Genomic DNA, 115343 nt, shown 5'->3' with positions numbered 1-115343 from the left:
TAATTGGGGTCTGTACTTTTAGTTTTAGAAGTATTTTGTTCAGGACTTTCCAGTAATTCATCACGCAGCTTACGACTACGAGCCGCAGTAATTAAATCATTAAATCTACTTGTTTGATTCTTCTCACTCATTGAAGTATTTCCTTCCCTAATTCCACATAACAACGCCACGCGATTTGCGCATAACTCTCCTTCAACATATTCACCGGAACCCCAGCTAATGCGGCATTTTGAAATACAGAAAGCCGCCTAATTCCCGTTTTAAAAACTGGCAAACCAGCACTTAAAAGTGTTTTTCTTGCATCGTCACCCACCCGATTTGGACGCGGTGGAATCATTGTTAACAAAATTCGGTAATTAACTTTAAATCGAAATTTATTCAAGACATTAATAAAATTAAATGTAGCCGCGATCGCCATCGCATCCGGTGTCATTGGTATCACCAATAAATCACACCCTCGCACCATTACCTTTAAATCATTTTCATCGGGATGGGTAGGTGTATCAATCACAATATGTTCATAGATTTTTGCTAACTCCACACCCTCAACTTCATCCGCAACTTTGAAGGGTAAGCTACCACGTTTTCCCCACTCCAATACACAGCGATTTACATCCCCATCAATCAACAAAGTATCCGCTTTTGTTTGCAAATAATTTGCCAAATGTAATGCCGTTGTTGATTTTCCTACCCCTCCTTTAGAGGCAGCAACAGTAATAATCATGAGTAACCATTAATACGCCATGCCATGTCAATATAGCATATTCACCTGAATACGTAAATATTTAAATTTTTGAATGTTTAAACGTTTAAAAAGTCAGATGTTTAAGTGCTTAAGTAAAAATACAAATAGATACTTACGCAAAGTATCATGATTATCAGCATGTTTATTTAAAAATTGCTAACCATTAATAAACAAAAGTGTTTTGCATGCACTATAAGCATACTTAGTAATTTGAATAATAAAAACAGCACGCTAGTAATAAATGCCAAGTGTATTCTGAAGATTCTTTGTAGAATGTCTTGATAATGCGATCGCGTATTTTGTTTGTACAAGTGTACTGATTTACCTGCTCAATATACCCGTGCTATTTTTGGAATTGAGCGAATATTGAGCGAAAAGGTTTATTTTTGATGGGTTTCAATGCAGTAAACCCTTGCATTGCAAGAAAGTCCATTGAAAGCCGATGGCGGGATTTGAACCCGCGACCGCTCGATTACGAATCGAGTGCTCTACCACTGAGCCACACCGGCATAAACGAGATAACATTATAGCATCTATACAATAGATATGGTACAGCCAAATCCCCAAAATACCTCTGGAAAACAAATAAAGCCGGAAGTTTATGCCCGTTTAAAAGCAGAAGCAGCAGCACCATACAAGGGATTACGGCAATTTCTCTATATCGGGTTTGCCGCATCAGGATTAATCGGTGGGTTCATTTTTTTCATGCAAATTCTAGCTGGACGAGACGTCGAGAATGCGATGACAAACTTAGGTGTTCAAATTGCCGTCGTCGCCTTAATGATTTTTCTGTGGAAACGAGAAAATCGACGATAGCCTTCCATATTCGCGATCGCGCTCACACCCGTCTTGCATTACCTAATCTAATGGTCGTAGTCCCAGAGATGCCTCGACAACGTATCATTTATAGTTTAGCTGATTGTGCCCTAAAACCATTATTTTTTGGTAAAGCTGACAGCAGATGAAAGTGATTTTTTCCCACTCACTACTCCCTACTCCCTTTAAGTTCTAGGGATTTGTGAGAAGGATATCCGTGTGAACCTACATTATAAATGTTTACATTAATCAATATAGAGATACAAAAAGAGAGGAAAGATAAAAAAATATTAGAAAAATGAGAAAAGAGATTTTTTCTGAGAGACTGAACTTAGATAAAGCGGAACCAGCTTATATAAAGGTTCTGAAGATAAATAGCCCTTTCAAAGGAGTCACACACTTTATAAAGACTCCCAACCGTGACAAAAGCTTTCCGCACCAGGTTTTGTGCTTGGTGCGTTTTAAATATCATGTCAAATTTCCCGTCCCTACTTGTGCAGTGGGGTATTTTATGGCATTTGTTTGAGAATAATTCGATTTCGTCCTTCTTCCTTAGCTTGGTATAGAGCTTGATCTGCTGTTCTGATTAAATCTTCGATCGAAGAATTAAAACTAGGAATTGTGGTGGCCACACCAAGGCTAAGGGTGACATATTGACTGACAGAAGACTCGTGGTGTTCAATTTCCAATTGACGGACACCAGCTTGCATGGTTGCTGCAACTTGAACAGCACCAGCTGCATTTGTAAGTGGCATAATTACAGCAAACTCTTCTCCCCCATAGCGAGCAACCAAATCTTGATTTTTTTGAGCTGAACGTCCCAGAACAGAACCGACTTTTTGTAAACACATATCTCCAGCTTGATGACCGTATCTATCGTTGTAGCGCTTAAAAAAATCAATATCGCAAAGAATCAGGGAGAGGTGAGTTGGTTTGGTTCCTTGGGACATTTCCTTTTCTTGAGCTAAATACATCCACTGGGAGCTAATATATTGATCAAAACGACGGCGATTAGCTACTCCTGTGAGACCGTCCATATTTGCCAATTGTTGTAGAGCTTGGTTAGCTGCTTCTAGTTGTTTGTATAGTTGTGCTTGTTGTAAAAGTCGTCGTACTCGTTGTCTAAGTACAGCCCAATTAATAGGTTTTGTCACATAATCACTTGCACCTGACTCAAAGGCTTTATCTACAGAGTCCTGGTCATCGAGTCCAGTAATCATCAAAATCGGGGTTTTTTCCCACAACTTAGAAATAATCGTTGTCCCAAAGGAGCTACTGTCATCAAAATTAGCTAAAGCCAAAGCCAGATTATTTCGAGCTATCTGTAATAATTGTTTACAACAAGCGAAACCATCAAGGGTTGGCATCACCGCGTCTAGTAAAATCAGGTCAGGTTTATTTTCATGGAAAGCTTCTAGACATTGTTGACCATCCTTGACATCAATGACTCGATAGCCTTCTTTTTCCATGAAATCACGTAGCATGACTCGGATGACCGTATCGTCATCCGCAATAAGGATGAGCGGTGGTTTATTTTTAAAAGTAGTAGCCCTATTCCCTGACATGAGTTATTTATTATACAAGAGTAGTTGTTTGAAAAAATTTTCAAAATGGAAATTAAATATCGCCTATTATCACCCTATGAGTCCAAGTGAAGTTGATTGGGTATGTGGATGGGATAGTTATCTGGATTGCATAGTACATGGTTAAATAGCATATGCGGAAAAATGGTTTAAATAAAAACTGGGGGTGTTAATGACAGCAGTCCATAAGCAACAAACTACTGCTAAATCTATATTTCCCAATTTCTTTGTGCCAATTTTCATTGCAGCAAAAATTTCTTGTTGGTAAGCAGCAGCAATAGTCACCCCAAAGTAATACTGTTTTACTTTAGAGTTGATAGATTTAGGCAAGCTGGGGAAGCAAGGGAAAAATGGTATCAGAGGATCAAAATTTTCGTGGAATGGTATGAGTCTAAGGGAACGATTGCTCGGAATGTATGTAAATCAATATACATTAGAAAGAGGATGAGAAAGTAATGCCTGATTCAATCATGTTTCAAGAGGATAACTATGTTGTGCTGGAGACCAATCAACCGGAACAATTTTTGACTGCGGAAGAATTATTTGTGAAGTTGCGTCAAGTACTGGAAACCCTACCCCAGGAGAATCTAGCTCCGGATTTGCGACGCTTGGATTCCCTAGATGCTCAGGCTAAATACTTAATTGATACAAGTTGTGAGTTAGATATAGAACCAGGGAAATACTTACAGTGGTATGCTGTCCGCTTGGAAAAGTGAGGGATTTTGGATTTTAGCTAAGATTATCAATATATTCGCGCCAACGTCGGATGAGGTGATTTTCAAAGTCGATAACGATGACATCCTCAGCTAGGGATGTATTTTGGGTGATGCGATCGCTTTCTTGCCAAGTCCACTCAACTACAGCTGTATGGTCTTGAATGAATACTCGATGTACTTCTATGGTGACAGCTAAATTTTGAGCAGTAAATTCTGTAAATGCTTTGTGGATTGCTTCTCGTCCTTGCCATTTTTTACCTGGAACTATCATTTCCCCATCTGCAGAAAATAAGGACGAAAATTTATCCGCATCCCCATTCATCCAAGCATATTTGGCTTGCTCTATAACTTGATAAATATGTTGTTGTTGGATTGATTTTGATTCGGAGTGCATGTGAACTGATGGTACAGATAAGTATAAGTACATATTCAAGAACCATTATTAATCAGGCTTAAGTTATTAAAAACTCAGCCTGATCAAAAAACATGATGAATCAAATTACTATGAATAAGTGAGTAAGTGAAAAAAAATCAAACTTATTTGGCTTGCAGAATCGCAAAACCACAAACAAGTGATAAACCATGTCCCTGAATTGAGAACCTTAGTTTTCATTCGCGATTATTGAGGTTGCTACGCAAGCAGACGAACACTCCAGTGTTGATGATGGACGAGGTTTAATTATTTACACCAACTTACTCACATACATAAATATAACCATAGAAGTCCCTGACCTCAGACCGTTCTGACGAAGGGTTTAGCCTTCCCTCGGTCAAAGTAAAGTGGAGGAAGCGATAGAAACTCCACACCTATCTACAATTATTTTTGATTCTGAATTAGCACTGTTTGCATTCCTGACATCGCTCTCCTTGGAAATACAACAATGAAACACAACGGCGTAACTTTCATCCAGTGCTGATAATTGACTACTTCCCAATCTAACGCGGTAATTTCGGATTTTTACCTATCTAAAGTCTGATAAACTACTTTTAGTTAGTCTGGAAAATCTTGTGTATTGTCACAAATATTAATCATTCAATGGTGAGAATTAATTGGCTGAAAACTTATCCAGGGTGAGGATATAAATAAATAACTATTTTATTTACCAAAAAAACTATACAATCAGCTTTACAATCAAGCAGTCATAATTATTAATTTCTGGAATTATTGTTTACATTTATTTGGATTTTGTTACTTTAAGCCAATTTGATTGCGGTAAAACAGAAGAGGATGTTTTAAAAAAGACACGACATGTCGTGTCTGTACAGGAATCGAGATTGACATACTCCCTGCCCTACAAAGGCAGAGATTCTAGGCTCAAACAACGATTGCGGACAAAGTCCGTCTTAAATCGTCTAACCCAACAGTTGATGCCCCAACTGCACAAATATTTTTAGCTGCGTTTTCGTCTCTCCCATTGACTGACTGACAGGACGGACAACGCCACTTTCTAACTGACAAATCTAATTTTTCTAGAACGTGTCCACAATTAGAACAAGTTTTGCTAGACGGATACCATTGATCAATAAATACGATTTGTTTGCCTTTCTTTTTGGCAATCCACTCTAGAATTTGTAGAAATTCTCCAAAAGCCAGGTCTGATATCTTGCGCCCCCAAAGACGTTGCATTCCTTTGAGGTTGAGTGTTTCAAAACACAACACATCAAACCTATTAGTTAGGTCGTGAGCTAATTTCCAAAACCAATCACGTCTAGCATTAGAAATATCCTCATACTTGCGTACTAAATTCTTTCTAGCCCGTTCTCGATTGGCTGACCCTTTCAACTTTTTGGAATGCTGCCTACTGGCTTTTTTAATAGCATTAAGTGACTGTTTGAAGAATTGGGGCGACTCAATTTTAGTGCCGTCTGAGCAGGTGAGAAATGTCTTTAATCCCAAATCGAAACCAGCGATTTTACCTGTCTTGATTTCAACGTCTGGATTGCTAGCATCATCAACAACAATAACCATAAACAGCTCACCTAATGATGTGCGTTTTCTAGTTAAAGTTTTGACTGTTCCTTCTATCTCTCTTGACTTCCAAAATTGATATATTCGATTACCAATCTTTACCTTGTTGCCACTTAAAAACTTATAACCTGCTTGCTTAAGGGTGAATGATTTGTACTTTTTAACTTTCTTGAATCCTGGTGGACGAACCCCCTTCTTGTTGTGTTAAAAAAATAATTGGTATGCTTTCTCAATGCGTTGGCAAATATCTTGTACTGCCTGAGAACCTACTGATTGCCAAAACAAGTTACGTTTCCGCAATTTGGCTATATGAGATTGGAGTTTCGCACAACTCAAGTGTTTACCCCACATCCGGTAGTATCGACGATGAAGGGCAATGCAATGGTTATAAATCACCCCAGAAGCGTTAATCATTCGCTTGAGGTGTTTATTGCGTTTGTGTTCGTACAACTTAAATCGTAGTGTTCTCATGCTACTATTGTACAGCGTTATTGTGTACAATAGTATGAAGAAACGATTAGATTTTAGAGTAGAAGAATACGAACTTCAAATCCTTGAAGACTACTGCTTATTTGTCGGCAGAACAAAAACTGATGTGCTTAGAGAACTCATTAGAAACCTGAAGATAAAGAAAAAGCCGTCCTAGAAGGACGGGGCTTTAGACCCATTCTTTCGGTAATTTATATGTGTTAGACACTCCGTTGACGCAGTTGTTGTTGCTGACGGTTAAAAGCTTTTTGCTCATCAGTAAGAACCGCATATTCAATCGGCGATCGCATATCCCACTGAATTTGTGCAAGCAGCAGTAAACTACCACCAATCACCAATCCGGTCATCAAAAATTGCCAACTCGGATACTGCTGAACTAGTAAAATACCCAAAAAGTGAACCACAGCCAAACCAATAAATGTTCGCGATTCGATACCAAGTCCAGTTACCAAGTATCCAACCCCGCTAATTCCTAACCACAACGGACAAAGATTCATCAACACAATCCCCCAATAGCCAAAGATTCCCAAATCCGTCAGGAATATACCAACTAACATCAGGGCAGCCCAGGTGTATACTAACCATAATAATCGCTCCACCCGTGCCCAAAAGTGGGTCAGAAAAATCATACACCCAGCACCAATCAACGTCAGTCCCGACCAAATGTAGGCTTGAGTAGTCCAACTCACCGGGAAAAACTGCGCTATCCCAAACATCAAACAGGCGATCGCACCCCAAATCAGAAATACTTGGTCAACGCGGGTATAAATTGTGGAAAGTATAGTCCGATTCTGGATTTGCCAGTTAATCCGCCACGAACCCTGTAAGTCTTGAATATCCAGAGATTCCTGCTTACTACGCAAAATCGGCTGATGGGATAAGGAAAATGCCATGTATATTTTTTATCAGTGTCTAGACAAGAAATTCAGTTAGATATTTACAAGGCAACCAAGGTGACTGTAAAGTCTGTATTTACTGTGTTTTTCGCCACTAAATACATCCACACTGGAATTGGTGCGCCAAATAAATACACTAAACTTATTATTACTTTACACTAATTTACAATTGCACATACACGAATTCAAAAATTTTTAGTAAGAGACGCGATATAGCCTCTTTTAGAGGAGTTGAACACTAACGCGTCTCTACAATTATTTTGGGTTTACGAATTTTCGGCGATGCTGAATACAAATATGAATTGAAAATTTGACGTTGTGTAGAGACGTAGCGATGCTACGTCTATACGGCGATTGTGGTTTCAATGCAAAATGTAAATAATTCAGGGATTTTCATGCATATGGAGTACTAGGTTGAGACTTGATCCAAATCATTAACAGCAGGACCATGTAGGACTTTACCCTCGCAATTAAAACGCGCTCCATGACAGGGACAATCCCAGCTTTTTTCGGCATTATTCCATGCAACAACACAACCTAAATGGGAACAGATAGCAGAAACAGCATGAACAGTACCATTTTCATCCCGATAAGCTGCGACCTTTTGACCATCAACTTGGACAACCTGACCCTGGTTATTAGGGACATCCTTGAGGGAGTCACCAAAACCTTTAATGCGATCGCCAATCCAATGGGTTCCCACATCTAAATTTTGTTTTAGTCCTTCTGGAGTGATAAAGGGTGTTGCTCTGGTTGCATCGTACAATTGAGACCAAGGATGATCAATTTCTAATACCAAGTCCTTAAGTAGCATTGCAGCCATTGTTCCCTTGGTCATTCCCCAGAGACTAAAACCAGTTGCAACGAAGACATGTTGGCTGAGGGGAGTTAATCGACCGATATAGGGTAATTTATCAAAAGAGACATAATCTTGGCTAGACCAACGATACTCAAAAGAGTCGATTCCGAATCGCGAACGACCGTAATTTTCCAAATCTTGGTAGATTTCCTCAGTATTCGTCACCGTACCCACCTTATGTCCACCACCACCGATTAGTAGCAGTAAACCGTTTAAGTAGGGTGTAGTCCGAATTGAATAATATTTTTCACCACTACCAATAAACATACCCTGGGGAGCGATTTCGGGATTGATAGCTGCACCAATAATATAGGAGCGCTTCGGATAGGTTTTGGCAAAATATAGACCTGCATCCAAAATCGGGATATTGGTAGTAATGAGGACTTTTTGAGCTTGAATGGTGAAATTATCCGTAATTACCCGACAAGGATTTTCCTCTTCCACATTGACAACACGAGTCCGCTCGAATACGTGACTTCCCTCACCGGGAATACTCTTGACTAAATGCTGCAAATACTTACGGGGATGGAATTGAGCTTGGTTGTCTAACTTAATTGCACCTGCGATCACAAAGGGTAGAGAGGTTTTTCTGACAAATGATACGGGTAAGCCTAATTTTAAAGCTGCTTCCACCTCTTTTTTGATTAATTCCAGATTTTCATCATTTTCTGCAAAGGTATATGCACTCTCACGGCTAAAATCACAATCAATATTTTCCGCGGAGACTGTTTGAGCAATGTACTCTAAAGCTGCTTGATTGGATTCTGCATAAATTCGCGCTTTTTCTTCACCAAATTGTTGAATCAGTTCTGCATAGATTAATTGATGAAGTGAAGTTACTTTTGCAGTCGTGTGACCGCTAACTCCCCCAGCAATTTGATTTGCATCAATTAAAGCCACCGTTTTCCCCGCTTTCTTCAACATAGTTGCAGCTGTAACCCCCACGATTCCAGCACCGACTATGGCTACATCAACTAAAACATGATGGGAAACAGAGGGATAAAAGGTATCCGGTGTAGAGTCAATCCAATAGGAAATTGGTTTAGCAATTTGAGTGTTGATAGGAATTATATTCATCGGTTTGATTTGTCCACTATCATTCAATTATTAAATAATGAGAATCAGAATGCACTTTTCAATAGATGTATAATGGTAAAATCTTGAGAAATAGTTGGAAATTGATACTTTCAAACCTAAGAATTATAAATGTTAAAAAAATGGTGTTTATAGTAACAGAATCACCCTAATATCATGACAACAATTTGTAAAGACGTAGCACCGCTACGTCTCTACAGATATATGGGAATTAAATCACACCTGTACCTTTACCGCGATTATCTGATTCCATTGTTAAATCGCCTTCATTATCTTGATTAATCTCAGCTAATTCCTGACTTCGCTGTGCTTGATCTGCGCTAATATTTTCCCTCGCATCCCCAGGGGTTTCATAGTACATTTCCGGTTCAATAGCATAGGCATTAGTTAAACCCTCATTATCTATTGTATAACCACCAGTTTCAGCCAATTCATCCACCCCATCGGCAACTTTTTCGCGTCGCAGATGTTTAAATTCCTCACCTTCTCTTTCTCGACGCGCTGCGGTTTCTGCGGGAACTATACCCCGGTCATAGGTGTCTCTTTCCACCCGTTCTGAGGAATCAATTCCTGCTGGGGAAGTAGTATTTTGATTTTGTTCAGCCATAACTTTTAATTATCCTCAAAAAAATTAATTATTGACAAGCAATATTTTGTCAAACTACCTTCAAACCACTAGAAGCATCAGGATACTATCTAAAATCCCCATTCTCTGGATTTCTCACAAATAAGTGGTAAGTGTTAAGTTACGGGTTGATTATCCTACTACTCATTACTTCCAACTCCCTGCAAGTTTTTGAAACTTGTGGAAAATCCGAAATAAGGGATTTTATCATCACAATTTTTATCTGGAATTGGTTTGATAGTTAGTTAATCTGATAGTTAGGTTAGGTCTTTTTGCTATCTACATCACACTATCTAACGAATTAATTATCTCTTTCCATCGGTATAGATTTACATCTTTCCAGAAGAAGACTGTCTACTGACTCAAGGTTAGAAAGCAAAATATCCGCATTTAGTTGTTGAATAAAAATATAGATTGAAAATTTTACGTTACGTAGAGACGTAGTATTGCTACGTCTCTACAACGATTTTGGTTTTAATACAAAATGTAAATAATTATAAATCATACCTAAATTCAGCAATAACCGCATTTAAAATCAACTTGATATATTAGCAAACACACAAAATCACCTTGCGTTCACCAGACGAGCATTTTCGCGATATTGAGTTAATCATCCAGAAACATGCTGCTGCATTGGAAGCAGAAATTCGAGCGCAACAACGGGATGATGGAACAGCACAATGGCCCCGTGCATGGAAACGGGTTTATAATTGGCGCTTTACTAATTTATTTATTCAACAGAAAATTTTCCGAAATTGGGCTGCGGATGCACAAGCATGGAAGTTATTACCAGAAAGAGAGTATCCTGATAACTTTAATCAAAGTATGATAGATGATGAGTAGTTATTTAATTCGTAATTCATAATAGCCTGCGGCAACGCTTCCCGTACGTAATTTGTAATACCCGCTACGCGGGAAGCTAGCTATGTAATTTGTAATTCGTAATTAGGAAATACTACAGGAATCGGATTTAAGTCGTGAAAAATAGTGTGCTGTTGACTGATGACTGGTGACTTTTAACCGTCAACTGTCAACCGTTAACAACCCTATATGTAAGATTTCACAAATCCCGCTCGGACTGCTGTATATATCCGGATTTCTCTCCAACTCCTAAAGCTTTCAGGGAGTAGCCTAGATTAACTGCTGACATCAAAACCGTATGTGAAGCTATCCTAAGTTGTGTAAAAATTATCAACTATATTTATCGACTAGCAAATCATTGACACTCCTGTTTTCTGATGACTGTACGATAGAGAATAAGATTTAAAATTGGTGAATTTATGGCCAGAAAATTTGCAGACTTCCGAGATGATAATGATAGCAATAAATTTGAATATTTTCTGGAGTATGGCAAAGTCAACAGTCACGCTCGACAACTGGCAATTTTATTAATTGGTGGTGCAGAAGGTGGAAAAACAGGAGAAGATGCCGCAACAAAGTGGTTTTTAAAAAAAGCTAATCACGGTGATTATTTAGTTTTACGCTGTGGTGGAGTTGGTAGACAAGCAGAATGGATTGCAGATAACTATAGTGATTTAATTAGTTCGGCGGCGGAACTTTCTATTGATAGTCGAGAAGCCGCAAATAACCCCAAAGTTGTTCAGTATATTCGAGATGCGGAAGCTTTGTATTTGGCTGGTGGAGACCAAAAAAAATATGAATATTACTGGGAAGGAACAGCAACAGAAGATGCAATTAATTATTTAATTAATTATAAAAAAGTTCCCGTGGCTGGAACCAGCGCGGGAATGGCAATTTTAGGAGATTATTATTATGTTCCTTCTTATCAAGGTTTGCTGAGTTCCGAAATCTTAGATGACCCTTTCCATGAAAATACCCATGACATTTATCGCAGTAATTTTATCAATGTCCCCTTTTTAAAACGTGTCATCACTGATACCCATTTAGATAGACGGAACGATAACCATCCAGAAACCAGATATGGAAGAATTTTTGGTTTGATGGCTCGAATATTAGTAGAAGAAAACCATCCAGTTTATGGTATCGGTTTAGAAGAAGGGGCTTTTGTGGCAATTGATGAAAATGGTATTGCTCGGGTTTTTGGCAATGGTTCGGAACGGGGACAAGATGCCTATTTTTTGCAAACAAATGGCGCACTACCCGAACAAATTAAACCGCGATCGCCATTAATTTGGGATAATCGTGGTCAAGCGGTCAAAGTGTACCGTATTGCGGGTACACCGGAGGGTAGTGGTTCCTTCGACCTGAATAATTGGTTAAATGCATCCGGGGGAACTTGGGAATATTGGTTTACAACGGGTGGATATGATGGATTTCGACAAGAACGGATGTGATGCTCCACCGAATTTCTGCCAAGATTCAAGAAAAGTTAATGTTTGAGGTATCCCACAAATCAGTAGGTGGGTGGTGAAAATTGTCGTTAATGACGAAATCAAAGCCTTAAAAAATCGATATTCGTCGGGAAATCGCTGCATTTTATATTATATTTTCCGAAATCGCCAAGCGATCGCGTAAACCAAAAGAAACCTTAATGAGTCAACAAATCGACTCCCTACGCAAAGTTATCCTCCAGATCCAAGAACAAATCGAACGACAACCAACCCTAGAAGGAATACAGACGGAAATAGTAGAGACGCGATATATCGCGTCTCCCCAAGAATATATCGCGTCTCCCCAGAAGAAAACCAATGTCGAGCGATCGCATTAGCACAACAAATGTGGGGTTGGTTTGAAACCCTGGGTTATAAATTTGAAAAACATGAAATTTGGGCAGAAAATTATTTTGAATTTATCATCAACATTCCCTGCTGGTTCATTTGAAGGTGAAATTAAGTTATTGGATACTGGAATTACATTCACCCATCAAAATAGGCGAGTTTCTCAAAACTTCGTTCGGCGATCGCCGAACAACTCCGGGGGAGTATCACAGGTGTCAAAGGCTTAACCGACGTGGAAATTTCCACCCTCAAAGTATTGGGTGCAGTGGATAATAGAGAATACAGATACTATACCCAAAAAAACGGGAGGTTTAAAGATGAATACCGCTCAACTGATCACAAACGGTGACAAGCAAACCGTAATTCTACCTAAAGGATTTCAGTTTCAAGGGTCTGAAGTTTACATTAAAAAAGTCGGTAATGCTGTTGTTCTAATTTCCAAAGATAATCCTTGGCAAACATTATTTGATAGCTTAAATCTTTTTTCTGATGATTTTATGCCAACTAGAGAACAACCCAATTTAGACAGAAGAGAAACATTATAATGCAATTCCTGCTCGATACTAATACATGCATCTACATCATCAAAAATAAGCCCCCTGAAGTATTAGCAAAATTTCAAACCCTTGATATTTCTGATGTGGGGATTTCATCAATTACTGTTGCAGAACTGGAATATGGCGTTTATAAAAGTCAGCGTCAAGAGCAAAACCGTGCAGCACTTTCTCAATTTTTAATTCCTCTAGAAATCCTACCTTTTGATACACAATCAACACAAACCTATGGAAGACTTCGAGCAGAATTAGAACGTCAAGGAATAGCAATTGGTTCAATGGATATGCTCATAGCATCTCAAGCAATTGCTCTTGGATTAATATTGGTGACAAATAATCTCAGAGAACTATCAAGAATTCCAGAATTAGTATTGGAAAATTGGGTCAATTAATTATAAATACATGAATATCACAGGTGTCAAAGGTTTAAGGGATGCTGTTGACGCAGTGCGACGCTAGCTGGTATTGTCGCAGAAAACGTCGCTACAGGTCTACAGATAAAATTGCGATCGCACAAGTCTTTGCGGTAAAAGTTGAGTGATAATTTCATCTTCACTCCCTTTAACCCAGTGACTAAATCTCTCTGCAAGGGGGGGGATATATACAAGCGGGTTACTAAAACCGGAAAATACGTAAATTCCCTCTTGACCAGGGATATTTCCCACTACGGGGAGATTATCCCGACTAAATGCAACTAGACAGCGCTGACAGGTTGCGGGTAATTTGGCTAATGCAGGGAGAATTTCGCCGATGTGTTGACGTAGACGCTGTTCACTCTCAGTAAGATTGATATCTGCGTTGACATCGGTGAGAGTCCGACTGATTTGACCTATGCGAATAGTGCGATCGCAAAATTGAACTGCACCGGGGTCGAGAATCGCTGGAAAGGGTTCGTTTCCAGGTTCTAGCCAAGGTGTATCCATCAGGGTTGATTGCCGTTCCAGGTTAAATCTTTGCAGGTTTGCGGGCATAATTAGGGTGTGGAGTTGGATGTCAACTGGTGGTGTTTGCAGGATTTCGGCATGGGTAAAGTAGATTTTCAGGGGTATGTGGGATTGTTGTAATATGTACCTAGTAAATCCCCCGGCAGCGATCGCAATATTGGTGGTACTGTAGTTTTGAGTGGGTGTGGTGACTTGGTGAGGAGCAATTTTGGTAACTTGGTCTGTTTGTAGTTTTCCCCCTGCGTGCATAAATGCTTTGATTAAGGCTATAGTGGTTTTTTGGGGGTGGATATGGCCATGTTTAACCGTGAGAGCGCCTGATATACTGTGGGGATTCAGTAATGGTTCTAATTCACAGGCTTGTGGGATACTTAGTAATTGGGGTGGGGTCAAAAAATGAGTGTAATTTTTAGCAATTAATTCGGGGTTAGTTTGGCAGGGAATTGTTAGGAGTAAATCTAATTCTCGATATTCTATTTCTAAGTGAAATTGCTCCTTGAACAAAGAAGAAATATTTTGGTAATAGATGCGACTTTCTTGACAAAGTTGATTAGTTACTTGATTCGTGCCCGCCCAAAAGGCTAACCCACCGTAACTTAACTCGGTTGCTGTGTAATTGATTTGATTAATGCTACTAGTACCAGGTTCTACGTAGTTATTTTTATCTATTAATAATACCGAAAAACCCGCTTTGATTAATTCATAACTTAGGGTAGCTCCAGCAATTCCAGCCCCAATCACAATCCAATCGTACATCATGTGCAAAATATTATCAGTGAATATATTTAATTATAGGGAATGGGGAGTGGGAAATAGGAAGTAGGGAGTAGAAACAACCCGACAATTTCGTAGAGACGACCCGACGGGTCGTCTACCAGATATTTGATTGATGGGTTGACAAAGATGGAGAAAATAATATGATTGATGGATTATCGCTATAATATAAATAGTGAGAATTCAATATATTGAGTCGAAATCATGCTGAATAGAAACGTGAAGAAAACTAAAAAATCTTCATTATTTCTGAATAATTTCCTATCCTCGACAACAATATATAAAATCCTAGTTTAATTACAAACAAATCTATTCCCAAAATTATGTTCTTGGGGCTAAGTTTGGACAAGATACGATATCCACCTCGTTATGCGAATCTGCCAAAATCCCAACTGTTCAAATCCCTTTAATGCCGATGATAATCGATTTTGTGTAACCTGCGGGCAAAGCAATTTTGGTGATTTGCTGCGCACTCGTTTTCGTGTTTTACGATTGTTAGGTGAAGGTGGCTTTAGTCGAACCTATGCAGCGCAAGACGCGGATCGACTGGATGCACCCTGTGTGATTAAGCAATTTTTACCCCAGGTACAGGGAACCGCAGCACGAACAAAAGCAGCGCAATTATTTAAAGAAGAAGCCCTTCGCTTGTACGAACTGGGGGAAAATCACTTACAAATACCCCGTTTGTTGGCATATTTTGAACAGGGGGGTAGTTTATATTTAGTCCAGGAATTTATTGAAGGTGAGACCCTATTTGAGGAACTGCAAAGGCAGATTTTTAGTGAAGCACAGGTACGGGATGTCCTCTTAGATATTTTACCAGCCATCAGTTTTATCCATTCCCGCAATGTGATCCACCGTGATATTAAACCGGAAAACATCATTCGTCGTCATAGCGATCGCAAACTCGTTTTAATCGATTTTGGTGGTGCGAAACAAATTACCCAAACTAGTATTGCTCGACAAGCTACAGTAATTTATACCATCGGTTATGCACCAGCAGAACAAATGGCTGGTTTTGCCTGTCATGCTAGTGATATCTACTCCTTGGGGGTAACTTGTGCGCGGTTATTAACCCAATGTTTACCCTACCACGATGCCTTTGGTAATATCCAAGACCCCCTATATGATGCCATGAATGCGCGATGGAGATGGCGTGATTTGCTGCAAGAAAAATCCATCACCATTAGTTCCGAGTTTGCAGCGATTCTAGAAAAAATGCTCAAACATGTGGCCAAGGAGCGGTATCAATCCGCAGACGAAATTCTCCGAGATTTACAAGCTTACCAACCTAGTCTAGTTGTCACCCCCGACTCAGAAATCCCACCAGAACCAGAACTAATTATTACCCCCGACCCAGAAATCCATATCTATCCCGGTTTAAAAACCTTTGAATTTGATGTTGTCACCGTTGACGCTCAGGGATTTGCCATTCGTCGCGATCGCCGTCAAGCAAAATCCTACACCGAAGATTTGGGACACAGTGCCTTTTTAGAAATGGTTCTCATCCCCAGTGGTAGTTTTTTCATGGGTTCCCCAGAAACGGAAGGAGATGCCGATGAGCGACCCCAGCACTTAGTCACAATTGATAGCTTTTTTATGGGTAAATATCCGGTGACACAAGCCCAGTGGAAAGCAGTAGCAGCCCTTCCCCCCGTCAACCAATCCCTCAATCCCAATCCCTCCAAATTCAAAGGTCCCAACCGTCCCGTCGAAAACGTCTCTTGGCACGAAGCCCAGGAATTTTGTGCCCGACTATGGCAAAAAACCGGTCATGAATACCGTCTCCCCAGCGAAGCCGAATGGGAATACGCTTGCCGAGCCGGAACAACCACACCATTCCACTTTGGTGATGCCCTCACCCCCGATTATGCCAACTGCGGTGGTAGCGAAACATACCTAGCCGACAACCGTCCCCGCAGCCGCAAAGAAACCACCCCCGTCGGTAGTTTTCAAGTAGCCAACGCCTTTGGATTGTATGACATGCATGGATTAGTGTGGGAATGGTGTGCAGACCCCTGGCACAATAATTATATCGGAGCGCCCAACGACGGTCGAGTTTGGGAATGGGACGGCGATCGCAATCGTCGGGTTTTACGAGGTGGTTCCTGGAGCTTTAGTCCTGTCCTGTGTCGCAGCGCTAGTCGCAGTTGGAACGAATCCGACGGTGGATTAAGGATTTGTGGCTTTCGAGTCGTCGCACCCTTTGATTAGGTTACTAACCCTACTCCTCTACAGACGACCTGACGGGTCGTCTGTACTCCCTATTCTCATTTAGCTCGTTCACAAAAGATATTTACCAATTACACTGTCATATTTAGGATTTGTTTGCTAAATTATTTAGATTGTTATTTTAGACAATTGCAAATGTGCGGTAAATCACACTGAATATCCCTAGTTTAGTTTATAAACGGAAGATGGGTCTGTTTGCTAATATACTTAGGGTTGCAGATGCTGATGTCCTGATTACATTCTTGCGAGTTTAATTTATGCGACTCTCAGGTTGAAAATGCAGCAATTTTCGAGCGTTCCGGAGAAAAAACCACAGTTTGAAAGGGAGCCTGTGCTGGCGATACAATATCAGCAAGTGCAGGCTCAATGCTGGTTGGAACGCAGTTTGAACCAGTTGCAAACCCGTTTATTTGCTGAAATGGCGGCTGTATCTGATTGCACTTGCGAACGGGATATTTGGCAAATATTAGTCGATGAGTTATCCCAAGCATTGCCAACAGCTTGGTTTGCAGTGGCTGAAAGTCGGGTTGATGGAGAGGGAGACAATAATTCTTGTCAAATTGTAGCGGTTTGTCAAGTCCCTGGTTCGGATGGTGGGATTCCCAAGTTATTAATGAAATCCACAGGGACAAAATTGTGTTTACAAGCGGAGATAGTCATCAAAATTCAGGATTTGCTGGATTTACCAACCTGTGAACCAGTTCAGGTTGTACCGATTCGGGTAGGTAATCAGGAAAACTCAACTTGGTTGTTGATCTTTAACCCCTCAAACTTGCAGGAAGCAGATGGGTTGCAAGTAGCCAAGTTAGCATTAATAGAGCAATTGTTAACACGGGGAATAGAAGCGTGTGTAGTCGCGATCGCTCAGTTGCAAAAAATGCGATCGCTACAAAAGTACAATCAGGACTTGATGCGCACAAATAAACTCAAGAATCAGTTTTTAGCCAATACTAGTCATGAAATTCGTACCCCCCTCAGTTCAATTATTGGTTTTACCCAATTAATGATTGCTCAAGGGTTTGAACCAGACCGGGAACGTCATCAGGAATATTTGAAGATAATTGAATCCAGTGGCAAACATTTACTCGCTTTGATTAACGATATTCTCGATCTTTCCAAAATTGAAGCTAATCAGATGGAGATGCAATGGGAACGGGTGGAATTAAGCCAATTGTGTCGGAATGTGTTTGCTCTCATTAAGGAAAAAGCCGCCAATAAGGGGTTAAAATTATCCCTGGCGATCGCCAACGATGTGACAACGATGATCGCCGATTCATTACGTCTGAAGCAGATGTTACTGAATTTGTTGTTTAATGCTCTGAAATTCACCACCACCGGAACTGTTGGTCTAGACGTATTTATTCAGGATAATCATATCCATTTTGCCGTCTGGGATACGGGGACAGGTATACACCAACAAAACCTAACAGAACTATTCCAACCCTACTCCCAAATAGCAAATCCAGTGGTTGGTCGGGAAGAGGGAACCGGATTAGGATTGGCTTTAACCCGTAAACTAGTAGAATTGCATCACGGTTCAATTCTGGTGGAATCCCAAATTCAACAAGGTTCCAGATTTACAATTGTTTTACCCTTGCAACCCCCCCACCTATCCGATGAGGATATCCCGGTCGTCAGTGAAGCCGAAACTAAATCTACACCCATTCCTACCACCCCATCGCCAAACATCAAATTATCCCCCAACCAAGGGGATATACTTCTTGTTGAAGATGATAGCAACAACGCCCAATTAATCAAAATTTACTTGGAAAAATTAGGCTACCACGTTACTTGGGTAAATAATGCTACTCAGATGTGGAAAGCACTCCAGCAGCAAACACCCGAGTTGATTTTGATGGATATCTACTTACCCGATGGTAACGGTTTAGATTTAATCACACAAATCCGCGATCGCGAATCCTGTCGCTACACCCCCATTATCGCTCAAACAGCCATGGCCATGAAAAGCGATCGCGACACATGTTTAAATGCAGGTTTTGATGAGTATATCTCCAAACCCCTAGATTTAGAACAGTTAGCTAATTTGGTTTCTAAATACAGTGAACCAGCAATGTAGGGACGTAGCGTTGCTCTACATCTGCACAACACCAATTTCTTTCTGATAATTCAGGGATATCAGGCGATGGGTCTCACCCCTCAGTGCATCCACGGATGGAAAATATTTATGTATTTGAAGGGATTTGAGCTTTCCGTACAATTTCTCATAGAGATGAATTGACGAATATGCTAAACCATGTTTAGTCAAGCAAACACAATTATTTTCAGGATTTTTGAACGTAATACCAATTTGTTTTTAGAGACGCGATACATCGTGTCTCAGGTATCGTTTATTGGTTAAAAATTAATTTTCGAGATTTGAGATTTTTATATTAATTATTTTTTATTGAATTATTTATTTTATGGTGTCAACCCCTGTTTTAAATCTACCAATGACAAATTCAAACATCGATCGTCATATCGGGAAAGTCATTAATAATCGATATCTAATTCGAGAAATAATTGGTCAAGGTGGAATGGGTAAAGTCTATCTCGCTGAGGATTTATCCCGTGGCGGAATGACGGTTGCACTCAAAGTGTTATCTTTAAATTTACCAAATCAACAAATATCTCAAAGATTTGCAAGGGAAATTTTTATTGGTGCCCAATTAGGAAGAAAAAATAAACATATAGCCCGTGTTTTAAGTTACGGCATCACTCAAGAGAAGGTTCCTTTTTATGTGATGGAGTACCTAGAAGGAACAAATCTGAAGCAAATTATCAAGCAGAATCCTTTAAGTCTCTCGGAATTTATCAATATCACCACACAAATTTGTTTAGGATTACAATCAGCCCACCAAGGAATTACCCTAAAAGGTGAAATTTATCCAGTTTTACATCGTGATATTAAACCAGAAAATATTTTTATTACAGCAGATAATAAAAATAGAAAAGTCGTGAAGATTCTTGATTTTGGAATTGCCAAATTTCTCACAGAACGTGCAGGAATGACACTAACAGAATCATTTATTGGTAGCCTACCCTATTGTTCTCCCGAACATATGGAAGGTCGCAAATTAGTTGATGTACGTTCCGATATTTACAGTTTGGGTATATTAATGTATGAAATGTTGACGGGAAAACATCCTTTCGCATTAAAAACAAATTCCTTTGGCAACTGGTATCAAGCCCATAAATTTCAAGCTCCACCTAATTTTGAAGAAATCAGTCCCCACCTCACCATCCCAGAAGAATTGCAAAGCTTGGTAATGCAATGTTTAGCCAAAGAAGTCAAACATCGACCAGAAAACGTCAACATAATTTTAGCCGAACTAGAACAAATTCAAAAGCAAATAAATTGCGAATTTGTAGCTACTATTCAATCATCAATACAAAACAAATCTACAACAGATAATTCAGTTCAATTAGTTCCAATTACATCATTATCCGAACGAATTTGTCTTCAAAAAACCTGGCCCAAAAATAAACCCGTCGCCTTAATTTGTTTCCCCCATTTAATCCAAACCCAACAAGGAGCCATACCCACCCTCTGGGCAATGTTACCAGAACAAGAAATTCACCAACTCAGTAAAAATATTAGCTGTACCCAATTCCTCTTCCAACAACATCTCTATCCCGTCATGCTGTGGAGTTCCGTTCTCTGCGACATGAATATGGAATTAACCAGATGGCTATCCTATTTTTTGGACTTGAAAGACCCAAAAGGACAAAAAATTATTCAAGCACTAGCAACAACCGGCTTTTATCATTTACTATTATTCCCCTTAGAAAAAGCCAGTGTTTGTACACAAGTAATCACCTTGAGTTTAACAGCACTACAGCGTCAACAGTTATTTGATTGGCTAGCAAATAACGAAGAATCAAATCCAAATATTTCCATGCAGGAGACAAAAAATTTATTACGTTCCCAGCATGAAAAGCAAAAACCAGAGATTATGAATAAGCTGGTGGAGATGAACCGTCAAAATCAAGGTGAGTGGCGTAAAGTTATGGGAAATGCACTGAATAAAGTAGTTAAAATATTATCACGTCCTATTTTTTAATTAGTTTCCCATGAAATATTTATACAGCCAAATATAAAATGGCTGTTAATGAAGATATTGAAGAGCAGCAAGCAACAGGTAAGTATTTGATTCATGCGCTGGATGAGGATCGCCTATCTGAGCGTAAGCTGTTTCCGGTTGAATTGAAGGGTGTAACTTGGTGAGTCAAACTATAGTATTAGATAAGCAAATTGCGGTGTGGATTTTCCGACCGCAATATTGCCATTAATATAACGCACTGTAATCAAGGATGTAGTGCGTTAATTCGATAATTGGAAAAGTAAACAGATTTATGAACAAGCAGTTAGTAAATCAGACTGCTTTGAATTAGTCTGATCTGGATCTTGTGCTTGTGCATAAGCAAGTAGTTCATATGTCCATTCAGAAAAAACTTGGAATATTTTGTCTACAGCTTCCAAAGCTTGCTCTCTTTGCGTCGGAGTTAATTCCACACTTTCGAGAAAATTTTCCGCTCCTGACGTACCCATTGTATGTCCTGTTTCAACTTTTAAATGGTCATCACCAAAATAGATGTACTGCTTATGATTAAGAGAGTTTAGTTCAGAAATGACTTTTGTTGAGTTGAAGAAAAATACATTTCCCATCGCTTCAAGAGCTTCGATAATTGCTAATTTTACTATTGGTTCACTTCGTAAACTATAACCAGCAATCTGGTAAACGATTTGACGTGTTAACTTTGTTTTGTCACTCCAGAAAAATAGGAGCGAATCATTAAAGCTCCAATTAATATCTAAGTTTAAATTTTCTATATCCCTGATGTACCAAGGCCAATGATTATCATCTTCATTCGTATGATCATTAATAATCTTTTGCACAGGACTGTTATTATTTAAATCTCTCAATACATACTTATTTAAGTCCCCAAAGCCCATAATGAAGAAGGCCATGCAAGGTGCAAAACTAATTCTGGCTTCAGGGCTTATGCTTTTATCTTGCATAAACTTAAATAGAGGTAGTTGAGAAAAAATATTTTTCTTATGTTCAATTATCTGAAATATCTCTTGCATATTCACTATCTTTCTATTATCAAGTTTAAAAATATAAATCCATCTAAATCACAGTAGAAAAAGTCAACTGATATTAGTAGATTTATTTTAAGTAGTTAATGCAACCTGATAATAATACTCATACATCAAGTCAAAAAAAATCCAAATTGTACCGATACAAAAATATTATGCAAATAATATACATTTGCTTTAACGTTTTTGTAGCACAATTTATAATTCTTTTGTAATGAACTATATCTAAATGAAAAGTTACAAGCAGATAGTTGATTAAAGCATCGATGAGAATAAAATCGTTACTTATTGAATCAACTGATTTTTTTCTTCTTGTAACTCATTCCAATTTAATCTGTTTATCAAAAAAAAACTGCTGTAATTTCTCTGAAATTTAAAAAAATATTTTTTAACATTTTTTTACGATGACACTGGATATTCATAGAGTTTATGAATATTTAAATTAATTATCTCGATATTTAAGATTTGACTATGTATTCTCAGGCTGAGAAATAGGAATTTTAATTATAAACTCCGTACCTTTACCTAATTCGCTGCTACAGGAGATTTGACCGTGATGTTTGTTAACTATGATTTCATAACTAATAGATAAACCCAAACCAGTACCTAGACCGACTGGTTTAGTTGTAAAGAAGGGGTCGAATAGACGTTGTTGAACTTCGGGGGTCATACCAGAACCATTATCCCTAAATTGAATAGTGACCGATTCATCCTCCAGGATTGCAGTGGAGATGGTAATTGTGGGAGGTTGATGTTTAAAGATTTGTTGCGATTTTTGGTGAGCTTCTTCCAAAGCATCGATTGCGTTTGCGATTAAATTCATGAAAACCTGGTTTAGTTGTCCGGGATAGCAGACAATTTTCGGGAGGTTGGTATAGTGTTTGATAATTTTGATCTCTGGTCTATCTTTTCCAGGTTTGAGGCGATGTTGCAAAATTAATAGGGTGCTTTCAATACCTTCGTGTATATTAACAGCTTTCATTTCGGCTTCGTCCAAGCGGGAAAAAGTTCGTAGCGATTGGACAATTTCTCGGATTCTTTCAGCACCAATTTGCATCGAATCTATGACCTGGGGTAAATCGGTGACAATAAAGTCCAGGTCAATATCTTCAATCTGTTGATGAATTTCTGGGGAAGCTTGGGGATATTCTTGACGGTATAGTTTGAGTAAATTGAGAATTTCTTCTGTATAAATACTGGCATGACTGAGGTTCCCGTAAATAAAGTTGACGGGGTTATTGATTTCGTGGGCAACTCCTGCTACAAGTTGTCCCAGGCTGGACATTTTTTCGCTTTGGACTAGTTGGGATTGGGTTTGTTGAAGTTGTTTGAGGGTTTTTTCGATTTGTTCAGCTTGATTTTGAGCGGTGATAGCTGCTTGTTGACTTTGGGTATATAGTTCTGCTTGGTTAATGGCGATCGCAATTTGATCAACAACTGCTTGCAATAATTCGACTTCACTATCTGTCCAGGGTCGAGGTTCTTTCCAGTGTCCACAAACAATTACACCAATACGGGAAAGGGTTTTAATGGGTAAGACTATTTCCGATTTGATTCCTAGAGATTCTAAGAATTGACGGTGGGTGGGTTCTTCAAACTGGGAAACATCATCAATTTTCAGTATTTCCTGTTTGAGGAATAGTTCAGTTACCGAACCAACTTTGTCGATAGGATGACAACCGATTAAACTGGGTAAATCTGGATGTTTTGCTTCTTTTAATGTCTCCCAAATCGGTGGGTTTGCATTCGGTTGAAACCAAGAAAAACTACATCTATCTATTTGTAATAAATCACGAATTTCATGGATAGCTGTTTCTAAAACTTTATCTAAATCCAAGGACTGACGAATTTGACTTGCAAGATGATTGACAAGTTGCTCCCGTCTAGCTAGTTCTCGGTATCGTTGCTCTGATTGTTTAATTGCCGCTTCTGCTCGCTTTCTTTCTGTAATATCTCTGGTGACAGTTGCAAAAGCCACAGGTTGTCCTGTTTTTTGGTCTGTTAAAATGAAAACATTATACTCAATAGGAATTTTTTCTCCTGTCTGAAAATGTCTAAACCAAAATTCTCCTTGCCAACGACCATCTTTGAGAACAATAGGAGTAATATTTTTTTCAAAAAATTCCCAATCTTCAGGTGTATGATAATCACTAATTGAAGTTTGCTTGTATTCTTCTTCACCTTGAATACCAACTAATTTCTGTCCAGCTTCGTTAATGTATAATGTCTTAGCTTCTAGAGATGCCAATGCAATAAAGTCTGAGCTGTTTTCAACTAAAGAAACAAACCTTTGCCTTTCTTCCTCAGCTTGTTTTCTGAGAGTAATATCGCGGGTAATAGTTGCCAATGCAATTGCCTTCCCACTACTATCTTTAATTGTAAAAATATTGTAGTCAATGGGAATAGCTTCTCCTGTTTGATGATGTCTAAACCTAAACTCTCCTTGCCATTTACCTGTTTCCATGACAATTGGTAGAATGTTTTTTTGGAGGCATTCCCAATCTTCTGGTGTATGATGGGATGATATTGGCAAGTGTTCTAGACTTTCATTAATTCCCAAACCAATCATTTGACGACCTGCTTGGTTGATGAAGATGGCATTACCTTCCAAAGTCGCGATCGCAATAAAATCAGAGCTATTTTGGATGAGGGAGACAAATTGGTCTTTCTCGATTTCTGTGTATTTGCGATCGCTGATATCTATGACTAATCCATCCCAGATCACATCCCCGTTTGCTTGCAGTTCTGGTTGAGATGTCGCTTGTATCCACTTACAATACCCGGATGGTAGGGTAATACGACCTTCCCAGACAAATTTTTCTTGGGTTTGGGCTGATTGCATGATAGCGATATCTAAGGAAGAGCGATCGCTAGGGTGAATTAATTCCCAAATACAGTTAATATCTCTGGTGATTTCTGCTGGTTCTAGCTGAAAAATTTCCCGACAACCGGGACTAATATAGGAAAAATATTTGCTACCATCTGCGCAGAGAACAAATTGATAAATCATCCCTGGTACGTTATTTATCAATCTTTCTAATAATTGATTTTGATTCAGATTGGTTGGGGAATTTACTATTTTTTTTTGTTGATGGAAAGCTAATTTATAAATAGATTCCTGGGAATAATTTTTAGATAAATGTTGCTGAGTTTCCGGGGATAATTGATAATGATATTTTTTATCTGTAACTGTAAATGATTCTTTCGCTACTTTATCATCAATAAAGTCCGATGGATTGGCTGGAAACATAGAGAAATCCGGTAGATGTCCGTATGAAAGGTAATATCACCACAGTATTTTCTGTGAATGGACAATACTTAGGTCAATTCAATATACTGACTTTTTCTGGGTTTCAACTTCCGGATTTACGCGGAATTTTCCGGAAGTGAAAGTAAGGAGTGAGTGAGAAGTAGGGAATAGGAAAAATCTCTTGTGGGAACGGAGATACACCTTGCAGAGCGCCTTTAGATTTACTGATATCAAAAGTATACATCGGCTTATTCTCTAGTCATCAATTTAGAACTGTCGATGACGTAATAACCAAGCGATCGCAATCCCACTTATACTGCTCCAAAAAAAGATGCTAATGGTAATTCCAATGGCAAAACTCATGGCAAAACTGGTATTTAGCAACCAAATTTTTGAGAAAATTAGATTAAAAATAATTGCAGCGATCGCTCCCACAATGACACTGCTGGGAATCGTGATAATTACGGTGATCAGCCAAAAAAATGTCCGTTTCAATTGTCTGCGGAAAATCAACCATTTAGCGATCGCTGTTCCGGTAAATATACCAACTAATGCTCCTACTAGTTGTCCCAGGTTAGCAAATAATAACTTTCCAGCGATTGTCCCTGTCACTAAACCGATGAATACGGCAAAAGCAATTTCGGCAATTGACCAAAAATCCCAATGGATGCGTCGTCGCAATGCCATCCACTGCATCCATTCTACAGGTAAGGCGGTGACAATGGCACTTAGCATCGCATAACGCAGTCCGACCAAATCGCCGAATAAACTATAAACTAAAGCACTAACTAGCGATCGCAAAAATAAACCAATTCCCAATCCCACCACACTTGCTAACATCCACTGATAGAAAAAACTCCGTTTCTGCTGAATAAATGTGGGTTGAATGGCTTTTAATTCAATTTCTGGCAAAATTTGTGTAGGAGAATGGATCAGGGTGGGAGCAATATTCAGGTTGACTGTTAGGGGTGGATGGGAAATTTCCCGTAATCGTTGTAAAATTTCCGTGGTGGAACTGGGACGCTGGGAAGGGAGTCTAGCCATCATCGCGTCGATTAAATCGGCAAATTGGGGCGATATCTGGGGATGGTGATAGCTGGGAAGGTTCAGGCTGTGAGCATCGCGCCATTTCAAGCCATCGCTATCGATATCGTACAATAATCCGGGGTCTGTCGCTGTTAATAAGTAGACAAATGTTCTCGCAAGAGCAAAAAAATCCGATTGTTGTACCGCTTGTCCGTTAATTTGTTCGGGTGGTGTGTAACCACTGGAAACAATCCCCGTCACCCCTCCAGCAGCTTGTTTGGCTAAGTATGTACCCGTAATTTGTCTGGCTGTACCAAAATCAATCAGTGCTAATCCCCCATTGGAGCGTAACATGATATTGGCGGGTTTGATATCACGATGGAAAAAATTTTGACCATGAACCTGGTGTAAAATCTCCGTCAGTTCAGTTAACCAGGCGATCGCAAGGTTTTGCTCGATTGGCTGATGACCCCTTTGGTGCATATACTCCCGTAAATTTAATCCCTCGATTTTCTCCATGACCAAACAATGAATCGGTGTTTGGCTATTGCGAGGAAAATAAATAAAATACCCATCAGTTTCCACTTTGGGAATACCAGGATGGGAAAGACATTTCAGAACATCAGCTTCCCGTGCAAACAATTCTACCGCTTTCGGATGGTTATTAGTCAAAATTTTTAAAACCTTAGTTTCCCCACCTTTTCCCAACACCGTAAAGGTTTTACCAAATCCACCCCCACCCAGTTTTTTGACAACCCGGTAACGTCCGTTTAACAATAGTTCCGAACCACAGGTTTGACAAAATAAAACCATATCTGGATTCAGGGGTTGTAAACATTGGGGATTGATACAGAGACTCATTCGCGAAACAAAGGGAGGTTGTTGGCTAGTTTAGCTGACAAACTACCAAAGTGAGAATAGTCTACATGCTGACACCACTCCCGATTCCTGTACAGACGGGATATGTCGCGTCTCTCCCTACTCCCTATTTGCAAGCGAGAGAATGAATCAACGGATCGTTTCCACCTAAATAGCCATCAAATCAAGGAAAATTTAATGATTAAACTTGTATCCGAACCAGCGATCGCCACTAAAATTATGAAGATGCAACAGCGAGTCCGTTGGCAAGCACGGGAAATTATCGAACGACAAATAGACCAAACTTGTTTTATTTTGGATGATGGACGTAATGGCGATCGGGAATTTTCTTTTCTAGTTATTGGTGATAGTGGTACGGGTTATCAAAAGAAACACCATCCCCAGCGACAAATTGCGGAGTTAATGCTACCCCACCATCCCCAAAGTCGTTTTATGTTGCATACAGGTGATGTTGTTTATTTAGTTGGTTCGAGCGAATATTATCCCCACAATTTTATCGCTCCCTATCGAGAATTTCTCGTTGGTGGTGAAAATCATCGCCAGATTCCATATAACCAAATGACGTTTAAATTACCGATTTTTCCTGTTCCCGGTAATCATGATTATTACGATATTCCCCTGATTTTTAATTTACTTTCCATCATCACATTACCCATTCGCCGTCTATTTCGTTCTACAATTGATTTTGATGCGGCTTGGCATGGTTCATACCAAGGAGATGCCTATGCTCAAGCTTTTCTTGACTATTTGAAAAAGTGGCGATTTTCCGGCGAACTAGCTGAACATTTAGATCAATACTACACCGCAAAAACAAATACGGGACGTTGTTTAAATTATCAACCTGGCTATTTCACCCGTTTACCGAATCGCTATTACACATTTAATTACGGTGGGATAGATTTTTTTGCTCTAGATTCTAATACGTTTAATCAACCTCAACCCCTCCCAAATAATCCAGATGGGGATAAACAACGCATCAATTTAAAACAACAACGGGATAGTTTGATTCAACGCAAGCGAGAAATAATTCAAACCCTAACAAAACTAAATTCTGAAAAGATGGAAGAAGCCGAGCAAATCGATGATTTAGAAGCTCATCTATCTCAAATAGAAGAAATTATCGTTGATATTGATAAACAACTTGGGACAGTAGAAATTAGTAACGATACAGAACAATTAAACTGGTTTAAAGAAAGACTAATTGCATCTTGGCGCAATCCCGAAGTCCGGGGAAGAATCGTGTTTTTCCACCATCCTCCCTACGTTACGGAAGCAACTAAATGGCAACAATCTCAAACTTTAACTGTACGTAAACATTTTGCCCAAACCCTAGATGCAGTTGCTCAAGAATTAGGTGATATCCCCCAAGGAAGGGCTTTAATTGACTTAGTTTTTAATGGTCATGCCCATTGTTTAGAATATATTCAAACCCTAGATACTGGCCATGCTGATTCCCATATTAATTGGTTAATTTGTGGTGGAAGTGGCTTTAGTTTACGTAGACAAAGGGAGGAAGGTGGAGATTTAATTGACAACGATGGTCGTCATCTTGCTCACTCCCATTTATTCCTGGGTCGTAGTGGTTCCGGAAGACAAAAACGTAGACCTTACTCCTGTTTACGGGTAGATGTTTGCGATGGTTCTCCACCGAAATTTCGCGTGAGACCATTAGTCGCGGAACGTTATCAAGGAGAATGGCATAATTATGAAATAGAGCCATTTTTGATTTAAGCTATACCCCATTTCTCACAAATCCCTAAAACATCTAGGGAATAGGGAGTGGTGAGTCGGGAATCGGAAGAAAATTGGCACTGTATCATTGCGGGATGATATGCTCTCTAAAACATGTAGGGAATAGGGAGTGGTGAGTCGGGAATCGGAAGAAAATTGGCACTGTATCATCGCGGGATGATATGCGTTTTTTTCCGAAATTTTCCAATAAAATGAATTCAGGCGATCGCGAAAAGACCGAATAATCGTATTTAACATTTAAACTATCGAGGAGATATCCTGATATTTCAGGTAGTAAATCAATAGCTTGAGTGATAGAGATAACATCTCTTGCTAAATAATGTCTTATAACCGACTATTTTCTCCTTCTACTCTTGTCATGCCTATTTTTCTAACAATCTGGAGACGACCCGATGGGTCGTCTCTACTCCCTACTCCCCATTTACAAGCTAGAATATTCACGGTAATCTAGCTGTTCCATTAAAACCCGGTCAGAGAATGCTGCTAAATAACCGTTATCGTGTGCTACAAACATTAGGGAGTGGGGGTTTTGGCGATACTTTCCTTGCAGAAGATACCCAAATGCCATCCCTACGACGTTGTGTGATTAAGCAACTCAAGCCAATTAATGATAACCCGGAAGTCGAACAATTGGTACAAACGCGATTTCAACGGGAAGCAGCTATCTTAGAAGAGTTAGGGGATAAGTGTGAACAAATACCTCGGTTGTATGCATATTTTCAGGATAACGGTAAATTCTATCTAGTGCAGGAATGGATTGAAGGTGACACTCTCACTGCAAGATTGCAAAAACAAGGTGTTTTTTCCGAAACTGAAGCTCGAAATTTACTGATAGATTTATTACCAATTTTGCATATGATCCATGCACGGGGGATTATTCACCGTGATATTAAGCCAGATAATATCATTCTGCGCTATCGAGATGGAAAACCGGTGTTAATCGACTTTGGAGCAGTGCGAGAATTAATGGGAACCGTAGTCAATTCCCAAGGTAGTCCCACGAGTTCGATTGTGATTGGTACTCCCGGATATATGCCAAGTGAACAGGCAATGGGTCGTCCTGTATTCGTAAGTGATATTTATAGCTTGGCGATTACGGTTATTTACTTAATCACTGGCAAACAACCCCAGGAATTCCCGACAGACCCGCGCACTGGTGAATTAGTTTGGCATAATTACGCACCATATCTCAGTCCGCAAATGCGGGGTATTTTAGAAAAAGCGATCGCCTACCATCCCCGCGATCGCTTTCTGAGCGCTCAAGAAATGTTATCCGTACTCCAGGATAATTCTCCACCAATTTCCACCTCTACCTATCCAACCACCGCAAACCAACCCGATCCTACCCAAAATACCATTCCTGTCACTCCCGTTAACCCTCCTGTATACCCCCCATCTTCTCCCCCATCCTCAGCCCAAATTACACCCAGCAACAACAAAAAGATTTTGGTCGGTGGTATCATTGCTGCGGGGCTAGTTGGTGCTGCTAGTATCATCAGCATTGCCCTTAACAACCAACCAAAGCCAGAACCTCTCGTCAATCAACCACCTGTTGATTCACCAACCCCAACAGAATCACCGACTCCATCACCCGTTAATCAAGCACCTGTTAACCAACCACGCGTAAATCGACCCACTGTAAGCCAATTACCCGTTAACCAACTACCAGTCAATCCACCAACCCAACCAGAACCACCCACCCCACCACCTGTTGAAGAACCACCCGTTAACGAAACACCTGTTAACGAACCAACTGTGAATCAAACACCCGTTAACGAAACACCCATTAACGAACCAACTCCAGAAACAACCCCATCACCACCATCCGTTAGTACACCGGACACTTCCCCCGTCGATTTTGTTCGTAATTACTATTCCACAATCAATAATGGCAATCTCGAATCCGCTTGGAATAAACTTTCTCCCACCTTTCGGGGTAATCGTCGTGTCCATCCCAAAGGCTATGATTCCTATACGGATTGGTGGGGTGGTCAAGTCGCAAGTGTGGAAATCAAGCAATTACGAGAGATTAACAGTAGTGAAAATGCAGCTACCGTTGAAGCTAATCTCAATTATCGCCTCAAAAATGGTCAGCAATCCCCTTCCGATGTGCGATTATACTTAATTTGGGATGCTAGCGATCGCCGTTGGATTATTCGTGATGCTCAACGTCTACGCGGTTAACCTCCCCTATCACAAAGCGGTGTATTATACAAATAACTTCATCTAAATTTACAATGGTAGAACGCCCAATCAAAAAGTCCGAGCGTCAGTCCCAAGCTAACACAAACAGCGATTCCCAAAATTCGGAATTTGAACCCCGTGGTTCTGGAAGACGCAGAGAAGGCAAAGACAATCGTGGTAAAGGTAAATCTGGTAAAGGGAAAAGGAAGTTTGAAGATAAAACTCCACCGGTTAATCCAGCTTTAGCACGGGGACCCAAACCCACTAAACCCCAACCCAAAGTAGAACCGGAACCAGAACCGGAAGCAGCAGTGGAAGCAGGTGCAGAAATACCCGTAGAAACTGAATCTGTAGCAGCAGAATAGGGTTTTTAAAAACCAGATGGGGACGTAGCTGTTTGCTGCGTCCCTTTGTTCATAGCAATTAAAAAATTCCATTTCTGGGGGTTGCTGCGTAGAAAAACACCTAGCAAATCCTAATCACGCAAACACTGCGTAACTCGCTTTACCTTGTAGTTTTTTTGCGTAGTTTTTTTGCTCGATACATGGCAATGTCTGCATCCCGTAACAGATTTGCTGGTTCCTGGTGGCTATCGGAATGAATGGCAATTCCAATACTAGCCGTAACCACCAATTGTTGTCCGTTCAACTGTAAAGGAACACTCAGACTATCCTGAATTCGATTGGCGATGTTGGTTGCGTCAGTTTCATCCTTAATATCCTCTAAGACTGCGGCAAACTCATCCCCCCCAAATCGAGCTACCGTATCCCCACTCCGCAAACATACCTCCAAACGCCGAGCGATCGCAATTAATAAATCATCCCCCATTCCATGTCCATAGAGGTCATTAATTTGCTTAAATCCATCTAAATCAATAAATAAAACTGCAAATCGATAATTATGACGACGTTTAGCTCGCTCAAAAGCTTGTCTGAGTCGATCCAAGAATAAAACTCGATTCGGTAATGCAGTTAGCGCATCGTAGAATGCATTACGCATCAATTGCGCTTCCATCTGCTTACGTTGACTAATATCTTGAAATATAAATACTAAACCACAAATCTCCCCACTGCGATCGCGAATCGGTGCAATACTATCTCCCACCGGAATTTCCCGACCATCTTTAGCAATCAAGATACAGTTTTCCGGTAACTTCATCGTCACCTTCCCATTGAGTACCTGCGTCGGTAAATCCAGCATCAACTCCCCATTACCACCATCAACCAGTCTCACGACCTCATTCACATGTCGCTGCAAAGCTTCCGATTCTCTCCAACCCGTCAAACCCTCAGCCACCGGATTCATCATTTCAATGTCACCTTGCAAATTCGTGACAACTATCCCACTCCCAACCCCATCGATTATGCTAGTCAACCTCTGGACTTTTTCCGTGAGCCGCTTTTCCACCTGACTTTTATACAACGCCATTTCCACCGCAATATGTAAATCCTTTTCCCCAAACGGCTGATATAAATAACGAAATGGTTGTAGCAACTTTTGACTTGTCAGTTTCATTACTTCCCCGTACTCCCCCATGTACAACACCGGAACATGAAACTTTCCCTCAATCAGATCCGCCATTTCTATTGCTCCTAAACCATCCGACAAGCAAATATCCAGCAACACTAAATTTGGGTTCATCTCTGCAATTTTATTAATTGCTTCCTCTCCTGAATCAATAATTTCTATATATTTATATCCTAATCGCTGTAAACTATTGCTAATATCCACAGCCAGGACTTTTTTCTCCTCTATAATTAGGATTTTTGGACAGTCCATGCTATCTTTAACCTACTTAGTAAGGCTTACTGTTGATCGACATAATTAATATAGTTTTAAGATTATTATTCTAACATAGTTTATTCTTCACCTGGAAAAATATTCCAACTCTTTACTTTTTGTCACTACCCTTGTCACCTCATCCAACTACTCATATTCATTCACATATTTATCCTTTATGTCTCCTTGTGTATGAACCAGTAATAATCGGTCTTTCCCCAGGGAATTAGTGCCTAGAATACTGCTTTACACCTTGATTATGCCGCCAAATATCCGTTTGTTCAATCCCCAGTATTAGTCAATATTTATACTAAAAACCAATGAAAGATGTTAATTAATATACAGGGGTAAAATTACTCAGTGGAGTGACTCATAATAAAACTGGTTTAATATAATAATTAGCAGAATACTATTTTTGAATGTTGATAATTGTGATACTTTTTTGCTGTATAAAAAGAACAAAACCATGTAACACCAATAATCATCATTTCCAAGATATTTGTGTCTCTAGACAGAGATAAATATCTCTCATACTTAATATTTCTACTTGAATTTTGCAGTAAATAGGTGAGTAGAAAATCATCTGTTATTCTGGATAAAATGCAGAAATATAGTATTACAATTAATTTACATTTTGTTACATAGTAGTAGTTTACAAGTAAGGAATAGGGAAGATCAATAATAACTATTTAGGACTTGCAGAAAAATAGTAAAACTTTTATTTTCTCAGCTTTAGAGGGTATTTTAGTCGCCAAAAGTGTTGTCGGAATAATTACTAATTCCACAGACCATCCCAACCAAGGGTTCCCACTAAAATCTTCATAACAGTGTTCGAGCAGTCTAAGAGGATGTTTGTCAAGTATTATCACTATTTTGGCTATCCTTCTGACTCTGGACATGGGGTCGTAAAGCAGACTTTTCCTCCGAGAGTACAGACACGATATGTCACATCTCTCCCTATTGCCGTACAGACGCGACATGTCGCATCTCTTCCCATTCCCAAAAACGATAATTCAAGTATTAATTATCACTATTCTGACTATCGCCCTGACTCTGGACATGGGGTCATAAAACGGATTTTTCCTCCTGCCGATTTTTTATATGTAGCGCAGTTGATTAGAGTAATCCACAATCCATAGACGCACGTAGTGCGGATCAACCGTAGGGTGACTCACATCTTGCACCCAGAAAAGCTGATGAAAATAAAATACTCAGTATAAATCTGAAAGTATTATTTTAGCGTTAAAAGCAAATAAGAGTACTGTAGCTATATCGTGTATATTTTAAAATTCAACGTATGTATAAGGTGCAAGATATAAAGTAATCCAAAATCCAAAATCCAAAATCCAAAATACTTATCCTGTCTCCAAGATTCTCCCATCTACAATTTCTGCAACAACTCCTGAGTCAAAGCCACAAAAGCACGGGAACCAGCAGAATTAGGACTATTTAAAACCGCAGGCATAAAACTATCCACAGCTTTAGCTACATTGACATCAATAGGAATTTGATTTTGACAAACTTTTTCCTTACCATAATCCTGATCAACCCGATGGATAACCTGCTTATAATATCTACCATTCAATAAATTATTACTCAACATCGTGAACACAATTCCTAACATTTTGGTTTCAATTTTTTGCTCATGTTCATGACTATCCTTGAGTTGGGCAATCCGCCTTTCTAATAATTGAATACCCACCACCGACAAAGGCTCTGGTTTCGCTGGTAATATGTAATAATCACTCGTTGCTAAGGCGCTTCTAGTCAATAAATTATAACCAGGAGCGCAATCTAAAATAATGAAATCATAATCATTCCGAATCGGTTCTAAAATCTTTCCTAGCAAGATACGCTCAAACCGATTCCAAATCGTTTCAAAATCCTTTTCGCCAACATTCAAAGCCTGTTGATGCAACAATTCTGAAACCACAAACTCATCATACAAATCAATATCTCCCGGTAATAAATTCAAACCAGGTAACTTGCAAACCTCCCTTTGAATGATATCTTGAATTGTGAAATCAGCCGCATCACCGGGAGTAATAATCTGGTCAATTAAATGTCGAAATGTTTTCCGCTTCTTCCGACGACTGGCAAAATCCACAGGTGACATTAAACTTAATGTGGCACTGATTTGCGTATCTAAATCCAATACTAATACCCGTTGTCCGTGATTTTTTGCTAAACAGGTAGCTAAATTAACCGAAAGAGTTGTTTTCCCAACCCCACCTTTCATATTCGCTGTTGCAATTACGTGTCCCATTGAATTAAATCCTGAAAATAATGCTCCGCTTATATTTAGCTTTACGCTTACCGAGAATAGGGAAAAAATAGCATAAATTTAAGATTTTTAACTAGCTTGACACAGCCGTGAAAATTATACCAATTTTATTAAATTACCATAAGTAATCATCTTCCTTCCTGAATTTCGCCTATAGGTATATGTGAATCCATATCATTTTTGTAATATAAAATACATGTATTTTATGGCACTTGATAGTAATGAATGGTATTGTAATAATACGTATCTGTTTCTAGAGGTTATAAATGTGACATTTAATCCCGCGCTATGTCGTAATGAAAGTGAGGTAGAAAGTAAACTTATCGTTCAATATCTTTTGCCAGCATTAGGTTACACTCCAGATACATGGCATCAGGAAGTTGCAGTAGGTAGTATCCGATTAGACTTTTTAGCTTTTGCAGCACAAGTCATTCCCTTTGTTTTGGATGCAAACTCACCATTGAGTGTGGTCATGGAAGCGAAGCATCCACAGCAGAATTTAGATAATCATGTACTGAGGCTTAGGTATTATTTAACTAAGCTGAATGTTAAGTATGGCTTGTTGACGAATGGTAGAGAAATTCGGATTTATACTCTTAATGGTAATGATATCTGTTTGGTATTCAGTTGTTTAGGAAAAGAAATAGAAGAACATATTTCGCAAATACAAGCTTTAATTGGACGGGACAGTTTAAACAAGAATTCATCAAAACGCTTTGAAAATCAAGATTTAAATGATAACCAAGGAGAACAAAAAATGAAGATAATTTCCGTTTATCATAATAAGGGTGGAGTCGGCAAAACAACAACAGTCGTAAATTTAGCAGCTGCTTTGAGCAAAAAAGGTAAAAAAGTCTTAGTGATAGATTTAGATAGTCAAGCAAATACAACGTTTGCAACTGGCTTAATCAAATTTGATGATGAAGAAAATGATGATATCAAAGACTTAAATATCTTACAAGTTTTACAGTCGGAAGAGTTTTATTCGATTTCAGAAGTAGCAAGAAAATCATCATTTTGTCAGCCGGCAATATATGTCGTACCAGCACACATTGATTTAATGAAAAATGAAAGTGATTTAAATTCCCTAGACTACAGTAGATTGATATTAATAGAAAAGCTGGCAGATGTGAAAAATGATTTTGATGTTGTACTGATAGATACTCCTCCATCGTTAAACTTATATGCCAGAATCGCTCTCATTGCCGCAGACTATTTAATTATTCCTTCAGATTTAAAACCATTTGCGAATCAAGGCTTGCTTAACGTCAAGGAATTCATTAAAACAGTAAACGGATTTAAAAAACAAATTAAACAGCCACCCTTAGAAATTTTAGGGGTTTTACCCTGTAAAATACCAACGAATCCAAAATTTATCCAGTATACCTTATATCCTCGAATTCAGAAAGTATCTCAAAAGTATGATTTACCAATTTTTGATACTGTTATTTATGAAAGAGATGATTTGGCAAAATGTTCTGAACAAACTATTCAAATGGGAGATATGGAAATAGCCGATCCCGTTTCGGTTTTAGATTTTAAACCCAATTCCACATCAGCTCAGGAATTTGAGTTACTAGCTAAAGAAGTACTGTCCAAAATAGGAATGCTGTAAATGAAACTATCGACTTCGCTTGTTGCAATTAAAAAGATTAGTTGTGCGACTCCTCGCTCAAACTTCACAGATGAAGCAATCGAAGCAGCTGCACATGCTATTTTAGAGATAGAAGGTACAATTAATCCTATAATTGTCAAAAGAATAAGTTTACAATCCTACGAGGTTGTAGATGGTGATTTCACCTATTATGCTGCTGCTAGAGCTAGGGAAATTGACCCCAAAAAAGGGGAAATGGTGAATGTATATATCGTGGAAGATGAAAGTGAACAAGTAATATCAAAGCAAATAGAGCTTTTTCGCCATAGTAGTATTTCCGAACGCAAATTAGATATAACTCCTGAAGCTTTAGAGTCATTCTTATATAACTTAGAAGCAAGAATAGATAAATTGGCTCATCAGTTACTGGAAGAAAGCAAAGCAAAATATAATTTAGAATCTGAAAATAAAGATCTTCGCAGTCAATTAGAACAAAAAATCAATCCACTAGAAATATTCAATACTTGGGACCAGCCTCAATTAGTACATAAACTTAGTCAAGGTGGAATAACTGATGGTAAGGCTCGTAATATTGCAGAAGCTATTGTTAAAGAGCGACAAAAAAGTAAATTTATCTCACTAACTGATGTCGTGGAAAGAGCCAAAATTCAAATGGGTGGTAAAAAAATGAAACAGCAGAAAGCTATTGGAGAAAAGTTAATGTTAAAAGTAGTTGATAATTGGTTGTCATCTAATTAATGGTTTACAAAAACTATCTATACATAGGACTTACGTACTTGTTACAATAAAACAATTCCGCTGCGCGTCTACCTTGTAACCCTACAGTCAATCCCCTACGCGAAGAAGTGCAATGACGTAACTGCGTAAGTCCTGATAAAGTAAAAATATAATTTTTAATTTGGGAGAAATCTCATTTATATGGCAATCCGGAAGCATTGGTGAGAAAACACTTAGATAAAAATCTTTAATTTGTAAGCATTATAGCCTTAATTAATTATCACGTATCATTTAGGACTGCTATATAGGACTGACGCAATTATCACAAAAATTCTGATTTTTTGTTCGTAGTCAACACTATCTTCGCTGACTTTGAAGACTAAAGTCCTCACTACGAACTTAATATCATAATAATTGCCAGGGTTTGAGATTATTTCGCAATGACGAAATAATTTTGCTTATCCGCTTAAATGAGTAAAAACAGGTAGATGACATCAAATTTGACAGTCGGTCTTAAGGGTATATTCAAAAATAAAATTCAATATTTTATGTGCGATAAACCACAATATTGATAGAAATTTAATTGATATAAATTTAGCCATGCTATCTTTATTAACGGGGTAAAATGTTGAATCTTGCTACACAATGCAAGCATTAAACTACCTATCAAAATGTAGTTGATTGCTCTATAAATTGTGGAAATTCAAACTTATTGTTCAGGTGAGTTCGGTTATTTTGATTAAATGATAATTTTTTGGGTTTACCTATGCATTTTTCCCTACCTGAAAGATACGATTTTCTCAATCGCTTTTATCGACTAGCTACTATCAATATTCTTTCGGGAATTATGGTTCCCTTAGCGGGTTTGGTTGATGTTGCGTTTTTGGGACATTTGACGGAGATTCGTCATTTAGCGGGGGTGATTCTGGCGACAATTTTGTTTGATTATCTCTATCGAGTGTTGAAATTTATACGCTCATCTACGAATGGAATGACAGCCCAGGCTATTGGTCGGGATGATTTGGATGGTGTATTGTTGATTGGTTTGCGCAGTGGTTTAATTGCGATCGCGATCGCATTTCTAATCCTTTCTCTCCAGTATCCTATTGGTCAATTGGGTTTTGCTGTTCTCAATACAACTACGGATGTGAAGGCTGCGGGCTTAACCTATTTTTACGCTCGAATTTGGGGTGCACCTGCGGTTTTGGTGAATTATGTGTTGATTGGGTGGTTTTTTGGCCAAGAGAAGAATTTTTATGTGTTGTTGATGTCATTGGTAATTAATCTCACAAATGTGGGGCTGGATTATGTGATGATTAATCTTTGGGGTTGGGAAAGTTTCGGTGCCGGAATTGCCACGATGTGCAGCCAATATTTGGGGTTAGTGGTGGGTTTAATTGCGGCTGGTTTTCTGATTAAATGGAGTAGGCTGGGGAATTGTTTGACCCAGGTGTGGAATTGGCAAGCATTGAAGGCGACTTTTGCTCTAAATGGGAATATTTTGATTCGATATTTGGCTTTTATTTCTACCTTGGCGATTTTTACAAATTTGAGTGCAGGGATGGGGACTCAGGTATTAGCGGAGAATGGTTTACTGCTGCAAATTGTCACCCTGTGTGTGTTTATTATTCAAGGGGTTGGCCATGCAACTCAAAGTTTAAGTGGAAATTTTCATGGCAAAGGTCAAGCAGGAAAGTTAATTCCCCTGTTGCTGGTAGCTACATCTGCAAGTTTATCCTTAAGTGTAAGTGTGGCGATTATCTCCATTTTATTTCCCCACCAGGTTTTTAGTCTGTTGACTAACCACCAGGAAGTCACCCAAAACCTGGCCGATTATACAACTTGGTTACTACCAGTTTTAGGATTTGCGAGTATTGCTTTTATCTTGGAAGGATACTTTATCGGGATTACAGCAGGTGCAACCCTACGCAATTCATCCCTGAGTGCGATCGCTATTGGATTTATCCCTGTTGGTGCTATTGCTTGGTACTACCACAGCAACCATATTCTCTGGTTAGCCCTAACAATCTACATGTTAACTAGTTTAATTATCCTGGGTCTACAACTACCAAAAACTTTGCAACCTCAAGCAGCACAACACCAACCAGTTATTTATTCCCGTTAATTAGACTTTGCAAAATCCCCTGGGTTTAGGGTGTATAGCTTTAGTACTCCACCACACAAACTTTGCCTAGTTCATGGTGAAAGCATTCATTTCCTTTCTCCCTCAGCATCCCCAGTTCCCCCAGTATAATGCCCTTCAAAAAGGTGCTGCTACATCGTGGTATAAACACAAATATAGAGACACAACCGATCACGTCTATGTTATGCGTGTATAGACCACATAAATGACTTAGCAACACCCTTGTGTTAGCTGTTGGTGAATCCCCGATTATAGTAAACCTTCAAGTTGACGACGGATACGATCAAGTTCTGAGTCCGAGTACTCAGTTTCCCCATCATCTGCACTAATAGATGGCTGACTAGGAGGTTGGTTAGGGTCCCAATCGGTAGTTTCGACATTGTTTTCTGGAGGTATAACAAGTGTACCATCTGCTGGTACAAATTGATAATCGAAGTTAGCAGCAGCGCAAAATTCCTTAATCTCAGCGTCATCAATCGCTTCCACTGTTGGTGTGGGAAAATCCTGTGCTTCCAGCATCATGGCAAAACGGTTTGCGTCGTCTTCCGACTCAAACATCAAAATCTGATTTTGATCTCCGACTCGAATCGAATGAATTCCTTCGTTATCCGTTCCAGGATTGAAAATTAACACAAATACACGCATGAGTGTAACATCCGCTCTTGTTGATGGAACTAAATAATATTAAAGTTTGAGCGAGGATAGGGAGGAATGTTTAGGCAACAATTCTTACTTGATTGCTTGGGGGAGCAGCAAGGGAAATAGGGAATATACTTGAACTCCTATTATAGGCTAATACAGTTCCAATATAGAATATACCAATTGTCTTGATTGTCAGGCGATCGCTTGACTTTATAAGTGATTTTGACTCAAGGTAGCGGCTACAAACCTACCCCTCCATCCACAGGATTAAGAAACAGATTGTCCCGATTTGGCATCATGATTAGGGAATCAGCAATTTTTTTGATGGAGAAATGGGGATGGGATTCATCGGCAAAAAAACTTTATATCGTCAAGCTTTATATTTGTTCATAGGTATCATGGGGGTTCTTTGTACCCCTATTCCCCCGTCCGACGCAGCAGAAACGGTAACAATCCAGTTTGGTCCATTTACCCAAACAGTGAAAATTTCGGAGATTGAACAGTACGCAAAAACGGGGAGATTATCCAATTCCCTACAGGTATTTGCACCCTTTCTCACCCCCGATGTCCGCAACCTATTAAACCAAAAAATCGATATCGACCCCCAGGTCGCGGATCGATTTATCGGTGAGATAGTAAATACCCCCCAGGGTCAACAGATTTTTGCTCGCTTAGGTCAAGCCATTCCCGGTAGTAATCGAGATACAATTCAAGGAGCGTTGAATTTGATGATTCGCCAGGTAAATGGGGCTAGTGTACTGGGATTTTTACGGGCTTATCCTGGACGAAATGTGACCGTTGATGCCTCGAAACTCCTGGAACTAGGTTTAGTTCTGAATCCGGATAACCTCAAAAGCCAAGCTTTGGGGGTATTTTTAGAACGGGATTTAGCGACAAGCGAGAGAGTTTCCTTACCAGGTAATATTAATCCCAGCAATCCTGGTAAATATCCGGTACAAGTACAAACAATTAACTTTAACCGGGGGAATCGCCAAATTATCGCCGATATCTACATCGGGGACACCCAAAGTCAACAACCCCTAGTTGTACTTTCCCACGGTTTCGGTGCTAATCGTTTATTTTTGAAATATTTAGGTGAACACCTCGCTTCCCACGGGATTACCACAGTTAGCATCGAACACCCAGGAAGTAACAGTCGTGCCGTCAACCAAGCAATAAATCGAACTAACTTAGCTAGATTAATCTCCCCTAGCGAATTTATCGACCGTCCCCAGGATATTACCAGCTTACTAGACGAATTAAGCCGACGCAATCAGCAAAATCCAACGGGGGTAAAATTTAACACCAATAACACCGTTGTCATTGGCCATTCCCTCGGTGGATATACAGCCTTAGCCCTCGCAGGGGGAGAATTAAACATTGGAGAATTGAGAAGATACTGTCAACGCAACTTAAACGCAGCAGCATCCCCTGGAGACTGGCTACAATGTGCAGGTGCATCCCTCCCAGAAAAACCGATTTCACTGCGAGACCAACGCATTCAACGCGCGATCGCTCTCAATCCGCTAGTAGGTCAATTGTTCGGTCGTCAAGGCTTATCTCAAATTAATATTCCCGTGTTAATGGTAGCCAGTACGGAAGATGCCATCACCCCTGCGGTATCCCACCAAATAAAACCCTTTTCCCAACTCCGGGGTAGCAAATATCTAATTACTGCCATCGGAGGAACCCATTTAAGCTTAAGTGATAGCAACTACCAAATCCCCGGCAGTACCCTTGTTCGCGAACGTCGTGGTCGAGAAGCCGACAGATTTCGCCAATTAATCCGGGGGGTGGGACTAGCTTTTGTCAAAGAATTAACACCGGAAGCCTCTATTTACAGGCCCTTTCTATCATCATCCTACACCCAGTCATTTTCCACCACAACTATCCCCCTGCGCTTTGGTTCTGATCTACCAAAAAGTGTCCAATCTTGGTTAGAGGTGAGTCGGGAGTAGTTTATATATACCACTTGCACCTTTTTTCCACTCCCAACTCCCCATCCCCTATTTTCTCGCGAGTCCCCCCATGTCGTTTGCACACAATGATTGTGGTTTTAAAGAGGAATAAAACCAGTCCTCTCCACAACCTGTTGTCCTTGAGGGGAACGGGAAAATTCAATAAATTCCTTGGTTACAGGACTAACTTTCGGTTTCACCACTAGGTACACAGGACGACTAATCGGGTAGGAACCATTTTTAATCGTGTTTCTATCGGTCGGGACAATACCATTAATGGGAACAACACGCACAGTTGTCTGATTTTCAATCTGGGAAACCGTACTGTAGGTAATACCATTATCCCCCAAAGCCCTCAGTAAGGGGGTAGTTTCGTCTTTTTGAACGGTTGTAAAATTGGCGTTATTAGCTCCAAAGGACTCACCTAGAAGGACTACTTCCTGGAAAAAAGTATGGGTTCCGCTATCGAGGGAACGATTAATTACCTTGATGGGTGCATTAGGTCCTCCCACCTCTGACCAATTGGTAATTTTGCCTTGGAAAATCCCCTTTAACTGCTCCATTGTCAATCCCCCTTTATAGGGATTGTTTTTACCAACTGCGATCGCTAAGGCATCTCTGGCAATGGGTATTCCCACTAATCCAGCTTGAATTTCACTCGGATTCAGGGGACGGGAGGATGCGGCCAAAACCACTTTACCATTTATCAGGTTTTGAATCCCGGCATTGGTTCCATTGGGTTTGCCATCGGGTACACCGTAAACACTAGGAATTGCAGGATTAACTAAAGCATAGGCTTGCTGTAGTTGCTTAATAGTAGCTACCATCGTCACACTCCCATCCATTGTTAATACCTGGGGATTGGGAAGACTTACATCTAATGGTGGTATTTGGGTGGAAGTTTGATTTTGGGATACATTACCACCTGGAGTTGCTGGGGATTCCGGATTGGTGGGGGAAGGGGGTTGATTGACTTGATTGCTGTTAAAACCGGGTATTTTATCTTTGAAAAACCATCCTGCGGCTAAAATTGCACCAGTAATAATCAGCGTTAAAGTCAGGGTGAGGGTTTCTTTGTTTTTATTACTCATATAATACAAGATAATCTCAAAACCTGAAAAGAGAATTTTGTCTGACTAGGGTTAAGCTGAGGTAAAGTCAAAAAGTTAATTAATTTAATTTATTTAACGTGAGTTCGATGAGTTATGAAGCCTGAAACTCTTGTCCAGTATCATTCGTAGGAAATAGAAGTTTTTAAAAACCTCCTAATATTGAGAATAAAATCATTAAACCTGGAATCAGTCAGTTATTGAGTTTGTTCTCAACTAATGGATGAGGTTACTTTAAACCTTAACTTTCAAAATCATTGATTCACAGGGATTGTAGCCTTTATAATCCGTCGAATTCACGTTTATTTACATATATTCAAACTTAGTTTTTGAAAATATATCTAGTATCAAAAGGCAGAAGTAGGAATGCAGGAGACAAAATGCTCAAAATATTAATTATGTAGCTTTTCCCCTCAAATTAATGGTTGGTTTATTTACGCTGTACTGTATTAGTAGGTCAAGACAAAAGCCAAAGTCAAGCTGATGTTCTAGAGTTTTCTGCCATTTCAAATGGTAGCTCCTCCCACCTCTGAACAGTTAGTGATTTTGCCTTGGAAAATTCCCCTTGGTAGGGATTATTCACACCGACTGCAACTGCGATCGCATCTCTAGCGGACTTTATATTTTTCTCCCTACTCTCCTAGAGACGACCCGTCGGGTCGTCTCTACTGCAACGGTACGAAACCGACCCTTGCAACGACTTCCTGTCCCCTGGGTGATAGAGCAAAATCGATGAAATTTTTGGTTGCAGGACTAACTTTGGGTTTGACAACTAGGTAAACAGGACGACTAATGGGGTAGGAACCGTTTTTAATCGAATTTCTGTCTGTAGGTAAAAAGCCGTTAATTGGTAATATCCGCACTGTTTTTTGGCCCTCAATTTGGGAAACCGTGCTATAGGTAATTCCATTATCACCTAAAGCTCTCAGTAGTGGCGTAGTTTCATCCTTTTCTGCCGTTGTATAATTAGGCAAATTAGTAGGGAAAGCTTCTCCTAAAAGAACAACTTCTCGAAAAAAGCTTTGGGTTCCACTATCGGGAGAACGATTAATTACTCGAATGGGTGCATTTGGTCCACCTACCTCTGACCAGTTAGTGATTTTGCCTTGGAAAATTCCCCTTAATTGCTCCATTGTCAATCCCCCTTGGTAGGGATTATTCACACCGACTGCAACTGCGATCGCATCTCTAGCAATGGGAATTGCCACCAATCCCGCTTGAATTTCCTCCGGTTTCAGGGGACGAGAAGAAGCCGCGATCGCAACTTTATCATTCAATAAGTTTTTAATTCCAGCATTTGTACCATTCGGCTGACCATCAGGAATTCCGTAAATTGTGGGGAGTGCAGGATTAGCAAGGGAATAGGCTAATTGTAATTGTTTAATAATTGCCACCATTGTCACACTCCCATCCATTGTCAATACCTGGGGATTGGGTAAACTAGTATCCAATTTTGGTATTTGACCAGGGATCACATTTTGGGATAAATTTTGATTAGGGGCAGGATTGACGGATACTTGTTCACTACCAGGTAAAATTTTGTCTCGCAATGACCATATACCAGCTAAAATACCCCCAGTAATTACCAAAGCAAGGGTCAGAATCAAAGTTTCTCTATTTTTGTTTGCCATGTTGAAAATTACTAAATATTACTTATATAGTGACAATAAATTTATTTAATTTTAGATTTTGGATTGGGGATTTTGGATTGAATCCATAACCTCTAACCCAACCATAGATATGCTGGCTGACTTCAGGAAATATTAGTCAGTGTAAATACCCAGAAGCTAGCAGAGTAAGTAGGTAGGCGCAATTAAACATAAAACCGCAACGTAACCGAAAATTCGGCGTAGAGACAACCCGACGGGTCGTCTCTACTCCCTCAAAAACATCCTATATCTTGAATTTTAGCCCCATGCTTAAATCTCAAAAATATGACTAGGAATATATTCAGTAAGAGCAAGATACACCTTTCTCTATTTTAAAGCATGATAATGGCTAGGTTTTATGCAAATAACTATGAAAAATATTTCCTAGTTTGCCAACTCAGAAGTATATTGGATCATCTTAAGTATGAATATCAAAGTCAAAAGAAACAATAATTAACGAATTAATGCACAATAATTAAATGTATCCAGAAATAAATAAAGGTGCTTCCACCACAGGTCTGTCATGAGTAGCGAAAATCAATTACCATTATTTGAACTTGGGGAAATCGAACTCAACCAACCTTCCAAAAACCTTATTCCCACGGATGGAAAACTCCCCATACCCCCAGGAACCTATGACAACCTGAGTGAATTAAGTCAGCACTGTCGTGACTGTCAACGCTGTCAATTAGCTCAAACTCGTCAACATGTGGTAATTTCTCGCGGGAACCCGAACGCAAAAATCATGATTATTGGTGAAGCACCAGGACAAAACGAGGATGAAACTGGTTTACCCTTTGTCGGACGTGCAGGACAATTATTAGACAAAATCCTGGATTCGGTCAAATTCAACCGTGAAGAAGATATTTATATTTGCAATATTATCAAATGTCGTCCCCCTAACAATCGCGTTCCCACCCCGGAAGAAATTAATGCCTGTCGTCCCTACCTCTTAGAACAGATTCGCCTTGTCAATCCCCAAATAATCCTATTTGCAGGAGCAACCGCAGTCCGGGGATTAACAGGAGACAAGCGCGGTATTACAAAAATTCGCGGTACTTGGATGGAATGGGAAGGACGTTTGTGTATGGCAATTTTCCACCCATCCTACCTACTACGCAATCCCAGTCGAGAAAAAGGCACACCAAAATGGTTAATGTGGCAAGATATCCAGGAAATTCGCCGCAAATACGATGAATTATGCACTTAAGAAGCTAGTATTCCATCACATTAATTTTGATGGGTGAGGAAAGGTTCGTAGTAGCGTTAGTCTAAGACAACCCTGCGGGTATAGGGTTTTATATTAAAACTTTTTCGACATTAGAGCCACAACTACGAACCCCTCATAACTTATGGGATAGACCACCACTACTTCCCTACAGATGACCCGGTGGGTCATCTCTCCCTACTGAACTCTATTTTCTGCTTACAATCCAGAAGTGATTTTCTGGTCTTTTTGGCGGATATAGGCTTGGTAATCTTGTAAATCGGCAGCGACTTTATTTGAGAGGAGATAGCATCCTAATAAATTGGGGAAAGCCATCGCGAGGAAAGTAGCATCCGTAAAGTCAATTACCGATGTGGGATTAGAGATAGAACCAATTACACAGGTAATAACAAATAACACCCGATAAACAATAATGCTACTGGTTCCAAATAAATAATCCCAGGCTTTTTCTCCATAGTAACTCCAGGAAATCATGGTGGAGTAGGCAAATAGAAATACAGAAATTGCTAAAACTGTGGGGAACCAGCTAAGAACTGTACCAAAAGCAGCACCAGTTAGGGAAGCTCCTTGTTTATCGGCAATAAATTGAGTTAATTGGCTAGCAAGTTCGGGGTTAGTAGCTTGAAAATTAGCTGGGTCGTACACTCCCGTAATCACAATTACCAAAGCTGTCATGTTACAGATGACAATGGTGTCAATGAAGGGTTCTAGTAAAGCAACCAAACCTTCCTTAATGGGTTTATCAGTCCGAGCAGCAGAGTGAGCGATCGCAGCTGAACCAATTCCAGCTTCATTGGAAAAGGTAGAGCGTCGGAAACCCTGAACAATTACAGCAATTATCCCACCAGTAATCGCCGCACGTGGTGTAAAAGCTTCAGTGATAATCGTTCCAATGGCGGAGGGAATGCGGGTAAAGTTGACCAGCAAAATCCACAGGGCGGCAATTACGTAAATAATACACATAATTGGAACCAGTTTGTCGGCCACATTACCAATTCTTCTAATGCCACCAATAATTACCACTCCCACCAATACTGCTAAAATCACTCCGTATAACCAAGCAGGTAAAAAGGGAAATACCTGTTTTACTGCACCATAGGATTGGTTTGCTTGGAATAAATTTGCACCCCCATAGGCTCCAAAAATACAAAATAATGCAAAAATACCCGCAAGGACTTTTCCTAAAGGCTCTAAACCAATTTCCCGTAATCCCCGCGATAAATAATACATCGCCCCACCCGCAACACTACCGTCGGGACGAACCACACGGTATTTTTGACCAAGGGTACATTCCACAAATTTACTCGTCATCCCCAGAAATCCACCGATGGTCATCCAAAAAGTGGCACCGGGTCCACCTAACATAATCGCTACTGCTACACCAGCAATATTACCTAAGCCAACAGTTGCCGACAAAGCTGCTGCTAGGGCTTGAAAGTGGGTGAGTTCCCCTGCTGCTCCCTCCGTATCATGTTTACCCTGGACAATTTCCACCGCATGTTTGAACATGCGAATATTGACAAACCCCATGCGGATTGTAAAAAAAAGTGCTGCAACAATTAACCACAGCACAATTAGAGGAGAGCCAAGCATTTCAAAAAACAATACCGAGAAAATAGCTTTGGCAACCTGAGCAAATAATTTATCAATAGTTGTAATCAGGTTATTTCCCGTCGCACCGTCAGTTGCAAAGGCAACACTAGGAACCAAAGACAATAAAATTGCAAATATCCAAACCTGTCGATGAGAAACTTTTGTCATCTGTATTTTTCCTAACCTCACTGTGAAAATAGGGAATTCTCCTGGATTTCTCGCGACTCCTCCCTACACCCCCAGGGTTTGTGAGGTTTGTGAGAAATACAGGTTTTGTATCATTGGACATCAATATCTCAGTAAATCCATTAATCGTAAGCGGGATTTCGGATGATGTCGATAATTAATTCACTAGATATTACCGAAAAAACGCAGTCTTGACGATATGGAAGTTTACCAAGTGTGAGGATACAAGAGACAGGATATTTGGCGTTGCTGAATACAAACTATGTATGAATTTAATATTTGGCGTTGTGTAGAGACGTAGTGATGCTACGTCTCTACTGCTGTATTCCGTCTCCGACCCATCTCGATCAACAAAATGTAATATAAGGCAGTGATTATGGGCAAACTAGAAATGTTGTCCAGCAATAATGGTGATGAGCAAAGAACAGAAATTATTCAGAACCAAGGTACATCGATTAGTAGATCGATTTAACGATGAGGAATTGACAGGTGTGTGGGAAACAATGTGGGGGTTGTATTGCGATCGCATGATGTTAAAGGCGATTCAAGCAGCAAAAAACCATCAACAACCTTGGGATGTACTTACCCACGAAGAAGCTGTGCGCTTCTTGGGATAGTAGGAGGTGTGGTGAATATCGAAGTTCGTTATGCCAAATCTTTTTTAAACGACCTCAAGCGTATCAAGACCCCTGCGTACTCCCTAATTTATAACTTTGTCTTTGTGGATTTTCCTGCTAAAGGTACCATGCACTCCTTACCACAGGTGCGACAAATCGACCAAGAGGGTGTTTTTTACCGGTTTAGGTTAGATAATTACATAATTGGTATCGAACTACGCGGCGAAATTGTTAAATTCATGCGTGTGATACCAATGCCAGATGTTTAGAACGAGCAGATACCTTTAGACTTAAAACTGTATAAGACTGACAGGGAATAGCTTGGGCATTACCTTAAACTTGTTGTTGAAAATTTATTTGAGATTTCCCTATGGACGCGACCGCACTTTGGCAGCGATACCAGGAATGGTTATATTTCCACGAAGGATTAGGTTTTTATCTCGATGTAAGTCGGATGCGATTTGATGACGCGTTCGTGGATGCGTTGCAACCGAAATTCGCCAAGGCTTTTGCTGATATGGCTGAGTTGGAAAAGGGAGCGATCGCAAACCCGGATGAAAACCGGATGGTGGGTCACTATTGGTTGCGTAACCCTGATTTAGCCCCAACTCCGGAACTCACCCAAGAAATTGTTGCTACTGTGGAACAAATCGAAGAATTCGTGGAAAAGGTTCACACCGGCGCAATTCACCCCCCCAAAGCCCCTCGCTACACCGATATTATCTCTATCGGTATTGGTGGTTCCGCTCTCGGACCCCAATTTGTTGCCGAAGCTTTGGCTCCCGACTTTCCCCCCTTAGCTATTCATTTTATCGATAATACCGACCCAGCCGGTATTGATCGCGTACTCACCCAGTTGCGCAATAAACTTTCCAGTACTTTAGTCCTAGTTATTTCCAAATCCGGTGGCACACCCGAACCCCGCAATGGCATGTTTGAGGTGAAAACAGCCTACGCACGGCAAAATCTCGACTTCGCTAATTATGCGATCGCGATCACCATGCCCGGTAGTAAACTGGATGAACAAGCTAAAGCCGAAAAATGGTTAATGCGTTTCCCCATGTACGATTGGGTAGGTGGACGCACCTCGGAACTTTCCACTGTCGGTCTAGTTCCCGCAGCCTTGCAAGGTATCGATATCAAAGCCATGCTCGAAGGTGCGAAGGAAATGGATGACGCAACCCGTGTCCCCGACCTCAAGCAAAATCCCGCAGCTTTGTTGGCCCTTTCCTGGTACTATGCTGGTAATGGTAAGGGCGAAAAAGATATGGTTGTCCTCCCCTATAAGGATAGTCTGCTCCTATTTAGCCGCTACTTGCAACAGCTGGTAATGGAATCCCTCGGCAAGGAAAAAGACCTAGAGGGAAATACGGTTCACCAAGGTATTGCAGTTTACGGTAACAAAGGCTCTACCGACCAACACGCCTATGTGCAACAATTACGGGAGGGTGTTCCCAATTTCTTCGCCACATTTATCGAAGTCCTCGAAGACCGTCAGGGTCCATCTCCAGAAATTGAACCAGGTATTACGGCTGGTGATTATCTATCCGGATTTTTACAAGGAACCCGCCAAGCCCTCTACGAAAATCATCGCGACTCAATTACCGTTACCATCCCCCAAGTGAATCCCCGCACCGTCGGCGCATTAATCGCTTTATATGACCGTGCTGTCGGTTTATACGCTTCCCTGGTTAATATTAACGCCTACCACCAACCCGGTGTGGAAGCAGGCAAAAAAGCCGCAGCCAGTATTTTAGAACTGCAAACCCAGGTAGTTACAGCCCTGAAAACCGCCAGTTCTCCCCTAACTATTGCCGAACTCGCTGACAAAGCCGGTGCATCCACCCAAATTGAATCGGTTTACATGATTATTCGCCACCTCCACGCCAACCAACGGGGTGTGATTCTAGAAGGTAATTTGGGACAACTCAGCAGTTTGAAGGTGTCTCTGAAGTAATATTTGTTATCTCATTATCATGTTTTGTGCGTTTTTGTTGCATTAGCAACATTTTTTTACGGCTAAACGTCTAAGATAGAGTAAAGTTACTTATTCAAAGGGCGTTTAGCTTTTTCTATGGATCGAACTAAATGCAGTTGAAAATACTTACAACTAAATCCTCACCTTTTTAAGAACCGTAGTTCTTAGTCGCAATTTTGCATTTATATCATCTCGTTACCTAGACAATGCTGAAATCAGAAAATTTTGTGATTTTCAATTTGCAACTTTTACTTGATTGCCATTGTCGGATAGCAAGCAGTGGTATTGAAAATCATCGGAAAATGTGATGATTTGATTGCTGGAATAGTTAACCTGCATTTCTCACGAGTTAACGTTAAGCGTTGAGTAGTGGCTTAGTTTTCTTTCTATTTTCTGTTCCCTACTCCCTACAAGTTTTAGGAGTTTGTGAGAAGTCCGAGTTAAAATAGTGGTAATTGATACTTTGCAAATATTTTCCCAGAATTTTGGTTTTGCGAGGGATTATCCATAAGCCGGAAACACAAAACTAAATATTATCAAAAATTGCAGACTTCGAGAAAAAGACAAATAAATATCACCGACAATCCCACGTAAATTTTGCTAAAACTAGAAATAAATATAAACCTTGTGTAGGTTGAGATATGGAGTTGTGGGTCAGTCAAACAACCTGAGAAATACTGACTCCCTATTACCTCCTCCCTACTCCCCATATGCTCCCCTATTAATCAATCATAAAAACAGGAATAATACAAAAATGAACACACCAACAAAAGCACGGACTGTCCAAGTTCGTTACTTAGAGTCAATTAAAGGGGGAATGGCTCACTTCTTCACACCCCAAGCGAGCCATGAAACCATGCTAGTGCAGATACCTGCAAATACCATCGATGACCTATTCGTCCACAAAACCCATACCGACCAATTACTGGTAGTCAAAGGCGAATTTGTCATTGTCACATTAGTTAATAAACAATACCAATATATTCCCCTCACCGAAAAGAGACCAGCTGTCGTCATCATACCTCCTGGGGTTCTCCACGGTGCGATTAACTTCAGAGATGAACCAGCTGTCGTCGTCAACGCAGTACTACGTCATCGTCCACCCCATCCAATGGATTATGTCACCCGTGGGAGACCTTTCCCCTACGACTTAGAAGCCGCAAAACAAGCCTTAGAGCAACTAAAAGTGAGCATTTGATGAGAAATTGGGTTTCTGAGAGAAACCCGACTTCTGGTATCTTACTGACTAAGCTCAGTTATACGGGGTTGATAACAGCGACAACCTTCGCAGGGTCCATTAGGGTTAACAGCGCAGCGAATGTAACCAGAACGGGCATTATATTCACAGGTAATATCACCGATAAGGTAGCCGACACCTTCTAGATAATAGCGATCGCCATCGAGACGATGGAGGGTGGGTGCTAATTCGGAGGAATTATGGCGTAAACGAGAATTATTTGGAAACGTACTGGCAATTCGTCGCATTCGGTTGCGCATTCGCATCTGGGATTTACGAATTGCCAAAATCGAAAATAATGGTGGTATTAATCCAACAACCAGAACCAAGAGTGTTTTAAATGGAAACACCTTCTCCATACCTCTTTGCGCGATACTGTGTTTTCACTATTTAGTTTTTGGGTTTTAGTCAGCCTTGTACTCAGCATAGCGGTTACAAGGGAAAGATGGGAGAAGGTTCAATATTTAGAAATATTTCTCAGGTCTAGTAAGCTGTTCCACATTTAGTTTGTATACTAAATGCAGACAAAATGTCACAAAAGCTGGAAATTTTGGCTTAATACCATGAATGCTGCACACCAGCTTATTTCTCCGGTGGAGTTTCTCACAAAAAAATTGCTCATTAGTTGGGAGTGGGGAGTAGGGAGTAGCGGTAAAATTAATCCACAATCTTCCATAGACGCATTTAGTGCGGGTTCCCGTAGGGTAATCCAAAATATAAAATTAAGCGAGAACCTGATTGTGGAATACTAGGATATAAAGTGACCTACGTATATTTCAATTACCTGTGACCCAGCAATCAGAATCAACCGAAATCCTCAGTCGTACTCCCTTATATCCACTCATCCAGCAATCAAAAGCCAGATTTACCAGCTTTGGTGGTTGGGATATGCCAGTACAATTTAGTGGCATTACGGCAGAACATGAAGCGGTGAGAAATGCCGTTGGGATGTTTGACATTTCCCATATGGGTAAGTTTATCCTGTCAGGGAAGAATTTAATCGCCTGTTTACAGCAACTGGTTCCTTCCGATTTAAACCGTTTGCAACCAGGTGAAGCACAGTATACGGTTCTCCTGAACCCGGAAGCAGGAATTATTGATGATGTGATTTTTTACCATCAGGGGGAAAGCTCCAACGGTCAACAACGGGGGATAATGATTGTCAACGCCGCAACAACTAACAAAGACAAACAATGGTTATTGCAGCACCTAGGTAGAGATGGAGTTGAATTGACGGATGTTTCTCCCGACAAGGTTCTCATTGCGGTCCAAGGTCAAAAAGCCTTAGCTGCATTACAACCCTGGGTAGGGGATGAACTTACTCCCATCAAAGCCTTTGGACATCTAGAAACTACTGTCCTGAATCAACCTGGATTTATAGCTCGGACTGGATATACAGGGGAAGACGGATTTGAAATTATGGTTGACCCAGAAACCGGGTTAGAATTGTGGCAAAAATTGCTGGATGGGGGTGTGATTCCCTGTGGGTTAGGAGCAAGGGATACCCTGCGTTTAGAAGCAGCAATGGCTTTATATGGTCAGGATATTGATGATACTACCTCACCATTAGAAGCAGGTTTAGGTTGGTTAGTTCACCTTGACAGTAAAGGGGAATTTATTGGTCGTGGGATTTTGGAAGCACAAAAACAACATGGTGTCAAAAAAAGGCTGGTGGGTTTACAGATGCAAGGTAGAAATATCGCCCGTCATGGCTATCCTGTCTTGAATAACGGCGAACAAGTAGGAGAAATCACCAGTGGAACCCTCTCACCTACATTAGGGTATCCCATTGCCCTAGCCTACGTCAAAGCCGAATTAGGGAAACTAGGACAAGAATTAACAGTCGAAATTCGTGGTAAAACCTATCCAGCGATTGTAGTCAAAAAACCATTTTACCGCTCGCGATCGCGCACTACTTCCTAAGAGGTTGTTTAAACAGTCATTTTTAATACTTGAGTTATCATTTTTGGGAATTGGGAGTAGAGACGAACCGTCGGGTCGTCTCTACGCCGAATGAACGGTTGCATTGCAGTTTTATGTTTAATTGCACCTACACAAATAGGAAATAGTCAACAGTAATAAGAAATCACTTCACAGTTATGATTGCGACAAACTTCCTCTCGGATAAAGCTGCACCAAAATTGTAGACACCTAGCGGCTTGTCCAATTACTATCTTCTTGGTTCAGCAACCGTAAAACCCTTATTCCCCACGACCGAATAAATCCTGTCTCCTGTATCCTGTATCCTGTCTCCCGTATTCTGCTGTATATTGCATATTGCTGATTAATTTTGTAATTTTTGCGCTGCTTGGTGATTAAATATGACTTTTGAATATCCGAACGATTTAAAGTACCTGGATACCCACGAATATGTACGCTTAGAAGGCGAAATCGCCACCATTGGAATCACAGAGTTTGCCATTGACCAATTAGGTGATATCGTTTTTCTGGAATTACCGGAAGTTGGTGATGCAATTACCAAAGGAGATAGTTTTGGTAGCATCGAATCAGTCAAAGCTGTTGAGGATTTAAATGCACCTGTAAGTGGTACGGTGATTGAACGCAATGATGCACTAATCGAAAACCCTGAATCTATTGGGGAGGATACCTACGGAGAAGGATGGTTTTTAAAAGTACGTGTCAATGACCCCAGTGATATTGATGATGCCATGAGTGCGGATGAATATGCAGCTCAAGTTGATGGAGAATAGTCAACATTACAACATTAACTTGTACACTAGAATCCATGACAAAGCTATTAGCTATTAGCTTTCCCTATAGCTGCTAGCTTTACTTTTCCCTCTCCCCCCTCCCTACACCCTTTCAAGTCAGTCCACCATATTCTTTGGACACCTCATTCCCACTCCCCATAGTAGACACGACATGTCGCGTCTTCCTACCCCATTTTCAAGCGAGGAATTTTCCTGTATCAGAGGGTGTTTTAAAAGTCGATTTTAATACTTAACAAGCTCGTTTTTTAGGTGTGGGAAGAGACGCGACACTTCGTGTCTGTACGGGAATCAGAAGTAGTTAATAAGGACAAATATACCGTTTAAGCCTATTGACCGTCTTCAAGAAGTAGTTAATAAAGCATTTATTAATACTTGACCAACATCCTCTCAGCTATAAAATCAATTAACTATGGCACAAAATATCTATTATGAGTTGTAAAAGTAATGTCAAGTAACCATCAATACAAATAATATGGCTTCATATTTGCTGCTTTGAACAAATCTCTATACTTTTCTTAAGTTTTCGTCACAAGTTAATTACGACATACTGTAAGTTTGGTCGAGAAACTTAATATACTCATATTTCCGTCATGCTGTGCTAGTAAACATGATGCTATGTCAATCCCCACTTGCTTGACTAAGTTCAATCACATTCCCATCGGGGTCTTTTGTAAAAATCGCTGGTCTTCCGGAGGCACTTGCTTGAATTGGCAGGTTATAATGCAGGAGGTGCTGTTTAACGGCATCTAAGTCGGAAACTGAAAAAGCAATGTGGGGGTTGCGACCCCATTTTTCGTGTTTTGGCTCATTTTCAGGCAATTGTGATGCAACAATCAAATGGATTTGGTAGTCACCGACTTGATACCAGGTTCCCGGAAAGGACATGGGTCGCTCAATTTTCGATAATCCTAAAATCTGTCCATAGAAGTATTCGGAACGTTCCAGGTTGGTAACATTAATTGCGGTGTGGAGAGGTTTGACAATCATGATCATGATTTATTGGTTTTAGTTATTGATTTTTTGGTAATTTATAATGACTAAACCAGATGAATTAGCTATGCTGTTTCCAGAATACCCTTAACCTTGAGATCCATGATGAAGTTTGTATCATTGATTTTGCGTGTCAGCCTAACTTTGATCGCATCCTTTCTGTTGCTGATTCCCCCAGTTAATGCCCAACTATTGACCCCAGTCAACACAACATCAAGGGTCGAGTTAGTATCTAGTCAATCTGATATTACCGCAATCCAGCCCCCTTTATCCCACTCTTCCCCATCTTCCCAGTCAGAAAACTGGGAATGTAATTGTCACACATGTATGCAAGCGCGGTTATTGTTGCTAGGAAAATTACCGTTGACTAGTTTGATTTAAGTCGGTCGATGTTGGATTTTGGATTTGAGATTTTGGATTACTCTAATCTGCTGGGATTCTTCACTCAAGTAATCTTTAAGCCAACATATCCAATAACTATTTTACCCGGCCCAATTTCGTCAGAAAAATTACATATTTGGCATTAATTCTTCAGTTTTGCTAGGGTAACTTTTTGTTTTTGCAAATCCACTGGAATCTGCACAGTTTTAGTCCAATAAAAATAGGTTTTTAAAAACCCTAGCTCTTTGGCAACTGCTTGCAAAGATAGTCTTTTGAGGATGTCTATTGTAATGGGTCTTTTTTCATCCCAAAAAATCATGGAATCCAAAAATTCCATTGCTGGGGTTGAGGTGAGAAGCTGAAAAATAAATTTAGCTTCTTCTTCGGTGTCAAAAGATAGAAAATTTACAGTATCATCTAACATTACTGACTTCCCATGTAAAGGTTTAACAAGGCAAAATTTGAGTTGCTTATACAGTCCAGATATTGCTATTTTCCATTTCTTGAAGGAATAGGAACCAATACCAAATATGGAGTATGCAGGCTTGTTCTTATATATGATGCTTTTCCTATGTTTGAAATATTCATCATGCTCAAGTAGATATTGCCAAGTTTTTGGAGCTACATTTTCGATAATGCTGGTGTCCTCACCAACTGATTTTTGTGTAACTAGGACAAATTTACGACAATTTTCTGTTGCACCTTTACCAATATCTGAGCTTTTCAGTAGAGGATATAAGTAATCCATTTCTAAACAGTATTTTTCCTGAAGTCCATTCATGAATAGGTTATCGTGAATCCTTTCCAATTCCATCACTTTGGAACAATCATGTTTGATTCCCGAACGCCAAATATACTGGAAATTATGACCCAATAAATGCCTCCATTCCTCATATTTTTTGGTATCTCGAATAATTAACCCATCTCTTTCACCAATGAGATAAGATACCTCTCTTGATTTGAGGTTTTGATATACTTTGCAATCACAATTATCAGGATAATCTGTAGATATTACGCAGAGACATGCTTCTACAGATGCTTGGAAATAAAGCTTTGCATCAATCAGATATATATGGAAAGAAAACCTACTGCCAAATTTATTTTTTACCTGATACATTACTTTGCGAGCAACGGAATACTTGCATAAAACAGCTATAGTTCCCATGCGTTTTGATAGCCATTCAACATATTGTAACAGCATCCATTCAGAAATATCAAAATTTCCTGAGCCAGTGATAGCAGCGATACCTCGTTGGTTTTGAAAGTTGGATTTTGGAGGTAGGTTTTGACTATCAAGAATACTCAAATCGCTATTTGTCACCCAAGGGGGATTACCAATGACTAAAATATAACCTGAAATTGTTGATAGTATAGCTTCCCAATTAATTTTAAAAAAATCTGATTCGTCTAGGGTGACATGATGTGAAAGGGGATGGTTTGATATGGATAATTTTGCTTCTTCCAAGTATTTTTTATTGATATCTAAACCGATAATTCGCGAATCAGGAAAGCTATCAAGTACGGCTCTAATAAAAGCTCCCTTACCACAGCTTGGCTCTATCACTACTTCCGGTGATATTTTGTGGTTTACTTGCAAAACTTGAGTTACTTCTGTTGCCAGAATATCAGGAGTTTGAAAGTCACCAAATTGTCGTTTATGCAATGATTTTACCATTAGTTACTATCTAATTTTAATTATTCCCGGAATAATACCTGCCTGTTGAATAATCCGACTATATTGTAGTCTCCACTGAAGGGCGTTGGAGATAGTTAAATAGCCCTGATTGGGAGGCGATTCTAAAATTCTATCAGCTAATTGGGATGCACCGATTTCATCAACTGGTAGGTTTCTCTCCATAATAAAGGCAACGATATCATCTTTATTGCCATCTCGATTCAAAATATCTAAAATACCCCTTGTTGTTTGAAAATCTCCGGTTCTACTCTTATCCACAAAAACGGTATGTCGCAAATCTAATCTTCCAGTTCTCTGATCCAGGTCATCATACTTGTCGTAAACAAAAACAAGAAGATGATATCCTAGTCCAAATACTTTTTGTGTTGCTGACTGAAAAGGACAAGAAGATTGCGGTTGTTTAATGCTAGTCACCTTGATGTCAACATCAAGAGTAGGAATATCAATCCCCGAAGCTGAATTTCCAGGTTGAAAATTGTAATTTTGAGCTAAATAAGCCGTAAATTTTTGTTCAAGATAGGTTCCTATCGCTTTTCCATCGGTCACACCATAAAGGATTGGCTCATCGTAGACAGACTCGATTTCAGCAAATTTGGCTGCTTCAACACACAAGTCTGTTATTGTTAAAATCGGTTGCATTTTCAGGAAATAAGCCCTCACAGTAATATGACGTTAATTGGGGAAAAGCTGTCGATGCCTTTTAGTTTTCCCCCTCATCAATGCTGTCAAAATCGCTGGGATAAACGGTGACGAAACCTTCAGTCCAGTGGTCTTTGTCTAGCTCGTATCGGTCTATACAAAAACCTTCCGGCATATCGCAAAAGCCAGGTTGCGATCACAAGCGAAGGACTGCTGCTTGAGCAAGTTCCTCAGTTGAGTAAACACCTATCATCTTTACATCTTCTTCTTCATCGTTAATGATGCGAACATGTTGAACAACGCAAACTGCATCCATCGGCTTTTCCCTCCCGAATGACACAACTAAGCAAGATGTATAGCCGAAGGTTGCTTGCAATTCTGTAGGGACTGTGTTTTGTCCCAATATATACCGGCTTCCTGGAATCTGCGTAGGGCTTCACCTAAGCGATCGCAATCGGCGATTAAACTAATGCGCACGTATCCTTCCCCTCCTTTTCCGAAGGCGTTTCCAGGTGTCACCACGACTCCTGTTTGTTGTAATACTGTTAAGGCGAAATCGGTGGAGGTCATTCCAGGGGTGACGGGAACCCAGAGATACATGGTGGCTTTGGTTTTTTCTAGGTTCCAACCTAATTGGTTGAATCCATTTACCAGGAAATCCCGTCGGGTTTGGTAGCGGGTTTGTACCTGTTGTAAATAACTATCGGGGAGTTGTAGGGCTGTTTCGGCTGCTGCTTGCAATGCCGCAAATATACCGTAGTCTAAATTGGTCTTCAAGGTGCGCAAACCCTGGATGACATGGCGATTTCCCACCACAAACCCCACTCGCCATCCTGCCATATTGTAGGTTTTGGACATGGTATGAAATTCTACACCGATTTCCTTGGCTCCAGGAATTTCCAGGAGGCTGGTGGGTTGATAGCCGTCAAAGGCGAGTTCCGCGTAACATAAATCGTGGACAAGTAGTATTTCATACTTGCGGGCAAAGGCGACGATTTCCTCAAAAAACTCACGGGGGGCGGTTGCGGCGGTGGGATTACTGGGATAATTAAAGTAAAGAATTTTCGCCTGTTGGGCAACTTCGTCGGGAATTGCCGCTAAATCGATCAACCAGTTGTTCTCTGGCTTGAGGGTCAAACTGTAGACATTTCCCCCGGCAATCACTGGACCGCGAAAATGGACGGGGTAGGAGGGGGATGGTACAAGGACGGTATCACCAGGGTTAATATAGGCTAGGGCTAAATGTCCCAAACCTTCCTTGGAACCCAATAGGGGCAAAGCTTCACTGTCAGGGTCGAGGGTGACACCATAGCGACGATGGTACCAATTGGTAATGGCGCGACGAAAACTGGCTGTACCTTCAAAGGGGGGATAACCGTGGTTAGCGGGGTTTTTTAGGGCATTTATCCCAGCTTCAATGACTTCCGGTGGTGTGGTTCCATCGGGGTTTCCCATCCCCAAATCGATTAAATCCAAACCCTGTTCCCGTGCTTTGGCTTTGAGTTCATCTAAACGGGCAAAAGGGTAGGCTGGTAGTTGCTGTATTCTTTGGGCTGGGGTAATCCAATTTAAACTCATTCTTCCACCTCGTCGGTCATTCCCAAAACTGCCATGCGATTAGTATTTTCTCTGGTATCGGTGGGTGCAGTAGTTGATACCATCGCTGCCATGAGTTGTTCTGATGTCACTTTAAATGGTAGGTAATGGATATCAGATTTTGGTTCTAGGGCAATTTGGGCGGCTTTTTGCAATTGTTTGAGACTAATGTCACCCAATCCTAAATCATCTAGGGTCGCAGGTAAACCGATTTCGGCGTAAAATTTTAATAATTGTTGCCGGGCGGTGGCTGCTAGTTGATTGTTTTGAATAATTTCTTCTAGACGTAGCTGCACTAGAATCCCGTAGGCAACCTTTTCGCCGTGGATGCTACCATGTCCCCCCAAATGGGTCAAACCATTGTGAACAGCATGAGCTGCGACTGTGCGACATTGCGCTCCTCCAATTCCCCCAATTACCCCTGCTAATAATACCGTAGCATCGACCACTTCTTGCCAGACTTCCCCCCCCGGTTGGGCGATCGCAGTTTTCGCTTTTTGGAATAAAATATCCCGCAATACCCGTGCTTGTTGGACTGCGGCGATAATCATGGTTTTTTCTGACGTACCACTACTAACGGAAGCTTCATACCATTTCGCGATCGCATCACCAATTCCTGCAACTAGGGTACGATGGGGTGCGGTTTTAATGATTTCGTAATCTAAAATCAGCAAATCAGGACATTTCCCTAAAGCCACATCATACAGGAATGCCCCTTTTGGGGTATACACATTGGATAATGCTGTCCAAGCAGCACAGGTTGCAGCAGAGGTGGGAATCGTCACCACCGGTAAGTGTAATTGATGGGCAATTAATTTGGCCGTATCTAAAGCCTTTCCCCCACCAAAACCGATAATGACATCGGCTTTGTGTTCCTTGGCTTTATGCTTTAAATCCTTGAGGGTGATTTCACTGCAATCGGGTGAGTAGGATTCCTGACGTACCCGCAATTGCTCGCTGTGCATCAGAGGTTGGAGGAAATCTTCCAAGTCTGCTAGGGTATGCTTACCACCAATTAACAAAGCCCGATATCCTAACTGGGCGATCGCATCAACTGCTGGCACTAAAATATTTGCACCCCGGAGAACTTGAGCGGGAGCAACTGTAAGGTACGCAAGGGAACTCAATGGAGAAGATGTTGAAGTAGACAAGGCTGTGGCTATTAAGTCGTGAAAAAAATTGGATGTAATCTAAAAGTAACACCTCCTGTATCCATGTAAACCGAAAAATTCAGGAAATCTGATAGGATAGGGAGGCTGAAGGTGGGAAGATTTCTGCTAATGTTTCCCACGCTGATTGTACTTTTGCCTTGTTGGCGGTTGACAGGTGACAGAACAAACGTGCCGTAATTATATGAGTCCCCAGGATTTCCCTATACCGCGTGAACCTTGGGTGTGATATTGAGAATGGTTATCCCGTATCTTTTGCCTATTCCCTATCCCCCAAGACTTTTGTCGCAACTTTAAGAGTACCCTCATCAATGAAGCCGTTAAATCACTCTGGATTGAGGATTTTTGGTACTTTAAAATAATCTCCTTCCTGTTCCGGTGCGCTTTGTAAAATTGCTTCCCTTTCTGGATAGGGTTGCAAATTATCAGGGCGGGTAACATTGACGACATCAATTGCCCTGGTAGTTGGTTCCACATCACTGACATCGAGTTCGTTTAACTGCTCGATATATTCGAGGATGCTTCCTAACTGGGTTGTGAATTGTTCTTCTTCCTCAGCTGTTAAATCTAAACGGGCTAAAAGTGCTACTTTCCGAACTTGTTCGCGGTCAATCATTTTGATTTTGGATTTTAGATTTTTGGATTAAATACTCGTTTTTTGAGGTAGGGAGAGACGCGACATATCGCTTCTGTACAGGAATCGGGAGTAGTCTACATGTAATGCTGACACCAGAAATGATGATGAAAGTTGTTTTTCTCCTACTTCCTACTCACTATACCTAATGTCGTTGGGGAACAACCCACTCAAACCGAAACAAAAAATCTACGCCTGTTAGCTACCTACTCTCCACTCCCCGTACAGACGACCCGTCGGGTCGTCTGTAGTCCCTACTCCCTCTGCATTCAGCAAGGTGACTGTATTGTATTTCTAATTTCCTTAAAAGAATACATCAATTTGATAGCGCCCAGTGGTTTTGAGCCAGTTTTGTGCTTCGATGTAGTTATTGGGGGCTAGGCGAATTGCTCGAATCCAGTAATCCGCAGCTTTGTCAAAGAGGGCTTCTCCTGCGTCATTATCTCCATTTTCTTTCGCTTTTTCTCCTTGGAAGTGGTAAATAACTGCAATGTTATTCAGGGCTTGGGGAAGGCGAGGATTCAGTTCTAGTGCTTGATGATACAGTTCTATTGCCTTGTCGTGGTCGCCGTTACTGGCGTAGATTAGCCCCATGTTGTAAAGAATATAACTTTTGTCATTGGGGTCTTCTTCTAGGGATAATGCCTCATTGTAGTAGTCTAAGGCTTCGGCATATTCACCTTCAGCTTGGGCTGACATCCCATCGCGGTAATAAACAAAGGCTTCTTTTGACTTTCTTTTTGCTGGCAGCATTTTTAAGATTAGGTCTGCCATGACGGTAAAGGATTTATCTATAAAGTTATCGTTTTTTTGCGTTCTGGGCATATTCGCCTCGTTTTGTGATTAATTACTGGGGGTATTTGATACCATTTTGGATTTTGGATTTTGGATTTTGGATTACTCTAATGAGCAGCCCTGCGGGCTATAGATTGTGAAATATTTGCTGTATCAGCTTTTCCCATTGACACCTGTCGCATCACTTTCCAAATATAATTTTATTCATGGCAGGTGCAAGGGATTGAAGAAATTGTGATTCTGGTCTGGGGGTTCTGTTTAACTTAAAAACTGGACTTGCAAACAGGTCGGGAGACGGAATCCTCATCCAAAATCCCACATCTACAATCAACAGACTTGCTAGCTGCCATAGTATCTCTATTATTTCTCAATTTAACCGATTCAGTGGCTGGAAAATTAGTCTTTTCCTGTTTCAGATGCAAAATAGGGAGTAGTATGCATGTGCTGCTGACACTAGAAATCATGAAAGTATTTTTTACCACTCCCTACTCCCATAGAGATGACCCGATGGGTCATCTCTACTTACTCTCTACGGGTGATTGATTTGTTGTGGGTGTGGTAGTTGATTGGGGTTGTTGTTTGGTCATGGTGGGGTGGTTGGTGGAATATTTGGCGACGAGGTTGGATATTTCCGGGTTATATAGCCGCAGGTAGTTCCAATAGTTACCGAAGACTTGGCGTACATAGTTTTTGGTTTCGTTGAAGGGAATTGCTTCTACGAATTCGTCGGGGTCGTCTTTGGGGATATTGGGTTGTTGTAACCATCGGGAAACGTTTCCTGGACCGGCATTATAACTTGCGATCGCCAACAAGGAGTTATTCTTGTAAGTATCATGGGTATGCCCTAGATACCAACTACCGAGCATGATATTATCTTCCGGGTCTTCCAGGTTAATGTTTTTGATGTCTTTGCCAATTTGCGGTGCAATCCATTTGGCGGTATCTGGCATTACCTGCATCAACCCGGTTGCACCAGCCGTTGATTTGGCTTTTGCCTCAAATCTTGATTCTTGACGGATTAGGGCTGTCACCATTACGGGATTTACTTTGTAAGTTGCGGCCCATTTTTCAATCAAGTCGAGGTAGGGGAAGGGATATCTAGCTTGCCAATAGGTTATCTGTTGGCGGAGTTGTTGATATTCGGCTTTGTCTGCGGGTGCTTCCCGGTCTTCTAGGGTGGAAACGGTGTTGATCCCTTTGAGGTTCTCGTTCCTGACTAGTTGCATTAATCCTTCGGTAAATTGTTCGCCGATGGTGGGTTGGGTTTTATTCGTAAATTCGCTTTCCCATTGCAACCATGCATCCCGATCCTGTCCCAGGAGGTATAGTTCTTTAAAACTTTCTGAACCTGCTAGGGGAACGGGACGTTGACGCTTGACTAAATCCGGGTTCATTTGCCGCAGGTTATTAAAATCACCTACTTTTAAACCGAGGGCAACGGCGGAACGCCAGGCGTAATAGGAAAAGGGAAATTCACCTAACGTATACTCGTAGGCTTGTTTTGCTTCAGTGTTTTTACCGAGTTTAGTTGCCCATTTACCAACCCAAAAGCCAGCACGCGGGGCAAGAATACTGCTAGGATTGTTGGTGGGGATGGGTTGGGCCCATTCCCATGCGGCTTGATAATTTTTGGCTTTCGCTTGGTTTTGGGCTTGTTCCCAGCGATACACTGCGGCTTGTTCGCTATTTGCATACTTTTCTAGGAGCAATTTATAGGCTGCGGCTGCTCCTTTTTGGTCTTTTTGCTGTTTGAGGATATTTGCTTTCCTTACTAAGGCTTCTGGGGCTTGCTCCGGGTATTTACTGATAATTTGGTCTAGTAAGGGTAAAGCATCTTGATTGCTTGGGACTAGTTCTGCCATCCGCAATAGCCCTATACCCGCTTCCGAGGATTGGGGAAATTGATTGATTAAATCCTGGTAAGCTGTAAAAGCTGGTTCGCGATCGCCACTTATTTGTAATCCCCGACCAATCCGGTAGAGATTACGGGGAGTTTTTGGGGCTTTGCTGTAGGCTGTGGCTGCACTACCAAATTGTTTGTTTTCCCAGCGTGCATTGCCAATGACCTCCCAGTCTTCGGGTTTGAGGTTGGCATCGGTGGATAAATTGCTGAGAATATCGCCAATTCCCGGCTGATTAAAGGCGTAACGGGCTAAATTTAACTTTAACTGGGGTTGCTCAAAGTTTTCGGCTAAACGCTTACGCATGATTTCCCAGGTGAGGGGATGGGAGGGAAATTCCGCGATCGCTCGTTCTTGATATTCTGGAGTGCTAATCAAGTAATATGCTTTGACAACGGCTGGATGTTTAGGATATTCTCTAACCACCTGCTGACGTAAGTCGGACGCTTTACCTGGATTGCCAGTAATATCGTATACTCTGGCTCGTTGCAGCAATACGTAAGGAGCCAGCAAGCTGTAATCGTGTTCTAGACCATCTAAAAGTTTTAAGATTTGTTGAGCATTTTGTTTTTGGGTTTTTTCGTTTGCCAATAGGTCACTAGCCAATAGATATCTAGCTCGACTGCGTTCCAGTTGTTGGAAACCAGATAAATTGGCGGTGTTATTGGCTATTTGCGTTAATTTTGCCGCGCGTGCTTCCACTGGTTCTGTCACCAGGGGAAAAACGATGGATTTCGCTTTGGTTTCTTCGGTAATGCGTTCGGTGGAAGTTTGGTTAAAACGCAATAATTTCCCCAAAGTTTTACCAATTTCCGGTGCAGAAAACATTGCACCCGCTAAAAACGCGCACAACCCTGCTCCTAGAAGAATAGAGATTTGCTTTTTTTGTAGCTTCTTCAGCATGATACTCGCTGAGACTTACACTATATCTTTGCAACTTTAGCACTCATTGAGGATCTAAATACCCATTTTCCGCCAGATATTTTTATCTTTTGGCAGATTTTTGGGGTGAGGGAATAGGGAATGGGGAATAGAGCTTGGGTGGGAATTCAGGTTTATCTGCGGTGTGGTGCAGTGATGTCTAACAAATTCAGATCAGGATCCAAGTTGGAAGATGTTTGCTGAGTTTCTTGATTTCGGTAGGATATATTCAGAGGTTTTCGTCACCCCTCAGCACAATGGGTCAAGTTGAGGTTTTCGGAAAAATGGATCAAGTCGAGCTAAAAAGCCCGACTTCTAGCAACTACAACCAAGCGCTGACATCGACTTTGAGGGTGTGTCCTAACTGTAGTAATTGTCGATGGGGATGGGTATCGCCACTCTGTTTCACCTGTGGTAATATCTGCTGATGTAGGTAAGTGACATACATTTCCTGGACACTATCGAGGGAAACTCCTAAGTTCAGGGCATTACCGACCCGAATTAAACTTTCCAATCGCTCGATTTCTATCTCCAAATTGAGATTGTTACCGTACAGGATTTGCCATAACAAACGAGATATTAATTGCTCTAATAATACCTTCGCTGCCGGAATATTTAAATTCGCCCGTAGATGTTTGGCTTCCGTGGCGATCGCACTTAATTCCACTAGGTAATTATTACTTGCTGCCACATCATTGATATCCCGTTCTAGGCTCTGCAATTTGGTTAAGCATTGGTGTCCTAAAGCTACTTCAGCAGCAACTTGCAATTCCTGGGGTACGGTTAACTCATCCCGATGGAATGCCATAATTACCCCGTAATTATCCCGATATACTTGGTGATATAATTGGTCTAATCTACCGAGGGTTTCCTGGGTGAGGGTACGCATGATTTTGTGTCGTTCTTCGGCAAATAGGTCTTGCAAACTGTAACTTTTCTCGCCAAATAACTGGGCCATGTCTAAAATAGTTTGGGCAGCGCTGGCTTTTTGTAAGGAGGAAAATAATCGTTCTTTGATTTCGCTGTATTTGCGCCTACCTTCAAAGGGTTGAATACAGCAGTGGAAATCCCATCCTCCTAAATGCAGGACGGCAAAGACTAAATTCCGACTTTCCCAAGTAATATCGGATACTAGCTCAATATTACCGACTCCCAAGGTCAAGGCTCCCATCCGTTGCAATGTATAATCACTTTGATGGACGGTATAGCAATAAACGCGATTGGCGGTTGCGGAATTATTTTCGTGGAAGTGGTGATTGTTAAACAGGGAGGTAATAGCATGGTGAGCTGCAACCTGTTCAATGGTGACTTGGGAAGTGAGGACTAGTTTTTGGTATATTTTTTCACCATTAATAAATTCGTCAATGTTGCTGGGAATGGTCGCCAAACGTTTCATGAATTCCCGTTCTAGTTGAACTCCTGATACATCGGCTGCTAATTCTAAAGCGCGAGCTGCATAGCGGAGGATTTGTGTACCTTCGGGACGGGATACTTCTTCAAAGAACCAACCACAGCTAGTATACATTAGCAAAGCATGGCGCTGCATTTCCAATAATCGCAGTGCGTCTACCCGTTCGCTGTCGGTGAGGGGGTGGTTTTGGTGACGCTGCAAAAATGCACTCACGGTTTCTGGAGTGCGATCGCGAATTACCTGGATATACTCGTCCCTCGCTAACCAGGGGTCGCTGAATAAAAGCTGGGCTTGTTGTTCGTAAATTTTGATTAAGCGATCGCGTAACCAATCCAAACTATCCCGTAGGGGTCTGCGCCATTTTAAGTGCCATCCGGGAGCTCCACCACAACCACAATCATCTTGCCAGCGATCGACCCCATGGGCACAACTCCAAGCGGTGACGGGTTTGAGTTCGACTTCCCAGGTGGGGGGATGGAGGCTTAAATAATGGGCAAAGTTGGTGACAGTCCAACCCCGTTGGGGAAATTCATGGGTGAAGGCGTAGGCGAGGGTTTTTTCGGTACCGCGTTTATGGTGACCAAAGGTTTCCCCATCGGTGGCTACGGAGATTAATTGGGCTTGGTGTTCACCCCGGACTGCGGCTCCGATTCTTCCTGCTAAATGGCTAGAACTGTAGACCACATCACTAAAGCCCATGTCACGGGATATGGGCCCATCATAGAAAAATATATCAATATAACGGGGATTTGCGCCATCATTTTTTAAATAGCATCGGTAGGGTCGGGTGGGATCAATTTGACTACCACCGACTTCATGCCATTCGGGTTGTTGCTCCCATTCATTGGGTAAGGGACGACAGCGTTGGGCTTGGGAAGGAGCTAAGACGATAAATTTGATCCCCTCATCGACTAAAGCCGTTAAGGTTGCATAATCAACGGCTGCTTCCGCTAACCACATTCCCTGGGGATCACGACCAAAGCGGGATTTAAAATCATATTTTCCCCAGCGAATCTGGGTGTATTTGTCCCGTTGATTTGCCAAGGGCATAATTATGTGATTGTAAACCTGGGCGATCGCATTTCCATATCCATTCAGGCGATCGCAGGACAGTCGGTCGGCTTCAATAATGCGCTGATATACCTGCAAATCATGGCGTTCTAACCACGACATTAAGGTCGGGCCAATATTAAAGCTCATGTATTCATAGTTGTTGACGATCCCCACCACTTCCCCTCGGTGGTTCAAGACCCGTGCATAGGCATTGGGACGATAGCATTCACTATGGATACGTGCATTCCAGTTATGGAAGGGAGCTGCTCCGGGTTGACGCTCAATTGTGTCTAGATAGGGGTTTTCCCGTGGTGGTTGATAAAAATGTCCATGTACTGTCACATATACCCCGGTTGTCACTAATTGGGGATCATGACTATTTTCTCGCTCTGACGAAGGCACAAAACCAGCACCTGCTGGGAATTCAGCCGCAGAAGTCATATAATTTGTCCTAAGTTACTGGAAATGAATCTAATTGGGTATTTAAATTACTGTTTCAAATGGTTTTCTAAGTCTCATTGTTGCGCTCGACACCCGCAATTTTCTGTACAGCCCTAGATAATACTTGCAAGCACATTTTCTCTCATCAGCACAAATTGCCGGGCCTGATGCAATATATCTTTATTCAGGATATCAGATAATTCCCATACCCACAAGATTAGGTGTATTATCGAATGCTTTTTCTCGTGATAATTGGAACCAAATATATATTTTTCAACTCAGTAAGTCGGCGTTAAAAAATCAAGGTATGTCATGACGGTGGAATGCAGGGGAAGGAAGTATAAGTCCTGCGGACAGACTTCGCCAACGCAAGGCTGGGAAAGTTGTTTACAATTCGTTACACCGTAAGGGTAATCCAAAATCCGTCTGGGAAAGTTTAGCGGAAGAATAAATCTCCCCCGAAGTTTACCGGAAAGCGCAAAGTCTGCGGGGGGATACTCCCCCGTAGAACTTTGTAACAAAGAAAATCTTCCCGGTAACTTCTGTTTCCCAACTTTCCCCAAAATCCAAAATTGAATAATCCTAAAGACTTCCCCCCTCGCTTTTAATTAACTGTAAATAATGTCCCTCAACTTGACTTAATTGGTCATGGCTTCCTCGTTGAACGACTTTACCACGCTCCAGTACAATAATTTCATCACAATCACGAATAGTGCTTAAACGGTGAGCAACGATTAAACAAGTACATCCACGCAAACGTATATTTTGATCGATAATTTTTTCCGTTTCTGCATCTAATGCACTAGTAGCTTCATCCATCAATAGAATCGAAGGATTATTCACTAAAGCGCGAGCAATTTCCAAACGTTGTCGTTGTCCACCGCTTAAATTAGTTGCTCCTTCCAACAGGTCAGCATTATAACCACCAGGTAAAGATAAAACAATTTCGTGAACTGCGGCATCACGGCAAGCTTGCATTAAACTACTATCAGGAATAGTGGTGTCCCAGAGAGTCAAATTATCGCGTACTGTTCCGGCAAATAGCATAATATCCTGTTCAATAGTTGCCATCGAATTAATTAAAACTTGATGGGGAATTTGGGATTTTGGTAATCCATCTAAATAAATTTCACCACTCCAAGGTTCATACAAACCAGCAACTAATTTAGCAACTGTTGATTTTCCAGAACCACTACCACCAACTAGGGCTACCCGTTGACCTGGTTGCAAAGATAAACTCAAGTTTTCAATCAAAGGTGCAGCGTTGCGATTATAGCCAAAGGTAATATTTTTTAATTCTAAATATCCTTCTAATTTCGGATTGGCAAAATTCCAAATTTGTTCTGATGAGGTATTTTGAGGTTCAACGGTGGGGTTACGTAAAACATCATCTAAACGATTTAAACTTCCTTCTAGTTCCTGTAAATCTCCACCTAAACTAATCAGTTGGTTAACGGGTTGCATAAACTGCTGCATTAGGGATTGAAATGCAACTAACATCCCAATATCCATGACTCCATCCATCACCCGCAGACCACCAACCGCTAACAGTAACATGGAGGTGACACCCGATAAAAATGCTGGTAGAGTTCCGAGTTTTTGGTTGAGATTATCCATGTCTTGACGGACGTTAATGGATTTAGCATAATATCCAGCCCAACGGTTAAAAAAGTCTGATTCTAAACCAGAGGCTTTGAGGGTTTCCATACTTTGGAGTCCGGAAATAGCTACACCACTGACCTTTCCTTGCTCCTGCATTAAACGCACATTGGTATCCGTTCGTAATCGAGCTACCCATTGTAACGCGATTAAATTAATTAAAACAAAAGTAATCCCGATTAAAGTTAAAATTTTATCGTATTGCCACATCACAATGCCGTAGAAAATTACCATCACTGCTGAGATGACAGTGGTTGCTAATTTTCCTGATAATAAACTTGCTAGTCTGTCGTTTAATTGAATACGACTGCTGATTTCTCCGGCAAATCTTTGGTCATAAAAACTGACAGGTAGATGGAGTAAATGCCAAATAAATTTACTGGACATTGCCATGGCCAACTTAATGCGCATTCGCCGTAATAATTGTAGCTGTAATCGTGTTAATAAACCGCTAATTAAAGCGGTAAACATCATGGCGAATACCAACTGACGTACCCAATCGGTATTATTTTTAATTAAAACTTCGTTGACAAAGAATTGGGAAAATGTCGGCATGGCTAAACCAGGTAACACCAGGAAAAAGCCAGCTAAAACCGAATATAAAAGTGGCCAAAATGAACCACGTAAACGGGAAACTAAAGAAAGAATTACACTGGGTTTACTACCACCCTTTTTAAATTCTGGACCTTTCTCAAAAACTAAAACAACACCTGTAAATGCATCGCTAAATTCAGTTAAAGAAATTCTTCTACGTCCACTTGCTGGGTCATTCAAAAAAACATACTGACCGCGAAAACCTTCAACCACGAGAAAATGGTTAAAATTCCAAAAAACAATATAGGGACACTTAAGCTGTTTTAATCCTTCAATATCAACTTTAAAACCTTTTGCTTGTAAACCGTAGCTTTTCGCTGCATTTAAGACGTTAGAAGCCTTACTACCATCGCGAGAAATTCCACAAGCTTGTCGTAATTCCGTTAAGGGGACAATCCTACCGTGATAAGCCAAAATCATCCCCAAAGATGCTGCTCCGCACTCCACAGCTTCCATTTGTAGTAGAGTTGGTGTGCGACGCACGGGTTGATATTTCGGAGTTATACTTGATAGATGTTGTCCAATTTTGTTTAACATAGCCAATGTGGTGGAATATTTGCCAAGCTCTAGGACTAAACTAATTGATCCATATTTCTCCTAGGGGGTGACTAATGCAATCAAGGCAAATCCCGGATTTATTTCCAACTCCTAAGACTTCCAGAGAGTCGGGAGTGGGAAAAACGACTTTGCATAGGTTCTGATGTACGTAGTACATGTATGCTATTGTTTTGATTACCTATTAAACGTGAATTAGGCGGATTGTAAACGCTATAATCTTGATTAAGCTAATGATTTCGGCAGTTAAGGTTCAAAGCAACCTCTAGGTTGAGTTGGGAACAAACTCAATAACTACTTGATTTCGGGTTTACTGATTTTCTTCTCAATAGACTTGGAGGTTTTTAAAAACTTTTATTGACCACGAATAATGCTGGATAAGGGTTCCAGACTTGATAACCCATCATAGCTAGCTCTCTCTGTAGGAGTACTTACCTGATTGACAAGGGAGTTCCCTATGTCGTTTGGGACACAGCCAAACAGGAAAATAGCTCATTCCTACTCCCAATCACGGACTACTCCCTACTCCCTATTCACAAGCGAGACTAATTCTATTCATCCTGGGGATTTTATCTTTGAATCGCCCCTACCTAATTAAAATTCAGTACACTGGATATCTAGCCACGCGTGTTGGGATGGGATATTCACCAATGAGTCAAGAGTCAGCAACAAAAATTTGTATTCTCGGTGGGGGTTTTGGCGGTTTATATACAGCTTTGCGTCTCAACCAATTGCCCTGGGATAGTATACAGCAACCGGAAATTACCCTTGTTGATCGATGCGATCGCTTCGTTTTTACTCCCCTGTTATACGAGTTACTGACGGGGGAATTACAAACTTGGGAAATTGCTCCTCCCTATGCAGAGTTGCTCCAAAATACGGCGATTCGCTTCTGTCAAGGGTATGTGAAAAAAATTGATATTGACCAACGACTTGTACAATTGGATCAGGGGAGGGAATTCAACTATGACCGGGTGGTGTTAGCTTTAGGGGGAGAAACTCCCCTTGATTTTGTTCCCGGTGCAAGTTCCTATGCCTATCCCTTCCGGACGATTGCGGATGCTTACCGTTTACAGGAAAAGTTACGTCTTTTGGAAAGTTCCAAGCAGGATAATATTCGGATTGCCGTTGTCGGAGGTGGTTATAGTGGTGTGGAGTTGGCTTGTAAATTAGCTGACCGATTCCAGCAACGGGCTAAATTCCGTTTAATCGAGATGGGTACGGATATTTTGGGTAATTCTCCGGATTTTAATCGTCAAGCTGCTCGCAAAGCTTTAACTGCAAAGGGTGTGTTCCTGGATTTGGAAACGAAGGTGACACAAATCGCAGCCGATCAAATGAGCTTGGAATATAAGGGTCATATCGATACAATTCCTGTGGATTTGGTATTGTGGACTGTGGGAACCCAAGTTAACCCCGTGGTCAGGGATTTACCCTTAGAACATAACCAAAGGGGACAAATTTGTACAAGTCCCACCTTACAAGCCATTGCACATCCAGAAATTTTTGCTCTGGGAGATTTAGCTCAAATTCAGGACGCAAATCGCCAAGCTGTTCCTGCTACTGCTCAAGCTGCCTTTCAACAGGCTGATTATACAGCTTGGAATGTTTGGGCTTCTTTGACCAATCGTCCCCTATTGCCGTTTAAATATCAACACCTGGGGGAAATGATGGCTTTAGGTGTGGATAATGCTACCCTATCTGGTTTGGGAGTGCAATTGGATGGTCCTTTAGCCTATGTTGCTCGACGGTTAGCCTATTTGTATCGAATGCCAACCTGGGAACATCAACTTCGAGTCGGTTTAAATTGGTTAACGCAACCGATTGTTGATGCGATCGCGTAGCGGTTCTTCTGGAGTATTGCTTGTTAAATTGGGAATGGGTTGGGGGGATGTTCTAATTTGTAATTCGTAATAGTCTGCGGCAACGCTTCGCGTACGTAATTTGTAATACCTGCTATGCGGGAAGCAAGCTACGTGATTTGTAATTCTTAATTTGTAATTTGTAGAGGATTACTATATACAAATATGCACTCTTTAGAACCAGAAACCACCCCTAACTCTCCTAGCTGTCGATTTGAAGGTTTTTTCCTACAAATGGTCAGACCTGGTTTAGCAACAAGATGTGAGGATATTATCCGTAAAATCTTGGGTACGGATTGGCAAATCAAACCCATTGGTGATAGTACGACCAAATTTGAAATTACCAAGGGTGATGATGCACTTTCAGTTAAACAAGCTTGGGATAAAACCTATGAATTGCGATCGCAACCGGGTATCATTGATGCTGAACCCCTCTTTGCTGTCCCGGTTCCTGAACGTCGCGATTGGGATACAGGATTAAAACCTGATTTCGCTATTTTCAACAACCAAATTGCGGCAGAAAGTAGTGATGTCACCTGGGGACTCCAACAAATAAGGGTTTTGGATGCTTGGCAAAAATATTTTCCCGACCCCCACCATCCACCTGGTCACGGTATCATTATTGCTCACCCAGATACTGGCTACACGGAACACCCAGAAATTATTCCCAATCTACTCCTAGAGCAAAGTTTTAATTTCCTCAGACCTAACCAGAAACCCCTAGATAACCTGGAAACATCGGGGGGAGAAATTATTAATAATCCTGGTCACGGTACATCAACTGCAAGTCTAGCTATCAGTCCCCCCGGACCCCAAGCTACCTACCCTAACGGTAAATACATTGTCGGTGTTGCACCTGGAGCCAAATTATTACCCCTACGAGTCACCTATTCAGTTGTACTTTTAAGTGTACGTAACCTGGCTGAAGCGATTGAATATGCTACCGACCAAGGCTGCCATATCATTACAATTAGTCTGGGTACAGCCTTTGCTAACCAACGTTTACGTAGTGCCATCCTCTATGCCCAAAAACGAGGTGTCATCATCGTCGCTGCGGCTGGAACAATGGTTCCCTACGTTGTCTATCCAGCAGCTTACGATGAGGTAATAGCCGTCACCAGTTCCAATATCCGCCGTGAAGTGTGGTGGGGTGCTTCCCGTGGTAGACAAGTGGATGTGACAGCCCCTGGAGAATCCCTGTGGCACGCCAAAACCCGCAAAAACGCCAGTGGCGAATTTACTTTCAATATTGAACAGGATTCGGGAACCTCTTTTTCAGCCCCCATCGTCGCCGGCGTGGCTGCCCTCTGGTTATCATACCACGGTCGAGATAATTTAATCGCCCGCTATGGTGAGGAAAAAATACCGTTTATTTTTAACCAGTTATTGCGGGATAGTTGTGAAAAATTCCCCACCTGGAGACCCAATCGCTTTGGTGCTGGAATTGTGAATACAGAGAAGTTATTAGCTGCACCCCTACCAGATTATGTCCACCAAGCAGTCAGACCTCCTGCATTTGCCCTCCAACAGCATACACCCATTGATAGTGGGGAATGGGAAACCTTTATGCATTTGTTTGAATCCGTGATGGTTGATTCTCCAACCCCAGAGAAAACCTCGATTGATGGGTCAAAATTGCGAGTAATATTAGCAGAACTATTAGAAGTACCGGAAACCGATTTAGAAGCCAAATTAAAGCAAGTTGGTCAAGAATTAGCATTTCATCTCATCACGAATCCCGATTTATATCATCAATTAATTGCTGTCCTGCGTGATGATTGCCAATCTGGGACTGAGAATATCCCGAAATCTCAATTCAAAACCACCCTCCCTAGTCAAAATAATAATCATAATCAATTATCTCTGGGTAAATTACTTCGAGAACAGGATATTTCTCATGTTTTAGCTGGAAAGTAGGAGACAGAAGATAGGGAGGGTAGGGAGTAGTTTTAATCCAAATAATTCCACTTTGGCTTGACTTCAAAAAACTATAGATGCAAGGTTTTTACACTTTGTACGCCTACTTGGAAAGCACTTTTTGTGACTAAAATACCCTCAATTCCTTGTGAAATATAGAGACGCGAAATATCGCGTCTTTACTATTTTTCAACAAGCCCTACTTAAGCAAACCCGATTTCAAATCCAAAATCTAAAATCCGAAAATTGTTTTCCCTGGATTCATCAAATTATAGGGGTCTACCGTTCGCTTAAACTCAATATGTTCTGGGTCAATAGACCGCTTCCACCCTTCTTCAATGAGATAGCTGTGGGGATTGGCAATAAATACACCGTGTTGCTCGTGGTAGCGAATAATCTCGTTTAATCGGTCTTCGCTAGTATAACGAACAAGTTGTAGACCGGGATTGGCGATATTTCCCTCTACACGAATAAACTCTAGATGCATCATCACTTCGTCCCCAAAGTGATTGTGCATATGTTCAATGGTTTGAAAATTGTCACTAGGGAAAATACTTTGTAAATAGGTAATAGAATTATCACTGCTACGAGCGTGGAGTGTGGTGTGATTCCAGGTATACTCACCTAAATTTATACCCCTGCCACTGGCTAAAGCGGGTTTTTGATAGGTAATTTCACCCTGATACTGCTGCACTAAACCAGTGACAAAATCTAAACTGGATTCGGCAATAATTGACAAAACTACATGTTGCCCGTCTCCAATATACGGACGTAGGGCTGTAAAATAATTAGGGATGGGTGCGGCAAAAACACCAATTTCTTTTTTGACCATACCGTCAGCCTGAGCTAACTTTTGCCCAAACCGAAGTGCCGATAGGAAATCCGCAAAGGTGATAATCACCTCTGCCCAAGGATAGGCAGGAGCAAGGGGAATTTCCACCTCCGTAATTATACCGTTAATACCCCAAGCGTGGTTAACCTTTTGGACATCATCACCCCGTAACTCGATAACACGGGGTTCATCCTCCAACGTTACCACCTGTAAACCCAAAAGATTACCGCGATCGCGCAATAACCCATATTGCACTGAACCAATTCCCCCACTTCCTCCAGCAATAAATCCACCCAAAGTAGCCGTTCGATAGGTAGATGGAACCATCCGTAATTCCCAGGAGGTTTCCCGTGTGATTTTATCTAATGCAGCCAATCTAATTCCTGCCTGTGCCCTGGCAATTCCTGGTTTTACCCAACACACATCCTGCATTTTGGTCATGTCAATGACAACACCACCATGTAGGGGTACACACTGTCCGTAGTTACCTGTACCAGCACCACGTACCGTAACTGGGATGCGATATGCCACACAAATTTTCGCTAGATTGAGTACTTGTTGCAGATTGGCAGGACGCACGACAACATCAGCAATTTTACCTGCCAATTTAGCCGTGAGAATGGGACTGAAGGTATGATAATCCTGGGATAGTTTACCTATCTGCTGAGTATCAGTAATCACTTCTATCCCCATTTCTGTCATGGTCTTGGTAAATGCATCTAGGTCAAATGGGGTGGACATGGCAGAATTTGGGTCTGGGAATAAAGAAAAGAAAATTGTCTATTTTAGACTAGTGTTTATACTAGTTTAGTCTGTTTTGATTTTGTGGAGATGGTTTAATCATCTTTCAATCTTACCCCATGTCATTAATTTTGATGGGTTAAAAAAGCATGTAGTAGCGCTAGTCTACGACAACCCTACGGGTATAGAGCTTTATCTTAAAGTTTTTTCGGGGTTATAGTCACAACTACAAACCCCTGGGAACTTATCCTGGATTTTGAGCGAGTAAGTTGTAAGCCTTGAGTGACGGACTAATTTCCCCTATACTCCCGTCACGGACTATTCCCTATAAGTTTTAGGGTTTTGTGAGAAATGCGGGTTATGTGGTCGAAAATAGCTTATAAGTATTACAAAATGTGAATTCCCCTGTTGAAGTACAGGTTTTCAAAACACGGTAAAGTGAGTATATAATATTACTTTAATGACAATATAATTCAGTGTGAGTACTGACGGAAAGTAGGAACATCTGCCATATCTGAAGGGCAATTATCATATTATCGAGTTTACTAAATTAGTCTTGTGCGGATTTATCAGTGATTTATACAGATTGCATTCTTATCATATCAACTCAAACGCATTGTACATTCTAAAATCAATTTTTGATTCACTAAAGAATAGGGTTGAATTGCTAAAGCTCGGCGGAAGGATTGTATTGCCTCTACGTACCGACCGAGGGCAGCATAACATAAACCCATACCATGAAATGCACCGAAATGGAAGGAGTTTAATTCAATTACTTTTTGACAATCCAGAAGGGATTTTTGGTACTCACCAATTGTATAGTACAAAAATCCCCTGCGATTCCAAGCTTCAGCAAAATCTGGTTGGTCACTAATTAATTCATTTAACACCTGTTCCGCTTCTGCAACCTTACCTGCATCCAATAACTTTTGACTACGGTCAATCATTTCCAGACCATAGATACCTTTTTGTTGAAACCAAATTCGCCATAATTTACGGGTTGCGAGTTCCCGTACTGATTCATTTGGGTTTTTCAAGTCTTCAAGTAAAGAATTGATAAATAAAGAATCCATGAAATTACTGTTGACGATGAGCTATACACTTTTAATTTCGCACAAAATGATTACAGAAGTTGATTGTTTACCTACTCTTAAATTTTCGGTGCGTATTTTGGATTATTTGCAAATTTACGTACCGTTTTTCGTATTAATTCATACTTTGATATCAGATTGGCAATAGTTAGGGATTAGAGATATAGCAATCCTAGATGATTGTAAAATCTTAAATGTTGGATTGTTGACTGTTAACTGTTGACTGCCATAGCTGTAGTGCGGTTTCTCTAGGAGAAGTTTTCCCGCAGAGTACAGCCAAAGCCGATATTTTTCACAACTGAAATCGGATTGCGATATGTATTGATTAAATATTATTGGTATTCAAAACAAACTTTGGATTTCTGCTAACCGATGGTAAATATATAGGGAATCCGTTTGGATTTCTGAAGCTACTTATCCCCGATTTTTCACAAGTACCTAAAACTTCCAGTTATCTCTACGTAGCAAGCTTGTTACAAAGCAGTATACGCCATAGGCGTTGTCGCAGACTAGCCGCATTACGCACGTCTACGGCTCTAAAAAATTACAGCCTTACTCCCGTACAGACGACCCGACGGGTCGTCTCTATTCCCTGATTTTAATGACAATTTTTACCACCCACCTACTTACCTATAACCTTGCCAATTTTCAATTTCGAGTTGACCACTGGGTTTAAAGGTGACTTGATAGTGGGCTAGGGGTTGTTTTGTGTTAGCTGCGGCAGTATTATCACCGTAAACTTCTTGAAACATTGTTGGTAATGGTGTTTCTCGATAATAATCAAATGCACCGCTATTTAAGGGTTCATAATCGGCGATGACACCATCTTTGTTGACGGCAACGCGATATTTCAAATCACCTCTAAACCGAGGAGTTCCAGCCCATTTACTACGAATATTGTCGTAAAGTTTTTTACTGAGTTCTTGTAACTGATTGGCTTCGGTAATTTTTTCGCCGATTACTTTCGGGGTGCTGGAGTAACCGTTCCAGGGACTGACTTCGAGGATACCGTTGCGACGAAATACCACTTTATACTGGGCTATTGGTTCATTCCCGGCAGGTTTTTGGTTTGCGGATTTAAATAAAAGCTCTTTTAATGGGGTTTGAGCGACAACATCCTCAGCAACCTTGTTGGTTGGCTTGTAGGCAACGAGGGTGCCATCGGCGGCAACTCCGACCCGATATACTACATCTTGGGGTAGTCCACCCCGGTTTGCCCACTGGGGATTGATGCGGTTATAAACTTGGCGATTTAGGGCTTTGAGTTGGGAGGGGTCGGTAATTTCTGGGACTGTACGGAGTAGAGCTTCCAGGTCTTTGACGTTAGGGGTGTCCGTGGAGGTGGGATTATCAGCAATGGTAGTAGCACTGGGAGTGGGTGTATTTGCGGATGCATCTGTTTCCGTAGTGGGGGAAGGAGTGGCGACGGTGGTGGCAGTTGGATTTGCTGATTCTTCTTGGGTTTGGGGTTGGGGAGGACGAACTTCAGGGGCGGGTAGCATTGCGAACGCCAAAGCGGCTGCGGCTAAACTGGATATACCGATGGTCGCCGGAACTGCTTGCTGGATGAGGACTTCACTACTTGCACCGTAACGTCGAGGAGCGGATTGAATTTGCAGCATTAATTCTGGAAGCGTTTGTGTATCCGCGAAAAATTGGTCAACGGCTTCAACTAAATCGAATAATTGGACTGTATTCAAATCCATTGCGATCGCCGAGTTGTGATCGGCAACGGTATCAGTATGATTACGAACTATCAAGCGATGGCAGTTATTGTTAACAGCTTGAATTTGCACTAATTCCGTTTCGCGATCGCTTAAGTTCGGATTGGGTATATGGCTAAAAAATTCCTGGGCATAGGCATTAACAGCGCGTACTAAGCTCTCAAAAAAGTCCCTTCCCCCAGAAATTGGCTGTTGATAACCGGATATGTGACATTCAGCATTCACGAGAATCGACAATTCTGGACGCATTTCCTGGAAATGGGTGATTTTGGTAGCATCACTTAACCCTTCTAGGAGCAATGTACAATTGGGTAAACTATATTTTCTCTGAATATTCATTCTACTTCCCCGTCAAAAAGACTAATCCAAAACCGTTGCATTCCTGCGGTTCCCGTACAGAATAATAACTTTCCAAGCAAATCTATTGCCAACTCATCGATTTTTTCATCGCTGGTGAGAGCATACGCACCCATGCGTCGCGGATTCATCCGGCTTTTGAAATGTACTCGGAATCTTTCTAAGTAGTTGGATAAACGTAAATTTTGTTCCAGGGGAATTTGTTTATCCAACAGCTGTTGATGAATCATCAGTAATTGGCGAATAGTCACCGTTAGTCTTCGAGCAATGTAACAGGTAATGATGACTAAAGCCTTCGCTTCAATGATTTTGAGCGGACGACGGATATTCACTCGACGCATGGGATTTGTGCTACGCATCCGCCACAGATTCACGCGATCGCGGATAATTTCCTTTAGGTCTAATTCTTGAGCAAAAACTAAAATCGCCTCTGAACCCTCCAATTCCAAAGCTTCGATTGCCAATAACAGCAAGTCAATTTGCAAACGCGCACGTCGCGGACAAATTTGTCCTTCAATTGCGGGTTCGGGTAGGGTGTCCAAAATCATCGGTAAAGCCTTGGGGGTTGGACTTTCATTATAGGGCGTTAAACTAGCAGAAACATTCATTATATATACCTTGTGCGGCTGCAACGAAGTTAGTTTAGATATAACTATTTAAAGATGAAATCAATCTCATATTTTGAGTATTTTGACGAATAAGTCCATGATTAGTGGCGCGACTGCATGATATATACATTAGTTACGTCACCAAATCAAAGATTTCCGTATACTGAAACCAAAGTTTTTCCACAGGTGTTAAAACCTAGAATCCAGAATAACCCATAAATAAATCACCCAGTGTCTTCAAGTGACAAACCATTGTTCAACAACGCTTATCACTCACCACTTGTTAGAAGTGCAGGTGAAGGCTGTAGGATTTATCTATGGACGCAGATGTTGGCTGCTATGCATCTTCAAAAAAGCTGATAGCTCACAGCCACTATTCCCTCATCACTTTCAAGTCAGGGAGTCGAGAGTATGGGGAAAATCAACCCTTTACTCAACGTTTATCCCTCACCCATGAGCAATGCAGGTGCTGTAGCTGTTCTTTCTTCTATAGCTTGGTGCAGGTTCAGCAAATCGTCAATGATTTAACCGCTTCTGTGTCACCAGTTATAAATACAGTGTATGACAGTATAGTTCAAGCTTTATCAGGAATGGAAGAGTGAGGTGTTATATCGTTTTTACTTATATTCGAGTGGGTAGTAGTTTGGCAACCCAAAAAAGGGGAGTTCGCAGTGGTAGCTCTAGCTCTAAAAAACTTTCCCATAGAGCGCTATACCCCCAGGGTTGTCGTAGACTAGCGCTACTACTAATGGGGTGGATTATAGGGTCTTGTTTGTTGAAATTCGTCACACAACTTTTCAATTTAGCGGTAATAGATTTCGGATTATCACAATTTGCATCGGGGTCGAAAAATTTGCTTGGCAAGATGGCTGTTTTGTCGTTTAATATCTAAACAACGAAAAATCAATATCTCCACTCCAGGAAATGGGTCGGCAGCCAATCTATACTGCACTAACTCCTAACCCATAACTAAATCCAATTTTTCCCAAATTGTGCCCACGTCATTACTAATTTACGTGTGGTACTTCTTTATCGTCGGTTTTTGGGGAACGCTAGCATCAGGGATTCATCGCCAAACATGTCTACAACGCTGACAAATACTACATTGCGTGCATCGAAAATCATCCATCGCTCACCGATTTTGCATCCCCTCGCTCGGTTTGTGAGTGAAGATGCGATCGCTATCATGTTTAATATCCCCGTGGCGGAGATTGAACGTATTGAATGTTACCGCTACATGGTTTATGTTCATGCTCGCCATGTGAGTAGATTTGTCAGTTACGCGGATTTTCCACCAATGGTTAATGTGCCATCTCCAAATCTTTATGATGGTTGGCGTTGGCGTAGACGTTGGCGTAGACATTTTCACAGTTCAACAGCCCCGGCTTGGTGGCAAGATTTTTACCTCGCCAATATCCGCCATAGTCAAACAGGGGATGACTTACGTGCTTGGAAAAATTTAATTACAGGGATAGAAGAGTTTCTCTCAGCAGAAACACGCAAAAAACTGGGGGATATATGTGGGGAATATGAAGCGAAATTGCAAGAGATGATGAATGTAATGTGATTAACGCTCTTTACACTCCGAAATGTTGTAAATAAAAATAATAATCGGGTTTAACATAGAATTTTCCTGAATCGGCATGGAAATTACCGTGATTATAGGAAAAGGCATTGACATGAGAGGAGTTGGAGAACGATGAGGGATGCTTATCTGTTGGCGGCTGGAGTGTTAACGGGAATGGCTGTACCAACATCAACATTACCCGGCTTATCCCTGCTTCCCCAACTAGAATCTCCGGGAAATTCAGGACAACAACAAGCACAAATTAGTACATCTGTAGATATACCCAGTTCTATCGTCCCCGAATCCTCAACTCCAGAATTTAGTTTACCTTTCCAGCCAGATTCAACCCCCGCAAGGTTACTGAGGAATTACAATTACGATACTAGCTACGGCAATCAGCGATCGCATTTTCGCCAACCAGCCTCCGGATATGAACTCTATCAGCAGAGGTTGATGGCCCTGCGTAATGGACAAATTTATACCCGTATTGGTGAGGGAGTAGGGGATTTTGCGCAAAAAGCCAATACCCGTCAGTTAACCTACGAAGATTGGAAGAAACTATTAGCACTAGAAGCAAAAGCGATCGCAGATGGTCAAGGAAACAATCGCTTAAGTGTGATGGTGGGAGATTCCCTAAGTCTGTGGTTTCCCACCCATAAGTTACCATCCGGAAAGTTATGGTTAAACCAGGGGATTTCCGGAGACACCTCTGGGGGAATTTTAAAGCGGTTAGCCTATTTTGACAAAACTCGTCCAGAGGCAATCTATGTGATGGCTGGGGTTAACGATTTGCGTCGTGGTCACTCCGATGCGGTAATTCTCCAGAATATAAAATCAATTGTCCAGCGCTTGCGAAAAACCCATCCCCAAGCTCAAATCATCGTCAAGTCAATCCTACCAACCAGATTACCCACCATACCCAATCATCGCATTCGGGGAATTAACCAGCAAATTGCCAAAATCGCCGAAGCAGAAAATGCTAGTTACCTCAATATTCACGCTTGGTTTGTCGATTTTGAAGGTAATCTTCGTCCCGAATTAACCACAGACGGTTTACACTTGAGCCACAATGGTTACGAAGTATGGCAAGCTGCAATTCAACAAGTCGAAACCAGAATCGCCACCTCCCAAATCGAACAAAAGCGTCGCAAACTGTTAAAAGAGCAAGCAGAAACAGTGATGCGTAAATCTCAAGTCGGCAATCAAGCACGTATGTAAAGACCTGATTTTTGACTAGATGGGGAATCGGGGTATTAATTCAAACAAATGTAAAGACGACCCGACGGGTCGTCTCGACGACGGTTGAGGATATTAATCCAAAATTCAATTATTCAGTGGGAATCACCTGCTCAGAAGCATTATTATTACTTTGTACCTCTTGAGTCGGTACAACTACATCCTTATTTTTGGGAGCATCAGGAACAGGAGTAACGGGTTTATCTGCACCAGAAGTTGGTGGGGAGTTTTTCGGTGCTGATGCGGGGGATTGGGAATTACGGGTATCGCGAATTTTGCGAATCCGCTCAACTAAGGATGGAGAAGGGGACTGTTGGGGTTGGGGTGGGGAAGAAACAGAACGACTGTTGGTTCCCGAAAGTTGAGATGCTCCTTTGGAAGGGGTGTTTTGATTCGCAGTAGATTCTTGACGAGTCCCATTGTTGTCTTCGGAGGAATTATCAACTTGACGACGAGATCGAGAATTATTGTTGGTAGTTGATGATGTGTTCTGGAAACGTTGACGGCGAATACGGGAATTGGTTGGTGCAGATTCGCTAGAAATGCGAGAACGTCGGGTTCTATTGGTGACAGGGGTTGTTGTTTTCTCCTCACTGCTGCTATCCGTGGGTTGAGAGTCTGGAGTTTCCACTGCTTCCACGGTTTCGCTGCTGGTATCGGTGGGTTGCTCAAAAACCGGTTGGGTATTTTGGGTATTGACCGGTGTGGAGGTTGGTGACATCATTCTCACCACACTAAACCCCGCACTTGCTGCTAACATGGCAACTCCAGTGGCAATAAATGTCTGGGGTCGTAATAGGCGATCGCTAATTTTTTGCCAGCTACCTTTCCATCTCCCGACTCCCTTGTCCATCCCAGGGGAATTAGTCACCTTGGCTGCGGGTGGTTGGGTGGTTGGATGGACTGGTAATTGCGGCTGAGGATTCACCACTGGTACAGGTGGTGGTTGTTGTACCGATAGGTCAATTGTAGGAACTGCGTAGGTCGGAATCCGTGCTGGCTCTGGTATCGGTGCAGGGGGAGGTAACATTTTCAACCATTCTTGGACAGTTGGGGGTCGATGCTTGGCTTCGATGGCCATACCCCGCATCACCGCCTGATTGACTGCGGCACTCAGTTGGGGTTGGAGTTCCTTGGGGGAAGGCATTTTTTCGCGATCGCGCAGCAGGGCTGGCATGGGTACTTGGGCCGTGAGCAAAGTATAAAGTGTTGCAGCTAACCCATAAACATCTGTAGCGGGAGTCCGGGGGGCACTGGAAAGGTACTGTTCGATGGGTGAGTAACCTTCGGAAACCAGTCCGGTATGGGTTTGTCGCGCTCCACTGTTGAATTCACGGGCAATGCCGAAGTCAATTAAAACAACTTCCTGGGTTCCTCGCCGTAGGATAATATTATCAGGTTTAATGTCGCGATGGAGTAATCCATTTTGGTGGACAACTTCTAAAGCCGCACCAATTTGGCGAATATAATGGGTAGCAACAGCCTCCGGTAAAGGTATTCCCGCCATCACATAGGCTTCCCCTAGGGTTTCCCCAGGGATATACTCCATCACCATATAGGGAAGACCCGCTTCCACAAAAAAGTCGCTGATACGAACGATATGGGGATGGATACAGGTGGCTAATCGTCGTGCTTCGTCCTGAAATTGGCGCTCAAACTTGGGAAAATCCGGGTGTTGTCGTAATTTTTCATTCAGGGTTTTAATCACCACTATATGATTGAGATAGTGGTGTGTGGCCTGAAAGGTAATTCCGAAACCACCTCGCCCTATTTCGCGATCAAGGCTATATTTACCACCCTGCAAGGTTGTACCAGCAGCTACCATAGCGATTTCTATTTGAGAGGTTTGTTGGACAAATCAAATCGTTGAATTTTTTGATTATAGAGAATTTTTGATGATTGATGGGACTTACTCTGGATTTTGAGCGACTCTAGTATTGGAACTTACCATTTTATACAGTAACCTAAATAGGTAGTCCCGGTGTAAATTGGGAACAATTTTGATTTTGACATACTGTTCGGTGGTTTACCTCACAATTTACTTTCAAAATCACTATTTTTCTGGGGAATTTCCAGATTTACGCTCATTTGTGCTTCCTTAGATATTTATACGCGTCACAACGGGATAAATCATACAACAAACTTTGGGATTGAAAACTGGAATTTTAGACATGTACCAAGTATCAAGAAATAAAATATACTAACTATTTAATTAAAAATACGGCATTGATTACAAACTGATAAAGAATCTTAACCCACCTCCATAAATTACAGGGAAATCGCTGAAAGTTCGGTTACATATCTATATCTGTTGTTAAAAAACAGAAACTCCTGGGGAATAATAAGCCAAATAACAGCTTATTTGCATCTTCCCTTGTGTGCATATATTATGACCAATCCCCTATCTTCAGACTGTTTCCAAGACTCCTTAGAGAAATTAAATCTATCGACGAATTTTTGGCTAAATTTGTTCAATGGTATCGCCGATGGAATTTTTGTCAAACATCGTCAACATGGTTGGATATTTGTCAATGAAGCCTTTGCGCATTTATTGGGACGCGATCGCTTGGAGTTGGTAGGTAGGTGTGAGTTGGATTTTTTGCTCCCAGAGGAAGCAAGTTTCTTTCAAGAGGCTGACGAAGAAGTATTTTTCACAGGTAAAATTCGGGAGAGTCACGGGTTTGTCACCGATGGACAGGGAATACGTCGGTTTATCACCACTAAACGCTCTTTGTTCGTTGATGAGAACGGAAATCGGTTGGTGGTGGGGGTGGTTCGTGATGTGACTCAGAGTGTAATTGAATACCAACAAGCTGAAGCCGAATTTATTGAATCGAAGCAATTACTTCAGTTAGTGATTGATAATATTCCCCAAATGATTTGCTGGAAGGATTGCAATTCGGTTTTTTTGGGTTGTAACCAAGCATTTGCCAAAGCTGCTGGTTTGGAGCATCCCAGGGAAATCGTTGGCAAAACCGATTATGATTTAGCTTGGCAAAAGCAGGAAAGCGATTGGTATCGAGAATGCGATCGCCAAGTGATTAGTTCGGGTTTACCACGGTTGCATCTGGTTGAAACCCAGCATCAAGCGTCTGGTCAAAAGGTGTGGTTGGATACTAGTAAAATTCCTCTCGTGGATCGTACTGGTAATATAGTGGGGTTGTTGGCGTTCATCGAGGATATCACCCAGCAGCAAATTAACCAACAATATGTGGATGTACAGAACGCGGTAATGCAAATTTTAGCAACAACTGCCACCATCGAAGCCGCAGCACCACAAATTATTCAGGTGATTTGTCACAGTTTAGATTGGCAATTTGGCGAATTTTGGTCAGTAGACCCCCAAACTCAATACCTATCATGTTTATCGACCTGGCATAGTTTAGAACAACAGGTTGTTGACTGTGTAGAGCGAGTAAAAAAATTAATATTTGCTCCCGGATTAATGTTAGCAAAAATAGTCTTATCCCAACACATAACTATTTTTGAGACGAAAGAAAACACCGTTAATCAAGAAATTTTAGATTTACTGGAATTTAACAATATTGGAGAAGTTTGCTCGATGTTGGCATTTCCCATTATTCATGGGGCAGAGATTATTGGCGTGATGACTCTATTTAGTTTTCATCAACAGCACACAACTCCAAATTTCATCAATGTCTTCAACTTAATTGGTAAGATTTTAGGACAATTTGTTGCCCGAAAACATGCCGAAAATGCCTTAGCTGCCAGTGAAGCTAAACTTCAAAAATTAGCCGATAGCGCCCCAGGAATGTTATATCAATTTCAACTTTATCCGGATGGGGTAATGTCCTTTCCCTATGTTAGTTCCGGGTGTCAAGAGATTTTTGGACTCACTCCCAGGCAAATTCAAGAAAACCCCAATATTATTAACGATTATGTCCATCCCGATTATCAACAGGAATGTTTTGATGCAATTATTCAATCTGCCCAAACTCTAAATCCCTGGAAAGCTCAATTATTAATTGTGTTACCTCATGGTGAAAAAAAATGGCTCCAGGGTATCTCCCGTCCGGAAAAACTTGCTGATGGTTCCGTTTTATGGCATGGGATAGTGATTGATATTACCCGTCTCAAAGCTACGGAAGTAGCTCTCCAAAGCGCCTATGGACAAATGGAAGTATTAGTTTTAGAACGCACTAAAGAATTAGCTAAATCCAATGAACAACTGCACCTACGCACCCAAGAACTAGAAACCGCATTAGATAAATTACAACGTACACAAATTCAACTAATTCAAAGTGAAAAAATGTCCAGTTTAGGACAACTTGTAGCCGGAATTGCCCATGAAATAAATAATCCGATTAACTTTATTTATGCCAATATTTGTTATGTCGAGGAGTATGTGAATAATTTATTATTCATGACCCAACTTTATCAGCAGTATTTTCCCATAGCAAATCCGGTAATTCAAGAATTTGCGGAGTCAATTGAGTTTGAATATATCAAAACCGATTTACCGAAAATTTTTGCGTCGATTAAAAATGGTAGTGAGCGCATTCGTCAGATTGTCTTGTCCTTACGCAGTTTTTCCCGACTTGACGAAGCCAAAATTAAACCTGTCGATATTCATGAAGGTATCAACAGCACTTTAATGATTCTCCAAAGTAGACTATATGAAGATCAAGATTCACCAATTCAAGTTATCAAAAAATACGGTGATTTACCCTTAGTAGAATGCTACGCTGGTAAAATCAATCAAGTATTTATGAATATTATCAGTAATGCCATCGATGCACTACAGCCAAAAAAAGACAACAAGCAAATCACTATCGTCACAGAGCGAAACACCACATCCATCCTGATCAAAATCAGGGATAATGGAATCGGCATTCCAGAAAAAGCGCGATCGCGAATTTTTGATCCGTTTTTTACCACTAAACCAGTCGGTAAAGGTACGGGACTAGGTTTGTCCATCAGCTATCAAATCATTGTCGAACTTCACCAAGGAAAATTAGAATGCTTCTCTCAAGTTGGTCAAGGTACCGAATTCCACATCCATATACCCATTAAATTTACGAATTTGCCATAAAACTGGTAAAAATAGCCTTTATGATGGGAGTGTTTTTCCCTAAAATTCCCTATGTAATCCTGGAACACAGTATTTATTTTGTATATATATATACATAAACTTTTTACGCAACTCTGTTGGCAGCATCAGACAATCAATGGAAAATCAATCAAAAGAATCTTCTGAGTACAATGATGCATATCTAGAAGCGTCAAATTTACCACATCAAGCACTGGTATCCGCAATAATTGTCGATTATCTCCCCCAGTATATATTTTGGAGAGATGCAAATCAGCGCCTACTGGGTTGTAATCGTGCATTTGCCAATTTCTTCGGTTTTGAAGATTGTCAACCCCTTTTAGGAAAAACCGCAGCAGAAATTCTGGAAATTTGCCAATCAAACCATGCTTACGCAGCAATTTTACTTGATGCTGATTTTTCCCTGGTGACTGAAATTGCTCAAGGTGAATACACAAGCGATCGCGAAATTATTCAAACCAACAAACCAGCCTACTATATACTAGCAATTTCCGGGGTAGATCCATCTGTTTTAAGTTACTTTGAGTTTCGCAAATATCCTTTTCAACATCCATCGACAAATACGACGGGAGTGATTACTTGGGTTGAAGATGTTAGTGACCGTCAGCGTTTAGAAGTAGATGCAAAAGCAAATTCCCAACAATTACAGTCAGCATTAAAGCAACTTCAAGATACCCAAACCCTATTACTTCAAAGCGAAAAAATGTCCACTTTAGGACAATTAGTTGCAGGGGTAGCCCATGAAATTAATAATCCGGTTAATTTCATTTACGGAAATCTAGATCACGCTGATACTTATATCCAAGATTTATTACAAATAGTTCAACTTTATCAAGCCCTACTCACAGAAACTCCTCCAGAAATCAGAGAATTAGCGAATCTGATTGACCTGGATTTTATTATGCACGATTTACCCAAACTTTTAGCATCCATTAAAGTTGGAGCGCAAAGAATTAAGGAAATAGTGTTAAGTCTACGGACATTCTCGCGGATGGACGAAGACCAAATGAAGGCGGTCAACATCCATGAAGGTATTGATAGTACCCTGATGATTCTGGAACATCGCCTCAAACCATCTAATCAACATTCCGGGATTCAAATTATCAAAAACTATGGGGAATTACCATTGATAGAATGTTATGCTGGTCAACTGAATCAAGTATTTATGAACTTGATTAGTAATGCCATTGATGCCTTGGAAGAATCTCTAGAAAAGCCAATCTTCCCTGGAGAAGAAAAGACCTTCAATAAAAGTAATATACCCGAACCATTAAGAATCAAAATTACCACCGAACTTGTTAATCAGAAACAGGTGCAAATCAAAATTGCGGATAATGGTACTGGTATTCCTAGCCATATTCAAAATAAACTATTTGATCCATTCTTCACCACGAAACCGATTGGGAAGGGAACTGGAATGGGTTTATCTATTAGCTATAAAATTATCACCGAACGACATCACGGCTCGATTGAATGTGTTTCCCGCATCGGTGAAGGAACTGAATTTATTATCACCATTCCTGTACGGCAAAGTAGTACGTCAAGGCAAAAGTAAAAAGATAATTTCCACTCTTGAATTTTTAACCAATCCGCACTGCGACACTACCAGCATGAGCAGCTAAACCCTCCGCATTTGCCAAGGAAATAGCTGCATGACCAATTTTGTGTAAAGCGGATTCATCGCATTGTAAATAGGTAATCCGCTTGAGGAAATCAAAAGCACTTAAACCGGATGCAAATCGAGCAGAACGAGAAGTTGGTAAAACGTGATTTGGTCCACCGACATAATCACCAATTGCTTCCGGAGTATACCGACCTAAAAACATACTTCCCGCACACCGAATCTGCTTTGCCATTTCCTCTGGGTGGTCAACGCAAAGTTCTAAGTGTTCCGGAGCCAAACGGTTGAGTAAAGGTATACCTTCCTCTAGATTAGAGGTAATAATAATCGCTCCGTAATTTTCCCAACTAGCGCGTGCGACTTCTTGGGTTGGTAAAGTTGTCAAAATCCGTTCAATTGCGACTACAACTTGTTCGGCAAATTCCGACGAATCGGTAATTAAAATCGATTGAGCTACCGGGTCATGCTCTGCTTGGGAGAGCAAATCCCAAGCGATCCAATCCGGGTTATTTTTCCCATCAGCGACAACCAAAATTTCCGAAGGACCAGCAATACTGTCAATTCCCACCGTCCCAAACACCTGACGTTTTGCTTCTGCGACATAGGCATTACCGGGACCAACAATTTTATCCACAGGTGCGATCGCCTCTGTTCCGTAAGCTAATGCAGCGATCGCCTGCGCACCACCGATACCATAAATTTCCTTCACCCCAGCAATTTCGGCTGCGGCTAAGACTGCGGGATTGATTTCTCCCCTTGGCATTGGTACGGTCATGACAATCCGTTCTACTCCGGCAATTTTTGCGGGAATCGCATTCATTAATACCGAACTGGGATAACTCGCTCTCCCACCAGGTACATAAATACCAACATTTGCCAGGGGAACCCAAGTTAAACCCAAATTTACACCCGTGGCATCGTTGTAATTAATATCACTAGGAATTTGCCGACGGTGGAATTCGGCGATGCGGCTGGCGGCTAACTTGAGGGCTTCAATTACACCGGTTTCACAAGCCGCAGCACTGCTAGCGATCGCTTGCTTTGATATGCGGAGGGAATCGGGTTCAAATTTATCAAATTTTGCCGTATATTCACGTACTGCCACATCACCACGCGATCGCACATCGGCAATAATTTCCCGCACAGTCCCACTCACATCAACTGTCGCCTCTCGACGGTCATTCACCAAACTATCAAATAAAGTATGAAAATTGGCATCTGTAGTTTTCAGTATTTGCATTCTTGAGCAACCTCTATGATTCTTGCGGGAAGGGGGAGTAGCCTAACATATATCTCTGATACCGTTTTACTTAGGAGTTGATACCTGACGGGAAGCTTTCGGGAGCAGGGTCAGAAAATGCATCAAAATTTGAGTGCAATGGTATTATATCAATTCTCTTTTACTTTGAAATAAATGAAACTAGAGTAATCAACGGTTATAGCTCCTGATATGTAGCAACCATTAGCGTAAAAGATATTACACGGTGAAATTGTCTCGCTGTCAATTGGGAGTTGGGATAGTTCTCTAAACATCAGGTTCACCCATGATTGTTAACCAAAACACCCTGGAAACAGTCAACAGTCAACAATCCCTCAACCTGGATTTCTCACGAGTAAGTTGTAAGCCTTGAATGACGGACTAATTTCCCCTATACACCCTACGGGTACGCGCAGCGTTGTCGTAGACTAGACGCTACGCGTCTACACTACTCCCGTCACGGACTATTCCCTATGAGTTGTAGGGTTTTGTGAGAAATGCGGGTCCAGGGGTTATGCAACTAGTTTTAGCAGATTTTATGCTGTGACTTTTTCCAAAACCAATTTTTTCCGTTTGAGAGGTTCGGGAACCGCAACGGGATAATTACCAGTAAAACAAGCCGAACAAAAATTATTCGTGTCTTCATGGGTTTCTTCTAGCATACCTTCCCAACTCAAATAGGCTAGGGTATCCACACCCAGTTGCTGACTTATTTCCTCCACTGACATCCGTGCAGCAATTAATTGATCTTGAGTATCGGTATCAATCCCATAAAAACAGGGATGGGTGACAGGAGGAGAAGAAATCCGCATATGTACTTCAATTGCACCTGCATCCCGTAAAGCTTTAACTAGTTTACGACTGGTGGTTCCCCTGACAATCGAATCATCAACAATAATTACCCGCTTCCCTTGCAATACATCTTTCAGGGGATTCAGTTTCATACGAATTCCCGACTCCCGCATTGATTGGGTTGGTTGGATAAAAGTTCGACCTACGTAACGGTTTTTAATTAATCCCTCGGCAAACATGATTCCCGATGCTTGGGAAAACCCAATTGCTGCAGGTATTCCCGAATCTGGAACCCCAAACACAATATCCGCATCCACAAAGGATTCCTGAGCCAAACGACGACCTAAGCGCATCCGATAACTGTACAATGTTTCATTATTGACCACACTATCGGGTCGAGCAAAGTAAATCATCTCAAAAATACACAACTTCGGTTCCGGCTTTCGACTCCAATGGTAAGATGCAAGACCCTCCTCTGTAATCCAAACCAATTCACCTGGTTCCACATCCCGCAGGTATTCCGCACCAATTATATCCAATCCACAGGTTTCCGAAGCCAAAACATACCTGACTGGGTTTTCTCCCAAAGTTCCAATCACCAAAGGACGAATTCCATTGGGGTCGCGCACACCCATCATACCTACAGGTGTTCCCACCACTAAACTATAGGCTCCAGAACAACGATTAAACGCCGCGATCGCACCTTCTAACCAATTATCGCCGGAATTCACAGCTTCCGCGATCGCCAGGGCAATCATTTCGGAATCCGTTGTTGTTTCTAGATTGCAATTGTTTTTCAGCAAAGCTTCTCGCAGTTCAATCGTATTCACCAAATTACCATTATGGGCTAAGGCTATTTTCCCCAGTCGCGTATCTACGACTGCTGGTTGAGCATTGGCTTTGCGACTTGAACCCGTTGTGGAATAACGTGTGTGACCAACGGCAATTGTACCTGGTAACTGCTGTAAAATACTTTCGCTAAACACCTGGGAAACTAATCCCATATCCTTATGCAGATGAACAGTTTCCCCACAAAAAGTGGCAATACCCGCAGATTCTTGTCCGCGATGCTGGAGAGCATATAAGCCAAAATATGTTAATTTGGCTACATCTTCTTCCGGTGCATAAACTCCAAATACACCACAAGCTTCTTCGGGTTTATCTGGTCGTTCTTGCTCATGGGTGTGATGCTGCAACTGCTGAGAATCCGCGCTAAGGGGATGGATGGGAATCATGCTAGCTTTGCTCCTGATGGTGAGGATATCAAGTCACATAGTGAGGACACAAAAGTGCTGAAAAGTTAAGATTTTCTTAACTGTCCTTTAAAAACATTATCGCAAAAAGATGTCTAAAATCGATGCATCAAGAAAGGGGTTTACAAACAGTTTAACCCTTGCTTTACCATAGTTCTACCTGTTCGTGCCAACATTGGTATACTTATTAACCAAATCTCTGCTGTCGAAATTATCATTCCCAAAATAGGCAAATATCCACGAGTAGGAACTAAAATGACGACAGAAAGCACTATTTATTGTATTTTGCAACCAAATTCAGACAGTACCCTTCTATATTTGCTGGGTGAACCCTCAGACCGCTCCATTACTGAAAAATAGGTAATTTCTAGCTCCCGTTAGTCAATCCAATTTTTAATCCATGATTATAATTTATACTTATAATAGTGATGAGCAAAAATCATCAATTGGAGTAGATGTAAATTTCTGAGCAGACTCGGTAAAACAGGGAGAAGGGAAGCGATCAAAAAGAAATAACAAAAATAAGATAGATAAGATAGTGACTGATGTGGTCATCAACCGTTTTTGCTTCCCGAACATTACCCAGCATATTTACCATGATGCGATCGCTCGATAAACAGCAACCATTACCCACACCAGGAAAACACCGGGAACCACCATCCCTATGGTTATTTGCGATCGCAGTTTCAACTGGTTTACACTCACTTTTACTCTGGTTCCTATTTGAATCCCAATTTACGCTCATAACAAAACAAGCAGATAATTCCTTCACCCCCATCGAAATTATTGAAATTCCCCCATCACCTCAAACCAGTCCAGACAAACCCAAACCAGCACCCCAAACCAAACTTCCACCTGAGACAACTACCCCAGAAACCAACACCAATCCAGACACAGATGGGGAGATTGAACTCAGAAAACTGAATGACGCGATCGCTCTTCAGCAAAAACAGCAATTAGAACAGCAACGTCAACAGCAACTCGCGCAGCAACGTCAACGGGAATTAGAACAGCAACGTCAACGGGAATTAGAACAACAACGTCAACAGCAAATTGCACAACAGCAACGTCAACGGGAATTAGAACAGCAACGTCAACAGCAACTCGCACAGCAACGTCAGCAGCAATTAGAACAACAGCAACAACGGGAATTAGAACAGCAACGTCAACAGCAGCTCGCACAGCAACGTCAGCAGCAATTAGAACAACAGCAACAACGGGAATTAGAAGAAAAACGCCGTGCAGAGGAAGCAACAAGAAACCTGGAAGAAATCAAAAGAGGGGGTATCGTTGACGTAGACAAAGACCCGATTAAACCTACACCAGGAGACTCAGGAAATGTAGGAGGTTTAGTTGCGATAAATATATCGGTTTTTTCCAAACCCGAACAAGATCAACGCGTCAAAAGGGACTTACCCCATATTTATGCACGACCTCAAGGAAACCTCCCCAATACCTTACCGATGGTAGATGGATATGCGATCGCTCAAAGGGTCGAGTGCGAAGTATTATTAATAATCGATGACAAGGGTAAAATTACAAGTATTCTAGCTGATTTATCAAACCCCCAAAGAAACTTGTGTCAGAAATATTCAGAAGCCTTCTTTGAAAATGCCACCTTTGAACCTGCTCAGGACGAAAGCGGTAACAAACCCCCCCTCAGCCAACTATACGTCAAAATAGTCATCGAACCCAACCCACCAAATTAAGTCATGTGAATATCGAACACCCCAGAAATCCAGGTCTTGGAGCCAACTCAATAACCAAATGATTACCTGTGAAAAAAAATTCCTCAAAATCTTTGATTTTTCCTTTCGTACATGTTATACTGACGGAGTTTGAATAAATAAAACATCTGCGGGTGTAGTTTAGTGGTAAAACCTTAGCCTTCCAAGCTAATGATAGGGGTTCGATTCCCCTCACCCGCTTGTATGATTGTATACAAGATTTATACTCCGCCGCATTAATTTTGATGGATAAAGTAAGGTACGCAGTACCTGGATTTTTCACGAGTAAGTAGTAAACCTTGAGTAACGAATTCACTTTCCTTCTATACCCTACGGGTACGCGCAGCGTTGTCGTAGACTAGACGCTACGCGTCTACACTACTCTCTACTCCCTGTGAGTTTTAGGGTTTTGTGAGAAATGCGGGAGTAACGCTTTAGCGCTTTATAATGAGAATTTTTTGAAGCCAAAGCCACAACTACAAACCCCTAAGAACTTATGTTGTGGACTACTAGCTAAAATAAGCACTTTCAATCAAACTACCCCCTACAGTCTATCCTCTGTCGCTCAATTATTTACCCGTTTTTTACCTATTTCCAAAAGTAGCATGGAAATGGGAAATAGCGAACGAGTCAAATAGTATATTTACTCTAAAATAGGCGATCACAATTTTGGAGTAGTATTTTCATTTCCCTACCACCAATTATAAGATGCAAGGTTAGGTGGAGGTGGATAAATCAATATGCAGCGAGATTATTTATTTTCTGCACCGTAATCCAAAATCTAAAATCTAAAATCCAAAATCCCATACCCGTATTTTTGCGGAAATCTTTCTACTAAAAAAATGCCTATTTATCCGTAAATATGCAATGGTTGAGGGAAAATCCACAATGTTAGCTTAATTTACATACAGGTCAAATCATGGCTGATAGTTTCTTGGTGATATTAAGTCAGTAGATTTAATTGTGGATTTTGTCTTCAAAATAAAGATAATTCCCAGCAAGAGATAATTGGATACAGAACAATCTGTTGAGGATTTGTGAGATTTTATCTATGAGGCTTGTTGACTGTTAATGAATAATTGTTGAGGTAGACGAGTGTAGCACGCCTTCTCGTATGATAAAGCCAAAATAGATATTTTTCACTACTGAAATCGGATTACTATATCCACAAATAAAGTCCAAAATTGGATGGGTAATGGTGCAGTTTATGGCAGCAGGACAGGAAGCTAGGGAAGGTAATTTTATTGTTACTGAAGCCCTTACAGAGCAGGAACAAAATATTTGGAAAGCGATTAAAAATGCCTTTGCAAATTCCGAATGTATTGGTTATTGGCGATATCCAATTTTTGCAAAAGTTGGGGAAAAATATCAGGAACCAGATATTTTAATTATTTGTCAAAGTCTGGGTTTAATTGTAATGAACATATTATCTGTTAATCTGGAACAGATAGTTACAATTAATCAGGAAAATTGGCAATTACAAAATTTTCCCCAAGTAGAAGTTAATCCGGTTGCTGTTGCGGAAACTCAAGTGCGTGCGCTGATTGCCTATACCGATAGGGAAGCATCTATTTGGCGTAAACTGACTGGAAGAGCTTTGATTTTGTTACCGCAAATTACCCGAACCCAGTTTCAAGAATCTGGCTTAATGATGCTGGATAACTTGATTTTTCAGGATGATTTACAACCAGATTTATTACTGAACAAAATCACCGCGATCGCACCCACCATTCCTGGAGAGGCTCTGGAACATAAGGATTGGCAGTTGGTGTATGCTGTAATTAGTGGTACAAGTATTCTACGTCAACATCGCCATGAAGTAAAAGTAAGCGGTAAGTCCCGTAGTAGCGTTATGAATGCTTTGGGCGATCGCCTTCACGAAATTGATCTTCAGCAGGAGCATGTCGGGAAGGAAATTCCTCCAGGAATGCAACGAATTCGCGGAATTGCTGGGTCAGGGAAAACGGTGGTTTTGTGTCAAAAAGCAGCCCATATGCACCTGAAACACCCGGAATGGGATATTGCTGTGGTTTTCTTCACGCGATCGCTCTACGAACAAATAATTAGCTTGGTGGATCGATGGCTACGCAGATTTAGCGGTGGGGAAGTTGGTTATGACCCTAGTAGCAATCAAAAGTTAAAAATATTACATGCTTGGGGTGCGAAGGAACAACCGGGACTGTATAGTTATATCTGTCAGCATCACGGTGTGCGTCCTGGAAATGTGAAAGATGCCAAGGAAAAACAACCCCAATTAGGATTAGCCCAACACTGTCAAAAATTACTCACCCAAACCCCGATTCAACCCCTGTTTGACGCAATTTTGATTGATGAGGGTCAGGATTTGGTCGTAGATGGGGATGGGAAGTATGGAGATAAACAGTCCATATATTGGCTAGCGTATCAGGCTTTACGTCCCGTCAATCAGGAAAATCCCCAGGAACGACGGCTAATTTGGTGCTATGACGAAGCCCAAAGTTTAGATAATTTGGTTATTCCTACCACAAAGGAAATATTTGGAGCCGAATTAGCTGAAGTATTTCGGCAACAGCCTCAGTATCCAGGAGGTATTTATCGTTCCCAAGTTCTCCGCAAATGTTACCGTACACCGGGACCAATTTTAACTGCTGCTCATGCTTTAGGTATGGGATTACTACGTCCCCAGGGAATGTTATCGGGAATTACCAATAAACGGGATTGGGAAAATCTGGGTTACGAAGTGACAGGGGATTTTCGTCGGCTGGGTGAAGCGATAACTATCCATCGTCCGGCAAAGTATTCTCCCAATCCCCTACCGCAAATGTGGGGAGAACCAGTGATCGAGTTTTTTGCCTATCCCACCCGTGAGGAGGAATTATCCCAGCTTGCAGACAAAATTATGCACTGCATAGTTAACGATGGTTTGCAACCGAGTCGGGATATCCTGGTGTTAGTGTTAGGAAATCCCCAGGAAGCCAAGGAATTAGAGATTCAAACCGCCGAATTTTTAATGAAGCAGGGTATTGATATCTATATTCCCACCGCACCCAAAAATAATTTAACCACATTTACCTGGCCAGATGCCCGTCCTAATCAATTTTGGTATCCAGAAAGTGTCACAATCTCCCGTATCCCCCGCGCAAAAGGTAATGAAGCGAATATGGTGTTTGTCATCGGCTTTGACCATATTGCCCGTGATGAAGCCAATGTGACACTTCGGAATCAGGTTTTCATCGCATTGACGCGATCGCGAGGTTGGGCTAACCTAAGTGGGGTTGGTAACTATCCAATGTACACAGAGATTGCTCAAGTTCTTGCTAGCGGCGATCGCTTTACATTTAATTATCAACGTCCTTTGAAGAGAGATATTAGTGATGGGGAGGAATAACGGTGTAATTCGTAATTCGTAATACCCGCTATGCGGGAAGCTAGCTACGTAATAGCCTGCGGTAAGCCGCTATGCCTCTACGTAATTGTGTCAGCCCTATTAAGCTGGAATTAGGCTAGGACAACGTAAACACCGTCATTGCAATGTCAGGTAGACGCGATGTGGCTTCTTGCTTGCGTAGTAATCCCAAGTACCTGATTTCTCGTTACGAGTGCGTAAGTTCTAATTAAGTTGGAAATTAATTTCTTGGCGCTCTTGACTAAGTTGTAGGAAATTAATAATTTAATTCCAGAAAAATGCTAAGGGGGCGAATAACCGCCCGCATTAGCAGAGGAACGCTATGGTGTAAAGTACCATAATCTTTTTAGTCGATGCGTCCGCATTTATCCGGATTTCAATTTTGCACATTGAGCGATGATCAGTGTTAACACTAGGCTTGCTGGTTGATGAATCTTTCAGCTTGAGCAATGATGTATTCAAATTCCTCTTTGCTACTTGCTTCCACCTCTAATTCTCGACCATCAGGTGTTTTGAGTCTGAGTTTGATGGCTTTATTTCCCAATCTTTCCGAAAGAAAGGACAGTAATCTCTTGATATTGGCAGGATTTACCTCCGCCATTAAAATACCAGTGAGAAAGCTACCAATGGCTTGGGGACGGATAGTACGCTTGAGTTCCACATCTTCTGATTCTGCGACAAAACCTTCCATTTCCCGCATTTCCTGTTGGAGGTTACGGATAATTTCCGCTTTTTGTTGTTCATCCCAGTTAGGGTCATCAAAATCGATAGTTAATTGTAAATTAGAAAGTTCACTCATAATTGATTTTGGATTTTAGATTACTCTTCGGTCGATCCGCTAGCCTAAAGGTATGGCTTTCGCCAACGCGTCTATGGATTTTGGATTTTACCCGTGTTTGCTGCAAACTGTATTAAAACCGAAATTATGATGTGTCGCATTTCGACAAAATTTCTGTGAATAGGATGCACCATGACATAATTGGTATATATCAAAATTAGGCATTGCTGAATTCAGGTATGAATTAAAATGTAGAGACGCGATATATTGCATCTCTATGTTTCGGAGATGTCTAATTTAAAATATCAATGTATTTAATACCAGTCCCAACAAAGGGGATTCCGGTTAGGGGATTTTTTTGTTGAGATGCTTAACGCTTGAAGGTCAACAGTCAACAAACTAAAAGAGAAATATATCAGCTTGCGGAGTATACAGGTGTATTACAGATGCGATACTCCCTTGAATCTATTATATTTTTTCCCATCCTGGCAGCATAAAACCAAGATTTTACGCAATACTGGTACAGTAACTTTTACATTCAGAATACAAGAGTATGGAAATTCGGCCAAGTAATGTCCCCTTGAGTGAATGGACAGGAGATGGTTTAGCAATTGGATTATTTGAAGATAGTGTAGAATTAACGGGTGATTTGGCGGTTTTAGACCAAAGACTTGCGGGAGTAATTCCCGAAATTATCGCCGAGGAAGAATTTAAAGGTAAGTTGGGTAGTGTTGTCGCGACGAGGGTTGGTGGTAGTACTCCGGTGCGGAAGTTGCTATTGGTTGGTTTGGGTAAAGCGGAAGCTCTGAAATTTGATACATTGCGTCGCGCTGCTGCGAGTTTAGCTCGATTAGCCAAAAAGCAAAAATGTAAGAGTTTGGCGGTAAACTTACCTGTATGTGATGGTGATGCGGCAACTAGTACACAAGCGATCGCGGAAGGAATTGAGTTAGCTCTCTATCAAGATACCCGGTTTAAATCGGAAAGTGAGGAGAAAAATTTTCAAGTTGAAACCGTAGATTTACTGGGTTTTCCCGGTCAGGAGGGGGCTATTACAAAGGCTAAACAAATTTGTGCAGGTGTGAATTTAGCCCGTGAATTGGTTGCAGCTCCAGCAAATGCCGTCACACCGATTACAATGGCAGAAGTCGCCCAAAATATTGCCTCTGAACATGGTTTGGATGCGGAAATTTTGGAGCGGGAAGATTGCGAAAAACTGGGAATGGGAGCATTTTTAGGTGTTGCGCAAGCTTCCGATCTACCACCAAAATTTATCCATCTGACCTATAAACCCCCAGGTGTCCCTCGGAAAAAATTGGCCATTGTCGGTAAGGGTTTAACTTTTGATTCCGGTGGTTTAAATCTCAAAGGTGCAGGTAGCGGGATTGAAACCATGAAAATTGACATGGGTGGTGCTGCTGCGACCTTGGGTGCGGCAAAAACCATTGGTCTAATGAAACCGGATGTGGAAGTTCATTTTATCTCAGCTGTCACCGAAAACATGATTAGCGGTCATGCGATGCACCCTGGTGACATTTTAACCGCATCTAACGGTAAAACCATCGAAGTCAATAATACCGATGCGGAAGGACGTTTAACCTTGGCAGATGCGTTAGTGTTTGCGGATAAATTGGGTGTGGAAGCCATCGTTGATTTAGCCACCTTGACGGGTGCTTGCATAATTGCTTTGGGGGATGATATTGCAGCTTTATTTACCTCCAACGATGATTTAGCCCAGCAACTAGAAACCGCAAGTATAGCTGGAGGAGAAAAAATTTGGCGAATGCCGATGGAAGAGAAGTACTTTGATGGTTTAAAGTCAGGTATCGCTGATATGAAAAATACAGGTCCCCGTGCAGGGGGATCGATTACAGCAGCTTTATTTTTAAAGCAATTTGTGAAAGATACCCCCGCTTGGGCACACTTAGATATAGCAGGACCTGTTTGGACTGATAAGGAGAACGGTGTCAACAATAGTGGTGCGACGGGATTTGGTGTCAGGACTCTGGTAAATTGGGTTCTAAGTTGAACTGTAATCGGTTAACCTATAATCAGTAAACTATCGTCAGATATATTTAGGAGAAAGCTAATAGTTAAGTTAGTTGATGGTGATTACCTGCATTTGGAGTACATTGCCAAAACCTATAGGGAGTAGGGAGTAGAAGGAAAATTAATCCTTCATTCCAGACTTCTAATTTAAAACCTATAGGAAGTAGGGATTAAAAGGAAAATTAATCCGTCATTCCAAACTTATAACTTATCCGTGAGAAATCCGGGATTAGCTTTCTAACCATTTCCAGGAGGATGAAGCGGTGGATTTTGGGAATATACAAGCTTTAATGCAAACCCCATTAGGTCAAGTGGTGGAAAAAAACTCACAGGTCTTTTGGGTGTATGCAGGTGACTTCAGCCAAATCCTCTATCTGGGAACCAATGCTCCACAAATTTGGGGTTTAAGTCAGGAAAACTTGTATCAATCCCCCCAATCCCTCCTCCAATTCATCCATCCTGATGACCGGGAACAGGTGCAGAAGGGATGGCAAAATCTGCTTGCAGATCAAGCATTTGACCAGGAATACCGGATTGTTCTCCCCGACCAAAACATACGCTGGATACGCGATCGCGGTTATGGTATTGTTGACCCTCATACCCAGGAAAAATACTTTGCAGGATTAGCGGAGGATATTAGCGATCGCAAAGCGATTGAATTAGCTTTATCGGAGAGTGAACATAAGTTTCAATTGTTTGCAAATAATGCCGATATTGTATTTTGGGTCTGTGAACCGGATGTGAGTAAGTTTCATTATATTAGTCCCGGTTATGAGAAAATTTGGGGACGCGGTTGTGAGGAGATTTATGCTGATTCCCGCAGTTTTCTGGAGTCAGTCCACCCCGATGATTTAGCTGAGGTAATTCAAGCTGCTGTCGGTGAAAATGCTTGCCACATGAATCAGGATTATCGGATAATTCGTGCTGATGGGTCTGTGCGTTGGATTAATGACCGTACCTTCCCCGTCTATGATGCCAATGGTAATATTTATCGGATGGTGGGTTTAGCAGAAGATATTACAGAACGCAAACAAGCAGAACAAACCATATCAGAAATTCAAATTGAAAGATTAACCCATCAAATTATTCAAGCTATTCGTACTTCCCTAGATTTAAATACCATCTTTAATATTGCCGTCAACGAAATCGGCCAATTACTCAATATTGACCATGTGAAAATTTCCGAATTTGTTTCTGAAGAAAAGGGTTGGTTAACAGTTGCAGAATACCGTTCCCATCCCCAAATTCCCGAATCCCTCGGAACCTATATACCCGATCGAGGTAATCCAGGTACAGCAATCTTAAAGAAACTAGAAATCTTTCGGATTGATGATACCAATGAGTGTGAAGATGAAGTCACCAAACAAATAGCCCAAACATTTCCCGGTGCTTGGTTAATTATTCCCCTGCATTACGATTCAGCTGTGTGGGGAAGTTTATGTTTATTAATCGATGGTCGTCCTCGACATTGGCAAGACAAAGAAATTGAATTAATGCAAAATATTGCGGGTCAAATTTCCATCGCCGTCCAACAATCCAAACTATACCAGCGAACTCGTTATCAAGTCCAGCGAGAACAGGTTTTTAATCAAGTTATTCAAGCAATTCATAATACCCTGGATTTACCAACAATTTTCCACACAGCAGTTCGAGAAATCGCTCAATTCCTCCAGGTAGACCGAGCCGAAATTGCCCAATATTTGCCTTCAGAAGACGCTTGGTTAATAGTGGCAGATTATTCCCTACGTCCAGAATTACCCTCCTCTATGGGATTACAAATACCAGGAGCAGGCAATCCCATTTCCGACCAATTAAAACAATCCCAAATCGTTCGTATTGCCGATACCAGAGTTTTAACCGACGAAGTAAATAAAGCCATAGCCGAAATATTTTCCGGAGCTTGGCTATTAGTACCAATTACCATATCCCAGGGAACTCAAGTTTGGGGAAGTATTACCCTTTCCATCGAAGGAGTCACCCACGAGTGGAGTCAAGAAGAAGTCGAACTCACCAGTGCAATTATTAGACAACTTGCGATCGCCATCGAAAAATCCCACCTCCACCAACAAGTGAAGCAACTAGCAGAAGCCGAAGTATACAAAGCCCTACAACGGGAACGGGAATTAAACGAAGCCAAATCTAAATTTATCGCCAACACCTCCCACGAAATTCGTACCCCCCTAGCCACAATCCAATCCTCCTTGGATATGTTACAGCATTACGCAGATAAATTAACCCCAGAGAAAAAGCAAGCCCATTTCCAAAAAATTGAAACCGCCATCAAGCGTACCAGTCAAATTGTGCAAGACACCCTATTAATTTCCGAAGTAGAAGCCAACGCTCTCCAAGTTAAGCGTAGTGACACAAACATTATCCAATTATGTCAAGCAATCGTAGATGAAATTACCTGCGATCGCGATGCAAGACAACGCATTCAAATAGTCGCAACTCCAGAAAATATTTCCGCATTTATTGACCCCAATCTCACCCAACATATCTTGACCAACCTACTGCAAAATGCACTCAAATATTCAGAACAAAATACCACCATTCAACTTTTAATTAGCAGCAATTCCGAATCAATTACCTTTGTTGTTTCTAACCAAGGAATGGGTATTCCCCCCCATAACCTTCCCCATATATTTGATTCTTTCTACCGCGCTGATAACGTAGGTAATATCGGCGGTACGGGTTTAGGATTAGCCATCGTCAAACAATGCGTTGATTTACAAGACGGACACATCACCGTAGAGAGTAAAGTTGGTGAAAATACAACATTTACAGTTACATTACCAAAAATGTGATTGCCTGGAAATTGTTTGAAATATGGACTTTACTATTCTTTACTATTAACGTAGGGCATTTTTTAGAGTCATAGTCAACGGGATGAGAATTTTCATGGTTTGATGGCAAGGGAATAAAAAGTAGCCCTATCACCATCTTATGTTCTCAACTGTCCACTACATTAGGATTGTTAGCTGGTGTTGTGTGCTGCCGAAAGATCAATTGTGATAGAAGCCACAGCGATCGCTCTCCTAGTGTTTCTAAGCCCAGTTTAACAGATATTAGAGGGAGAAAATTGTCGCTTGAGAGATTATTTAGCGAGACAGCAGAAAAACTATTTATTATACGGAAACTTTCCGTATAATCTTTCTATATGTATGAAAAAGTGTAGCTAGATTAAGAAGTGCAAATCGCTAAAATCTTATTTTTAAAGCTTTTATAGCACTTTACATAAGTTTACATAGTTGACTTTACCTACCTATCATAATTACAACCACAGGCACTAGATCGACATATAATCCAGCCACTGTTATACGACTGGAGGGGTGACAATCTAGCTTGAAATGTTTATGCAGCAAGGATTATAGAATAGCGATCGCGCAAGTGTATACTAACACACCCCAGGAAGTCCATGATTTCCATTCCAGTAATTTTGCTAGCGCGGCTGAGGGAAATCCGCTCTTGCTGAAACAGGGCGATTGCAATTTCTCGGAGCCAGTCGTTCTGGTTAAAGGTTTCAGTTTGGCTAAGGCTATCAGGTAGGTTCAGGATTATTTGCATCGGATTGACCTCTGCCTTAGAAAGAAGAAAATATATGCGAGCAAAATATGATTGGATGAATGCCAGATATTGAATCTCGTCTGGTAACGTCAAACACGACTTCGAGTTTTTGGGGCATCATTATCTAAAGGGTATAAGCTGCTTTCATTATAGCCTGACCTTTATCTTTAAACTTTTCATAATTCATATTTCTGACGATGGGAGCGTAAAGGGTATGGCAAAAAATTCGTTGTTTATCCCAACCTGTTGCCAAAACCAGAAAATGGCCGGATTCGTTATCGCAGACGGGGTAGAGTTGAATTGCCTGTAAGCGGGGTTGATTAACTACCGCTTCTTGTACCGTCTTTTTGAGGATGTCTGCATAAATTATGCAACACCCGACATTCTGCACGGTACAGTAGTTACTCGGACATAAGGACGTGAAAACAACCATGATTTATACCCACGTTCTCAATCATGGTGGTAAGGCTGTTCGCAGTCCTTGGGATGGGTAGACTATGATATTGCCAGATTTAACCTACTACCCTGTAGAGCAGGGAGTAGGTCAAAATTGGATATCGACCCAGCGACGATAGAGCTTTTGGATTTGCTTGAGAATCGAATTTAACTGGGATTCATCAGCCTCTGCAAAGGATTGTAATTTATTTAAAAGTTTTGCTTCTTCGGTGGCAACTTCGCCATCACTGTAAATTAAGCCGCTAATGGCTTGGACTAAATTTTGACATTCTTCTGGGGTTGGATTGTCTCCTAGATATTCCTGTACCCAAAGGTAACATTCCTCTGGTTTCACTGGCACTAGTTCGTATAACCAAGGTTTGATATCTGGGTCGTCTGCAATACCTTTAGCATTGGCAATTTCCCGGAGATATTGTCGTTCTTCTGGTTGAATTTTCCCATCAATCCACGCTGCACCAATGAGGATTTTAACTAGATTTTTAACCCCTGCTTTACTAACCATTGTGAAAACCTCTGGTTTTGTCTCCTGATTGTTGGCATCCTACAATGGAAATCCGTAGTTATGGCGAATCATTGGTTTTTTTTAATCGAACCATGAAAAACCCATCCATATTGTGGTGGTGCGGTAAGACCTTTAACCATCCTGGGGGTGTTGTATAGGTGTGGAGGGGGGAGTTGGGTGGGGGTGGTGCTATTTTCCAGTCGGGATGGAGTTGCAAAAAGGATTGGATGATATGTTCGTTTTCACTTTTGTGTAAAGTACAAGTGGCATATACTAAAATTCCCCCTGGTTTCACCCATGTGCTGGTGTGGTTGAGTAGTTCGGTTTGCAGTTGGGTTAATTGCTGGACTTTTTCTGGGGTTTGTCTCCATCTTGCATCGGGGTGACGATGGAGGGTTCCTAATCCGGAACAGGGTGCATCTAATAAAACTCGATCGGCGGTTTGGTAGAATTGGGGGAGATGGCGACTATCTCCGGTGTGAACTTGAATTGATTGTAATTGCGATCGCAAGATGTTTTGTTTTAATTTGTTGATGCGGGAAGGGGTGTCATCGATGGCGAAAATTTGTCCTTGATCTCCCATTAATTCGGCGATTTGGGTGGTTTTTCCCCCCGGTGCTGCACATGCGTCAATAATTATTTCTCCTGGTTGGGGATTGAGTAAGTATCCAACTAATTGAGCGCTTGCATCTTGCACTGTCCACCATCCCTGTTCAAATCCGGGTAAGGTTTGAATGGGAGCGCGATAATTGGTAATCCGTAATCCGTTGTCCAGGTTTGCTAGGGGGATAAAATTAATTCCTGCATTGGTAAATGCGGTTTCCACTGCTTGACGGGATGTACGTAGGGGATTGATCCGCAAATCCAAATTCGGAGTTTGATTCATCCAAGCAGATAAGGCTGCGGTTTCTGTATATCCAAACTGTTCTAGCCAAACTTCTATAATCCAGTCGGGAAAACTGTGTAAAATTCCTAATTGGCTGGCTTCTGTATTTGGTAAGATTAACGAATCTATATTTTCATCCTTTGCTGACTGTATCCGTAAATATTGGCGCAAAATTCCATTGACAACTCCGGTTAAACCAGCAAATTTATTGGTTTTTGCCAGTTCAACGGTGGTATTTACTGCCGCAGAGGGAGGAATTTTCTGTTGATAACGTAGTTGATATAAACCAAGGTGGAGGATTGTTCGTAGGTCTTTCGGTTGGGATTGGGCGTTTTTTTTGCCAATTTGGTTGAGAATTGCGTCCAGAGTGCGTTGACGACGGGTGCAACCATACACTAATTCTGTCACCAACCGTCGATCGGTATCTGGAAGGGGAAATTTTTGTAATATCCGGTCGAGAGCAACATCAACATAGGCTCCGTTATGAACATCACGTAAAGTAAGAAAGGCTATTTGACGAGAACTCAGCACGATTTTGGATTTTGGATTTTGGATTGGTGTGTACAGACATAATATTTGTACAGACGTAACATGTTACGTCTCTACATGTTGCGGGTATAACGATGTTTGACTCCGATGGGGAAATATTCTTGATCACCGTGGGATTTGAGGGTGATAACTGGATGTTGATATTCCTGGGGTACGTAGTTGGCAAATTCGCTATTTAGGCGTTTTAATTGACTCAAAATTGATGCTGCAATACGATTAACTTTCCCAGAGTCCTGCTGTATATCTGCTAAATTGTGATTTGGAGCTAATTCTACCACAACGGATAAAAACCGATTTTGATCTCGATCTGTAACTACCTGTAACACGAATTTACCTGTCACCCATTCTCGAATTCCCTCCTGTTCTAAACCGACAGCGATATTTTCTGGATAAATATTTGCACCGAAAAAGGACACGGCAAAATTTGAGCGTCCAAATACATACACAAAGGGTAGCTGACGGATTCCTCGACATTGGGCAATATTTACACCCTGATTTGCGGCTAAATCGGCAATGGGGTCAAAATTATGGTGGTGCAAAAATGTCAACATTTGCTCGTAGGTAATTATTCCACCGGTATCGAGGATATCGTAGCGAATTAAAGGAATACCGTTATCCCCAGAAAATAATAATCGACCTGCATTTACCTCAAAAAAGCGTTGGGTAGGCTGATACTGAACCAAAGTTGGTAAACGGGATTCTCCAAACAATTCCCTGGCAATATCTGGATGGTTGGCTAAAAAACGGCGAATGGTGATACTTAAGGGGGTTTCATTTCCTAAAACTCCAGCATCCGCAGTCCCGTACAAAGAAGCTAAATCATAACAGGGGGAATGGGAACCAACCCGTTCTAATACCAGACTACGCCATTCCTCGCTAAAAACTTCCCCCGCAGTCACGAGTTTCGGATGGTACTGGCTCCAGGATACACCACGGGCAAGACCGCGATCAATCACATCCTTGAGAAAGGGGGGATAACCTAACAATACCACCTGGTCAAAGTGACTACCTAATTCCTGGACTACCCGCAAAATTTCCTCTAGATTATTGCCAGGAGTCACCACCGTGATGGGATATCCCTTCATGGCCAAATAACGACAGCAATTAGCCGAATAGATTCCACCGACCCAAGTACCCAAGGTAAAGCAAATTACCGCTAAAGTCGAACGGGAATCGGCGAAAAAACAATCATGGAAAATTTGTTCAAATCGGATGGCGATCGCCACCTCATCACTGATAAATCTTGGCCAACAGGTTGGTTTTCCCGTTGAACCAGAAGAAACAGCTACTAAATCACAATTAGCGATCGCACCATTACGGCATAATTCGGAAATTTGATAATGTTGAATATAATTTTCCTTGGTGACTGGGGGTAAGGTTGGGAAATCAGCTAGAGTTTGAATTTGCTGGGGATGAATACCGTGTTTCCTGATAAAGTCTTGATAAGCTGGAACGGTGGTTGCTACCTGTCTGAATAGGTTTAAAACCCCATTATTATCTGCTTCTGGGGGGATGTTCAGCAGAGAATCTAGAGGTGTGTGGAAAAAGTTGGTAAGAGCGTTGAGGGTCAGTTCTGGTTTGCTATGCATGGAAGGGAGAGACACGACATGTCGCGTCTGTAGGGGTTAGGAATATTGTAGTATTCCACCAAATTAATTTTGATGAGGGAGAAAAAAAGAAGCCATACTATGCACGTCTACGGTTCTGGTGTAATTAACATATTTGTGCTAATCCCTACTCCTTGTACCCAACGGGTCGTCTCTACTCCCTCATCTAGATGAAATTACGGTCTAGTGACTTCCAAACTGATTTTACCTTCAAAATCGGGAATGGGAGCAGCAGGTTTAGTTAGTACCACATGTACCTGAGTCACGCGATCGCATTTTTGTAAAATTGTATCCGCAATCACGGTAATTAATTTTTCAATCAAGGCAAATTTGGAAGTTTTGATGATTTCCTTAACGAGATAAATCACACTACGATAATCAAGGGTATCCTCTATCGCGTCACTTTCACCAGCCTTCGACACATCCAACCATAAACGTACATCCACCTCAAACCATTGTCCTAACACCTGTTCTTCCGGTAAGTAACCAGTGTATCCGTAAGCGCGAATTCCCTGAACGTAAATGCAGTCCATAAAACTATTGGAAAATTACCAATATAAATTGCATTCTGCATTTTACCGTTGGATTTTGGATTTTAGTAGAGACGACCCGTCGGGTCGTCTCTAGGAATTAATTGCGTCGGGTCGTCTCTAGGAATTAATTGCGTCGGGTCGTCTCTAGGAATTAATTCTGTCGGATTGTCTCTACTCAATCATAAAACTTTGCCAACTAGAAGGATTTGAGTCATTGGGATTCGGTTGGAGAACTCGCCAAGTTTTGCCTTCCCGTTGTAACTGCATATACACATCAAAATCCCTATGGGGTTGGGAAAGTTGACGTTTTGGTAACTTCAGAATAACATCATAGCTTCCCTGAATACGGAATGCAGGCAAATTTTCAATACTCAAAGGATGCTGTTGGGCGATCGCAATATTTTTAATATCCACATTTTTGATATCTAAACCCAATTGTTGTTCTAGTTGGGTTTGGGTCTGTTGAAATTGCCAAACTACGGCTTTTTCAATTAATCCCCTCGGTGGAGCAAGCGCACTGACTGTACAAGCGCTTAAAATCAAGCCTAACACCACACACATCATTAACCGCACCATGATTCGCTCCTTCCGGTGATTCTAATTGCTGCTTTCGGTAGTATATTTCCCCCCAAGGCAACAGAAACCACCGTTTTGATACATAATTCACAGGTTTACTGTCAACTGTTAACAACCCTACATTTAAGATTTTGCAACTCACTTAGGACTGCTATCAAAGGATTATTAATGATTATGAATGTAACGAGCGCGGCAGGACTCGAACCTGCGACCAATTGCTTAGAAGGCAATTGCTCTATCCAGCTGAGCTACGCGCCCAAATAGGGTGGTTGTTTTACGTTCAGATATTGTATCTGTGCCTTTGGAAAAATGCAATTACTTGGGCAAATAAATCTACAAACCTTACACTGGTAAATATTCTAACTGCGTTAGTCTTGTTGCAAATTTCACAACTACTAATCCAAAATCCAAAATCTAAAATCCAAAATCCGATGACGAACGTATCCTAATTCAGTTATATTGTGTTGTCAACGGGTTGGTGTGGCGAATATGCTACCGTTAGTGTAAATCCATGCTGAGATGTTATCCCTGATAACGGAAACGCCAGATGGTAAATTTTGATGCTCCAGGAGTGGTTGCAGTTGTCATGTTCATTCTCAAGCGACAAGATGTAGAAATATCTTCGATTCTTCACCCGAAGCGCGAGCAACAGGTGCCAGTTCTCCATTATCAGGGGCAAACCTTTCGGTTAATTAGTGTATTTAAAGCCAGCCAGGAGGAGGAAGCCAAGGCTTTATGGCGAGATTTAACTGATAATCGCGGAAAAGCCTGTGTTTTGCTTGAAGAAGCTGAAAGATTTAGTGTTTGGGGGAAAATTCGTCTGGATAATTCCGAGTCTGAAGACAACCAAGAGACTAGCCCTGTCCTGCTGATTCAAGCTGCTATTATGCTGCTACAATCCGTGTATTTGGATATAGAGGAGTTTTTAGGTGTACGGCAAGCGGCGATGTTTGAAAAAGATATGGTGGAGACTTGTCGGCAAAAACAGTATCCACAAACTTCGACACCAGATGCTATTCGGTATTTACTGAATGTGAATCCTCTCCAGGGGAATCAACTACCTCGCTGGAATCAGGAGCATGTGATTTCCTTTTTGAGCGAACTTCATCGTCTGGGTAAAATTTATTTTGGTAATACCAGTTTTGCTAGTCCGGTCGTTGATAGATTAGTTGAAATGGCAGAAGGCGATCGCTCTGTTTTCATTAGCTGGCTCAATCAATCCCCCTTAAGTCAAATTTGGAGTTAGGGCAAATTGGGAGTAGGGAGTTGGGGATTGGAAATTAGCCAGAACTTGATCTCCTGTCTCCTCACAAAGTGTATTTTTTTACTAAAAGCGTGCGGTTTAGATGGAGATAGGCTACAACACTGCTAGAGGGTATTTACGCAGTGGGAGATATTTATGAGTAGCACTTATAACCAAGTAGAGCGTACTAAACAACTATTTTCAACCCAAAATATTATCCTTGCGAGTATCGCTTGGGGTGTATTATCAGTTTTGTATTTTTTGTTATTCAGTGCCCCAGTTCCAGACGAGAATGGGGAATTAATCCGTCCAGCTTGGTACATTTTGGGGACAAATATTTTTGAAGCGATCGCCTATCTCGGTGCGGGTATTTTGTGTTTACGGAATTGGCGTAGTCGGCAAATCATCAGTGGACGAAATATTTGGTTGGCAATGGGTATCGGCATGTTATCCTATTGTGTTGGTGGGATATTTTTTGGGTACACTGAGTTAGTTTTGAAACAGGAGCCCTTTCCATCGATTGGCGATATCTTCTTCGTCATCACCTATATATTCGTTGGTGCTAGTATGATTACAGCAGTAGCATCGCGACGCATCAATTTAGAAGCTTGGCAATGGATTGTTGTAGTGGCAATTGGTGCATTTGCCAGCGCTTTAGCATGGCTGATTTCCAATCAACCACCAGGAGTTGAAAATCAAGTTGAACCTTGGGCACAAGATATAGCACCCTTACTCAATTGGTTCTATATTGTTTCTGATGTATTCTTATTAATTATTGCAACAAGTCTGCTGTTAGCATTTTGGGGTGGACGCATCTCGTTATCATGGCGAATGATTGCATTTGCGGCATTTTCGCTCTACATTGCAGATATGTGGCAAAAATATGCCACAACATGGATTAAGAACTACCAAAGTGGAGAGATACTAGAAGTGTTTTGGGTGTTAAGCGGAGTGTTATTCGGCATGGGTGCTGTTTTAGAATACGATGCTTCTTTAAGTCGTTCGCGTCATCTGACTCGCGGACGCAAACGCACATAAATCCATCGATGTGGTGTCTACCGTGAGAAAACTAACCGAAGTAGATAAAAAAGAAATCCTCAAGTTGTACCGCGAAACGATGGAAACAACTTCGACATTGGCTCAAAAGTACGAGGTTAGCAACTCGACGATTAGCCGCTTGCTCAAAAGCACGTTAGCGGAGGAAGAGTATGAATATCTCGTTTCCCTCAAACGTGCTGCACGGACCCCTGAAGGACGTGCGCAAGTTAGCTATAGCAATTTGCCAGTGTTTACTCCAGACGCAGACGGTCAACCGATTACCTCGGTGTCAACCACCAAGGTAGAAAATGTGACAGAACCTGATTGGGGAGAAGGGGAAATTACCAAACCCAAATCAAAACCCAAACCTGTCACTAAATCCAAACCGACCCCAGTAACTCGTCATCGTCATTCCGTCGCCGACGATTTACTCGAAGCACAACAGGAGCAAGAACTAATTGCCGAGCAGTTAGAATTGTTACCACCTGAACCAAAACGCATCGTCGATTTAGAACCAATTGTCAGTCCCTTGGTGAAGGATATTCAACAGGAGAATATTTCCTTAGCCGAGATGTTTGGGGATGATGGTTTAGTCCTCGGCGATGAGATGGACGACCTCGACGACCTGGATGAGGATTTGGATGATGAGGAAGATTTAGACGATGAGGATGTTTGGGAACCACCAAAACCCCTGGTTACGCGTCGGGGAGGAGATAGTTCGGTGCGGGTATTGCCACTTTCTGCTGCCAATTTACCCCGGACTTGCTATTTAGTCATTGACCGTGCTGCGGAATTAATTACCCGACCCTTGCGGGATTTTGGCGACCTGGGTCAAATTCCCAACCCGGAAATTCAGCAGCGCACCCTCCCCGTCTTTGATAACCACCGTGTTGCCAAACGATTTTCCAGTAAACGCGATCGCGTCATCAAGGTTCCCGATAGTCGAATGCTCCATAAAGCACGTTATCATTTGCAAGCCAAGGGGATTACCCGTCTGTTAATCGACGGACAGATATACTCCTTGTCTGTCCAATAATGTTGTTGATTATTTACACTGTAACCAATCACCAACAATACCAACGATAATGTGTTATGGCTCAGTCACACCAATACGGAGTAGCCTTAGTAACCACAAGTTCCGAAAGCGAGGCGGAGGCGATTGCTTCTGCTCTCGTGGAATCGGGGCTTGCTGCCTGTGTTAATTTGTTTCCAATTCGTTCTATTTATACTTGGCAAGGTCAAGTCCAACAGGAGCGGGAATGGCAACTCCTGATAAAGACTGACCTGCAAAAATTTGACCAACTCACCGCCAAGGTGAAGGAATTACATTCCTATGAAGTTCCAGAAATCATCGCTTTACCCATTGTTGCTGGGTCAGATGATTATTTGGGTTGGTTGGGTAGTTCGGTGGGTTGAGGAGACAGGAGGTAAATTTCTGACCAACCCCAACTCCCCTTACCCCTCACGAACGGGGCTTCCAACCAGCTAAAAGGTTAGGATATTGGGTAGGAGTAGGAAAAATGTTTTTCAGCCTGCTGACGCGGGTTTGTGGTGGTTCCTGGACTAAATTCCAGAGGGTTTCATAGAAGAAAAACGACACCCCGGCAAACTTGCGATCGCGTGTTTCTTTAACTTGTTGTGCGACCCGCTCCATCGGCACAAATTTAGCTTTTAATCCAGTAATAATCCCAATACTGACGGGTATATGCTTACGTGCAGCTTTTACCTCTGGACGATCAAGTTCGCTGGTAAAGACCTTCATATCATCACGGTAAATCTGCAACACCAAGTCTTCGATTAACCCCATCCGCTCCCAACGTTGCCAATCAGCTAAATAATAATCGTAGGAAAATCTTTGGGGATTTGGTGCAACCGACACAATACAATCCTTCTTCGCTGCTTTGATGGCAAAAAACACCTGACGCATAAATTGGGTAATTTTATTCGCTCTCCACCGCAACCATTCCTGATCTTGAGGATTTTTCGGTGGTTCCTTACCCCGGTGTTCCAGCTTATACAACCTCACCGTGTAGGGGTCGTAACCCAATTCTGCTGGTAAACCAAAGTGGTCGTCAAACTGGATACCATCCACATCGTACTTACTGACGATTTCCACGATTAAATCCTGAATAAACTTTTGCACATCAGGACGAAAGGGATTTAACCATACCCGGTCATGGATACCCTCCTTCCAAATTTTCGTCCCATCCCGACGACTGGTTAACCACTGGGGACGACGTTTTGCCAATTCCGAATCCGCAGGAGCCATAAACCCAAATTCAAACCAGGGAATCACCTTTAAACCCCGCTTATGTCCACCTGCGATCGCTTCCTGCAACATATCCCGTCCCTGCAAACCCGGTTCCGGATCAACCTCCCGACCAATCACATTTTTCGCTATCTGACTCGGATACAGAGTCCATCCCCAATTCCACACAGTCGGGTAGACAATATTAAAATGCAAATCCTGCAACCGTTCCAGAGCATTATCCAAACGTTGTGTCTCAAATAATACATTACTATCCACATTCGTTAACCACACCCCCCGCAACTCCGTATTTACATCCACAGGAGGAGTCCGGGAAAAAGCCGGAGACCACACCACAAAAGCCATCGTCACAGCCATCAAACCAGCAAACCAACCACGTTGATAACGACGATAAAACCCCCACCACCCACGAAATATTTGTATCATTAAAACCTACTCAAAAACTTCTCAACAGCATGATACAGCTATGACTGCACCCATCGCCAAGAAGTTGCCAAGTCGGAAGTATGGGAATTGGGGTAATAAGGTTCGGATCAGAAAATTTATTGTAGAGACCCAATATATCGGGTTTTTTCTCCCAACCAATCCGTAAAAGCAAAGGTTACAACTGAAGGAGTAATTAACAAAATTGATCAAGAACTGTTTTGAAGGTTCATGTTATTGACAATATCGACAACTCATCAACCAGCGACTGACCTGGGTTATCTTCTCCATAAACACCCGGATAAATGTCAGTCATTTCCCCTAGCTTTTGGTACAGCCCATGTATTTTATCCAGAAGCTAGCATGGAATATTGTACCGCAGCATTGTTACTGGATATAGATCCGATTAAACTAGTACGGGGACGTAGTACAAATTTAGAACAGTATGTCAATGATCGACCCTACGTAGCCTCCTCCTTCCTCAGTGTAGCCATGTCCCAGGTGTTTGGTACAGCTTTGGGAGGACGCTGTAAAGACCGTCCAGAACTGGTGCAAGCATCCATACCCTTGGTGGCAAAATTGAGTGTGATTCCTTGTCGCGGTGGGGAAAAATTTTTTCAGGAATTATTTTTACCCTTAGGGTATGCGATCGCCATCGAAAATCATCAGTTAGATGAAAAATTCCCAGAGTGGGGAAATAGTCGCTACTATTCTGTAGAGTTAAGGCATACTTTACCT

88 protein-coding genes, 3 tRNA genes and 1 pseudogene (2 of these 92 cut by a window edge) are annotated in these 115343 nt (G+C 41.4%); 44 read left to right on the top strand and 48 right to left on the bottom strand.

Annotation, left to right across the window (positions count from 1 at the left end):
- From CDC37_RS22945 to CDC37_RS22935, 3 genes are all read right to left on the bottom strand, one after another.
- On the bottom strand, nt 1-131 hold the 5' end (the start) of the coding sequence (locus CDC37_RS22945) for a CopG family transcriptional regulator (protein WP_096625456.1). It extends 142 nt beyond the left edge of the window; the window shows 131 of its 273 coding nt (coding positions 1-131); its start codon is at nt 129-131; the stop codon falls past the left edge of the window.
- Nucleotides 128-724, bottom strand: a complete 597-nt coding sequence (locus CDC37_RS22940) for a ParA family protein (protein ID WP_096625454.1) — start codon at nt 722-724, stop codon at nt 128-130. The genes CDC37_RS22945 and CDC37_RS22940 overlap by 4 nt, the downstream gene beginning before the upstream one ends.
- 458 nt (nt 725-1182) lie before the next feature.
- Nucleotides 1183-1254, bottom strand: a tRNA-Thr gene (locus CDC37_RS22935).
- A gap of 37 nt (nt 1255-1291) precedes the next feature.
- Between CDC37_RS22935 and CDC37_RS22930 the strand changes: the two genes are divergently transcribed.
- A complete protein-coding gene (locus tag CDC37_RS22930) occupies nt 1292-1561 on the top strand; it encodes a DUF3493 domain-containing protein (protein ID WP_096625452.1) in 270 nt (89 codons plus the stop codon).
- A 509-nt stretch (nt 1562-2070) separates the two neighbouring features.
- Here CDC37_RS22930 and CDC37_RS22920 read toward each other — a convergent pair.
- Nucleotides 2071-3126 carry a response regulator gene (locus tag CDC37_RS22920; RefSeq protein ID WP_096625448.1) on the bottom strand — a complete coding sequence of 352 codons (1056 nt, stop codon included), beginning with the start codon at nt 3124-3126 and terminating at the stop codon, nt 2071-2073.
- A gap of 473 nt (nt 3127-3599) precedes the next feature.
- Between CDC37_RS22920 and CDC37_RS22915 the strand changes: the two genes are divergently transcribed.
- A complete protein-coding gene (locus CDC37_RS22915) occupies nt 3600-3860 on the top strand; it encodes a chlororespiratory reduction protein 7 (RefSeq protein ID WP_096625446.1) in 261 nt (86 codons plus the stop codon).
- Nucleotides 3861-3873: 13 nt separating this feature from the next.
- Here CDC37_RS22915 and CDC37_RS22910 read toward each other — a convergent pair whose 3' ends face one another.
- The 5 genes and pseudogenes from CDC37_RS22910 to CDC37_RS22885 form a co-directional block, all read right to left on the bottom strand.
- On the bottom strand, nt 3874-4287 hold the full coding sequence (locus CDC37_RS22910) for a nuclear transport factor 2 family protein (RefSeq protein ID WP_096625444.1): 414 nt from the start codon (nt 4285-4287) through the stop codon (nt 3874-3876).
- Between the two features lie 888 nt (nt 4288-5175).
- Nucleotides 5176-6300: pseudogene (locus CDC37_RS22905) on the bottom strand (RNA-guided endonuclease InsQ/TnpB family protein).
- A gap of 218 nt (nt 6301-6518) precedes the next feature.
- Nucleotides 6519-7211, bottom strand: a complete 693-nt coding sequence (locus CDC37_RS22895; RefSeq protein WP_096625442.1) for a hypothetical protein — start codon at nt 7209-7211, stop codon at nt 6519-6521.
- Between the two features lie 412 nt (nt 7212-7623).
- Complete coding sequence (locus CDC37_RS22890; protein WP_096626568.1) at nt 7624-9150, bottom strand: FAD-dependent oxidoreductase; 1527 nt, start codon at nt 9148-9150, stop codon at nt 7624-7626.
- Between the two features lie 229 nt (nt 9151-9379).
- Nucleotides 9380-9775, bottom strand: coding sequence for a hypothetical protein (locus tag CDC37_RS22885; RefSeq protein ID WP_096625440.1), 396 nt, complete (start codon nt 9773-9775; stop codon nt 9380-9382).
- A gap of 588 nt (nt 9776-10363) precedes the next feature.
- Here CDC37_RS22885 and CDC37_RS22880 point away from each other — a divergent pair.
- The 6 genes from CDC37_RS22880 (at nt 10364) to vapC (ending at nt 13438) form a co-directional block, all read left to right on the top strand.
- The gene (locus tag CDC37_RS22880; protein WP_096625438.1) at nt 10364-10636 is read left to right on the top strand and encodes a hypothetical protein; all 273 of its coding nucleotides are present in this window, start codon (nt 10364-10366) and stop codon (nt 10634-10636) included.
- A 437-nt stretch (nt 10637-11073) separates the two neighbouring features.
- The gene (locus CDC37_RS22875; RefSeq protein WP_096625436.1) at nt 11074-12108 is read left to right on the top strand and encodes a cyanophycinase; all 1035 of its coding nucleotides are present in this window, start codon (nt 11074-11076) and stop codon (nt 12106-12108) included.
- Nucleotides 12109-12305: 197 nt separating this feature from the next.
- Complete coding sequence (locus CDC37_RS24610) at nt 12306-12482, top strand: hypothetical protein (RefSeq protein WP_157780825.1); 177 nt, start codon at nt 12306-12308, stop codon at nt 12480-12482.
- 8 nt (nt 12483-12490) lie between these two features.
- Nucleotides 12491-12595, top strand: coding sequence for a hypothetical protein (locus CDC37_RS25875; RefSeq protein WP_442861054.1), 105 nt, complete (start codon nt 12491-12493; stop codon nt 12593-12595).
- Between the two features lie 214 nt (nt 12596-12809).
- A complete protein-coding gene (locus CDC37_RS22870) occupies nt 12810-13037 on the top strand; it encodes an antitoxin (RefSeq protein ID WP_096626566.1) in 228 nt (75 codons plus the stop codon).
- Nucleotides 13037-13438, top strand: a complete 402-nt coding sequence (gene vapC, locus CDC37_RS22865) for a type II toxin-antitoxin system tRNA(fMet)-specific endonuclease VapC (protein WP_096625434.1) — start codon at nt 13037-13039, stop codon at nt 13436-13438. The genes CDC37_RS22870 and vapC overlap by 1 nt, the downstream gene beginning before the upstream one ends.
- A gap of 99 nt (nt 13439-13537) precedes the next feature.
- On the opposite strand, the gene CDC37_RS22860 is transcribed toward vapC, so the two are convergent.
- Nucleotides 13538-14749: an NAD(P)/FAD-dependent oxidoreductase gene (locus CDC37_RS22860; protein ID WP_096625432.1), complete on the bottom strand. Its 1212-nt coding sequence runs from the start codon at nt 14747-14749 to the stop codon at nt 13538-13540.
- A 384-nt stretch (nt 14750-15133) separates the two neighbouring features.
- On the opposite strand from CDC37_RS22860, the gene CDC37_RS22855 reads away from it, so the two are divergent.
- The 4 genes from CDC37_RS22855 to CDC37_RS25620 all read left to right on the top strand — a co-directional run bounded on the left by CDC37_RS22855 (nt 15134) and on the right by CDC37_RS25620 (nt 21221).
- Nucleotides 15134-16978 (top strand): bifunctional serine/threonine-protein kinase/formylglycine-generating enzyme family protein, encoded by a 1845-nt coding sequence (locus tag CDC37_RS22855; RefSeq protein WP_096625430.1) that lies wholly within the window; start codon nt 15134-15136, stop codon nt 16976-16978.
- 295 nt (nt 16979-17273) lie between these two features.
- Nucleotides 17274-19073: a hybrid histidine kinase/response regulator HrmK gene (gene hrmK, locus CDC37_RS22850; protein WP_096625428.1), complete on the top strand. Its 1800-nt coding sequence runs from the start codon at nt 17274-17276 to the stop codon at nt 19071-19073.
- Between the two features lie 373 nt (nt 19074-19446).
- Nucleotides 19447-21057: a serine/threonine protein kinase gene (locus CDC37_RS22845; protein ID WP_096626564.1), complete on the top strand. Its 1611-nt coding sequence runs from the start codon at nt 19447-19449 to the stop codon at nt 21055-21057.
- Nucleotides 21058-21095: 38 nt separating this feature from the next.
- Nucleotides 21096-21221 carry a hypothetical protein gene (locus CDC37_RS25620; protein ID WP_255408876.1) on the top strand — a complete coding sequence of 42 codons (126 nt, stop codon included), beginning with the start codon at nt 21096-21098 and terminating at the stop codon, nt 21219-21221.
- Between the two features lie 126 nt (nt 21222-21347).
- On the opposite strand, the gene CDC37_RS22840 is transcribed toward CDC37_RS25620, so the two are convergent.
- The 3 genes from CDC37_RS22840 to CDC37_RS22830 all read right to left on the bottom strand — a co-directional run bounded on the left by CDC37_RS22840 (nt 21348) and on the right by CDC37_RS22830 (nt 27234).
- Nucleotides 21348-22085: a hypothetical protein gene (locus CDC37_RS22840; protein ID WP_096625426.1), complete on the bottom strand. Its 738-nt coding sequence runs from the start codon at nt 22083-22085 to the stop codon at nt 21348-21350.
- Nucleotides 22086-22566: 481 nt separating this feature from the next.
- Nucleotides 22567-25347, bottom strand: coding sequence for a PAS domain S-box protein (locus CDC37_RS22835; protein WP_096625424.1), 2781 nt, complete (start codon nt 25345-25347; stop codon nt 22567-22569).
- Between the two features lie 267 nt (nt 25348-25614).
- Nucleotides 25615-27234, bottom strand: a complete 1620-nt coding sequence (locus tag CDC37_RS22830; protein ID WP_096625422.1) for a bifunctional serine/threonine protein kinase/MFS transporter — start codon at nt 27232-27234, stop codon at nt 25615-25617.
- 198 nt (nt 27235-27432) lie between these two features.
- On the opposite strand from CDC37_RS22830, the gene CDC37_RS22825 reads away from it, so the two are divergent.
- From CDC37_RS22825 to CDC37_RS22815, 3 genes are all read left to right on the top strand, one after another.
- Entirely contained in the window at nt 27433-28983 is a 1551-nt protein-coding gene (locus CDC37_RS22825) for a metallophosphoesterase (protein WP_096626562.1), read from the top strand.
- Between the two features lie 498 nt (nt 28984-29481).
- Nucleotides 29482-31188, top strand: a complete 1707-nt coding sequence (locus CDC37_RS22820) for a serine/threonine-protein kinase (RefSeq protein WP_096625420.1) — start codon at nt 29482-29484, stop codon at nt 31186-31188.
- Nucleotides 31189-31241: 53 nt separating this feature from the next.
- Nucleotides 31242-31553 carry a hypothetical protein gene (locus tag CDC37_RS22815; RefSeq protein ID WP_096625418.1) on the top strand — a complete coding sequence of 104 codons (312 nt, stop codon included), beginning with the start codon at nt 31242-31244 and terminating at the stop codon, nt 31551-31553.
- Nucleotides 31554-31692: 139 nt separating this feature from the next.
- Here the strand turns inward: CDC37_RS22815 and CDC37_RS22810 are convergent, their stop codons facing one another.
- Both CDC37_RS22810 and CDC37_RS22805 read right to left on the bottom strand, forming a co-directional pair.
- Complete coding sequence (locus CDC37_RS22810; protein WP_096625416.1) at nt 31693-32967, bottom strand: diguanylate cyclase domain-containing protein; 1275 nt, start codon at nt 32965-32967, stop codon at nt 31693-31695.
- A gap of 1381 nt (nt 32968-34348) precedes the next feature.
- Complete coding sequence (locus CDC37_RS22805) at nt 34349-35233, bottom strand: ParA family protein (protein ID WP_096625414.1); 885 nt, start codon at nt 35231-35233, stop codon at nt 34349-34351.
- Between the two features lie 286 nt (nt 35234-35519).
- Between CDC37_RS22805 and CDC37_RS22800 the strand changes: the two genes are divergently transcribed.
- The 3 genes from CDC37_RS22800 (at nt 35520) to gntT (ending at nt 39708) form a co-directional block, all read left to right on the top strand.
- A complete protein-coding gene (locus tag CDC37_RS22800) occupies nt 35520-36866 on the top strand; it encodes an AAA family ATPase (protein WP_096625412.1) in 1347 nt (448 codons plus the stop codon).
- Entirely contained in the window at nt 36867-37604 is a 738-nt protein-coding gene (locus CDC37_RS22795; RefSeq protein ID WP_096625410.1) for a ParB N-terminal domain-containing protein, read from the top strand.
- 745 nt (nt 37605-38349) lie between these two features.
- Entirely contained in the window at nt 38350-39708 is a 1359-nt protein-coding gene (gntT, locus tag CDC37_RS22790) for a guanitoxin biosynthesis MATE family efflux transporter GntT (protein ID WP_096626560.1), read from the top strand.
- 267 nt (nt 39709-39975) lie between these two features.
- On the opposite strand, the gene CDC37_RS22785 is transcribed toward gntT, so the two are convergent.
- Nucleotides 39976-40371 carry a DUF3110 domain-containing protein gene (locus CDC37_RS22785; protein ID WP_096625408.1) on the bottom strand — a complete coding sequence of 132 codons (396 nt, stop codon included), beginning with the start codon at nt 40369-40371 and terminating at the stop codon, nt 39976-39978.
- A 329-nt stretch (nt 40372-40700) separates the two neighbouring features.
- Between CDC37_RS22785 and CDC37_RS22780 the strand changes: the two genes are divergently transcribed.
- The gene (locus CDC37_RS22780) at nt 40701-42326 is read left to right on the top strand and encodes an alpha/beta hydrolase (protein ID WP_096625406.1); all 1626 of its coding nucleotides are present in this window, start codon (nt 40701-40703) and stop codon (nt 42324-42326) included.
- 98 nt (nt 42327-42424) lie between these two features.
- On the opposite strand, the gene CDC37_RS22775 is transcribed toward CDC37_RS22780, so the two are convergent.
- Entirely contained in the window at nt 42425-43417 is a 993-nt protein-coding gene (locus CDC37_RS22775; protein ID WP_096625404.1) for a phosphate ABC transporter substrate-binding protein, read from the bottom strand.
- A gap of 683 nt (nt 43418-44100) precedes the next feature.
- Complete coding sequence (locus CDC37_RS22770; protein WP_096625402.1) at nt 44101-45066, bottom strand: phosphate ABC transporter substrate-binding protein; 966 nt, start codon at nt 45064-45066, stop codon at nt 44101-44103.
- A 541-nt stretch (nt 45067-45607) separates the two neighbouring features.
- Here CDC37_RS22770 and CDC37_RS22765 point away from each other — a divergent pair.
- Nucleotides 45608-46294: a uracil-DNA glycosylase gene (locus tag CDC37_RS22765; protein ID WP_096625400.1), complete on the top strand. Its 687-nt coding sequence runs from the start codon at nt 45608-45610 to the stop codon at nt 46292-46294.
- A 216-nt stretch (nt 46295-46510) separates the two neighbouring features.
- Here CDC37_RS22765 and CDC37_RS22760 read toward each other — a convergent pair whose 3' ends face one another.
- A complete protein-coding gene (locus CDC37_RS22760; protein ID WP_096625398.1) occupies nt 46511-48073 on the bottom strand; it encodes an alanine/glycine:cation symporter family protein in 1563 nt (520 codons plus the stop codon).
- Between the two features lie 431 nt (nt 48074-48504).
- Between CDC37_RS22760 and CDC37_RS22755 the strand changes: the two genes are divergently transcribed.
- From CDC37_RS22755 to CDC37_RS22740, 4 genes are all read left to right on the top strand, one after another.
- Nucleotides 48505-48708 (top strand): hypothetical protein, encoded by a 204-nt coding sequence (locus CDC37_RS22755; RefSeq protein WP_096625396.1) that lies wholly within the window; start codon nt 48505-48507, stop codon nt 48706-48708.
- A gap of 17 nt (nt 48709-48725) precedes the next feature.
- The gene (locus tag CDC37_RS22750) at nt 48726-48977 is read left to right on the top strand and encodes a cytotoxic translational repressor of toxin-antitoxin stability system (RefSeq protein WP_096626558.1); all 252 of its coding nucleotides are present in this window, start codon (nt 48726-48728) and stop codon (nt 48975-48977) included.
- A 101-nt stretch (nt 48978-49078) separates the two neighbouring features.
- Entirely contained in the window at nt 49079-50665 is a 1587-nt protein-coding gene (locus CDC37_RS22745) for a glucose-6-phosphate isomerase (protein ID WP_096625394.1), read from the top strand.
- 775 nt (nt 50666-51440) lie between these two features.
- Complete coding sequence (locus tag CDC37_RS22740) at nt 51441-51884, top strand: dTDP-4-dehydrorhamnose 3,5-epimerase (RefSeq protein ID WP_096626556.1); 444 nt, start codon at nt 51441-51443, stop codon at nt 51882-51884.
- 41 nt (nt 51885-51925) lie between these two features.
- Here CDC37_RS22740 and CDC37_RS22735 read toward each other — a convergent pair whose 3' ends face one another.
- Nucleotides 51926-52282: a DUF6464 family protein gene (locus CDC37_RS22735; RefSeq protein ID WP_096625392.1), complete on the bottom strand. Its 357-nt coding sequence runs from the start codon at nt 52280-52282 to the stop codon at nt 51926-51928.
- A gap of 427 nt (nt 52283-52709) precedes the next feature.
- Between CDC37_RS22735 and gcvT the strand changes: the two genes are divergently transcribed.
- Nucleotides 52710-53846 (top strand): glycine cleavage system aminomethyltransferase GcvT, encoded by a 1137-nt coding sequence (gene gcvT, locus CDC37_RS22725; RefSeq protein ID WP_096625388.1) that lies wholly within the window; start codon nt 52710-52712, stop codon nt 53844-53846.
- Nucleotides 53847-54244: 398 nt separating this feature from the next.
- Nucleotides 54245-54634 (top strand): glycine cleavage system protein GcvH, encoded by a 390-nt coding sequence (gcvH, locus tag CDC37_RS22720; RefSeq protein WP_096625386.1) that lies wholly within the window; start codon nt 54245-54247, stop codon nt 54632-54634.
- Nucleotides 54635-55273: 639 nt separating this feature from the next.
- Here the strand turns inward: gcvH and CDC37_RS22715 are convergent.
- Entirely contained in the window at nt 55274-55642 is a 369-nt protein-coding gene (locus CDC37_RS22715) for a VOC family protein (RefSeq protein ID WP_442861053.1), read from the bottom strand.
- A gap of 105 nt (nt 55643-55747) precedes the next feature.
- On the opposite strand from CDC37_RS22715, the gene CDC37_RS22710 reads away from it, so the two are divergent.
- The gene (locus tag CDC37_RS22710) at nt 55748-56026 is read left to right on the top strand and encodes a hypothetical protein (protein ID WP_157780824.1); all 279 of its coding nucleotides are present in this window, start codon (nt 55748-55750) and stop codon (nt 56024-56026) included.
- Nucleotides 56027-56168: 142 nt separating this feature from the next.
- Here CDC37_RS22710 and CDC37_RS22705 read toward each other — a convergent pair whose 3' ends face one another.
- The 10 genes from CDC37_RS22705 to CDC37_RS22660 all read right to left on the bottom strand — a co-directional run bounded on the left by CDC37_RS22705 (nt 56169) and on the right by CDC37_RS22660 (nt 71072).
- Complete coding sequence (locus CDC37_RS22705) at nt 56169-57701, bottom strand: methyltransferase domain-containing protein (protein WP_157780823.1); 1533 nt, start codon at nt 57699-57701, stop codon at nt 56169-56171.
- Between the two features lie 6 nt (nt 57702-57707).
- Nucleotides 57708-58361: a restriction endonuclease gene (locus CDC37_RS22700; protein ID WP_096625382.1), complete on the bottom strand. Its 654-nt coding sequence runs from the start codon at nt 58359-58361 to the stop codon at nt 57708-57710.
- A gap of 196 nt (nt 58362-58557) precedes the next feature.
- A complete protein-coding gene (locus tag CDC37_RS25050) occupies nt 58558-58701 on the bottom strand; it encodes a DUF7336 domain-containing protein (protein WP_197707028.1) in 144 nt (47 codons plus the stop codon).
- 2 nt (nt 58702-58703) lie between these two features.
- Nucleotides 58704-59939 carry an aspartate aminotransferase gene (locus CDC37_RS22690; protein ID WP_096625380.1) on the bottom strand — a complete coding sequence of 412 codons (1236 nt, stop codon included), beginning with the start codon at nt 59937-59939 and terminating at the stop codon, nt 58704-58706.
- Nucleotides 59936-61108 (bottom strand): iron-containing alcohol dehydrogenase family protein, encoded by a 1173-nt coding sequence (locus CDC37_RS22685; RefSeq protein WP_231943154.1) that lies wholly within the window; start codon nt 61106-61108, stop codon nt 59936-59938. Before CDC37_RS22685 ends, CDC37_RS22690 begins: the two co-directional genes overlap by 4 nt.
- A gap of 343 nt (nt 61109-61451) precedes the next feature.
- Nucleotides 61452-61742, bottom strand: a complete 291-nt coding sequence (gene gatC / locus CDC37_RS22680; RefSeq protein WP_096625375.1) for an Asp-tRNA(Asn)/Glu-tRNA(Gln) amidotransferase subunit GatC — start codon at nt 61740-61742, stop codon at nt 61452-61454.
- Nucleotides 61743-62063: 321 nt separating this feature from the next.
- Nucleotides 62064-62585: a photosystem I assembly protein Ycf3 gene (locus CDC37_RS22675; protein ID WP_096625373.1), complete on the bottom strand. Its 522-nt coding sequence runs from the start codon at nt 62583-62585 to the stop codon at nt 62064-62066.
- Nucleotides 62586-63073: 488 nt separating this feature from the next.
- Nucleotides 63074-65359 carry a lytic transglycosylase domain-containing protein gene (locus CDC37_RS22670; RefSeq protein ID WP_096625371.1) on the bottom strand — a complete coding sequence of 762 codons (2286 nt, stop codon included), beginning with the start codon at nt 65357-65359 and terminating at the stop codon, nt 63074-63076.
- Nucleotides 65360-65699: 340 nt separating this feature from the next.
- Complete coding sequence (locus tag CDC37_RS22665; RefSeq protein WP_096625369.1) at nt 65700-68282, bottom strand: DUF3536 domain-containing protein; 2583 nt, start codon at nt 68280-68282, stop codon at nt 65700-65702.
- A gap of 582 nt (nt 68283-68864) precedes the next feature.
- Nucleotides 68865-71072, bottom strand: a complete 2208-nt coding sequence (locus tag CDC37_RS22660; RefSeq protein ID WP_096625367.1) for an NHLP family bacteriocin export ABC transporter peptidase/permease/ATPase subunit — start codon at nt 71070-71072, stop codon at nt 68865-68867.
- Between the two features lie 668 nt (nt 71073-71740).
- Here CDC37_RS22660 and CDC37_RS22655 point away from each other — a divergent pair.
- Nucleotides 71741-72934, top strand: coding sequence for an NAD(P)/FAD-dependent oxidoreductase (locus CDC37_RS22655; protein WP_096626552.1), 1194 nt, complete (start codon nt 71741-71743; stop codon nt 72932-72934).
- Nucleotides 72935-73117: 183 nt separating this feature from the next.
- The gene (locus tag CDC37_RS22650) at nt 73118-74869 is read left to right on the top strand and encodes a S8 family peptidase (RefSeq protein WP_096625365.1); all 1752 of its coding nucleotides are present in this window, start codon (nt 73118-73120) and stop codon (nt 74867-74869) included.
- A gap of 232 nt (nt 74870-75101) precedes the next feature.
- On the opposite strand, the gene CDC37_RS22645 is transcribed toward CDC37_RS22650, so the two are convergent.
- The 4 genes from CDC37_RS22645 to CDC37_RS22630 all read right to left on the bottom strand — a co-directional run bounded on the left by CDC37_RS22645 (nt 75102) and on the right by CDC37_RS22630 (nt 80222).
- On the bottom strand, nt 75102-76442 hold the full coding sequence (locus tag CDC37_RS22645; protein WP_096625363.1) for an FAD-binding oxidoreductase: 1341 nt from the start codon (nt 76440-76442) through the stop codon (nt 75102-75104).
- A gap of 602 nt (nt 76443-77044) precedes the next feature.
- A complete protein-coding gene (locus tag CDC37_RS22640; protein WP_096625361.1) occupies nt 77045-77515 on the bottom strand; it encodes a tetratricopeptide repeat protein in 471 nt (156 codons plus the stop codon).
- Between the two features lie 644 nt (nt 77516-78159).
- Entirely contained in the window at nt 78160-79596 is a 1437-nt protein-coding gene (locus CDC37_RS22635; protein WP_096625359.1) for a DUF4335 domain-containing protein, read from the bottom strand.
- Nucleotides 79593-80222, bottom strand: a complete 630-nt coding sequence (locus tag CDC37_RS22630) for a DUF3038 domain-containing protein (protein WP_096625357.1) — start codon at nt 80220-80222, stop codon at nt 79593-79595. Before CDC37_RS22630 ends, CDC37_RS22635 begins: the two co-directional genes overlap by 4 nt.
- A gap of 317 nt (nt 80223-80539) precedes the next feature.
- Between CDC37_RS22630 and CDC37_RS24605 the strand changes: the two genes are divergently transcribed.
- The 3 genes from CDC37_RS24605 (at nt 80540) to CDC37_RS22620 (ending at nt 83007) form a co-directional block, all read left to right on the top strand.
- Nucleotides 80540-80824 (top strand): hypothetical protein, encoded by a 285-nt coding sequence (locus CDC37_RS24605; RefSeq protein WP_157780822.1) that lies wholly within the window; start codon nt 80540-80542, stop codon nt 80822-80824.
- A 476-nt stretch (nt 80825-81300) separates the two neighbouring features.
- The gene (locus tag CDC37_RS22625; protein WP_197707027.1) at nt 81301-81789 is read left to right on the top strand and encodes a hypothetical protein; all 489 of its coding nucleotides are present in this window, start codon (nt 81301-81303) and stop codon (nt 81787-81789) included.
- Between the two features lie 132 nt (nt 81790-81921).
- Nucleotides 81922-83007: a GDSL-type esterase/lipase family protein gene (locus CDC37_RS22620; RefSeq protein WP_096625355.1), complete on the top strand. Its 1086-nt coding sequence runs from the start codon at nt 81922-81924 to the stop codon at nt 83005-83007.
- A gap of 109 nt (nt 83008-83116) precedes the next feature.
- Here the strand turns inward: CDC37_RS22620 and CDC37_RS22615 are convergent, their stop codons facing one another.
- The gene (locus CDC37_RS22615) at nt 83117-84850 is read right to left on the bottom strand and encodes a serine/threonine protein kinase (RefSeq protein WP_096625353.1); all 1734 of its coding nucleotides are present in this window, start codon (nt 84848-84850) and stop codon (nt 83117-83119) included.
- Nucleotides 84851-85414: 564 nt separating this feature from the next.
- Between CDC37_RS22615 and CDC37_RS22610 the strand changes: the two genes are divergently transcribed.
- Nucleotides 85415-88078, top strand: coding sequence for a PAS domain S-box protein (locus CDC37_RS22610; RefSeq protein WP_096625351.1), 2664 nt, complete (start codon nt 85415-85417; stop codon nt 88076-88078).
- Between the two features lie 136 nt (nt 88079-88214).
- Nucleotides 88215-89651 (top strand): ATP-binding protein, encoded by a 1437-nt coding sequence (locus CDC37_RS25680; protein ID WP_096625349.1) that lies wholly within the window; start codon nt 88215-88217, stop codon nt 89649-89651.
- A 25-nt stretch (nt 89652-89676) separates the two neighbouring features.
- Here the strand turns inward: CDC37_RS25680 and hisD are convergent, their stop codons facing one another.
- Both hisD and purF read right to left on the bottom strand, forming a co-directional pair.
- Nucleotides 89677-90957, bottom strand: coding sequence for a histidinol dehydrogenase (hisD, locus tag CDC37_RS22600; RefSeq protein ID WP_096625347.1), 1281 nt, complete (start codon nt 90955-90957; stop codon nt 89677-89679).
- 554 nt (nt 90958-91511) lie between these two features.
- Nucleotides 91512-93002 (bottom strand): amidophosphoribosyltransferase, encoded by a 1491-nt coding sequence (gene purF, locus CDC37_RS22595; RefSeq protein ID WP_096625345.1) that lies wholly within the window; start codon nt 93000-93002, stop codon nt 91512-91514.
- Nucleotides 93003-93565: 563 nt separating this feature from the next.
- Between purF and CDC37_RS22590 the strand changes: the two genes are divergently transcribed.
- The 3 genes from CDC37_RS22590 to CDC37_RS22580 all read left to right on the top strand — a co-directional run bounded on the left by CDC37_RS22590 (nt 93566) and on the right by CDC37_RS22580 (nt 98114).
- A complete protein-coding gene (locus CDC37_RS22590; RefSeq protein ID WP_157780821.1) occupies nt 93566-94729 on the top strand; it encodes a hypothetical protein in 1164 nt (387 codons plus the stop codon).
- Between the two features lie 148 nt (nt 94730-94877).
- Nucleotides 94878-94948 (top strand) — tRNA-Gly (locus CDC37_RS22585).
- Nucleotides 94949-95942: 994 nt separating this feature from the next.
- The gene (locus CDC37_RS22580; RefSeq protein ID WP_231943153.1) at nt 95943-98114 is read left to right on the top strand and encodes a DEAD/DEAH box helicase; all 2172 of its coding nucleotides are present in this window, start codon (nt 95943-95945) and stop codon (nt 98112-98114) included.
- A 430-nt stretch (nt 98115-98544) separates the two neighbouring features.
- Here CDC37_RS22580 and CDC37_RS22575 read toward each other — a convergent pair whose 3' ends face one another.
- Nucleotides 98545-98931 (bottom strand): hypothetical protein, encoded by a 387-nt coding sequence (locus CDC37_RS22575; RefSeq protein WP_096625341.1) that lies wholly within the window; start codon nt 98929-98931, stop codon nt 98545-98547.
- A 532-nt stretch (nt 98932-99463) separates the two neighbouring features.
- On the opposite strand from CDC37_RS22575, the gene CDC37_RS22570 reads away from it, so the two are divergent.
- Nucleotides 99464-100939: a leucyl aminopeptidase gene (locus tag CDC37_RS22570; protein ID WP_096625339.1), complete on the top strand. Its 1476-nt coding sequence runs from the start codon at nt 99464-99466 to the stop codon at nt 100937-100939.
- 283 nt (nt 100940-101222) lie between these two features.
- A complete protein-coding gene (locus tag CDC37_RS22565; protein ID WP_096625337.1) occupies nt 101223-103763 on the top strand; it encodes a PAS domain-containing sensor histidine kinase in 2541 nt (846 codons plus the stop codon).
- Nucleotides 103764-104310: 547 nt separating this feature from the next.
- Here the strand turns inward: CDC37_RS22565 and CDC37_RS22560 are convergent.
- The 8 genes from CDC37_RS22560 to CDC37_RS22520 form a co-directional block, all read right to left on the bottom strand.
- A complete protein-coding gene (locus CDC37_RS22560) occupies nt 104311-104523 on the bottom strand; it encodes a UPF0175 family protein (protein WP_096626548.1) in 213 nt (70 codons plus the stop codon).
- Between the two features lie 124 nt (nt 104524-104647).
- Nucleotides 104648-104956: a XisI protein gene (locus tag CDC37_RS22555; RefSeq protein ID WP_231943543.1), complete on the bottom strand. Its 309-nt coding sequence runs from the start codon at nt 104954-104956 to the stop codon at nt 104648-104650.
- 111 nt (nt 104957-105067) lie between these two features.
- Complete coding sequence (locus CDC37_RS22545; protein ID WP_096625333.1) at nt 105068-105481, bottom strand: tellurite resistance TerB family protein; 414 nt, start codon at nt 105479-105481, stop codon at nt 105068-105070.
- Between the two features lie 58 nt (nt 105482-105539).
- Nucleotides 105540-106898 (bottom strand): 16S rRNA (cytosine(967)-C(5))-methyltransferase, encoded by a 1359-nt coding sequence (locus CDC37_RS22540; protein ID WP_096625331.1) that lies wholly within the window; start codon nt 106896-106898, stop codon nt 105540-105542.
- A gap of 71 nt (nt 106899-106969) precedes the next feature.
- Nucleotides 106970-108505: a phenylacetate--CoA ligase family protein gene (locus CDC37_RS22535; RefSeq protein WP_096625329.1), complete on the bottom strand. Its 1536-nt coding sequence runs from the start codon at nt 108503-108505 to the stop codon at nt 106970-106972.
- A gap of 194 nt (nt 108506-108699) precedes the next feature.
- Nucleotides 108700-109056 (bottom strand): dihydroneopterin aldolase, encoded by a 357-nt coding sequence (folB, locus tag CDC37_RS22530; RefSeq protein WP_096625327.1) that lies wholly within the window; start codon nt 109054-109056, stop codon nt 108700-108702.
- Nucleotides 109057-109227: 171 nt separating this feature from the next.
- Nucleotides 109228-109632, bottom strand: coding sequence for a hypothetical protein (locus tag CDC37_RS22525; RefSeq protein ID WP_096625325.1), 405 nt, complete (start codon nt 109630-109632; stop codon nt 109228-109230).
- A gap of 184 nt (nt 109633-109816) precedes the next feature.
- Nucleotides 109817-109890, bottom strand: a tRNA-Arg gene (locus CDC37_RS22520).
- Nucleotides 109891-110218: 328 nt separating this feature from the next.
- On the opposite strand from CDC37_RS22520, the gene CDC37_RS22515 reads away from it, so the two are divergent.
- The 4 genes from CDC37_RS22515 (at nt 110219) to cutA (ending at nt 113329) form a co-directional block, all read left to right on the top strand.
- On the top strand, nt 110219-110878 hold the full coding sequence (locus tag CDC37_RS22515; RefSeq protein ID WP_096626546.1) for an Npun_F0813 family protein: 660 nt from the start codon (nt 110219-110221) through the stop codon (nt 110876-110878).
- Nucleotides 110879-111031: 153 nt separating this feature from the next.
- Nucleotides 111032-111913, top strand: coding sequence for a hypothetical protein (locus CDC37_RS22510; protein WP_096625323.1), 882 nt, complete (start codon nt 111032-111034; stop codon nt 111911-111913).
- Nucleotides 111914-111935: 22 nt separating this feature from the next.
- Nucleotides 111936-112949, top strand: coding sequence for a transposase (locus CDC37_RS22505; protein ID WP_096625321.1), 1014 nt, complete (start codon nt 111936-111938; stop codon nt 112947-112949).
- A 56-nt stretch (nt 112950-113005) separates the two neighbouring features.
- Nucleotides 113006-113329, top strand: a complete 324-nt coding sequence (gene cutA / locus CDC37_RS22500; protein ID WP_096625319.1) for a divalent-cation tolerance protein CutA — start codon at nt 113006-113008, stop codon at nt 113327-113329.
- 46 nt (nt 113330-113375) lie between these two features.
- On the opposite strand, the gene CDC37_RS22495 is transcribed toward cutA, so the two are convergent.
- Nucleotides 113376-114608: a glycoside hydrolase family 10 protein gene (locus CDC37_RS22495; protein ID WP_096625317.1), complete on the bottom strand. Its 1233-nt coding sequence runs from the start codon at nt 114606-114608 to the stop codon at nt 113376-113378.
- Nucleotides 114609-114836: 228 nt separating this feature from the next.
- Between CDC37_RS22495 and CDC37_RS22490 the strand changes: the two genes are divergently transcribed.
- Nucleotides 114837-115343, top strand: partial view of a 3' terminal RNA ribose 2'-O-methyltransferase Hen1 gene (locus tag CDC37_RS22490; protein ID WP_096625315.1) — the beginning only. The gene runs 888 nt beyond the window's last position; the window shows 507 of its 1395 coding nt (coding positions 1-507); it begins with the start codon at nt 114837-114839; its stop codon lies off the right edge, out of view.

The organism is Calothrix sp. NIES-3974 (assembly GCF_002368395.1).
In the GTDB taxonomy this organism is placed as follows: Bacteria; Cyanobacteriota; Cyanobacteriia; order Cyanobacteriales; family Nostocaceae; genus NIES-3974.
This window is presented reverse-complemented; position numbering and strand designations above follow the sequence as displayed.

What these genes read in the sequence shown, in the direction of transcription:
- CDC37_RS22940 (WP_096625454.1), bottom strand. Translation starts at nt 724, where the DNA reads ATGATTATTACTGTTGCTGCCTCTAAAGGAGGGGTAGGAAAATCAACA.
- CDC37_RS22930 (WP_096625452.1), top strand. Translation starts at nt 1,292, where the DNA reads ATGGTACAGCCAAATCCCCAAAATACCTCTGGAAAACAAATAAAGCCG.
- CDC37_RS22920 (WP_096625448.1), bottom strand. Translation starts at nt 3,126, where the DNA reads ATGTCAGGGAATAGGGCTACTACTTTTAAAAATAAACCACCGCTCATC.
- CDC37_RS22915 (WP_096625446.1), top strand. Translation starts at nt 3,600, where the DNA reads ATGCCTGATTCAATCATGTTTCAAGAGGATAACTATGTTGTGCTGGAG.
- CDC37_RS22910 (WP_096625444.1), bottom strand. Translation starts at nt 4,287, where the DNA reads ATGTACTTATACTTATCTGTACCATCAGTTCACATGCACTCCGAATCA.
- CDC37_RS22895 (WP_096625442.1), bottom strand. Translation starts at nt 7,211, where the DNA reads ATGGCATTTTCCTTATCCCATCAGCCGATTTTGCGTAGTAAGCAGGAA.
- CDC37_RS22890 (WP_096626568.1), bottom strand. Translation starts at nt 9,150, where the DNA reads ATGAATATAATTCCTATCAACACTCAAATTGCTAAACCAATTTCCTAT.
- CDC37_RS22885 (WP_096625440.1), bottom strand. Translation starts at nt 9,775, where the DNA reads ATGGCTGAACAAAATCAAAATACTACTTCCCCAGCAGGAATTGATTCC.
- CDC37_RS22875 (WP_096625436.1), top strand. Translation starts at nt 11,074, where the DNA reads ATGGCCAGAAAATTTGCAGACTTCCGAGATGATAATGATAGCAATAAA.
- CDC37_RS24610 (WP_157780825.1), top strand. Translation starts at nt 12,306, where the DNA reads ATGAGTCAACAAATCGACTCCCTACGCAAAGTTATCCTCCAGATCCAA.
- CDC37_RS25875 (WP_442861054.1), top strand. Translation starts at nt 12,491, where the DNA reads ATGTGGGGTTGGTTTGAAACCCTGGGTTATAAATTTGAAAAACATGAA.
- CDC37_RS22870 (WP_096626566.1), top strand. Translation starts at nt 12,810, where the DNA reads ATGAATACCGCTCAACTGATCACAAACGGTGACAAGCAAACCGTAATT.
- vapC (WP_096625434.1), top strand. Translation starts at nt 13,037, where the DNA reads ATGCAATTCCTGCTCGATACTAATACATGCATCTACATCATCAAAAAT.
- CDC37_RS22860 (WP_096625432.1), bottom strand. Translation starts at nt 14,749, where the DNA reads ATGATGTACGATTGGATTGTGATTGGGGCTGGAATTGCTGGAGCTACC.
- CDC37_RS22855 (WP_096625430.1), top strand. Translation starts at nt 15,134, where the DNA reads ATGCGAATCTGCCAAAATCCCAACTGTTCAAATCCCTTTAATGCCGAT.
- hrmK (WP_096625428.1), top strand. Translation starts at nt 17,274, where the DNA reads ATGCAGCAATTTTCGAGCGTTCCGGAGAAAAAACCACAGTTTGAAAGG.
- CDC37_RS22845 (WP_096626564.1), top strand. Translation starts at nt 19,447, where the DNA reads ATGACAAATTCAAACATCGATCGTCATATCGGGAAAGTCATTAATAAT.
- CDC37_RS25620 (WP_255408876.1), top strand. Translation starts at nt 21,096, where the DNA reads ATGGCTGTTAATGAAGATATTGAAGAGCAGCAAGCAACAGGTAAGTAT.
- CDC37_RS22840 (WP_096625426.1), bottom strand. Translation starts at nt 22,085, where the DNA reads ATGCAAGAGATATTTCAGATAATTGAACATAAGAAAAATATTTTTTCT.
- CDC37_RS22835 (WP_096625424.1), bottom strand. Translation starts at nt 25,347, where the DNA reads ATGTTTCCAGCCAATCCATCGGACTTTATTGATGATAAAGTAGCGAAA.
- CDC37_RS22830 (WP_096625422.1), bottom strand. Translation starts at nt 27,234, where the DNA reads ATGAGTCTCTGTATCAATCCCCAATGTTTACAACCCCTGAATCCAGAT.
- CDC37_RS22820 (WP_096625420.1), top strand. Translation starts at nt 29,482, where the DNA reads ATGCTGCTAAATAACCGTTATCGTGTGCTACAAACATTAGGGAGTGGG.
- CDC37_RS22815 (WP_096625418.1), top strand. Translation starts at nt 31,242, where the DNA reads ATGGTAGAACGCCCAATCAAAAAGTCCGAGCGTCAGTCCCAAGCTAAC.
- CDC37_RS22810 (WP_096625416.1), bottom strand. Translation starts at nt 32,967, where the DNA reads ATGGACTGTCCAAAAATCCTAATTATAGAGGAGAAAAAAGTCCTGGCT.
- CDC37_RS22805 (WP_096625414.1), bottom strand. Translation starts at nt 35,233, where the DNA reads ATGGGACACGTAATTGCAACAGCGAATATGAAAGGTGGGGTTGGGAAA.
- CDC37_RS22795 (WP_096625410.1), top strand. Translation starts at nt 36,867, where the DNA reads ATGAAACTATCGACTTCGCTTGTTGCAATTAAAAAGATTAGTTGTGCG.
- gntT (WP_096626560.1), top strand. Translation starts at nt 38,350, where the DNA reads ATGCATTTTTCCCTACCTGAAAGATACGATTTTCTCAATCGCTTTTAT.
- CDC37_RS22785 (WP_096625408.1), bottom strand. Translation starts at nt 40,371, where the DNA reads ATGCGTGTATTTGTGTTAATTTTCAATCCTGGAACGGATAACGAAGGA.
- CDC37_RS22780 (WP_096625406.1), top strand. Translation starts at nt 40,701, where the DNA reads ATGGGGATGGGATTCATCGGCAAAAAAACTTTATATCGTCAAGCTTTA.
- CDC37_RS22775 (WP_096625404.1), bottom strand. Translation starts at nt 43,417, where the DNA reads ATGAGTAATAAAAACAAAGAAACCCTCACCCTGACTTTAACGCTGATT.
- CDC37_RS22770 (WP_096625402.1), bottom strand. Translation starts at nt 45,066, where the DNA reads ATGGCAAACAAAAATAGAGAAACTTTGATTCTGACCCTTGCTTTGGTA.
- CDC37_RS22765 (WP_096625400.1), top strand. Translation starts at nt 45,608, where the DNA reads ATGAGTAGCGAAAATCAATTACCATTATTTGAACTTGGGGAAATCGAA.
- CDC37_RS22760 (WP_096625398.1), bottom strand. Translation starts at nt 48,073, where the DNA reads ATGACAAAAGTTTCTCATCGACAGGTTTGGATATTTGCAATTTTATTG.
- CDC37_RS22755 (WP_096625396.1), top strand. Translation starts at nt 48,505, where the DNA reads ATGAGCAAAGAACAGAAATTATTCAGAACCAAGGTACATCGATTAGTA.
- CDC37_RS22745 (WP_096625394.1), top strand. Translation starts at nt 49,079, where the DNA reads ATGGACGCGACCGCACTTTGGCAGCGATACCAGGAATGGTTATATTTC.
- CDC37_RS22740 (WP_096626556.1), top strand. Translation starts at nt 51,441, where the DNA reads ATGAACACACCAACAAAAGCACGGACTGTCCAAGTTCGTTACTTAGAG.
- CDC37_RS22735 (WP_096625392.1), bottom strand. Translation starts at nt 52,282, where the DNA reads ATGGAGAAGGTGTTTCCATTTAAAACACTCTTGGTTCTGGTTGTTGGA.
- gcvH (WP_096625386.1), top strand. Translation starts at nt 54,245, where the DNA reads ATGACTTTTGAATATCCGAACGATTTAAAGTACCTGGATACCCACGAA.
- CDC37_RS22715 (WP_442861053.1), bottom strand. Translation starts at nt 55,642, where the DNA reads ATGATTGTCAAACCTCTCCACACCGCAATTAATGTTACCAACCTGGAA.
- CDC37_RS22710 (WP_157780824.1), top strand. Translation starts at nt 55,748, where the DNA reads ATGATGAAGTTTGTATCATTGATTTTGCGTGTCAGCCTAACTTTGATC.
- CDC37_RS22705 (WP_157780823.1), bottom strand. Translation starts at nt 57,701, where the DNA reads ATGGTAAAATCATTGCATAAACGACAATTTGGTGACTTTCAAACTCCT.
- CDC37_RS22700 (WP_096625382.1), bottom strand. Translation starts at nt 58,361, where the DNA reads ATGCAACCGATTTTAACAATAACAGACTTGTGTGTTGAAGCAGCCAAA.
- CDC37_RS22690 (WP_096625380.1), bottom strand. Translation starts at nt 59,939, where the DNA reads ATGAGTTTAAATTGGATTACCCCAGCCCAAAGAATACAGCAACTACCA.
- gatC (WP_096625375.1), bottom strand. Translation starts at nt 61,742, where the DNA reads ATGATTGACCGCGAACAAGTTCGGAAAGTAGCACTTTTAGCCCGTTTA.
- CDC37_RS22675 (WP_096625373.1), bottom strand. Translation starts at nt 62,585, where the DNA reads ATGCCCAGAACGCAAAAAAACGATAACTTTATAGATAAATCCTTTACC.
- CDC37_RS22670 (WP_096625371.1), bottom strand. Translation starts at nt 65,359, where the DNA reads ATGCTGAAGAAGCTACAAAAAAAGCAAATCTCTATTCTTCTAGGAGCA.
- CDC37_RS22665 (WP_096625369.1), bottom strand. Translation starts at nt 68,282, where the DNA reads ATGACTTCTGCGGCTGAATTCCCAGCAGGTGCTGGTTTTGTGCCTTCG.
- CDC37_RS22660 (WP_096625367.1), bottom strand. Translation starts at nt 71,072, where the DNA reads ATGTTAAACAAAATTGGACAACATCTATCAAGTATAACTCCGAAATAT.
- CDC37_RS22655 (WP_096626552.1), top strand. Translation starts at nt 71,741, where the DNA reads ATGAGTCAAGAGTCAGCAACAAAAATTTGTATTCTCGGTGGGGGTTTT.
- CDC37_RS22650 (WP_096625365.1), top strand. Translation starts at nt 73,118, where the DNA reads ATGCACTCTTTAGAACCAGAAACCACCCCTAACTCTCCTAGCTGTCGA.
- CDC37_RS22645 (WP_096625363.1), bottom strand. Translation starts at nt 76,442, where the DNA reads ATGTCCACCCCATTTGACCTAGATGCATTTACCAAGACCATGACAGAA.
- CDC37_RS22640 (WP_096625361.1), bottom strand. Translation starts at nt 77,515, where the DNA reads ATGGATTCTTTATTTATCAATTCTTTACTTGAAGACTTGAAAAACCCA.
- CDC37_RS22635 (WP_096625359.1), bottom strand. Translation starts at nt 79,596, where the DNA reads ATGAATATTCAGAGAAAATATAGTTTACCCAATTGTACATTGCTCCTA.
- CDC37_RS22630 (WP_096625357.1), bottom strand. Translation starts at nt 80,222, where the DNA reads ATGAATGTTTCTGCTAGTTTAACGCCCTATAATGAAAGTCCAACCCCC.
- CDC37_RS24605 (WP_157780822.1), top strand. Translation starts at nt 80,540, where the DNA reads ATGGACGCAGATGTTGGCTGCTATGCATCTTCAAAAAAGCTGATAGCT.
- CDC37_RS22625 (WP_197707027.1), top strand. Translation starts at nt 81,301, where the DNA reads ATGTCTACAACGCTGACAAATACTACATTGCGTGCATCGAAAATCATC.
- CDC37_RS22620 (WP_096625355.1), top strand. Translation starts at nt 81,922, where the DNA reads ATGAGGGATGCTTATCTGTTGGCGGCTGGAGTGTTAACGGGAATGGCT.
- CDC37_RS22615 (WP_096625353.1), bottom strand. Translation starts at nt 84,850, where the DNA reads ATGGTAGCTGCTGGTACAACCTTGCAGGGTGGTAAATATAGCCTTGAT.
- CDC37_RS22610 (WP_096625351.1), top strand. Translation starts at nt 85,415, where the DNA reads ATGACCAATCCCCTATCTTCAGACTGTTTCCAAGACTCCTTAGAGAAA.
- CDC37_RS25680 (WP_096625349.1), top strand. Translation starts at nt 88,215, where the DNA reads ATGGAAAATCAATCAAAAGAATCTTCTGAGTACAATGATGCATATCTA.
- hisD (WP_096625347.1), bottom strand. Translation starts at nt 90,957, where the DNA reads ATGCAAATACTGAAAACTACAGATGCCAATTTTCATACTTTATTTGAT.
- purF (WP_096625345.1), bottom strand. Translation starts at nt 93,002, where the DNA reads ATGATTCCCATCCATCCCCTTAGCGCGGATTCTCAGCAGTTGCAGCAT.
- CDC37_RS22590 (WP_157780821.1), top strand. Translation starts at nt 93,566, where the DNA reads ATGTGGTCATCAACCGTTTTTGCTTCCCGAACATTACCCAGCATATTT.
- CDC37_RS22580 (WP_231943153.1), top strand. Translation starts at nt 95,943, where the DNA reads ATGGTGCAGTTTATGGCAGCAGGACAGGAAGCTAGGGAAGGTAATTTT.
- CDC37_RS22575 (WP_096625341.1), bottom strand. Translation starts at nt 98,931, where the DNA reads ATGAGTGAACTTTCTAATTTACAATTAACTATCGATTTTGATGACCCT.
- CDC37_RS22570 (WP_096625339.1), top strand. Translation starts at nt 99,464, where the DNA reads ATGGAAATTCGGCCAAGTAATGTCCCCTTGAGTGAATGGACAGGAGAT.
- CDC37_RS22560 (WP_096626548.1), bottom strand. Translation starts at nt 104,523, where the DNA reads ATGCAAATAATCCTGAACCTACCTGATAGCCTTAGCCAAACTGAAACC.
- CDC37_RS22555 (WP_231943543.1), bottom strand. Translation starts at nt 104,956, where the DNA reads ATGGTTGTTTTCACGTCCTTATGTCCGAGTAACTACTGTACCGTGCAG.
- CDC37_RS22545 (WP_096625333.1), bottom strand. Translation starts at nt 105,481, where the DNA reads ATGGTTAGTAAAGCAGGGGTTAAAAATCTAGTTAAAATCCTCATTGGT.
- CDC37_RS22535 (WP_096625329.1), bottom strand. Translation starts at nt 108,505, where the DNA reads ATGCATAGCAAACCAGAACTGACCCTCAACGCTCTTACCAACTTTTTC.
- folB (WP_096625327.1), bottom strand. Translation starts at nt 109,056, where the DNA reads ATGGACTGCATTTACGTTCAGGGAATTCGCGCTTACGGATACACTGGT.
- CDC37_RS22525 (WP_096625325.1), bottom strand. Translation starts at nt 109,632, where the DNA reads ATGGTGCGGTTAATGATGTGTGTGGTGTTAGGCTTGATTTTAAGCGCT.
- CDC37_RS22515 (WP_096626546.1), top strand. Translation starts at nt 110,219, where the DNA reads ATGTTCATTCTCAAGCGACAAGATGTAGAAATATCTTCGATTCTTCAC.
- CDC37_RS22510 (WP_096625323.1), top strand. Translation starts at nt 111,032, where the DNA reads ATGAGTAGCACTTATAACCAAGTAGAGCGTACTAAACAACTATTTTCA.
- cutA (WP_096625319.1), top strand. Translation starts at nt 113,006, where the DNA reads ATGGCTCAGTCACACCAATACGGAGTAGCCTTAGTAACCACAAGTTCC.
- CDC37_RS22495 (WP_096625317.1), bottom strand. Translation starts at nt 114,608, where the DNA reads ATGATACAAATATTTCGTGGGTGGTGGGGGTTTTATCGTCGTTATCAA.